Raw genomic sequence first — 113,512 nt, 5'->3', positions numbered from 1 at the left:
ACTGCGCCACGGGGCGCGGCCGGACCCGGCCGTCGGGGCGGGTCAGCGGGCTGTCGACCGAGAGGGTCAGCTGCCCGGCGCCGGTCTCGCAGCGGATGTGCACCCGCCCCGCCGAGGCGTGCTTGAGGACATTGGTCAGTGCCTCCTGCACGATGCGGTACGCCGTCACCTCGATCACCGAGGACACTTCGGGGAAGTGCTCGGGGAACTCGGTGTGCAGGGCCAGGCCGGCCGCGTCCGCGGCCGGCCTGGCCTGTTCGACGAGCGACCCCAGCGCGCTGAGCTGGGGCCGGTCCCAGTCGTCGTCCACGCCCCGGTCGGAGCGCAACAACACCACCATCCGCCGCATTTCGGCCAGCCCCTGCACACTGTTCTCGCGGATCACCGCGAGCGCCCGCAGCACCGGATCCTCCTCGGCGCCCTCCTCGGCGGCGCCGTCCTTCTCCCCCTTCGGCCCGGCCAGCGAGAGCACGGCGCTGGAGTGGATGGCGATGGCGCTGAGGTGGTTGGCCACCAGATCGTGCAGCTCACGGGCCATCCGGGTGCGCTCGGTCTGCAGCACGGTCTTGCGGTCCAGCTCCGCCAGCCGGTTGATCTGCGCGGCACGCTGCCGTTCGGTGTCCGCCCGCTCCTTGTGGTTGCGTATCAACACCCCGGTCCACACCGGGGAGATGAGCAGCAGCGCGACGATGACCCCGGTCGTCACCCCCTCCGAGCGGTCGCCGGTGAGGACGAGGACCACGGTGGTGGCGAGGGTGGCCGTGACGCTCCCGGTCTGCAGCAGCCGGCACAGCCAGGGGGCGCCGTACAGCGCGGCCGCATAGAGCAGATCGGTGTAGATGAGGACCGGGCCCAGGCCACCGCTGGACATCGTCTCCACGGTGACGGTGAGCGTGCCGACGGCGACGGCGGCCGCCGGCCGGGCACTGCGCAGGGCGGTCGCGGCGCACAGCACGAGGACGGGCAGGACGGCCTGCCAAGCGGGGATATCGCCCCCATCACCTGCGATCCGCCCACGACATACAGAATCAGACAGCCGGCAAAGAAACCCACCGCCAATCTGAGGTCACGGAGCGGGACGGGGCGGTGGCGCGCGTGCGTACTGGTGAAAAGACGTAACCACACACGAGGACAGTACTTCCGTGCGCTGCCCGTTCTCCTGGCCCTGGCGCCCGAATTTGGGTACCCCTCCCGTACATCGAAGTATGTAGCCGTACATCAGCAAGAGGGATGACTCGAAGGTTCCGGAGGATCTGCAAACCTTGGGCTGTCTGTATCGATCGATGTAGGCGAAAAAGGGGGAGCGAAGAACTGTACGACGGGCCGCCACTCACCCAGTACGGCCCAAGCACCGCTCAACTGTGGAGGACGGAAAGTACGTGGAAACGAACGCCGCTCTTCTCCAACTCTGTCCGGAGCCCCTTGACCTGGGCGTTCCTGACCCCTGGCAGTACCCCGGCCGGGCCCGCCCGGCACCGCTCGCGGCCGCACCCGCACCTGCTCACGATCACCCGGACATCCTGTCCACACCCGTCCCGCTGTTTGTCGTCCCCGTAGGATCCACCCCTTCCCACGGATCGGGAACGGGGCTGTCCCCCGACAGCTGCCCGGGCCTCAACGGCCACTGCCGGGCCACTCTCGACACCGCGTCCCGCAGCCGGCTGCTGGCCCGCCTCCCCGACCGCGTGAGCACCGCGATGGCCGCCGCCGGCCACTGGGAGTTGTACGGAACCCGCGGCCTGCTGATCGTGGCCTGCGGTGAGGACGCGCGCCAGATGGGCTTCTCGGTGGAGTCCGTGCGCCCCGGAGCGTCGTTGCCGCACACCCCGTACGAGGTGCTGACGGACCGGGAGTCCCGCACCGTGGCAGGGAGCCCGGCCGTCGAACGGGAACGCCTCGTCACCCGTTTCTGGGTCCGCAAGGATGCCGCGGTGCAGGCCGTCGGCGGCGGTCTGTCCCTCGCCCCCGAACGCATCGAGGCCGGTTTCCCCGGCGACCGCGGTACGGTCCTCGTCCCCGGGCCGCAGGGCCTCGAAGTCCCCGTCCTGGTACGCAACTTCACCTTCTCGGACTCCTACGAGTTCGCCGTCGCCACCCCGGAACCCCTCGCCCTCACCCCGTCTTTCGCCTATTCGGTCATGTAAATGCCCGTTTCCGCTGGGGAGGGCGGCAAGCGCACCGGCCCGGAATTGCTGCGGACGGCCTGAATTCGGATCTTGATGACCTTGACGTAGGGCGGCGGCACGGAAATTGAGCGGCCGGATTCCGCGGCCCCTGGGGCCAAAGGGCCGTGCGATGCGGGGGTCTCGCTTTGCACCACCCGGGTGAAACACCTGCATGTCGCACTCCCCGGGCCCCCGGAAAACCATATTGCCGGGTTAGTTGGTGCGTGCCCACCGGTCGTGGCGAGTACCGCGTCACGGCGTTGCCGGAGCACAGCGGAGGATTCCCGTCATGCCGTCGCCCCTCGCCAAACGGTCCGCCGAAAGAGTCCTGCCCGTGCTGCTGGTCCTCCTGGGCGTCGTGGGCCTGGCCGGTCTCACCGGTCCGGGCGCCGCGGCGGCCGGACCGTCCTTCGGCCCGCCGGGGCCCGACTGGGAGCGCATCGCCGCCTGTGAGAGCAACGGCCGCTGGCACATCAACACCGGCAACGGCTACCACGGCGGCCTGCAGATCGACCCCGCCACCTGGCGTGCCTACGGCGGTCTCCGCTACGCCCCGCGTGCCGACCTCGCCAGCCGCGCCGAGCAGATCGCCGTCGGTGAGCGCATCGCGCGGGACCGCGGCCTGTCCGCCTGGCCCAACTGCGCCGGCTCCACCAGCGGTGCCGCCGGCAGCCCCGCCTCCGCCGACCGGCAGGCCTCAGCCGACCGGCAGACCCTCGCGGCCGACCGGATTCCCACGGCCGACCGGGCCCCCTCGGCCGACCGGGCCCCCGCTCCGCGCGCCCCTCGCGCGGCCATCGCCACCAAGGCCCGCACCTATGTCGTGCACCCCGGCGACTGTCTCTCCGTCATCGCCGAACGCGCCCACACCCGGGGCGGCACCAAAGGCCTGTACGCCCTGAACAAGCATGCGCTCGACCAGGGCCCGGACCACATCTACCCCGGACAGCGGCTGCGGCTGCGGAGGTGAGCGCGGGGCCGCGGGCGCACCGGCGAAGCCCGTCACGGCGGTGAGGGCAGAGCCGTCACGGTGAATCCACTGCGCGGTCAGAGTGAAAGCGTGGGACGGGCCGTTGCTCAGGCTTGGCGGATGGGAGAAGGGCCGATAGCAAGTCCGCGGGTACCCATCCGCGAGGTGCAGGAGCACACAGTGAAGAACATGGCACGCGTCAATTTTGTGATCGCAGGAGCTTGCGGCCTGCTCCTGGCGGCCGGGGCGTCGCCCGCCCAGGCATGGGACGGGGGGCCGTACGGCCTCGACGGGGTGTGGAACAGCGACACCGTGGCGAGCTTCCACGCCGGCTTCAGCTGCCGCAACCGGGCGAGGATCTGCATCAACGGCCCGCTGAACAGCGGAAACGTCAGCAACTCGCAGAACGTCCACCTGTCCGGCAACAACAGCAACAGCGGCAGCCCGACCAACGTCAACGGCAACACCAACGACGACGCCGGCGGCACCACCGGAGCCGAGAACAAGACCAGCAACGACATCCAGCACATCGGCCGCGGCGGAAAGCAGCAGCTGTGACCCGGGCCTGATCGGTCCCTGATCCGCCCCTCCGGCCCCGGCTCGTCCGGGGCCGGAGGGGTGTCCGGCGAGGGTACGGAGGCGGGTGCGGCGGCGTTCCCTTCCCGGGCCGCCGTGCCCGGACATGACGATCGCCCGGCGGACGGTCCGCCGGGCGATCGGTGGAGGTGCGCGGGCCGTGGCCGCGGTCGTCCTCAGGAGGTCATGGCTCGCTCGCTCAGTGAGGGCCCGCTCAGTGCAGGAAGCCTCCGAGGATGCGCTGGATGTTGTTGCTGCTGCCCGCCGAGGCTCCGGTGGCGGAGTTCGCGCTGTTGGTGGACCCGTTGGTGTTGGCGATATTGCCGCTGTTGTTGGGGTTGCCGTGGTTGAGGAAGTTGCCGCTGTTGAGGCTGTTGCCGCTGTGTACCGGCCCGTTGATGCAGGGGTGCGGGGACTTGAACACCGGGGACTTGTAGTTGAAGTCCGCGAGGCGGTTGTTGCAGACCACCCCGGAGACCATGCCGGTCACGGTGCCGAGATCGGCGCCTGCCACGGCCGAGAGCAGGGACTCACCCGGAACGGTCTGCGCACGGGCCATCCCGCTGCCGAACAGCACCAGCCCGCACGCCCCGACGATACTTCCCGCCTGCACGATTCTTCTCACGTCGCTCCTCGCCGATTCGTCCTTCTGATGCAGACGTATCGTGCTGCCGTTGCCGTCCCGCAGCCTCGTTCAACCCGCGGAGAGCAAAACGCTCGTCGGCCACAATCAGCCGGGTGGCCCAACAATTCGCGAGCGTTTCCGGGGAGGTGAAGACGTGTGCGCGGGCATGCCGGCGACGGACGCGCCCACGGCCTCCTACAGCACCAGCCGCTCCGGCATGGGCTGCTCCACACCGTCCAGCTCCAGGGTGCAGCGGGGCATGGAGGGGACCAGGTGCGGCTGGCGCAGCAGGACCCGGAAGGGGTGGGCGGGCTCTTCGGGGAGTTCGCCGGTCAGCACGTTCGTACCGGCGCGGTGTTCCTTCCGGTACGCGACCACCTTGCCGTCGACCAGCAGCTCGATCTCCCCGGTCCGGCCGGGCCCGACATTCACGGTGATCGAGTGATCACCCTGGTCCAGGTGGAAGTGGTGGCGGTGTCCCATGACGCACCTCCGGCGAATCGGTCCGTACCACCAGCGTGCCACCCCCGCGACCGGCAGTCCTTTCGTGCCTCGCGCGCACCTCCCGCGCGGGTGGTGCGCGCGACAATGGGGGTGGGCGCCGGATCGGCCGGTTCACGGAGTGCGGGTCGTCACGGCCTGCTCCCGGGGAGCGGGCGCCGGGCCGGCAGGAGACGACGATGAACGGCTCGGTCCGTGTCGGACAGGTGGTCGGGGTGCCGCTGCGCATGCACTGGAGCGTGCCGCTGCTGGTGGGCCTGTTCGCGTACGGACTCGGCCACCAAGGCCTTCCCGTCTGGACGCCGGGCCGCTCGGATGCCGTCTACGCCCTGGCCGGTGTCATCGGGGCCGTGCTGCTCATGGGCAGCCTGCTGCTGCACGAGACGGCCCATGCGGCGACCGCGCTGCGGAAGAAGATCTCCGTCCAGGACGTGACGCTGTGGGCGCTGGGCGGTACGACCCGGATGGGGCGGCCGCAGTCCGCCCGCGCGGCCTTCGCGGTGGCCGTCAGCGGGCCGCTCACCAGCCTGGTCATCGGCGGCATCGCGCTCGGGGCCGGGTTCGGGCTGCACGGGCTGTCCGGCTGGGCGGTGCCCTCCGTCGTCCTGGCGTGGCTGGGCTGGGCGAACCTCTTCCTGGGCGTGTTCAACCTGCTGCCCGCGGTGCCGCTGGACGGCGGGCGGGTGGTGCAGGCGGTGCTGTGGTGGCGCACCGGGGACCGGGACCGGGCGGATCTGGCGGCGTCCCGGGGCGGCCAGATCATGGGGGTGCTGCTGGTGGCCGCCGGCTGGATCTCCGTGCTGCGCGGCGCACCGGGCGGGCTGTGGATCGTCTTCATCGGCCTCTTCGTCATGGTCGTGGCCGGGGCGGAGCGGCGCCGTGCCGCCCTGCACACCGCGCTGCGCGGGGTACGGGTCGCCGAGGCCATGACCAGCCCGGTGGCGACCGGCGCCGACTGGCTGACCGTTCAGCGCTTCATCGACGAGGTGGTCGTGCACTCCCGCCACTCCGCGCTGCCGCTGCTCGACTTCGACGGCCGCCCCAGCGGCATCGTGCAGATCCGCCGGCTCGCGGCGGTGCCGGGACCGAGCCGGGAGACGGTGCGGGTACGCGAGGCGGCGACCCCGCTGTCCCAGTGCGCGGTCGCCGCTCCGGACGATCTGCTCGGTGACGCGCTCGACAAGATCAGCCTGCGTACCGGGGCGCGCCTCCTCGTCGTGGACGCCGGGCACCTGGTGGGGATCGTCACCGGGAAGGACATCGCCCGGATGATGCAGCGCACGACCCTGAGCGGCAGGCGGACGGGCGGACAGAACGGCGGACAGACGGGCGGACAGACGGGCGGACAGACGGGCTGACCAACGACTGACACAGCGGCGACAGGCCGGGCTGACCGGACGGCCCCGCCCGCCGTCGAGGTCCCCAACGGGCGCCCGAGGGTGCCGGGTGGCCACAATGGACGTACGGCAGGCCACGGGGGAGGACGGCCCGCCGCAGCGGAGCACCGGAGCACCGGAGCCGGCCCATGCCCTACCTCACCGTGACCGCCCTGAGCCACACCGGGCTGATCCGCGAGCACAACGAGGACAGCCTGGTGGCCGGCCCCTGGACGCTCTGCGGCACGGTGACCGAGAACCCGCAGACGCTGGTGTTCCCGCTCGGCACCCCGCTGGTCGTCGCGGTCGCCGACGGGATCGGCGGACAGCCGGGCGGGGAGGTGGCCAGCGCACTGGTCGTCCGGGAGCTGGCCGCGCTGGGCCCTTCGCTGGAGGGCGAGGAGGCGGTGCGGGAGGCCCTGGACCTCTGCAACCGTGCGGTGTACGCGGCGGCCGAGCGGGACCCGGAGCTGACCACCATGGGCACCACGGTCGCCGGCGCGGTCGTCCGGGAGAAGTCCGTACTGGTCTTCAACGTCGGTGACAGCCGGGTCTTCGCGGCGGCCGGCGACGGCCTGCGCCAGGTGAGCGTGGACGACAGCCCACCGCTGTGGCCGGGGCGGCGCACCACCTCGCTCCTCACCCAGGCGCTCGGCGGCGCCCGGGAGTTCGGCGCCGTCGTCCCGCACCTCACGACCGCGCCGCTGTCCGTGGGTGACCGCTACCTGGTGTGCAGCGACGGGCTGACCGATCCCGTCCCGGAGGAGGACGTCGGCGGTCTGCTGCGGCTCCACTCCGGCGGCCGGGCCGTCTTCGAGCTGTGGAAGGCCGCCATCGAGGCGGGCGGGCCCGACAACATCACGCTGGCGCTGATCACCGTCGGGGAGTGAGGCGGGGCCCCGGCCGAGGGGCGTACGGCGGGACCCGGCCGAGGGAGGTACGGCGGGGACCGCCTCTCCGGATAACCCCAGCACGGTTCTCCCGGCAGCCGGATGGGCGGCGGGCCGCCGCTCAACAACAGTTCCCCCATGACGACTCACCGGACGGCCCACCTGACGGCCCACGCCCGCCGCACCCTTGTGCTCACGCTCTCCGCCGCGGCCGTCGCCGGCACCCTGGGCGCGCTCTCCCCGGCGGCCCGCGCCCAGGTCCCCGGCGCCGCGGTCCGCGCCCCCGGTGCCTCGGGGCCCGCCCTCGCCTGGGGGCCGTGCGCCGGGCCCGGCCTTCCCGGACAGGAGTGTGCCGAGCTGCCCGTACCGCTCGACTACCGCGACCCGGACGGGCCGCAGCTCACCCTCGCCGTGTCCCGGGTGCGCAGCGACCGGCCCGCGGCCCGCCGGGGCACGCTGCTGGTGATCCCCGGCGGTCCCGGCGGATCCGGGGTGGCGCGGCTGGTGGCGAAGGGGAAGGCGCTGGGGAAGGAGATGGCCGGGGCCTACGACCTCGTCAGCTTCGATCCGCGGGGGACGGGCGGCAGTACGAAGGCGGGCTGCGGACTCGACGCCGACGACCGGCAGCTGGTCACCCTGCGGTCCTGGCCCGCGCCGGACGGCGGCATCACGGAGAACACCGCCCGGTCCCGGCGGGTCGCCGAGGCGTGCGCCCGGCACGGCGGTGCCGTGCTGCGCAGCATGTCCACCGGGAACGAGGTGCGCGACATCGACCGCCTCCGCCGGGCTCTGGGCGAGGAGAAACTGTCGGCCTGGGCCGCCTCGTACGGGACCTACGTCGGGGCGGTGTACGCGCAGAAGTACCCGCAGCACACCGACCGCTGGGTGCTGGACAGCAATGACGACCCCGACCCGGCCCGGGTGGGGCGGGGCTGGCTGGCGAACATGGCCGTGGGCGCGGACGACCGGTTCCCCGACTTCGCGGCCTGGGCGGCCGACCCCGCCCGGGAGGACGAGGGGCTGCGGCTGGCCGAACGCCCCCAGGACGTCCGGCCGTTGTTCCTCGGGCTGGCGGCGAAGCTGGACCGGACGCCGAAGGAGTCCGGCACGAAGGGCGTCCGGCTGACCGGCAACCTGCTGCGCCAGGCGCTGCACAGCGCCCTGCAGAGCGATGACCGCTTCCCCTCGTTCGCGCGGCTCGTCCGGCAGGCCCAGGACCCGGGCGCCCGGCCGGTGCTGCCCGATGCCCTCGCCGGGCCGCTGCCGGACGAGCAGGCCGCGGCGATGACGGCCACCGTCTGCAACGACGTGCGCTGGCCGGCGTCGGTCGCCGCATACCGGCGCGCCGCGGCCGTCGACCGCGCCCGGCACCCGCTCACGGCCGGGATGCCGGCGAACATCACGCCCTGCGCCTTCTGGAAGGACGCGCCGGTACAGAAGCCCACGCGGATCACCGCCGACGGCCCGTCCAACATCCTGATGCTCCAGAACCGCCGGGACCCCTACAGCCCGTACGCCGGTGCCCTGAAGTTGCGTCAGGCCCTCGGTGACCGGGCCCGTCTGGTCACCCTGGACCACGGCGGCCACGAGGCCTACCTGGGCAACGGCACCGCCTGCGGGGACCGGGCGGTCACCGCCTTCCTGACGACGGGGCGGCGGCCGGAGCGGGACGCGTACTGCGCCGACTGAGCCGGTGCCGGGGCGGCGGGCCCTCGCGGAGACACCCCCGGGAAGCCCCGGAGAGACATCTCCTGGCGCGGACGGGCGACATGGCTGCCGGCGTGCGCCGTGCGGGGCGGTGCCGCGTCTAGGTTGGCCGGATGAGCGCGGCAGGGAGCACCGTCCGGGCAGAAGTGCTCCTGGGCACGCTGGGGTCCGTGCTGCTGGGCGTCGGCGGATGGGGGTCCGGGGCGCTGCCGCGGGGCGTTCCTGACGGGGTGTGGGGGCGGCCCGGCGTGCCGCTGCAGTGCGTGGGTGTCGCCGTGTCGTACGCCGGGCTGGTGCTGCTGCTCGCCGCGTGGTGGCGGCTGGGGCGGCGGGTCGCGGACGGCACGGCCGGCGGGTGGCGGCCGCTGCGCAGGGCGCTGTGGTGCTGGGTGCTGCCGCTGGTGCCGGGCCCGTTGCTGGGCAGCAGCGACGCCTACAGCTACCTCGCCCAGGGCGCGCTGGCGGGCCGCGGACGCGATGTGTACGCACTGGGCCCGGCGGCGCTGGGCGGGCCGCTGGCGGCGAACGTCCCCGGGATGTGGCACGACGCCCCGGCCCCGTACGGGCCGCTGGCCGTCGCCGCGGCGCGGGCCGTGGTGGCGGTCACCGGCGAGCAGCATGTGGTGGCCGCGGCCCTGGGGCTGCGGCTGCTGGCGGTGGCGGGGCTGGCCCTCCTGGTGTGGGCCCTGCGACGGCTGGCACAGGCGGCGGGCTCCGGTGCGGCCGGGGCGCTGTGGGCCGGCGCGCTCAACCCGCTGGTGCTGCTGCACCTGGTCGGCGGGGCGCACAACGAAGCGCTGATGCTGGGGCTGATGGCGGCCGGGCTGCTGGCGTTCCGCCGGGGGCGCTGGGGCGTGGGGACCGTCGTACTGACCGCGGCGGTGCTGGTGAAGGCTCCCGCCGTGGTGGCCCTGCTGTGCGCGGCGGCGGTGAGCGTGGCGGGCTGCGACGGCGGGTGGCGGCGGGTGCGGCGGACGGCGGGGATCGCCGCGGTGGCCGCGACCGCCCTGGTGGCGGGGGTGGCCGGGTGCGGCCAGGGGTGGGGGTGGCTGTGGACCCTCCGTACGCCCGCCGAGGTCCACACCCTGCTGTCCCTGAGCACGGATGCGGGCCATCTGCTGGGGTGGGCCGCGCGGGGGCTGGGGTGGGGCACCGCGGCCGGTGCGATGACGGCCGCGCGGCTGGCCGGGATGCTGGTGGGTCTGGGGGCGGTGGGGTACTGGGTGCGGTGCGCCCCGCGGGCCGGCGCCGAGCGGGCGACGGGGGCGGCGCTGCTGGTGCTGGTGGCGGCCGCTCCGGTGGCGCAGCCGTGGTACGCGCTGTGGGCGGTGGTGCCGCTGGCGGCGGTGTCCTGGCGGCGGCTGGCGGGGCGCGGCGCCCGGGCGGCGGTGGTGGGGCTGACGCTGGTGGTGATGCCCTCGGGGCAGGGGCCGACCTGGGCGAGCGGGGCGGCGGCCGTCGTCGGGGGAGCGGTGGCCCTGGCGGCGGTGCTGCGGTGGGCGTCTAAGGGGCGGCCGGTGCCGGTTCCGGACGCCGTCGTCCCTCGCGCAGCAGCCACCACGCGCCGGTGAGCGCGCCGAGCGGAATCTCCAGCAGATGCGTGAAGGTGGCGAACAGCAGCATGGCCGAGGCCACCGCCGCGGGGTCCCCGCCGAGGGCGACCAGCGCGACGGCGGCGGCGCACTCGGTGACGCCGATGCCGCCGGGGGTGAGGGCGATCTGGGTCAGCAGCCGGCTGGCCGCGAACACCGCCAGCGCCTCGGCCGCTCCCGTACGGGAGCCCGCCGCCTGCAGACAGGCCAGGAACAGCGCGCCCTGCGCCGCGAGGGTGGCGGCCATGCCGCATACCAGCCGCGCCCAGGAACGGCGGACGACGTCCCGGCTCTCGTCGCGCAGCCGCACCGCGAGCTGCCGGGCGCGCCGGGCGAGGTGGCGCAGCGCTCCGGCCGGCGCCGCCCGCAGCCGGGCGGCGGGTGCCCGGCGGCAGCGGCGCAGCACCGGCCACCCGGCCGCCAGTGCCACCGGCAGGGCGAGGACCACCCCGCCCGCGGCCGCCGCCCAGCCGATGCCGGGCACGGGGGTTCCCACCAGCAGCAGTGCGCCCACCGCCGACAGGACCAGCCGCGCGGCCACGTTGCACGCCCCGGTGAGCGCGACGCACACGGCCACGGCGTGCGGCGGATGCCCCCAGCGGCGCGTCATGGCGTAGGTGACCGCGACGCCCGCACCGCCGCCGAGCGGCAGCAGATTGCTGACGGCGCTGCCGGTGCAGTGCACCAGCAGCGCCTGACGCGGCGTCAGTCCGGGGAGCGCGGCGCCGAGTACGTAGGTGTAGCTCCACAGCGTGGCACCCGCCAGGGCGCACAGCAGCGCCACCTGCGGGCCGCTGACGTGCCCGAGGTGGGCCCGTACGGCGGCCCAGTCCGTGCCCGCCGCCCTCGGCACGGCCAGGGCCAGCAGGACGAGGCCCGCGGTGGAGGAGAGCAGGCCCAGCAGCCGCAGGGCGGACTTCGGCAGCCGCGCGGCGAGCGGTGTCATCGGCCGGGCGCCGTCGCCGCGGCGCCCGGCAGGGTGGCCAGCGGATCGCGCAGGACGGGGCCCGCGGGCAGCCCGCGCTGGATGAACCACTCGGTCCCCAGCACCTGGCGGAAGGCCGGTCCGGGCAGGCGGCCCAGCGCGGCCAGGGTGCGTTCGGAGTCGCCGCCCCGGGCCTGGCTGAGGTGCGCGGCCATGCTGGCGCGCTTGGCCCGCCAGTGCCGTTTGACCGGTACCCGGTGGGTGATCTCGGAGCGTGCGCCGTAGGCCTGCCGGAAGGAGGCCCGGTCGAACTCCGGCGGGAAGCGGTGGACCCAGGAGGCGGCGCGCAGCCCGCGCAGCAGGAGGGTGCGGTCGACGGTGGCCTCCAGCACCACCGGGGTGCCCGCCAGGCGGGCGGCGCGGTAGCCGACCCGGTGGACCTGGACGTGATCCGGGTGCCCGTAGCCGCCGGCCGGGTCGTAGACCGTCAGCAGGTCGGCGCGCTCCTCGGTGAGCAGCGCGGCCAGCCGGCCGGCCGCCTCCTCGACCTCGGCCGAGGCGAACGGCTGGGCGCCGCCGCAGGCCGGGGCCGGGCCGGGGGCGTGCCCGGAGTCGGCGTAGCCGAGGAAGGCGACCCGGGAGCAGCCCAGGATGCGGGCGGAGGCGTGCGCCTCCTCGCGGCGGACCTCGCCCAGGCCGCGGTCCCGCAAGGACGTCGGTGCCAGGCCGCGCTCGCCGGCCGTGGCCAGCACCAGCACCACACGGTGTCCTTCACCGGCCAGGCGCGCCATGGTGCCGGCGGTCAGCAGCGCCTCGTCGTCCGGATGCGCATGAAAGAACAAGCACGTATGTCTCACGAACCATGCTTTACCACCCCATACTGGGGGACTTCACGCCCCATTTCGGAAGTGCAGCCATGATCCTTCACATTTCAGACTGCTTTGCGCCGCGGACCGGAGGTATCGAAATCCAGGTCGCCGCGCTGGCCGCTGCGCAGCACCGGGCGGGCCAGGCCGCCGAGGTCGTCACCGCGACGCCCGCCGGGCCGGGGGCACAGACGGCCTCGTGGCCGTACCCCGTGCACAGGATCAGCGCGCGGCTGCCCGGCCGGCTGCCCGTTCACCCCAGAGCGGGACACGCCATCGACCGCCTGTTGACGGCGCGTCACCCGCGGGTGGTGCATGTGCACCTGGGCGCGGCCTCGCCGTTCGCCTGGGCCGCGCTGGCCTGCGCCCGGCGCCGGGGCATCCCCGCCGTGGCCACCGTCCACAGCATGTGGGACCCGGTGGTGCGCGCGCTGTACCGGCTGCTGAGCCGGACCGGGCACGGCCCCACCGCTCCGGTGGCCGTGACGACCGTGAGCAGGTCGGCCGCCCGGCTGATCCGGCAGGCCCTTCCGGACGTCACCCCCCGGGTCATCCCCAACGGCATCGACGCGGCGTGGTGGCGCAGCCCGGGAGCCGCGGTCGAGCGCCAGGACGGCCGGGTGCACGTCGTCGCCGTCGGCCGGCTCGTGCCGCGTAAGGAGCCGATGGAGCTGCTGGCGGCGCTGCACTCCGCCCATGCGCGGATGTCCCGGCGGGGCACCGCCCTGCGCGCCACGTTCGCCGGCGCCGGGCCCAGCGCGGGGCCGATACAGCGCTATCTGCGCCGCAACGGGATGGACAGCTGGATCCGCCTCGCGGGCCGCCTGCAGCCCGGGGAGGTGCGGGAACTGCTGGCCGGGGCCGATCTGTTCGTCAACCCCTCCCGCCGGGAGTCCTTCGGGATCGCGGCCCTGGAGGCGCGCACCAGCGGCCTGCCGGTGCTGGCCCGGGCGCACACCGGCGTCGCCGACTTCGTACGGCACAACCGCGAGGGGGCGCTGTGCGGCCACTCGGCCTTCGCGCTGGCCGACGAGGTGCTGTGGCTCGCCCGTACCCCGGGGGCGCGGCGCACCCTGGCCGCCCACAACTGGGAGACCGAGCCGGTGCACTGCACCTGGCCCGTGGTCACCGCAGCGTTCGCCCACGCCTACGACGACGTCACCCGCTGACGCCCCGTCATCCCGCATACGTCCGGCGGCCTCCGGAAGCGTGGCCACCGCAACGGCCGGAAGGTTCACATGCACCGCCTCCTCGACCGCGCGCACCGCGCCCTCTTCGCCGCGCTCTCCCTCCTCGGCCTCCGCGGCCAGGGACGGGTCCTGCACTGGTACTTCGACTGGTGGCACCGCCGGCCGGACCCGTGGGGCCTGGCCGTGGACGACTACGAGCAGTTCAAGTACGCGACGACCCTGCGGCAGCTCCCCCGGCGCCCCTACCGGCGGATCCTGGACGTCGGGTGCAGCGAGGGAGCCTTCACCCACCGCCTCGCGGCGGCGTTTCCGCAGGCGGAGATCACCGGTGTGGACATCTCGGAGCGGGCGCTCGCCCGGGCCCGCGCCTCCGCGGCCGGCCGCGCCGCCCCCGCTCCCGGGGGCGGGCAGAGCCCCGGGCCCGTGCGGCCTCCCCGGTTCGTCCGGCTGAACATCCTCGCCGCGCCACCGGAGGACCGCTTCGACCTCGTCTTCTGTGCCGAGCTGCTGTACTACCTGGGCCGGCACCGGCATCTGCGGCGGGCCTGCGCCCATCTGACACGGGCCGTGGCACCCGGTGGCCTGCTGGTCCTGGTGCACCCCTGGCCGGAGTCCCGCAGGTTCTGTGCGTACTTCGAGGCCGCCGCCGGGTTCCGCTGCGTGGTCGAGCAGGTGGAGCCGGATTCCTTCCGCCCGTTCGCCGTCAGCATCTACGAGGCCCCGGGCGCGGCCGCGGCCCGGCCCGGGGAACTGAGGGCCCCGGGCCCCGCTGCGAAGCAGGGCCGGGGAGAGTGAGCCCCACGGGGCAGGTACCGGCGGCCGGGTCTCCGGACGGCGGCCCTTCCGGCGGCGGCCCGCCGGGCACGCGGCCGGGCCCACGGCGTAGCGAGGCGGCGCGCCGCGTCCTGGCCCGCCGTCCCGGCACCGTGCTGCTCCTCGCCGCCACGGCGATGCTGCTGCTGGTGTGGATCCCGGCCTGTCTGCGCGTCGGCATGGTGGATCTGCGGGTCTACCGGACCGCGGCCCCGCACCTCCTCGGCGGCGATCTGTACGCCTTCCGTCTGGAGCTGCCCGGCCCCGACCTGTTCCCGCTGCCGTTCACCTATCCGCCCTTCGCCGCGCTGCTCTTCCTCCCGCTCTCCTGGCCGCCGTGGCCGCTGGTGAGCGCCGCCTGGACCGCGGCCTCGATCCTGGCGCTCTGCGTCCTGGTCCACTGCTGCCTGCGGATGGCCGATCCGGCCGCGGATCCCGGGCGGCACCGCCGTCGGGTACTGCTGTGGAGCGCCGCCCTGTTGTGGACCGAGCCGGTCGCCGTCACCCTCGCGCTCGGGCAGGTCAACCTGCTGCTGGCGGCGGGCGTCGCGTACGCGGTCGAGCGGCGCTCGGCGGCAGCGGCCGGGCTCGGCGTGGGGCTCGCCGCCGGGGTGAAGCTGGTACCGGCCGTCACCGGCCTCTACTTCCTGGTGCACCGGCGCTGGTCGGCGGCGTGCTGGTCGGCCGCGGTGGCCGCCGCCACCGTCGCGGCCGGGTGGTGGGCGGCGCCCCGGTCAGCGGCCGGCTTCTGGCTGCACGCGGTCGGCGACGCCGCACGGGTCGGCCCGGTCGGCTCGGTGCTCAACCAGTCGGTGCGCGGGGCGCTGTCCCGCACGCTCGGCCACGATGCCGGCTGGTCCGCCCCCTGGTGGGCCTGCGCCGTCCCGGCGGCCCTGCTGGCGCTGACGGCCGTGGTGCGCGCCGCTCGCCGCTCTGATCCCCTCGGCGCGCTGCTCGCCGTCCAGCTCCTCGGCCTGCTGATCAGCCCCATCTCGTGGTGCCATCACTGGGTGTGGGCCGTAGCGGCCGTCCTGTGGCTGACGCACGCGCCGCACCGGACCCGGGCCCACACCGCGGCCCTGACCGCCTGGTGCCTCGCCCTCGCCGGATTCCTCATCCACTGGCTGGCACTGGCCCAGCCGGACATCTGGCACTTCGGCCGCCCGTGGTACCTCGCCGCGCTCGGCTGGGGCTATCCCGCCTGCGCCGCCCTCACCCTCGTCGCGCTGCTGCTGCCGGTCACCGGGGGCGTCTCCCGCTCTACGCCCTGGACGTCCTATCCGTCGAGACGGATTCCCTTGACCGCGGTGTCGAAGACCGGCCGGTAGGTGTTCCACTGAGCATCCGGCGCGGAAAGGTAGATCACGTACTGGGTGTCGTCGGCGCCGCTGAACGCCAGCTCCACCGCCCGGTACTTCCGTTTCCGGCCGTCGAAGGTGAACTCCCAGTACCCCGCGGGCCGTCCGCGGAAGCTCGTGGGGTCCATCCGCACCCGCTCGTAGCCCGGGTTGTCCCGACGGGTCTGGGCCTCTTCGGTCTGCCTCCAGTGCCGCAGCGGATCGGACCCCGCGAACCCGACGATGTTGATCCGCAGTCCCACCAGCCCGGACGGGTCCACATAGGCGACTTCGCCACCGGGCGGATCCTCGCGCTTCCAGCCGTCCCGTACGGGCAGCGAGAAGCCCTGGCCCTCCTTCTTGAGGTGGTATCCGGCGGGGAGCGGGGGAAGCGGGGAAGGGCTGGGGCGCGACGGGCGGCCGGCGGAGGCGGCGCCGGAAGGACGGCTGCCCGACGCGTCGGCACCGCCCCACGGCCACAGCAGGACCCCGCCGGTCACGGAGGCGGCGACCGCCGCGCCCACCGTGAACCGCAGCACCGCACGGCGCTTGCGGTTGCCTCCTGGCGCAGGGCCTGTCCCGGCCTGCGCCGGGTTCGCGGTGGCCACGGTGGGCTGCGGCCGGGTGGGCGGCGCGTCGAGGGCGGCACGCGTTCCGGAGGTGTCGCCCAGGGGGCGCTGCCCCGAGACGGTGGTGGCTCCGGCGGCCTCGCCCAGGAGGCGTTCGGCCTCATGGGCGCCCATGCGCTGCCCGGGGTCCTTCCGCAGCAGGCTCTCGATCACGGGCGCCAGGTCCCCGGCGTTGCGCGGGGCGTCGTACTCCTCGGCGGCGATGGCGTACGCCGTCTCGATCGCGGTGTCCCGGAGGAACGGCGGCCGGCCCTCGACCGCCTGGTACAGCGTCGCGCCGAGGGACCACAGATCGCTGGCGGGCCCCGGCTCGGCGATCGTGCTCCGGAGGCGTTCCGGCGCCAGGTACTGGACCGACCCGACCAGCTCGCCGGTCCTGGTCAGCGAGGGCGTTCCGGACTGCACGGCGATCCCGAAGTCGGTGAGGACGATGCGCCCGTCCTTCCCGAGCAGCACATTGGCGGGCTTGACGTCCCGGTGCAGCACCCCGGCGCCGTGCGCGGCACGCAGCGCGCCGGCCATACCGCAGCCGATCCGGGCAGCCTGGTCCGGCGCCAGCGCACCGTGCCGCTTGACGAGGTCGCCCAGGGTGTCCGAGGGGACGTACTCCATGACGATGCACGGCAGACCCTCGTCGTCGACGACGTCGTGCACCACGATCACGTGGGGGTGGGTGATCCGGGCGGCGCTGCGGGCCTCCCGGCGGGTGCGCTCGTGGAGCGTCCGGATCTCGGCGTCGTCCAGATGCGGCGGGACGAACAGCTTCTTCACGGCGACCTGCCGGCCGAGCAATTCGTCCTCGGCCCGCCATACCGTGCCCATGCCGCCGCGGCCCACCCGTTCCACGAGCCGGTACCGGTCGGCTACGAGCCGTCCCCGATCGGACACCGCGAGATCGTCTCCTTCGCCCGGCCGAACAGATTGCGGGAGCACCATAGCCCGAGCGATCGGGCAGCCGTGAGGGCGGCGTTCTCCGGATCCGGGCACGGCGCTGCCGGTCCGGCCGGACGTGGCCGGGGCAGGTCCGGGCCGCGTCCGGGCAGGTGGGGCAACTGCCGTGGCGATGCCCCGCGTTCGGACGGGCCGGCGGTGGGGCCGCACCGGATGGTGCCATGATGGTGACGCCGTGACGTCACCTTGCGCCATGATGGCGGCGCTTGGCGCCGCTTCGGCGCCATAAAGGCTTGCGTTGGCGTCATTGTGGTGCCACTATGGCGTTATGGACCTCACGCCGTATGTCGACAACCTCCGGCACGAGCTCGCGGTCGCCGCGGACGCGGGCGGAGACGAAGCCCGTGCCCTGGCCGAACGACTCACCACGCCTCTGGAGTCGGCCACCCGGCTCATCCTGCTCAACGCGCTGTCCTCCGCCATGGCCGAGGTCACCCGCGAGCTGGCACCGGGCTCGGTCGACGTACGGCTGCGCGGACTCGACCCCGAATTCGTGGTGACCCCCTCGCCGGCGCCGGACCAGGAGCCGTACGGGGAGGCCGAGGCGCCCGAGGACGTGCCGGGCGGACGGGCGCCCGTGCCCACCGTCCCCGCGGACGGCGACGAGGGCGGCACCGCCCGGATCAACTTCCGCCTGCCCGCCCACCTCAAGACCCGGGTCGAGGACGCCGCGGGCCGCGAGGGCCTGTCGGTCAACGCCTGGCTGGTACGGGCCGTCGCCACGGCCCTGGAACCGGGCGAGAGCCCCCGCTCCGCCGGCCGCAGCCGCCACCGGGGCCAGCAGGGTTACACCGGCTGGGTCCGCTAGAGACCCGCGCCGGCCGGCCTCCCCCGGCCTATCGCACCACCGCACCACCGGACACCCCACCATCCGACACCGCACCACCGGCCACCGCGTCACTGCTCACCGCACCACTGCCCACCGCGCACCGCAGCACCTCACCACCCCTCACCACTTCGCACCGCGCCACTTCTCATCTCACCCGCCCTACCAGCGGGAATGCTCACCACAGCCATGAGGACGGGACAGCCATGCCTGCTTTTGACACCCCCGAACCGATCTCCGTCACCCTCGAATTCGACATGGGATCCGCCCGGATCACCGCGAGCAAGCGCACCGACACCGTCGTCGAGGTGCGCCCGAGCGACGCCACCGCGGACGCCGACGTACGGGCCGCACAGCAGACCAAAGTCACCTGCTCCGGCGGCAAGCTGGTGGTCAAGGGGCCCAAGAAGCGCTCCCTCTTCGGCAAGTGCGGCTCGCTCGACGTGACCATCGAGCTGCCGGCCGGCTCGGACGTCCTGGGCACCTCGCCGATGGCGGACTTCACCTGTGCGGGCCGCCTCGGTGAGTGCCGGTTCAAGACCTCGCTCGGCGATCTCCAGATGGACGAGGCGGAGGCCGTGAACCTGCGGACCGACTACGGCGACATCCGCCTGGCGCGGGTGACGGGGGACGCCGAGCTCATCGCCTCGGGGCTGATCGAGGCCGGGGAGATCGCGGGCGCCGCGCTGGTCAAGAACGGCAACGGCGCGACCACGATCGGCGAGGTCACCGGCGCCCTGCGGGCGACCGCGTCCAACGGCCTGATCTCCGTCGGCGTCGCGCACGCCGGGGTCGAAGCCAAGTCCGCCAACGGCGCCATCCGGATCGGTGAAGTGGCACGCGGCCGGGTCGTCCTCCGGGCCGCGGCCGGTGACCTGGAGGTCGGCATCCGTAAGTCCACCGCCGCCTGGCTCGATGTGGCCACCGGCCTCGGCAACGTGCGCAACTCGCTCGGACCGTCCGACGGTCCCGGTGACGCCGCCGAGACCGTCGAAGTACGCGCCCACACCAGCCTCGGCGACATCGTGATCCGCCGCTCCTGATCACTGTCGCCGGGGTCTCGTGACCGGTGACCGCCGACCGCGCGTGACCACCGGCCACCAGCTGCCGCCGGCCTGCCACATCGCAGAACCCGGAACCGGAAATCGGAAATCGGAACTCGGAAACTCGAAGAGGAACTGTCATGATCATGAAAAACATGGGAAGCCCGCCCCGCTCGTCGGCGCCCCGCCCACCGAGGCCCCGCCCGCCGGCGATCACCGCACGCGGATTAGCCAAGTCCTACGGCGACAAGGCCGTCCTCGACGGCATCGACCTGCACATCCCCGAGGGCACGGTGTTCGCCCTGCTCGGGCCCAACGGTGCGGGCAAGACCACCACCGTCCAGATCCTCTCCACCCTCATCCCGGCAAGCGCCGGCCAGGCGCAGGTCGCGGGCCGTGACCTGGTCCGCGAGGCCGACGCCGTACGCGCCGCCATCGGCGTCACCGGTCAGTTCTCGGCGGTGGACAACCTGCTCAACGCCCGGGAGAACCTGCTCCTCATGGCGGACCTGCACCATCGAAGCCGCCGCGAAGGCCGCCGGCGCGCCGACGAACTCCTGCAGCGCTTCGAGCTGACCGAGTCGGCCGCCAGACCCGTCGCCACCTTCTCGGGCGGTATGCGGCGCAAGCTCGACCTCGCGATGACCCTGGTCGGCGATCCGCGCCTGATCTTCCTCGACGAGCCGACCACCGGCCTCGACCCGCGCAGCCGGCGCACCATGTGGGAGATCATCCGCAGTCTGGTCGCCGAGGACGGCGTCACCGTCTTCCTGACGACGCAGTACCTGGAGGAGGCCGACCAACTCGCCGACCGCATCGCCGTCCTGGACCACGGCAAGCTGGTCGCCCAAGGCACCGCGGACGAGCTGAAGCAACAGATCCCCGGCAGCCATATCCGCCTCAAGCTCGCCGACACGGACCGCCTGGCATCGGCCGCCGCCCTCTTCACCTCGGCAAGCCGCGACGACGAAGCGCTCACCCTGCACATCCCCGGCGACGGCAGCATCCCCGCCCTGCGCAGCGTCCTCGACACCCTCGACCGCGCGTCCGTGGAAGCCGAGGCGCTCACCGTGCACACCCCTGACCTCGACGAGGTCTTCCTCACCCTCACGGGCCGGTCCCCGCAGTCCGGCGCCACCGCCAACTCCCTTGAGAAGAGGGCCCGATGAGCGCTCTCCCGTACGCGATGCGCGACTCGATGACGATGCTGCGCCGCAACCTCAAGCGCGCACGGCGCTATCCGTCCCTGACGCTCTCGGTCGTCGCCATGCCGATCGTGATGCTGCTGCTCTTCGTCTATGTCTTCGGCGGTGCGCTCGGCAACGGCATCGGACTGCCGGGTGCGGCGCACGGCCGCGGCGCGTACGTCAACTACGTCGTTCCGGGCATCCTCCTGATGGCCGTGACCTCCGGTGCCCTCTCGACGGCCGTCTCGGTCTCCATCGATATGACCGAAGGCATCATCAACCGCTTCCGCACCATGGCGATCTCCCGTGCCTCCGTGCTGACGGGCCATGTGGTCGGCAGCGTCATCCAGACCATGCTCAGCCTCGTCCTGGTCCTCGCCGTCGCGCTGGCGGTGGGCTTCCGGCCGGACGCCACTCCCGTCAGGTGGCTCGCCGCCCTCGGCCTGCTGGCTCTGCTCGCCTTCGCGCTCACCTGGCTGGCGGCCGCGATGGGCATGGTGGCCAAGACCGTCGAGTCCGCGAGCAACGCCCCCATGCCGTTCACCTTCCTGCCCTTCCTCGGCAGCGCCTTCGTCACCCCCGACTCCATGCCGGCCGGACTGCGCTGGTTCGCCGAATACCAGCCCTTCACCCCGATCAACGAGGCGCTTCGCGGCCTCCTGCTGGGCACGGAGATCGGCACCAACGGCGTCATAGCCCTGGCGTGGGCCCTCGCGCTCAGCCTGGCCGGCTACCTGTGGGCGCGGGCCGCCTTCCGGCGCGGCGCCACACGCTGAGCGCGCCCCCGCGCCCGGGACGCCTCCGTTCCCGGCAGGCCCCTCACCCTCCCCCGCACTCCCCCTTCCTCGCGCCTCGCCCTTCTCCTCACCTCATCCTTCACCGCACACCACGGTGTGCCCCGCATCCCGCATCCCGCATCCCGCATCGGAGGACAGTCATGCCCCTGCACCCCGAACACCCCGCCCCCGAACACCCCGCCCCCGGACACGGCGAGCCCGGACACGGCGAGCCCGAATGCCCCACCTCCGGACACCCCGTCCCCGTGACGCTGCCGACCGCCCGTCCCGCGGGCTGCCCCTTCGATCCGCCCGGCGAACTGACGGCCCTGCGCACGGAACGTCCGCTCACCCGGATGCGCTTTCCCGACGGGCACGTGGGCTGGCTGGCCACCGGCTACTCCGCGGTCCGCGCGATACACGCGGACCCCCGCTTCAGCTCACGCTACGAGCTGCTGCACTACCCGTTCGAGGACGGCTACACCGGCGAACTGCCCCCGGCCCCGGTCGGTGATCTCACCGGACTCGATGCTCCCGAGCACACCCGCTACCGACGTCTGCTCATGGGCAAGTTCACCGTCCGCCGGATGCGCCTGCTCACCTCCCGCGTCGAGGAGATCACCACCGAGCACCTGGACGCCATGGAGCGCCAAGGGCCGGCGGTGGACCTGGTCGAGGCGTTCGCCAAGCCCCTCCCCGCGCTGATGATCTGTGAACTCCTCGGTGTCCCTTACGCCGGCCGGGAGGTCTTCCAGCGTCATGTGGCGACGGTGATGACCCGGAGCGCCACGATGGACGAGGTGGCCGCTGCCATGGCCGCGCTGCAGAACATCCTGGCCGAGCTGGTGTCGGCCAAGCGTGCCCAGCCCACCGACGACCTGCTCGGCGACCTCACGACCACTGACCTGACTGAGGAAGAACTCGCCGGCATAGGGAGCTTCCTGCTCGCCGCCGGCCTCGACACCACCGCCAACATGCTCGCGCACGGCACCTTCGCGCTGCTGTCCCACCCGCACCAACTCGCCGCCCTGCGTGCCGATCCGGGCCTCGCCGACCAGGCGGTCGAGGAGCTGTTGCGCTACCTCAGCATCGCCCACACCAGCGCGCGGTCGGCGCTGGAGGACGTCGAGCTGGAGGGCCAATTGATCAAGGCGGGCCAGACCGTCGTCCTCTCGATCGAGGCCGCCAACCGCGACCCGGAGCGGTTCCCCGACCCCGACACCCTCGATCTGCACCGCAAGGCCACCGGGCATCTGGCCTTCGGCCACGGCATCCACCAGTGCCTGGGCCAGCAGCTGGCCCGCGTCGAGATGCGGGTCGCCCTTCCCGCGCTCCTCGCCCGCTTCCCGACGCTGCGGCTGGCCGTCCCGCCGGAGGAAGTCCCCCTGCGACACGGGATGAACATCTATGGGGTGCACCGGCTCCCCGTCACCTGGGACGAGCGGTAGCCCTGCCGCGCCGCCCGGCGGGGGCGCGGGTCATGCGGCGGGAGCGCGTCTGCCGCACGTCGCACACGGCACACGGAGGAACCCGCTCGCACTCCGGTACGTCTTCCCGCGTACGTGTTGGCGTAGACGGTCCCTGGAGGAACCCGGTGGAGCACAGGATGTTGGGGCAGCGGTACGAGCTGGTGGAGCAGCTCGGGCACGGCGGGATGGGAACGGTCCACCGCGCCGTCGACCACCGGTTGCGCCGTACCGTCGCCGTGAAGACCCTCTCCGCCGAGCTGGCGCTGCAGCCCGAATTCCTCACCCGGTTCCAGCGTGAGGCGCACGCCGCCGCCGCGCTCAACCACCCGGGGGTGGCCACCGTTCATGACGTGGGGGAGGACGCGAGCGGCGGGGCCGCCGAGCCCTACCTGGTCATGGAGTACGTGGAGGGCAGAACCCTCAGCCAGGTCCTCAAGGACGGCGCGCTGCCGGTGGCACAGGCGCTCGACCTCACCGGTCAGGTGCTGGACGCCCTGGAGCACAGCCACCGGCACGCCATCGTGCACCGGGACATCAAGCCCGCGAACGTCATGGTCACCGGCTCGGGCAAGGCCAAGGTCGTCGACTTCGGCATCGCCAAGGCGCTCAGCGAGGCGGCCACCCGCCTGACGGGCACGGGCGTGGCGGTCGGCACCCCCGCCTATCTGGCCCCGGAGCAGATCAACGGCGGCGAGACCGATCACCGTACGGACCTCTACGCCGTGGGCTGTCTGCTCTACGAGCTGCTGACGGGCCGTCCCCCGTACACCGGGGATTCCCCGTTCTCCGTGATGCACCAGCATCTGTCCGCGGAGCCGGTGGCGCCCTCCCGGCTCCGCCCCGAACTGCCGCCCGCCGTCGACGCGGTGATCGTCCGCGCGCTGCGCAAGGGCCGGGAGGACCGCTTCGCGAGCGCATCCACGATGCACGAAGCACTCACCGAAGCCGCCCGGCCCACCCCTCTCCGCACCCCCACCGCATTCGACCCGGCCACCCCCGGCCACGCCCCACGGGCACAGGCCGCACCCGGCCACGCCGCACCCGGCCACCTCGCACCCGGCCGCTCCACCGGGGAACCCCACCCGGCGGCACCCGCCGCCTCCGCCCCACCCCCCGCCGCCTCCGCCCCACCCTCCGCCACCCCCACCCCCTCCGACAGCGGACCGGAGGCGTCCCCACCCCATCCCACCCGCCGCAGACCGGCCCGTGTGGTCCTCCGGCCGACGGCCGAGGGCGCGGTCGCCCTGCTCGGCTGCTTCCTCTCCCTGGTGATATCCCGGACCGACATGATCGAGGTCGGCCAGTTCAACCGGGTCGCGCTGCTCGCCGCCGTCGCCGGGGCGGTGCTCCTGCTGTGGTCGGCACGGCTCGCCTGCGCGGTGTCCTGGGGCCCGGTGGCGGAAGCCGTGGCCGCCTGGTCCGAACTCTCCCGCGGCACTGTCGGCTGGGAAACCCGCTACGTCATCATCGCGCTGGTCCTGGCCCTCGTCGCCGCACTGTGCCTGGCGGCCGGCTACAAGGACGACCACGCGGGCGGATTCGCGCTGGTGGCCTTCTGGTTCACCGCCCTGACCGCCGTCTGGTTCTTCCTCGACGACCTCCACAAGATCGGCGTGTTCTACGTCCTGCTCCTCGGCGTCACCCTCGCCATCGGCACCCATACCCTCAAGTCCCGCACCCGCCCGCCCTCGGCCGGCCACCTCACCACCCCACCCACCACGGCCGACGCCCCGAAGCCGCCGGAACACCTCCGCACCGCTCGCCGCCGGCCACGAAAGCCGGCCGACCGGCACGCCCGGGGATAGCGGGAGTCGTGACGGCAAAGGCCCCTGCCCTGACCCGGGGAGGTGGCACCGTTGCGACCCCGCAGCGCTCTCCTCACCACCTCATTCGGCGCGGAGAAAGCGGCGCAGGATGAGCCGGAGCGTGGGCAGTCGGCCGGCCGGATCGAAGGCCGGGGCGGTGGCTGCGCTCGTCGGCCTGCGACCTCGACGCGCAGCGGCTCGCCGACGCCTTCGCCGAGCACGGCTACCGCTGGTCCGACCGCGATCCGCACCGGGACGAGTTCCGGCTCTGGGTCCCCCGGGCACCGGGCCTGCCGGAGGGCGCCGACGCGCTGCTGACGGCTCGCGCACAGCTACTGGGCAAGCCTGCCACCGCCGACGAGGCCCGCGAGCTGCGCGAGGAACTGGCCAAGATCGGCGTCGTCGTGCGCGACGAGAACAAGCGGCAGTACTGGCGCACGGCCCGGACGACCCGGGGTTGAGGCATTGCGGCGGGCCGATTCCTCAGCGTGTGCGGACCCTGCGCGTGCAAACGCTCCCCCGCGTACGGGCATCCGTGGGGGAGGCCCGCGGCGCGGAGCCGTCGGTGGGCCGTCAGTTGACGCAGACGAGTCCCAGCAGACACACATGCGCCGGGGAGGTGGGCTCGGCGGACGGGGCGGTCGGGTCGCTCGGCGTGGTCGACGTAGAGGGTGCCGTCTGCGTCGGTGAGGTGTCCGTGCCCGTGCCCGTGCCCGTGCCCGTGCCCGTGCCTGTGCCGGACGAGTGTCCGGCGGGAGCGGGGGCGGCGGTCGTCCTCGGTGCCGCGGCGCCGGAGTGGTGGGTGGGTGACGTCCCGGCCGCGGTGGGCGTCGAGGTGTGCGGCGCCGTGCTCGGGGATGCGGGGGAGTGTGCCGGGGTGGCGTGCTGCTGCCGGGCCGGCGTGGCCGCGGACGGCGCGGCGGCGGGGGCGCTCCGCTGCGGGTCGGCCGCATGGTGCGGGTGCGTGGCGGGGTGCCGGGAAGCCTCGGTGTCCGGCTGCTCCGACGACGAGGCGGCCGTTTCCGTACGGGGCGAGCCCACGCTCCCGGGCTCCGGCGCCGAGGACGCCTGCGCATGGCCGGCGGACGGCTTGTTCTGCAGCAGCGAGACGGTCAGGCCACCGCCGACAAGGGCGAAGGCCGTGGCGGCCGCGGCCCGGCGCCGGTGCTTCTTCCAGCGTGCCAGCTGCCGACGCCGGGCCGCCCGGCCCTGGCCGGTAGCGGCGGCCACCCCGGTACCGCCGGACGCACCGGCCTCGGCAGCATCCGCCCGCATCTCATCGCCGTCGAAGGCACCGCTGCCCGAGCCACCGCTGCCCGAGCCACCGCTGCCGAAGTCACTCCTGCCCAGGGCACTGGCGCTGCTGCCCAAGGCGCCGCTGTCGAACGGCGCGCTGTCGAACGGCGTGGCAGCGGACGGCCTGGCAGCGGACGGTATGGCATCCGATGGCGCGGCAGCGGAAGGGCCGGCTGCGGACGGCTGCGTGCCGTGCTGCCCAGGGTGCGCAGGGGCGCCGAGGCCGGCGGCTTCCTCGGCACGCCAGGCCTCGAACGCCGCGGCGGCGGCCTTGGCGCGCTGCCGGCGATGGTTGGGCGGGGCGATGTCCGGAGCGTAATCTCCGCATCCCGGGCAGACGAGTGCCCCGTTGAGACTTCGGCGGCACGACGAGCAGTAGTCCATCTGCGATCTTTCTGTGCTGACTGCGCCGCCAAGGACGCCGGCGACCTGATCAAATTCGCACGCGGGATCGAGCGGGCTGTAACGCTAACGGCACCCCCCGAGGGCAAAGCGAAGGCCCTGTGACGCTTCGGTGCAGATTCCTCACCAGTGGCTCTTGGCATGCCCTGGCACTCCGGACATGTGGCGACGAATCCCGTGATGGCTCTCTGGACGCGGACCGCAGCGGGCGTCGGGAGGTGAGAGGAGGCGACGCCTCGACGACGCGGGAAGCGGCTCGCCACATCAACATCGACGCGGGAGCGGTCTCCCGCCTGGTGGACCGCCTCGTCGCCAAGGGCCTGCTGAGGCCCGGGGCCAGCGGCAGTCCGTCGCCGGCAGTCCGACATCGGCAAGGTGGTGCACCACCCATACCTTCCGGTGATCTAGCCGTCGGCAGAGCCCAGTTCGAACCGCACCTCCGGATTGGCCGCCGAGGGGCCGTCGAGCAGCGGCTCCCGGATGCTGCGCAGGTGGCGGTCGAAGAAGGCGCCGACGTAGCTCCGTGTGAGCTGGGCGGCGCGCGGTCCCGGCAGCGGTGCGGAAGGGTCGTGCACGCCGAGTTGGGCGGCGAGGACGGGCAGGTCGAGGAAGCTGAGGTGGTTGGTGCCGGAGACGGTCAGCCAGCGCTTCCAGCCGTTCAGCCGGGCCCACCCCTCGTCCCATGTCCGCTCCGGGCCGCCGGGCCGGTGACCTGCGTTGCCCAGCAGCAGGAAGGGCCTGCCCTGGAGCCCGGATGCCGGGAGGGGCACGTTGAAGACGCCGTCCATGTTCACGCCCGCTCGTATCCGGTCGTCGGAGGCCATGGTGCGCGCCGTGCTGTCGCCGCCGATGGAGTGCCCGGCCATGCCGATGCGCTTCGGGTCGATCATGCGCCCGTATTTCCACGCCGGGCGGCGGCCGGTCAGCTGGTCGATCACGAATGACAGGTCCCGGGCCCGGTTCGTGGTGACGCTGCCTTCCTGGCCCTGCTTGACGGTCTCGCAGGCGACGCAGGTGAGCGTACGGCCGCCGGGGAAGGCGGTACCGGCAGCTTCGTAGGCGTGGTCGACCGTCGCGACGACGTACCCGCGGCTGGCCAGATCCTCGGCGAGGAGGGTGAGGGTGGTGCGCGGCAGTCCGAAGCCGGGGGAGAGCACCACCAGCGGATGCCTGCCGTCCGCGGGCCGCGCACCGGTGCGCGCGAAGGTGCGGGTGGCGCTGACCACCCGGGCCGGCACCTTGCCCTCCAAGTGCTGGCTCGCCAGCAGCAACCGGGCCTCTTCCGTGGTCATGTAGGCGGAGGGACGCCCACTCCCGCGGTGCGCCGGATAGTACAAGGAGAGCATCAGCTCCCGCGCCCCCGAGCGGGGAACCCAGGGATCACGACGGCTCTTGTCGACGAGATGCACGATGCTTCGCCCCACCGCATGGGGCCCGGTGGGGCGGGGGAGTTCGAGGTGGACGGCCGGTGCGCCCGTGGCGGATATCGGCGCGGGCGCAGTCGCGGCGAACGCCGTACCGGATGCGGCGACCGGCAGGGCCAGGGACAGCGCGAGCAGGGCGGCTGTCGCGGTACGGGGAAAGGTGATCATGAGGGAAAGCTACGACGGAACCCTGGCCGACGCCTCGACAGCGGCAGAAACCGGCCAGGTCGCATGAGGAACGCGAGAGGGGTGCAACGAGGAGTGCCTGACGCGGGGCGTCGTTGCCCCTCCCGGTGCCCTCAGCCGCGTCCGCGCCCGGTGAACTTCTGCCCGACGCCGAGCCCGCGCAGGCTTGCGAGGACCTGGGGGTCCTGGGCGTCGAGCCAGTCGCAGAGCTGGCGGAAGGAGACCAGCCGGACGTCCTTGTGCTTGCCGCCGGCGATGTGCTTGAGGGCTTCCTCGACGGCGTCCATGTAGATGCCGCCGTTCCACTGCTCGAAGTGGTTGCCCACGAACAAGGGGGCCCGGTTCGTCTCGTACGCCCGCTGGAAGCCGGCTATGTAGGCGTCGGTGGCCTCCTTGCGCCAGCGCGGGTAGTTGGCCGGCGGGCCCTTGGTGGAGTTCTTGGACTGGTTGTACATCAGGTTGAAGTCCATCGACAGGGTCTCGGAGTGCCCGGGGAACGGTATGGACTGGAGCGGGAAGTCCCAGATGCCCTGCTTCTTGGTGGGCCAGACCTGGAGGCCGCCGGGGGAGCTGGCGTCGTAGCGCCAGCCGCGCTTGCGCGCCGTGGGCAGCAGGTTGTCCTGGCCGAGCAGGCACGGCGTACGGGCGCCGACGAGTTCCTTGCTGTAGTCGAACGGCAGCGGTTCGACATCGGTGAAGCCGGTGTTCGTCCGCCACTTGGTGACGAAGTCCATGGCCTGCTCGATCTCGGAGTCCCACTGGGCGGGGGTCCAGTGGGCGACCGAGCCGTTGCCTCCGCAGAAGTGGCCGTTGAAATGGGTGCCTATTTCGTGGCCCTCCAGCCACGCCGCGCGCACGTTCTTCAGCGTCGCCTTGATGTGGTCATCGGTGAGGTAATCGATGTCGGAGGCGCCGACGGGGTTGTTCGGCGGGCGGTACAGGCGCTTCTTCGATTCAGGCAGCAGATACAGCCCGGAGAGGAAGAAGGTCATGGAGGCGTTGTGGTCCTTGGCGAGCTTGCGGAACCGCGGGAAGAGGCCGTTGCCCACCTCGCCCGCTCCGTCCCAGGAGAAGACCACGAATTGCGGGGGCTTCTGGCCCGGTGCCAGTTTCTCCGGTGCGGGCGGCTGGTTCGGCTGCTTTCCGGTGTACGCGGTGGAGCCGTCGCCGATCGGCTTGCTCTTCGCCGTCTGTCCGGGCTTGGATCCGACCTTGTCGGAAACCGACGAGCCGGAAAGTGAGCAGCCGGCAACGGAGAGTGCGGCCGCCGCGCCGGCCCCGAGTCCGAATATGCCTCGGCGGCTTATGCCCCGTCGGCTGGTGTCACGCATAACGGTACCCATCGCATTCGTTCGAAGTTCTGATGTGGGGGACGCCCGGAGAAGTGGGGCGCCCGGAAAGACGGGGAGTCTGATGCCGAGGTTCCGCTTCGACCCGAGAAGGAGGATCCTCAACGGAGGAGGGTTCTCAAGGGGAGCGGATTCTTAACTGGCGAGAATTATCGACAGAGGGTCACGGGCGAATTATTCTCCGAAGCCGTGGGGGCCGGAAGCCCGGCACTTCGCAGTGAACTACGCGAGGGGTAACTCCGAAAAGGAGCAGCCAACAGAAACCGCTTGCACCGCGCCGCGTCGCAGCGCACGTCCCTGCTCCGTCGTCGCGGCCTTCCCGGCGCGGCCGTCGTCGTCCGGCGTCGTCTTCTGCATGGTGATCCCCCGATCGGTGGGCCGGGCATGGAGCCGAAGGCCTCAGCGGCCCTCACCAACACCCTTGGACACCCATGACTCTCACGGAGATCGCTAGCGCACCGTTAACGCCTCACTAACAACTGCTGCGCGCAGGAGCCGCCGTGCCTCCGGCCTCGGCCAGGGCTTCGACGACGGCAAGAACCGACGGGCGGACCGACCCATCGGTACGCCATGTCGCGTACACCCGGCGGGTCAGCGCCGGCTCGATGTCCACAACCCGGATACCGGCGGGAAGCGGCCCGAGCCCCAGTGTGGGCACCACGGCCAGACCGACTCCCGCCGCGACCAGAGCGAGCTGGGTGGGGTGCTCGGAGACGGTGTGCACGATGCGGGGCTCCGCACCGTGGCTCCGCATGGTGAGCACCAGCCACTCGTGGCAGGTCGAGCGCCGTGCCCGGCTGATCCACGATGCGTCGACGAGGTCGCCGAGGCCCACCGTGGCGCGCTCGGCAAGGGGGTGTGCCTCAGGCAGGGCCACCTTGGCGGTGTCCGTCACCACGAGCCGCTTCGCCACCCCGACGGGCCAGGACAGAGGCGAGTGGACCCAGTCCTGCACCACCCCGACATCCAGGTCGCCCCGTTCCACCTGTACCAGCGGCGAGGCGAAGTCGATCTCGGTGACCCGCAGTTCGAGATCGGGCGCACGCTCACCCAGCAGCCGGAGCGCGTGGGGGACCAGACCCCGGGCCGCCGTGGGGAAGGCACCCAGCGTGAGCGTGCCCACCACGTCGCCCCGGTGGGCCTGCAGCTCGGCCTCGGTACGGTCCACCAGCTCCAGGATGCGTTCGGCACGGTCCACCAGCAGGCGGGCCACCGGAGTCAGCTCCACGCCGCGCCCGTTGCGCACCACGATGCGGTGCCCGCATTCGTGTTCCAGCTTGTGGATCTGCTGGGAGACGGCGGATGCCGATACGTACAGGACGTCCGCGGCCGCGCTGACGGAGCCGTACTGAGCGAGGGCTCGCAGGGTGCGGAGCCGGTCGAGATTGAGCACGGTGAAGGACTCCTACATCGGCGGATCACATTTTATTGCTTGTCGTTGACGCGTGGTGACCGCAGGGTTTTCGCCATGGATTCACCCCGCCCCAGGGCCGACGAGGAGGCCGCCTCCTTGCCCTGCCCCGCCCAACACCCCCCTCCTGAAGCCTCTGCAGAGGCCGCTCCCGAGGCCGCTGCTGAAGCCTCTCCCGAAGCTGCCGTCCGCCGAGGCGATCCCGGTGCCTCGCCACACTCCGGCACCCCCCGCCACCGTCTCGACTGGCGGGTGCGCTTCGGTCTCCTCGCGCTCGTGTGGGGCCTGAGCTTCCTCTTCGTCAAGATCAGTGGGGTGGCGTACGCGCCGCTCCAGGTGTCGTCGGGACGCGTCGCCCTCGGCGCGGCCACCCTGCTTGCCGTCCTCGTGGTCCGACGGCAGCCGCTTCCCGGGGCCGGGCTCCTGTGGCTCCATCTCGCCGTGGCCGGGCTCCTGCTGAACGCCGTCCCGTTCACGCTCTTCGCCTACTCCGAGGAGCGGATCAGCTCCGCGCTCGCCGGCATCTGCAACGCCACCACCCCTCTGTTCACGTTGCTGGTCGCGGTCAGTGCGCTGCCGGGGGAGCGCCCCCACCGCAACCAGGTGGCCGGTATGGCCCTCGGTTTCGCCGGAGTGCTGGTGGTCTTCGGCATCTGGAACGGTGCCGACGTGGGCGACCCGGCGGGAGCCGGCATGGCCCTGGGGGCAGCTTTGAGCATGGGTGTGGGATGGGTATATGTCCGCCGCTTCCTCTCCGGTCGCGGTCACTCCGCGCTCTCCCTGGCAGCCGCCCAACTGACAGCGGGCGCCGTGGAGCTCGCCTTGGTCACCCCCTTCCTCACCTCGGCGCCCACGACCTTCCCGGCCGCGCAGACGCTCGCCCTCCTGATCCTGGGTGCGCTGGGTACGGGAGCGGCGTTCTTGATGCAGTACGGCCTGGTGCGGGACGTCGGCGTCACTGTTGCGTCGATGGTGACCTATCTCGTCCCCGTCATCTCTACGCTGGCGGGCGTGGTCGTCCTGCACGAGGAGCTGAACTGGCACCAGCCGATTGGCGCCGTCGTCATCCTCGCCGGTGCGGCCCTTTCGCAGCGCACGCAGCGCACGGAGCGTACGGCAGCCACGTCCGCTTCGGTCCCCCGCCCGGCACCCGTGGCAACGGAAGCCCCCGAAGAAAGGTGCACACGTTGAAGATCGTGATGGACGACCTCTCCGGCCCGGAGATCGCCCGATTCCTCCAGGAGCACATCGAACAGATGCGGTCCCGCACGCCGTTGGAGAGCAAGCACGCCCTCGATCTCGACAGTCTCCGCAAGCCCGGCATCACGTTCTGGTCGGTCTCGGACGGCGACAGCCTGGTGGGCTGCGGCGCGATCAAAAGGCTGGACGCGGGGCACGCCGAGCTGAAGTCGATGCGTACCCGGCCGGTGCGGCAGCGGAGCGGGATCGCCTCCCTGCTGCTGGAGCACATCATCGCCGAGGCCCGCCGGATGCACTTCACACGGCTGAGCCTGGAGACCGGCGCGGACGAGTTCTTCCTGCCTGCCCGGCGGCTGTACGAGAAGTTCGGGTTCCGGGAGTGCGCACCGTTCGCGGACTACCGGCCCGACCGGAACAGTACGTTCATGACCCGGGAGTTGTGAGCAGCAGCAGTCGGCTCATGCCTGCCCGATCAGCAATGGTGGCGCGGCTGGGCGGCTGCTTCCACAGCTGTGGAAGGTGAAGCAGTGGCCCTGCTCTCGCAGCCATGTCCTCTACAGCCGTGCCCCTTCCCCCACTACCGTTGCATGCTCACGCGATGCGGATACGGGACTTCGGGGGCGTGCCCAGTGGCAGGATACGAACTGACACTTGGTAAGACGATTGCCAAGGCGCGCAGGCGCAAGGGATGGCCGCAGCGGGACTTGGCGGCGATGATCGACCGGTCGGAGAGCTGGGTATCTCAGGTGGAGCGGGACGTGATCCCGGTCAACGGCCTGGATGCGCTGCGCCAGATCTCCGAGGCCTTGGATATTCCCCTGGCCGATCTTCTCGCCGCCGCGCCGCCCGCGCCTGCGCCGGCATCGACTCGGCGTCGTTCCGCCTCGGCTAGGGTTGTTCGCAATCTTGGTCCAGAGGAGGGGGACGACCCCGTGCGACGCCGCGAACTTCTGGCCGCTGCGGCGGTGGTCTTCACGGCCCCCCTGGCCGGTGCTTCTCCGGCCGAGGCCAGCGCCCTCGCGCCCCTGGAAGACCACTTGCTCTACGGCATCGCCACCGTGCCGAAGAGCGGCGAGGTGTCACCGGCCGGCGTCGCCGCTGAGGTGAAGGCGTCCCGCGAGGAATTCCGAGCCGCCCGGTACGACACGCTGGCCCGCAACCTGCCTGGCCGGATCGCGCAAGCGCAAGCCCTGGAGCCGGCGGAGACGTCGGCCACCGCGGTGGCCGACCTCTACAACATTGCCACGCGGTTGTGCATCAAGCTCGGCGAGGACGGCCTGGTGGCGATCACTGCGGACCGTGCGCTGACCTCCGCGCGGATCGGTGGGGACGCCCTGACGATTGCCGAGGCGCACCGGATGGTCTCCAGTGCCTGGCGCCGCCAAGGCCATCTCGCACGTGCCACGAACATCGCAGTCAGGGCCGCCCAGGACGTCCGCGCAGACCGCCGAACCCCTGAGGCAGCCCGGCTGGCCGCGCACGGCTCGCTGCTGGCCACTGCCGCGTACACCGCGGCCAAGAGGGGTGACCGGGACACCGCACACGCACTGATCGATGAGGCGGCCAAGGCCGCGGAGACCGGCCGGACGAGCCCTGAGGCCCGCACGGACACCGGGATCCAGCAGGTGGTGCTGCACCAGCTGTCGGTCCACTATCTGCTCGGTGATGCCGGGCAGGCGATCGACCTGGCCAGGACCATCAACCCCGCGGCTCTGCCGACCGCCGAGCGGCAGGGGCGGTTCTTCACTGACGTGGCCCGTTGCTTCGACCAGTGGGGCAAGCCCGAGCAGTGCTACCGGGCTCTGTTGGCGGCCGAGCGGGCGGCACCACAGGAGATCCGGCGCGGGTCGGTCAAGACCCTGGCCGGCGGCCTGCTCCGGCATGACCGGACGCTCCCGGGCGTCCGGGCGTTCGCCGGCCGTGCGGGCGTGGCCGTCGACTGACGTACCCGCAAAGGGATTACTACCTCGCAACCCGGTTGCGTATCTGTCTGTTCCTCTGGCGGTTGACTCGTACTCAGCCGCCAGGGGCCGCGTACGGCCGGCCTCTCCTCGCCCCTGGTGGCGGTGACGACCACCACCGTCTTCGAGGAGTTGCACCATGGACGCTACCCGTGCCGGTCAGCAGCCGCTGCCGGGCCAGTTGCGCCCGTCGGACACCGACGGCATCGACCAGATCCAGGCGGACATCGCCGCAGCTCTGCGCTCCACCATCGTCCTTCCCCCGTATGACGAAGTCCTCCGGCTGATCGACACCCTCAAGGGACATCTCGGCCCGCTGATCGAACAGGCCAAGGAGCACGTACAGGAGCACCGGCCGGGCGAGGTCGCCTGGTACCGGGAACACGCCCAGATCGACAACGCCCAGATCCAGCTGCGATCCGGGCCTGGCGATGGGCTGCTGTCGGCCGCCCGTCGCCTTCAGTCGCTGGCCCGGTCCGTCCAGCAGATGCTCCGGCAGATCCACCACGAACAGGTGGTGTGAAGTGACGCAGATTTCCCGCCGGAACCCCGGTGGGAGAACCGAAGAGAAGGGAACATGCGATGAACGACCTGATCGTCTCGAAGCGCTCTGTTCAGGCCGCCCGCAGCCAGGACCGGCTCAGCGACGGTGGCGGTACCGGTAAGGGCGACGGCAACGACTGATCGGAGCCGCAGATGACCGCCATCTCCTCGGCGGTCCGGAGCCTCGGCGGGGACTTCCCCGCCGAGGCGTTCGGCCGCACCTACCGCCACTGGCCATGCGTCGGCGACTTCTCGGACCTGTTCACCTGGGACGACCTCAACCAGATCATCGCCCGGCACCGCCTCGAACCCCCACGGCTGCGGCTCTTCAACGACGGCAGCCAGATCCCGCAACACAGCTACGCCCACCCCGTGGTGTCCAAGCGCCACACGGTCTGGCACCGGATCGAGCCCGCCAACCTGCACCACCAGCTCAAGGACGGCGCCTCGCTCGTCCTGGACGCCGTCGACGCACTGCACCCCGGCGTGGAAGACCTCGCCACCGCGCTGGAGCGGCACTTCCGCACCGACGTGCAGGTCAACCTCTACGCCTCATGGACGCCGAAGGAAGGCTTCGGCGTGCACTGGGACGACCACGATGTGGTGGTCCTCCAACTCGAAGGCGCCAAGCGGTGGAAGCTCTACGGAGCCACCCGAGTCGACCCCCTACGCGTCGACACCGAGGCCCCCGAGCCACCGATCGGGGCCCCGGTCGCAGAGATTGTCCTCCAGGCCGGCGACATGCTCTATCTGCCCCGCGGGTGGTGGCACGCCGTCGCCGCCACCGAAGGCCGGTCCCTCCACCTGACCTGCGGCCTCAAACCCACTACCGGAGCGGACCTCCTGTCCTGGCTCGCGGACCAGCTGCGGGTCTCGAACACCATCCGCGCGAACCTGCCGTATTTCGCCCCGCCGGATGAGAGGACCGCGTATCTCCAAGCCCTGCGCGAGGAGTTCGCCGAAGCCCTGCACGAGGGGGTGATCGAGGAGTTCATCAACGCACGGGGGAGCACGGACCCTGGCCGGCCGGTGCCGTCGCTGCCGTTTGTGGACGGTATCCCCGCGGACGGGTGCCTGTGCGTCCGTCTCACCGTCGCCGGAGCCTGGTACGGCGTGGATGAGAACGGCCACGTCCTGTTCAGCGCCGGCGGCCAGGAGTGGACGTTCAGCAGTCCGGTCCTGGCCGTGATCAAGCTCCTCCTCCAAGGAAGGACCGCAACCCTGGGCGGACTGTCGGTAAGCTCCGGGCTCCCCGTCGGCCACGTCGCAGCGCTCGTCTCCGAGCTGGTCGAGGCCGGTGTCGCCGCCGTCAGCCGGAGAAGGTAGCCGACGATGTTCACTGCCCCTGAGCCTGCTGTCAGGGACCGCATGCTCTCCGCTCGCGGCCACGCGTGTGACCTGCTGGGGCTCGCCGACACCGCAGGTGGTGAGGTGTGGGGGTATGCGGGCAGGACGCTGTCCGGGGCAGTCCGCACGCCCACGGGTGTCGCATGGCTGCGGCTGGTGAGTGATCCCCGGGGGAAGAGCGGGGGGAAGTTGTGGGAAGGCCCCCGAGAGGCGGAACGGGCCGTGCCACCCGCGGTGCCACGGCCCAGGCTGCTCGGTCTGGGCGACTGGTCGGCCGATGGCTGGGACTACCGAGCCGAGCACTACGAGTTCGTCGCGACTCCGCCGGTGGCCAAGAGCCCGGTGCTTCATCCACTCCACCAGCACGCGGACCTCCCGGACACCTGGTGGCAGGGACTCCACCAGGCCCTGGCGCACCTCGCGCTCGTTCGCACGGACCGTCAGGCCGTGCGCGAGCAGTACATCCGGCGCCGCGTTCCGGAGTTCACCGGCGTCACCCCCGGCGAGATCACCTGGGCCACGGCCCACGGCGACCTCCACTGGGCCAACCTCACCGGCCCGGCCCTGACCCTTCTGGACTGGGAGGGATGGGGCACGGCGCCCCTCGGTTACGACGCCGCGACCCTCTATCTGCACTCCCTGCCCGCGCAGGACGTCGCCGAGCGGGTCCGCAAGGAGTTCGCCCACGTACTGGACACCCCGGACGGCCGGATCGGCGAACTGACCGCCTGCACGGAAATCCTCCAAGCCGCTCCCCGAGTGCCGTTCTACGCAGGCCTGGCCGACGGCGTCCGGCAGCACCTCAGACGGTTGTAGGAAGCCGGCTCCCGAGGTGCCTTGGGCCGGTCGTCGGATGAACGGATCCGCGCCGCCGAAGCACCCCAACGAACCCCGCGGAACCGCCCATTCCGCCCGGTCGCCCCATGTTCCGGTGCAGGTCAGCACATTCAGGGGCCCACCTGCGCTGTCGTGACCACCTGTCAGACTTTGGGTGCACGTTGAACCACTTCCGGAACGGACACGTGGTCACCAGTGACACCTGTACCTGTATGCCGTACGTCCCGGGGAGATACATGACGCGCAGATGGTCGCTCATCACCACGATTGCCGTACTGACCGTCGCGCTGGCCTTTGTCGTCGCCCAACTGGTGCGCGGCCAGGGGGCCGGGGAGGCCGGGAAGGCGCAGGCCGGGGGGAAGTCGGGTGAGCCGAGCCCGAGTTCGGGGGCCGGGTCGCTGCGGGGTGTCGGGTGGTGGCCGCTGCACCGGTCCGGTACCGCGAAGGCGGGGGAGCACGATGCCGTCGTCAGTGGTGGCGGGCAGTGGACCGACGGTCCCGAGGGCGGTGCCCTGCGGCTGGACGGCACCAGCGGATATGCGGACACCGGTTCCCGGCTCGACACCGCCGGCAAGGACTACTCGGTCGCCGCGCGGGTGCGGCTGGCCCCCGAGGACCTGAACGGCTTCCACACCGTGCTGTCCCAGGACGGTGACCAGGCCAGCACGTTCTACCTCCAGTACTCCGGACAGGACCAGAACTTCGCCTTCAGTTTCACCGGTGCCCGTACCGTCGCGGAGCAGGCCGAGAAGCCGCAGGCCGGCCGCTGGTACCACCTCACCGGCACGTACCGCCAGAAGGACCACCGGATGCGGATCTACGTGGACGGGCGGCCGGCGGGAAGCAGGGAGGCCGTCGGCACGGTGAAGCCCACCGGCGATGTGGTGGTCGGACGCGGCAAGTTCGGCGGGAAGGCTGCCGACCACTGGAAGGGCGATGTCTCCGATGTGCACCTCTACGACCGGGAGCTGACGCCCGGTGAGGTGAGCTCGCTTTCCTCCCGCGAACCGGGCTGACGGCGGTACCGGGGCGGGTACACCGCCGCCGCGGGCCGGCGGACACGCCGCGACGGAGCGAACGGCCGCTCGCGGCGGCGCCCGTCGGCCTGCCCGCGGCCGGCGGTATCCGTCTTCCCCCCACAGACGAACCGGAGAGGAAAAGGCCCTTGTCGGCCAGTGCTTCGACCGAAGACTGCATATCCCGTCCCCACGCCGCGGAACGCAGCCCCCACACCGCGGAACTCGGTTCGGACGACTTCCTCAGAGCCCTCTACCAGTTCCACGGCAGCGCGCTGCTGCAGTTCGCCGCGCGGCGGCTGGGGGGCGACTGGCACCGCGCCGAGGACGTCCTCCAGGAAGTCGCGATACGCGCCTGGCGGCACGCCGGGGACCTCGACCCGACCGCGGATTCGGTGCGGCCGTGGCTGTTCACCGTGCTGCGCAACCTCGTCATCGACGGCCACCGGGCCCGCCAGGCCAGACCACCCGAGGCCGGCGACCCGGAACTCGCCCACCTGCCGGTGTCCGACGACGTGGACCACATCCTCACCTCCCAGGTGCTGATCGAGGCGCTGCGGGACCTGCGGCCGCCGCAGCGCGAGGTCCTGCTGCACGTGCACTACCTGGGGCGCACCGTCAACCAGACGGCCCGGGTCCTCGGTGTGCCGCCGGGCACGGTCAAGTCGCGTACGTACTACGCCGCGCGGGCCCTGCGGGAGGCGCTGCACAGCCGCGGTCTGCAGGCGGGCGGCCGTGACCGGGCCGCCGGATGAGACTCACGCGAAACGTCCCGCGTGCCGGGTGACCGCCAGGCCGAGCGGTCCGGTGTCGAGCGAGCCGTCCGCACCGGCCTGCCAGGGCCACGCCGCGGGCGCGTCGCCGAGCACCAGCAGCGCGTCCCCGCGCCGCAGGCCGTCCAGCGCTCCCGCCCGCCGCGGGAGCTGTGAGGCGTCCACGACGAACAGGTGCGGCGCCTCGCCCTGGACGGCGATCCGGCTGCTGCCCTCGATCAGCCGGAAGATCTGGGTGACCTCGGACGCTCCGGGCTCCGGTGCTCCCGGTGCTCCCGGTGCTCCCGGTGCCGCCGACGCCGCCCTGGCGAACGCCTCCTCCAGGCTGGCCGCGGTGTGCAGACGCGAGGTCCGCGGCGCGTCGCCGGGCATGAACCCGTCGCCGGCCAGGGAGCCCACCAGGGTGACCTCGGCGAGCGCGCCCACCGGGCCGGCCAGCGCTTCGGCGACGACGGCGCGCGCCAGGCCGCGCACCTCGTCGTCCGGGCCGGAGACGGAGACCGGACCCGCCGCCCGGGAGAGGTCGACCAGCACCCGGTCGGCGCCGTCCAGCCCCACCGTCACCGTCAGCGCGTACGGCAGGGCCGGTTCGCCCTCCGGACCGGGGCGGTGCAGATCGTCGGGCGAGATCGTCCAGCGCTCGCCGTCCGCCTCGGCGGCCCAGGGCGCGGGGGCGGTCTCCTCCGGGCCGGCCAGCAGCAGCCCGAGGCGTTCCTCGGAGTAGACGACGGCGTACAGGTCGGGCAGCGACCGGCCGGAGCGCAGGCACTCGCCCGTCAGCCGGCGCAGTCCGGCGTTGACCACGTCCAGTGCCTCCCGCCCCATGACGGCGGCCGAGGCGACGGCGGGCTTCGGCGGGCGGGGCCGCCGCTCGGTGACGATCAGCGCGGTCACCGCCCCGATCAGCGCCAGCCCCAGCACCACGGCCAGGACGTACCAGATCATCTTCTGACTCCTTGTCGGGACGCCCCGGCGGCGGAGCCGGGGCGGGCGGAAGCGGGAGCGGCACCACGGCCACGTCGCGGTGCCCGGTACCCGAAGGCCACTACGGCGCCCGCCCGCGGATGGTTCACCGGCCCGTCCGTCCCGCGCCCGTGAACCATCCGCGGACAGCACCCGTAGGTCCCCTCAGTGGCACGGGAGCCGTCGAGCAGGGCTCCCGCGGCTCCCCATTCACGCCGGCTGGAGGACGTTTCGTGTCGTTGATGTTGACCGTGGTCGAGGGGGACGGTGACGCGTTCGACGTCCACCTCGACGCCGACCCCGACACGCCCGTGGGGGCCGTCGCGGAGGCGCTGGCCGGGGCGGGCGGCGTCCACCGGCCCCCGGAGGGCCTTGGCCTGTACGCCGGCGACCGGCTGCTGCCCGCCGATATGCGGCTGCGGGACGCGCCGCTCCACCACGCGGCCGTCGTGGGCCTCGGCCGCCCCGCGGGCACCGCGTCGGCCGAACCGGACGGGCTGGTGGAGGTCCGTGCGGTCGGCGGGACCGGGGCGGGCACGGTGCACCGGCTCGACATCGGCGAGTACCGGATCGGACTGGCGCACGACGGGAGCGCCCAGGTGCTGCGCGCCGTCCCGGACCGGCCGTGCGCCGTCTTGACGGTGGGCCCCGGGGGACGCTGCCGGGTGGCGCCCGACGCGGCGGCCGCGCCGGACGCCGGCGCCCCGCAACTGGACCGCGAGGAGCTTGCCGGGGCCACCGCCTGGCCGGCCGGCGCACAGCTCCTCGTCGGCGGCTGCCTGCTCGAACTCGCCCTCCCGCAGCGGCCGGACGCGGCCGTGCAGCTGTCGGAGGACGGCACCGGCTGGGACTACAACCGGCCCCCGCGGCTGCGGCCAGCCGAGAACGCCACCCGCTTCACCCTGCCCTCCCCGCCCGCGCCGCCCGCCGCCCGGCCGCTCCCGTGGATCACCGCGGCCGCCCCGCTGGTGATGGCGGGGGTCGGGGCGCTGGCCTTCGGCCGTATGCAGATGCTGTTCTTCGGACTGCTCTCCCCGGTCGTGATCGTCGGCAACTTCCTGATGAGCCGGCGCAACGGACGCCAGTCGCACTCCGACGAGGTCGCCGCCTACGAGGAGAAGAAGGGGCGCATCGAGGGCGACGCGGAGCAGGCCCTGACGGCCGAACGCACCGCCCGGCGCCGTGGCTTCCCGGACCCGGCCGAGGTCGTCCTGACCGCCGTCGGACCCCGGCGCCGCCTGTGGGAGCGCCGCACCTCGGACGCCGACTTCCTGGAACTGCGCATCGGGACGGCCGACCTGCCGTCCGACGTGGTGCTCCACGACCCGACCAAGGACGAACACCGCCGCCAGGACCCGTGGACGGCGTACGACGTCCCGGTGACCGTTCCGCTGCGGGAGCACGACGTCCTGGGCATCGCCGGCGAGGGCCCGGCCGCGCGCGCCGTGGCACGGTGGGCGGTGGCCCAGGCCGCCGTCCTGCACAGCCCCCGTGACCTCCAGATCCACCTGCTGACGACCGGCGGGCCGGGCCGGGACGGCTGGTCCTGGCTGCGCTGGCTGCCGCACGTGCGCAAGAAGTCCGGCGACACCCCGGCCGCCATCGGCTACGGCACCGAGACCTGCGCCCGGCGGGTCGCCGAACTGACCGCGCTGATCGCCGAGCGCGCCGGACGGGAGGACCGGCAGAGCCGGAGTGCCGGGCCCGATGTGCTGGTCGTCCTCGACGGGGCCCGCAGGCTGCGTTCGCTGCCCGGCGTGGCGCAGATCCTGCGCGACGGACCGGCCGTCGGCGTCCGCGCGGTCTGCCTGGACGCCGAGGAGCGGCTGCTGCCCGAGGAGTGCCACGCCGTCGTCGCCGAGGAGCCCGGCGGAACCGTGCGGGTGGGACGCTCAGGCCGGGGCACCGTCGGGGGCATCCGGCCCGACGTGGTGTCCCTGGACTGGTGCCGTTCGCTGGCGCGGGCGATGGGGCCGATGCGGGACCCGGGCGGGGACGACGAGGGGGCCGCGGTGCTCCCGGGCTCCGCGCGGCTGCTCGACGTGCTCGCCCTCGACCCGCCGCAGGCCGCCGGCATCCGGGCGCGCTGGACGGCCGGGGGCCGCTCGACCCGGGCGGCCGTCGGCGTCTCCCTGGACGGCCCGTTCTACCTGGACCTGCGGCGTGACGGCCCGCACGGGCTGGTCGCCGGTACCACCGGTTCCGGCAAGTCCGAACTCCTCCAGACGCTGGTCGCCTCGCTCGCGGTGGCGAACCGTCCGGACGCGATGACGTTCGTCCTCGTCGACTACAAGGGCGGCTCGGCGTTCAAGGACTGCGTGGACCTGCCGCACACCGTCGGCATGGTCACCGACCTCGACGCCCACCTCGTCGAACGGGCCCTGGTGTCGCTGACGGCGGAGCTCACCCGGCGCGAGCACATCCTCGCCGCGGCCGGCGCCAAGGACATCGAGGACTACATCGACCTGCTGGAGCGCGAACCGGCGGGCCGCACCCCGATGCCCCGGCTGCTCATCGTCATCGACGAGTTCGCCTCGATGGTGCGCGACCTGCCGGACTTCGTGAAGGGCCTGGTCAACATCGCGCAGCGGGGCCGCAGCCTCGGCATCCACCTGATTCTGGCGACGCAGCGCCCCAGCGGCGTCGTCTCCTCGGAGATCCGCGCCAACACCAACCTGCGTATCGCGCTGCGGGTGACGGACTCCGGCGAGAGCCAGGACGTCCTCAACTCCGGTGAGGCCGCCGGGATTGCGCAGAGCACCCCCGGCCGCGCCTATGTGCGCCTCGGTCAGAACTCCCTGGTGCCGTTCCAGTCCGGGCGGGTCGGCGGCCGTCGGCCCGGGGCCGCGGCGGCCTCGCTGCCGGCACCCTGGGCGGTGGCGGTCGGCTGGGAACGGCTCGGCGAGCCGCTGCCGGCGCGGCCGCGCGCCGCGGCCGCGCCCGCCGAGGTCGAGACCGACCTCACCGGGCTCGTCGCGGCGATCCGCGAGGCGGACCGGGAGATGGGCATCCCCGCGCAGCACAGCCCCTGGCTGCCGCCGCTGCCCGAAAAGCTGGCGCTCGGCGAGCTGCCCCCGGTCCCGCCCTCGGACTACGACCTCGCGCCCGTCGCGTACGGCGTGGTGGACCTGCCCGCACAGCAGGCCCGGCTCCCCCTGGTGATCGACCCGGCGACGCTCGGACACCTGCACATCATCGGCTCGCCCCGGCAGGGCAGGTCGCAGACGCTGCGCACCATCGCCGGGACCCTGGCCCGCGCCCACTCCCCGGATCGGCTGCACCTGTACGGCATCGACTGCGGCAACGGCGCGCTGCTGGCCATGGAGGGGCTGCCGCACTGCGGCGCCGTCACCCAGCGCACCCAGCCCGACCGGGTGGCCCGGCTGCTCGCCCGGCTGACGGCGGAGCTCACCCGGCGGCAGGAACTGCTGGCCGCCCGCGGCAGCGCCGACCTGACGGAGCTCCGCCGCGCCCTGCCCGAGGACGAACGGCCGCCGCACCTGGTGCTGTTCATCGACCGGTGGGAGGTCTTCGACAAGCAGCTCGGCGAGTACGACGCCGGGAACCTGCTGAACTCCGTACTGACGCTGCTGCGGGACGGTGCGAGCGCCGGCATCCACCTGGTGATGACCGGCGACCGGGCGCTGTTCTCCAGCCGGGTCAACGGCGCCACCGAGGACAAGCTCGTGCTGAAGCTCAACGAGAAGTCCGAGTACGGCATGATCGGCATCACCCAGCGGAACGTGCCCGACGAGATCCCGCCGGGCCGCGCCTTCCGCGCCGCCGACAAGGCCGAGGTGCAGATCGCGCTCCTCACCGAGAACCCGGAGGGCCAGGCGCAGGCCGCGGCGCTCCAGCAGATCGCCGAGGAGTGCCGGCAGCGGGCGGCTCACCTGCCGGCCGCCACCCGGCCGTTCCGCGTCGACACCCTGCCGGACCGGCTCACCTTCGAGGAGGCCGCCCGGTTCGTCCCGGCCAGGCGCTCCGTGCGCTGGGCGCTGGCCGGCGTCGGCGGCGACGAACTCACCGCCGTCGGACCGGACTTCACCGTCACCCCGACGTTCCTCGTCGCCGGGCCCGCCCGCTCGGGACGCAGCACCGTCCTGTCGACCCTGGCGCTGTCGCTGCTCGCGGTCGGCATCCCGGTCGTGGTCGGGGCCCCCGCCCGCTCGCCGCTGCGCCACCTCTCCGGACGGCCGGGCGTGCTCGCGGTGTTCGACGAGTCCGACATCGACCCCACGGCCCTGGAGACGACGCTCGCCTCCGCGCCCGACGGGGCCGTGGTGCTCCTGGACGACGCCGACCTGCTGCTGAAGACGCGGGCCGAGCCGGTCCTCACCCAGATCGCCAAGTCCGGTGCCGAGACCGGCCGCGGCCTGGTGATCGCCGGCCAGACCGACCGGCTCTCCTCCGGCTTCTCCGGCTGGCACACCGAGGCACGCCGCAACCGGTGCGGTCTGCTGCTGAAGCCGCAGAACATGAGCGACGGCGAACTGATCGGCGTCAAGGTGCCCCGCAGTCGGCTGGGCGCGACCCGCCCGGGCCGGGCGATCCTGCACCTGGGCGACGGGGTGCTGCGTACCGTGCAGGTCCCGGAGACGGTGCTCACGGAGCCGGGCGCGCCTGCCTGACTCCCCGCATGACCCCCGTGCCGGACACGCCGTCCGCGCACCACAGAGGGCTCCCGCCGAGGTGATCGGCGGGAGCCCTCTCGTCTGCGGGACGGCGGGGCCGGCTCAGGCCGTCCCGGGCAGATAGCTGCCGTCGCGCACCGGCGGGGCCTGGTGACCGGTGTAGGCCGCCGGTCCGTAGATCAGGCCGGTCACCCCCAGGAAGAAGCCGGCCACGTCCGGCCGGGACCAGCGGTGGGTGACGCCCCGCAGGCCGCCCAGGGTCGGCAGATGCAGCGGCGAGGTACGGACCGTGAGGCGGGCCGTCCACACCTTCTGCAGCACCGTGCTCACCGCGTTGCGCGGGTTCACGGACGCCGTCAGAAGCCACTTGTAGTCGTCGATCTTGGACCCGATGCCCTTCGCGACGTGGACCATGTCGTGGGGGATGTTCTTGTAGTCCTTGACGGCGACCCGGATATTCCTGGGGACGCTCCCGACCGCCACCGGAATCTGCTTGAACTCGCCCAGGAATTCCCTGAATCCACTGCCGATCCTGCCGATGCCCCCGCCGGCCCCGCCCACCTTGACCGCAGCCGTGACCGAGCCGGCGATCGAGCCGACGCCCTTGAGGACCGCGGCCCCGCCCATGAACAGCCCGATGCTGCCCAGCACGATGCCGAGGGGACTCCACTCGCCCGACTCCGCGCTCAGGGAGATGTTGATCCCGAACGCCGTGGCGCCGGTCACGAAACTGCCGATCGTCAGGGCGAGTCCGACGCCCTGCAGACCGGGCACCAGCATGGCCAGCACGCCCAGCACACCGCTGATGATGCCCAGGGCGAGACTGAACCCCTTCCGGATCTTCTCCCAGAGGCTGTAGCCCGCGACGGACTCGTCCTTCGCGTCGTCCAGCTTCTGCGCGGCGGTGGCGGCGTCCTCCTCACGCACCCTCTGCGCATCCTCCGCCAGCATGCGGGCGGCGTCGAGATCCGCCTGTGCGTCATCGGCGTGCGTCTGCGCCGTGGACTGTCTGCTGTGGGCTTCGTCCAGTGCGCGCCGGGTGCTCGCCCGTGCCTCGATGTCGTCCGGCGGGTGGGTGACGGCGTCCAGCCGGCCGATGTCGGCGCCGGCGGCACGTACCGCCTCGGTGGCCGACGCCAGCCGCTCCTTGGCCTCGCGGCCCTTCTCCAGGGCGTTGTCGGCGTTGCGCTGCTGGTCGCGCAGGGAGTGGACGTAGGTGTCCAGGGCGCCGGCCGCCTGGTCGTAGGAGCTGTGCAGCTTGCGGACCTGCTCGGTCAGATCACCGAGCTTGTCCCGGAGCTTGTCCATGGCCCGGCCCTCGCCGACCTGGTTGTCCTCCAGCCGGGAGAGCAGGGGCAGGGCGTCCCCCGCGTCGTCGGCCACCGAGCGGTAGCTGCGCGCGAGTCTGCCGAGTATCTCCGCATCGCCCGGGGTCGGATCGTCGGAGAACCCGAATACGTCCTCCCAGTCGGACACCGGCGGACGTGCCATGGACGTCACCTCACTCTCCGTCAGCTACGGTGCCCGAGATCCGCGCCGACCGCCGGGTCTGCCCCACGACGGGTCCGGGCCCGGGCTCTTACCCGGTTTCGAGCATGCCCCGTACGCCTACCCTCCCTCAAGGCGATCCCCGTCCTCGCGGACACCCGGCCCGACAGTCTGGACGACCACCGGTTCACGTGCTTCGACCACGCCGAGCTGATCGAGAGGGGAGTCACCGCACCTGCCGTCGGTGCCCCGGGGGTGTACCGGGGTGGCCCGGCCGAAGTGCCCGCCGGTGAGGCGGACGTGCACTCGGCCGAGCCGCCCGGTGAGGGCTTCTCAGTCGACGATCGTTTCCGGCTTCACTCCTCTGACCAGGGAGTCGATCGCCTCCGGCCACGGGCCGTAGCGAGCGACCCAGTCCATGACCAGGTAGACGACACCGTGTTGGTCCATGGCGAGGAAGAGGTGTCCGTTCTCGAGCTCGCCGAGCGGGAACATCTCCACCCCCAGTTCCGCTCCCCACTCGGTGAACCGGTCCTCCTCGCCGATGCACAGCAGCGGATCGATCTCGAACGGTGTGCGCGCGGCGGTGATCCCGGTGCCCGAGATGTCGAAGCGCAGCCCGCCGAACCGGGCGAGAAAGTCCCGGACGACCTCGTGCACCACCATCCCCTGCTCCTCGAAGGGCGCGGTCCACGACGAGGGATCCACCCGTCGATCCGGCGACCAGCCGAAGGAGACGAGGGTGTCGGCCACCTCAGGTGAAAACTCCTCTTGCACGCTTGCTCTCCTCAGGTGATGAAGTCTATGCCGTAGTGGTTTACCAAGTTCTGGCAATTGGCGCACGGGGGAGCCGTCGCCCCATAATGGGCGTTGTTGGGCGAGCGCACCATGATCGCGGCGCCCTTGGCTCCCGTCGGGTCCCGCCCGTCATTGAGTGCCTTGGTCAGGGCTTGGGGAAGCCCGCACTTTCCGTGCACGGGCGTGCGATCAGCCAACGGAATGTTGTCCAGCACGTTCTGGACGTCCCGATGCAGCACGTGCGTGTTGCCCTTCCCGCTCACCCCCGTGATGATGTCCCCGCCTTCCCGGAGACTGATGGCCTCCGCCATGCCGCCCCGCTGCCCCTTGGGCAACTTCAACACGTCGTCGGCGAGCTTCTGGGTCGCCGACAGCAGTTCGGCGTCCGAGCAGGGGGCGAGTCCGAGGGGGTCGGCCCAGGTGAGGGGCGAGTCGACGTAGGCGACCGGGTTGGGCGCCGGTGTCAGGCCCAGCGGGTCGGGGCTGGCGAATCGGGCGGTCTCGGGGTCGTAGTGGCGGAAGAAGTTGTAGTACAGCCCGGTTTCGGGGTCGGCATACTGACCGGGGAAGCGGAGCGGGGTGTAGGCGGTGGCGTCGCGGTTCCAGGTGGTGGTGCCCCAGACCGTCGACCGCGTGTGCCAGGCGATCTCGCCCTGCTCGTCGACCAGTTCCGTCGGTGTGCCGACCAGGTCGGTGACCATGGCGAAGAACCGGGAGTCGACCTCGTCCTGGGACAGGGACGCACCGCCGGCTGTTGTGAGGCGGCGTTCGTACTGCGTGAGAGGCCGGTGGCCGTCGTGGTCCCAGGTGACGGTGACACCCGTACGGGAGGTGGACTCCTCGGCGAGGCTGGTGCCGTCCCAAGTGAAGTGGACCGACTCGGCCGGCGCCCCTTCCTCGCCGCTGCGGTGCTTGGCGGTGCGGCGGCCCAGCGGGTCGTAGGTGTAGGTCCAGCGCGTGCCGTCGGGGGTGGTGCACGCGGTCAGTCGGTCCTCGGCGTCCCACTCGTAGCGCCAGGTGTCCGGCTTCTTCGACAGCCGCGCCCTTTGACGCAGCGTCATGCGCCCGGCGGCGTCGTGCTCGTAGCGCACCTTGCCCGCCGACAGCACCTTCGTGCCCTGGTAGCTGCGCTCCCCCCGGGCCCCGCCGTCGGTACTCCGGCCGGGCCACTGGGCGGCGGTCTGGTTGCCGGCCGCGTCGTAGGCGTAGGACTCGTTCCAGCCCTCCGCGCTCACCGTCAGCGGCCTGCCCACCGGGTCCAGGTCGAAGCGGCGCTGCTCGCCGGTGACCTCCTCGGTCAGCGACGTCAGGTAGCTGTCGGGCCGGTAGCCGTAGGAGCGGGCGCGGCGCAGCTCATGGCCTGAGGTCAGCGACTGGTGGGTGAGGCGGCCCCTGTCGTCCCGGGTGGAGGAGAGCCGCACCTGGGCGCCGAAGAACCGCTCGGTCTCCCGGCCCAGCGCATCGTGCTGGAAGGCGAGTTCGTGCCCGCCGGTGGAGACCGCGGTGCGGTTGCCCACCGCGTCGTAGGCGTAGGTGGAGACGGCGCCGGTCGGGGTGGTGCGCGAGATGCGCTGCCCGGACAGGTCGTAGCCGTAGCGCATGGCGCGCCCGTCGACGGTCTCCGACAGCAGCCGCCCGCCCGCGTCGTAGGCCAGCTCCAGCACGGACTGCGGGCTCTCGGCACGGGTCAGCCGTCCGAGCGCGTCGTGGGTGTAGCGGGTGACCGCCCCGGCGGCGTCCTTGGCCGTGACCCGGCCGACCGCGTCCCGCTCGAAGCGGATCTCCGCACCGGACCGGGTGGTGTGGGACGTCAGCCGGCCGGCCGCGTCGTAGGCGTAGGTGACGGTGCGCCCGTCGAAGTCCGACTCGCCGACCGGCCGTCCGGCGCGGTCGTAGCTGTAGTTCCAGGTCAGGCCCTGAGGGTTGGTGACCTGCGTGAGGTGCAGCTCGGTGTCGTAGGCGAAGGCGTGGGTGACGCCGTCAGGGGTGGTGCGCTCGGCGAGCAGGTCGAAGTGGGTGTAGCGCATGGCGGTGGTGCCGCCGGCCGGGTCGGTGTGGGAGAGGCAGTTGCCTTCCCCGTCCCAGCGCCACTCCTCGACGCTGCCGTCCGATGCGGTGCGGCGGGACAGCAGGCCCTCGACCGTCCACTCCAGCCGGGTGACGCCGCCGAGGGCGTCGGTGACCGTGGTCGGACGGCCGAAGGCGTCGCGCGTGCACCTCGTCTCCGCCCCCAGCGCGTCGACCACGCGGACCGGCAGACCGGCAGGGTCGGTGTCGATGCTCCGCTGCGCGCCGTCGGCTTCGGTGAGGGTCGCCACAGCGCCGGTGGGCGCGTGGGTGTAGCGGGTGACGGCACCGTCGGGGGCGGTGGCCGCGGTGCGGTTGCCGCGGGCGTCGTACTCCAGCTGCTGCACCGCCCCGCCGGGCAGCACGATCTCCGTGGGCAGGTGCAGCGCGTTGTAGCCGACTTGGGTGCGGCCGCCGTCGGGCTGCTCGATGAGGGTCAGGCTCTCCCCTGCATCCCACTCGTAGCGGGTGGTGCTGCCCAGTGCGTCGGTGTGGGCGAGGAGGTGGTCGTAGCGGTCCCACTCGGAGTGGGTGGTGTGCCCCAGCGGGTCGGTCTCGGCGACGACCTGGTGCAGATCGTTGAGCTGATAAGTGGTGGTGGCACCGGTGGAGTCGGTGTAGTGGGTGCGCTGCTCGGCCGGGTCGTAGGACCACTGCGAGGACAGGTGCCCGTCGGGGCCGATGGTCTCGGTGACGCGGTGGGTCTCGTCGTAGACGTACCGGTACGTGGAGTCGTTCCGGTCGGTCCAGGAGGTGATGCGGGAGTGCTCGTCGTAGCCGAACACCAGGGCCTTGCCGGAGGAGTCGACGATGTGGCTGAGGTTGCCGTCCGTGTCGCGTTCGTAGGACGTCACCTCGACGGGGCCCTCGGGCGTGACCACGGAGGCGTCAAGGAGCAGTCCGGCGACGCAGTTCAGCTCCACGCGGTAGCCGCCGGAGTGGACCATCGCCGTCGGGGAGCCGTCCGCCTCCCGCTCGATCCGCACCTCGTTGTCGTTGCGGTCGTGCCAGCGGGTCAGCCAGTGCACGCGGGTCTCGTCGGCGCCGTCCGTGGCGCGGTCCGCGAAGTGGTGGACGAGGCCGGCGCGCGGCTCGCGGACGACAAAGGCGACCTCGCCCTCGGCCGTCTCCTCGGCCGCCAGCGGCAGGCGGGGGCCTTCGTCGGGCCACACCAGGTCGTCCACGGAGCCGGTCTCGGGGAGCCGCGGGTAGGTCAGGATCGACCCGTCCTCGCGCGCCCACCACGCCCGGCCCCGGTCGTCGACCTCAAGGCGTTCGTCCAGCGTGGAGGCCCAGGAGGGACCGAAGAACTGCCCGTAACGGTAGGTCGACAGATGCGTCCGCGTGAGAGCCAGCGGCAGCACGCCCGGCAGTTCCAGGTCGGTCTGCATCAGCAGCATTTCGCCGGTGGCCACGTCGACCGGGTCGGTCGCGCACTTCTTGCCGACCGCCTCCCGGCTGACGGAACGGGTGGAGCCGGACCCGAGGTTCTTCATCGCGCTGGACCCGATGTTCTTCATCGCGCCGGGCTTGATGCCCTTGAGCGCCGAGCCGACGCTTCCGAGCCCCTTGAGGAGCGCGCCGCCGCCCGCGACCAGGCCGACGACGCCGAGGACGATCTCGCCGATGTCCCAGTCGCCGGTCTCGGCCATGATCGACATATTGATGCCCAGTGATGCCGCGCCGGCGACGACGGCCCCGATGGTGAGCGCGATCCCGAGTCCTTGCAGACCGGGTATCAGCAGCGCCAGCACACCCAGCACGGCGCTGATGATGGCGAGGGCCTTGCTGAACGCCTTCTTGATCTTGTCCCAGAGGCTGTAGCCCGCGACCGACTCGTCCCTCGCGTCGTCCAGTTTCTGGGCGGCGGTGGCGGCGTCCTCCTCGCGGACCTGGCGGGCGTCCTCGGCGAGCATGCGGGCCGCGTCGAGGTCGGCCTGGGCGTCGTCGGCCTGCGCCTGGGCTCCCGACTGCTTGCTGTGGGCCTCTTCGAGGGCGCGGCGGGTGCTGGCGCGTGCTTCCTTGTCGTCCGGCGGGTGCTTCTCGCCGTCGAGCCTGCTGATGTCGGCGCCGGCCGCTTTGACCACGTCGGTGGCCGATTCGAGCCGGTCCTTGGCCTCGCGGCCCTTCTCCAGGGCTTTGTCGGCGTTGTGCTGCTGGTCGCGCAGCGAGTTCACGTACGTGTCCAGGGCGCCGGCTGCCTGGTCGTAGGAACTGTGCAACTTGCGGACCTGGTTGGCCAGGTCGCCCAGCTTGTCCCGGAGTTTGTCCATCGTCTTGCCCTCGCCGACCTGGTTGCCCTCCAGGCCGGAGACGAGGGGCAGGGCATCGCCCGCGTTGTCGGCGACGGAGCGGTACTGGCGGGCTAGATCGCCGAGCATGTCCGCATCGCCGGGGGTCGGGTCGTCCGAGAACCCGAAGACGTCTTCCCAATCGGACACCGCTGGACGCGCCATGGCCGCGACCTCACTTTCCCTGTTCTGCGTCGCTCGTGTCGGCCTGGCCGTCGAAGCGGAGCGACTCCGCGATCGCGTCGAAGACCTCGTAGAACTGCTCCGCCAGATCCACGTTGGGAGTGGAGCTGGCGATCACCAGGTAGTCGTGGGTGTGGGGCACCGGGACGAGGGTGTGCCGCACCGCGGTGGGAACCCGCTTCCCCTGGTAGTCCACGTCCTCGATGCGGGAGATCCGCCCGGCCGCCCCGGCATGCGGCAGTTCCACCAACTCCACCTCGCCGGGCGGCAGTCCGCTGCCCTCCGCGTCGGTGCCGAGCTGCACGCCGGCGGCCATGACGAGGTCCGCCAGATCCTCCGACTCCTCCTCGGGAACGGTGATCCGCAGCACCACCGTCGTGGCGCTGAGCACCAGTGGACCGCTGCCCGCACGCAGGATCCTGAGCATGCCCGATGCCCGCAGCGCACCCTGTGCGTGCGCTTCGCGGGCGATGCGCCGGGTGTTGCGGATCAGCCCGTCCACCTGTTCGCGGGTGAGCTGGGGGGCCTTCTCCACCTGTGCCTCGATGCGGCGGCGGATCGACGCGTCCCGGGTGCTCGGGTCGAGGTCGAGATGCCACCACGAATCGGGGAACCTCAGGCTGTACTCCGCGGGCGCGGCCGCCTCCGGCTGCTCCGTGGTCGGTTCCGACATGGCGCTGTTCCCTTCGGCGCGACGTTCCTCCGTCACGCGTCCTGCTGGTCTTCGTCCAGCGACTTGATGGTCTCGTCGTCCGTCTGCGTGAAGTTCTCGGCGATCGTGTCCGTGTTGTCGGCGAACGTCTTCACGTTGTCGTGAACCCGCTCGTGACCTGCCACCCACGCCTTGTCGAACGCGTCGAGGGCGTCCGCGAGCGTGCTGTCGCCGGCCAGGCTCTTGAAGTCCCCCGCGCCGCCGGTGGCGTTGTAGAGCGTCGCGGAGTTCCCGATCAGTTCCCCGATGTTCTGGAGCTCCTTGACGGTGTCCTTCAGGTCCTGCACAGGCACGCTGATGTTGCCCATCGGTGTCTCCTCTCTTGTCCCAGCCGCCCGGCCCCGCCCTCACAGGGAGAGCGGGGCCGGACGATGCGGGGGAGCTTCAGCCGATGGAGCCGGCCGTCTGGTCGTCGGTGTCGACGAACGCGTCGGCGACCTGCTTGATGAACTCGCTGACGCCCTGCAGGCCCTCGATCGCCTTCTCGGTGCCGTTCTTGTACTCCTCCCAGTACGGACGGAACTTGGTCTCCGAGCCCGGCGTCGCGTAGGCCGCCTCGACCATCTCGTCCATCTTGGTGTTGGCCTCGTGGAGGCTCTGCTGCATCTGCTCCTTCTGGTTCTGCAGCCAGGTCGCCGCCTCCCGCATCTCGTCCGGGCTGATCTTGATGTTGCCGCCGGCCATGCCGATTCCTTCCCTCGCTGCGTATCGCCGCGGCCCGCTGGGGCCGCACACACGTGGCTGTACGGGGCATCTTCCGGGGCGGTTCACGGCTGTTGCGGAACGGTGACGAAAGCCGGCGGGAGCGCTGCATCCGTCGCGCGCGCCCTTCGCGGGCGAGGTGCCGACCGGCAGGGTGCGCTCGCCGGGCATGACGTTCCGATCCGGCCAACGAACAAGGCCCAGGTCGCTGACCTGGGCCTCAACTAGGGGGCGGGGAACGGGATGCGCAGGCGGGATCGGAAATCGAGCGGGAGGGGTGCTTTCCGTCTTCCGGGCAGGGCCGAGACCGGGCCGCCGAAGAGAACCGGCTCAGGCAGCCGGCAGCCGATACTTCAACCGGGAAGCGTTCAGCGGCGGGCAGGTGCGGTCCCGGACCCAGGCGGCGCCGGCTGCGACGGCGCCGAGCATGGCGACCGGCGCGACCAGGACGGTGACGATGACCTGGAAGTACGAAAACGCGTAACCCCCGAGGAGGTTGATCGCGGTGCCCAGCAGGACCGCTGCCAGGAGAATGAGGGGAAGGGCCTTGGTCAGGGCCCGCACGGTCACTTCGCGTGCGGGGTCGTGCTGGCGCTGGAGCTCCGCGGCCACGGTGGACCGGACCCAGAAGAAAGCGGCAAGCAGGCACACGGCCCAGCCCACCCACATCAACGGAGTGCCGGGATTGGGGTAGTGGTGCACCTCCCACACCGGCGGCCCGTGCAGCTGCGTGGTCATCGCTTCACTGTCGCGGTCGAGGAGACCACCGGGCATCCCTGCCCACCAGAGGATGACGGCGACAACGGCAGGTACGGCGGCGCCCCTGGCCGCCGCCGCGGCGGTCTCCTTCAGGCGCGGGCGGGTGGGCAGCAGACCGCGTTCGACCGCCCAGGAGGTGGCCAGCGCGTCGATGTCACCGCCGATGTAGTCGGTGACCGACCGGCCGTCGGAGTCGGCGGCGGCCAGGTCCGCTGCCAGCTCCTCGGCCATCTCGTCCGTCGCATCGTTTTCGATTCCGAGGCGCCGCCAGGTCTCCGTGGCCTGGTGTATCGCGTCCTCGACCGTCAGCGTCATGATTCCTCCCGCGTCGTCTGGCTGATGATGGAGCCGATGCTCGTGGCGAATTCGCTCCAGTCGCGGCCCCACGACCGGAGCATCTGCAGGCCTGCCTGGCTGGGGCTGTAGTAGGTACGGGCAGGACCCCCGTCCCCGCTGCGGCGTTCGACCTCGACCAGCTCGCGTTTACGCAGGCGTGCCAGCGCCGGGTAGATCGAGCCGTCCGCGACGTCGAGCCCGGCCTCTGCGAGCCGGACGGTCATCTCGTAGCCGTAGACCGGCGCCTCCGCCATCAAGGCCAACAGGCACATATCCAGCACCCCGCGTAGCCACTGGGCGCGGGGGGTGGGTGCTTCCTCCATGGCCAGTACCTTACACAGCATGAGTCATGCACTGCAAGGTAGTGGAACGGGCGGTGCCGGAGTGCGGTGCGGGAGGGTGCGGAGCCCTGGCAGATGTCCGCGGGGGCCGTACGTGTCGCCGCGGGGGCCGTACGTGTCTCCGCGGGGGCCGTACGTGCGCCTTTCCGCACCTTGACCGGTGATTGCCTGTGGCCGCCGGGCATGGCCGTGCGCCCCGTAGGCCGGGAAGGGGCCTACGGGGCGCACGGTGCAGGGCTTACGGGTGGTACTTCTCCTCGACCGTCTCGGCGGCGCCGGACTTGCGGTCCATGGTGACGCGGACGGTCACGCTGCCGGTCTTCGCGGCCTTCTCCAGCTGCTCCACGGTGCACTTCGCGGTGCCGTAGCCGTCCCCGCCCATGGACACACTGCCCCCGTCGCCGGAGCAGATCGCGGCCGCGCCGAGGACCGTGGTGGCGTTGGCGACGAAGAACGCCTGGTCCATGCCGCCGCTCTGCGGCTTGACGATCAGCTTGCCGGGCGCAAGGTACTCCAGCTTGCCGACGATCGTGCGGCGGTTACCCGCCTGGGCATGGCCGCCCCCGCCTGAGCCGGACCCGCTGCCCGCCTTCGCGGCGGACGACGCCGTGGCGGACGTGCCGCCGTTCTGCCCCTGCGAGCCGGACTGGCCCGAGGAGGATCCGCCCGTGGACCCGGCCGGGGGCGAGGCCTGGGGCGAGGCCTGCTGCGAGCCGGCCGCGGCCGAAGAGCCCGAGGACCCGGCGGCACCCGCCGCCTTGGAGCCCTCCCCGCACGCCGTGGCCCCCAGGCCCAGCGCCGCCGCGACGACGATGGCGGTGGCGATGCGGCGGCCGGCGCGGCCGCGGAAGCGGTTGGTGGTGGCGGCGTTCATCATGACTCCTGTTGCTCTGTTCGCTCGTCCTGCGTCTGAAGCACCATCAGTTTTCGAGATCCTGTTGGCGTTTCGCTAACGGGGGGCTAATGCGCCGCGATGGCACACCGCGGCGCACCAGCCGCGGGGTGCGTGCCGCCGACGACAGCGTGACGGGCGGCGTGCGCCTCCGTGGGCGATCTCCGCCTCAGCCGGTCGCAGCCGGTGGTCAGCCGGTCGCAGCCGGTGGTCAGCCGGTGGTCAGCCGGTCGTCGTGCCGGCGTCCGGGGTCGGTGCCGGGGCGGCTTCCGGGGAACGTGCGGCCGTGCGGGCGAGGTTGTCCTCGAGGCGTTGCAGGGCGTCCGGGTAGTCGAAGCCGGACTTCGCCATGCAGGTGTGCGCTCTACCCAGGGCGCCGCGTACGTCGGGGCACGCCGGGACAGGGAAAGCCCGGTGGTGCCCGCGGCTTCCCGGCGGGAACCCGGGAGCCGTACGGTCGGCCCGCCGCAAGCTGATCGGCGGCCGGAAGTCATGATCACCGACATCGCCCTCGACCTCGCCGCGGCGCGCACCACCGCCTGACGCGAAACCCTGCCCTCAGAAGTTGTACGGCTTCGTGGTGCTCCAGTTCAGCACATCGGCCTCGTTCCAGCTGAACTGCTGCTTGGCGCCGCTGAGGGCGACGGAGTAGGAGGGGCCGGTGTGGCCGTCCGCGCCGCGCAGCGCGAGGGCGAACGACTGTGCCGTCTGGTGCTTCGAGCCGTAGTCGAAGAGGTTCACCGCGGTGTATGCCTTGCCGCCGGGCTGGAGCGTGAGGTGCTTGCCGCCGCCGGGGTTGTCCTTCTTCGAGTGCGGCAGTGCGGTGCCCTCGGCTTCGCCGAGCTTCACGGCCGGGTAGGAGGTGACCCAGCAGGGCTTGGTGCCCTTGTTCGTCGCGGTGACCAGCAGGTGGTCGCCCTGCTGCCCGGCGAACCGGTGCACCGCGGTGAGCAGCATCTCGTCGCCGCGGCACTGCCCGGCGGCGGCCGTGGTGCCCTTGCCCGCGACCTCGCCCGTCCCGCCCGAGGCGGTCGTCGAGCGCGCGCTCCCCTTGGTGTCACCGCCGCCGTTGGCCTGCTCCGCGCCGCCCGTGCCGCCCCCGCCGGACGCGGACTGGCTCTGCGCGCTGCCGGCGGCGTTGTCGCCACCCGCCGCCTTCGTGCCGCCGTCGGCGCCGTTGCAGGCGGTCAGGCCCAGCGCCAGCGCGGCGGTGACGGCGGCCAGGGCGGCGCTACGAATCCGGGACGTACGCATATCGGGTTCCCCCTGCATCTCGTGCGGGAGTCGCCTTGGCCGTTCCCGCGGTGTGCACACCACTCTTCCCGGGGGCACTGACGTTCCGTGAACACCTCACTCACGTCCCGCTAACACACCGCGCGCGAACGGGTGAGGCCGAGCCGTGGGCATGGCCGCCCCCGAGCTGACGCCCGGTCGTCGTGCGCCTGGCGACGCCACGTCGGACGCGGGCAAGCGACCGCACGTGACGTGCACGCAGGACATGCGTCCTGCCGGACCGGTGACAGCCGGACCTGCCGACGCCTCGCCATCGACTGAACGCCGGGCCGGCGGGGCGACGTTGTTCACCGGTGGGAAGGGGCACCCGGCTTCCGACGAGCCAAGCTGGCATCGGTGGTCGGCGTGTCGGTGGCCTTGAGCGCCCTACGCGGCCCGCAGATGACCCGACGGGGAACTACTGCACCCCTTGATACACGCTAGGAGCGTGACGGTCGCTGAGCTCTGCTCAACAGGGCAGCGTGCGTCGGTCAGTTGGAGGTCGGCCCCCCGGGCGGCGCCACCGCGATCAGTCACCGGTGATGCGCATTCCGTCACTCCAATGGGGCGCATCGGATGGCGGTTCCGTCCGCCCCATTCCTAGCCTGGGCTGGTGCGTTCGATTCGCAGAGAACGCACGAACCACTCAGAGAGGTCACAGCATGTCCCGCACCAAGCTCCTCGCCCTGGCCGCTGCACCCGCGTTGGCCGTCGGCCTGGCGTCCCCCGCACTGGCCGATGACGAAAACCCGCGCCCCCGCGTCTTCACCGCAGAGAGCCCGGTTCATTCCATCGGGGCCAACCAGACCGAGACCGTCACTGTCACCTGCCCCAGGGGCACCTTTGCCGTCAGCGGTGGCTGGCTCGTCTCCTCCGCCAGCATCGATGTGACGGGCAACCGCGCGGCGGGCGACAGACGGTGGACGATTCGCTTCGAGAACGAGGCGAACCAATCCGGCAGGGTGCAGGCTTTCGCCCGTTGCGTGGCCTGACGGCGGGCACGCGCCGGGCAGGCGGAAGGGCCGAGCGGCGTCACCGCCTGAACGTCGCGACCGCTCTCCCGGCCGGGTCCTTCCCGTCCGGTGCGTCCTGTGCCCAGCTGGTGCTGTGGGCAAGTGCCGGGTATCAGCTTCCGCGGGCGCAACCCGTGACAGGCTCCGCGTCCGCTGTCTTGCGCGCACAGCAGGCGTCACTGCCGGTGCCTGCGGACGGACCGGCGCTCGTGCCGAGTGTGCCGGCGTCGGCCTTGACCACGTAGACCTCCCATGGCTCCTTGCCGGGGCCGTGCACCCACACCTTGTCCTGCAGGGCGTAGCAGCACGAGGTGTCGGTCTCCTCGAACGTGGCGAGTCCGGCGTCCTTGAGGCGGGTCGTCGCGGCCGTCACCAGGTCCGTGGAATCGACCTCGACGCCGAGGTGGTCGAGGCGGGTCTCCTGTCCGGGCTCGCCCTCGATCAGTACGAGCTTCAGGGGTGGCTCGGTGAGGGCGAAATGGGCGTAGCCGTCGCGTCGCTTCGCCGGTCCGCTGCCGAACAGCTTCGAGTAGAACGTGATCGACGCTTCTAGGTCGCTGACGCGAAGGGCGAGCTGTGCGCGGGACATGGCGGTCTCCCCACGGCTTGCATTGATGTCTTTCGATGCAAGCTTGCGCCCTGAATCGAAAAACGTCAACATAGAAGAATGTCGAAACAAGAGCGGGTGGTGCTCGGTCCGGCCGATGAAGCAGGCGGGTGCTGCCCAGGGCTGCTGACAGCTCCCGTCGATGAGGGGCAGGCCGAAGAGCTGGCGAAGGTGTTCAAGGCCCTGGGCGACCCGGTACGGCTGCGCCTGCTGTCGATGATCGCCTCGCGGGCCGGCGGCGAGGTCTGTGTCTGTGACCTGACCCCCGCGTTCGACCTGTCACAGCCGACGATCTCGCACCACCTCAAGCTGCTGAGGCAGGCCGGTCTCATTGACTGCGAGCGCCGCGGCACATGGGTCTACTACTGGCTGCTGCCCGAGATGACGGACCGCCTCGCGGGCATCCTCACCCGCCCCGCCGGAGAGCCCCTGCCTGCTCCTGCCGAGGCCGCCGGAGGGACCGCATGAGCGCCGTGCCCGGGACGGCGGTCGCCGGCCGGCTCTCGTTCCTCGACCGGTACCTCGCCGTGTGGATTCTCGCTGCGATGGCCCTCGGTCTCGGTCTCGGCCGCGTCGTCCCCGGTCTCGGGGATGCGCTCGCCGAAGTCACCGTCACCGGGGTGTCCTTGCCCATCGCGCTCGGTCTGCTCGTGATGATGTACCCGGTCCTCGCCAAGGTGCGTTACGACCGCCTCGACACCGTCACCCGTCCCAGGGCTCTCGACTCCGGTCGAGCAGGGGAGACCCCCATCCGCCGGATGCTGTTGCCCTCTCTGCTGCTGAACTGGCTCGTCGCTCCGGCGCTGATGTTCGCGCTGGCGTGGCTGTTCCTTCCCGATCTGCCCGAGTACCGCACGGGCCTGATCATCGTGGGGCTGGCCCGTTGTATCGCCATGGTCATCATCTGGAACGACCTTGCGTGCGGCGACCGTGAGGCGGCAGCCGTCCTGGTCGCGCTGAACTCGGTGTTCCAGGTGATCGCGTTCTCGGCACTCGGCTGGTTCTACCTGTCCGTGCTGCCCGGATGGCTCGGCCTTGAACAGTCCGCCCTCGACGTGTCCGTGTGGGAGATCGCACGGAGCGTGCTGATCTTCCTCGGTATTCCGCTCGCCGCCGGCTACTTCACCCGCCGAATCGGGGAGAAGGCCAAGGGGCGCAGCTGGTACGAGGCGAAGCTGCTGCCGCGCCTCGGTCCGTTCGCGCTGTACGGCCTGTTGTTCACGATCGTCATTCTCTTCGCGCTGCAAGGCGGTGCGATCACCTCGCAGCCGCTCGACGTCGCCCGGATCGCGCTGCCACTGCTCGTGTACTTCGCCCTGATGTGGGCGGGCTCCATGGCGCTCGGACGCTCTGTCGGCCTCGACTACCCGCGGGCGGCCACGCTTGCGTTCACGGCCGCCGGCAACAACTTCGAGCTGGCTATCGCCGTGGCCATCGCCACGTTCGGCGCCTCTTCCGGCCAGGCGCTGGCCGGTGTGGTCGGCCCCCTCATCGAGGTGCCGGTACTGATCGGCCTCGTCTACGTAGCGCTGTACGCCCGCCGCTTCTTCACCGCCCCTGCGCCTCTGGCCGAGGAAGGCCCCGCACGTGTCTGAAGTCGTCCTTCCTGCCGTGCTGTTCGTCTGCGTCCACAACGCGGGCCGTTCACAGATGGCCGCCGCGTTCCTGACGCACCTTGCAAGCGAACGGGTACAGGTGAGGTCTGCCGGGTCCGCCCCTGCGGATGCGGTGAACCCGGCCGTGGTCGCGGCAATGGCTGAGGTGGGTATCGACATCTCGGCCGAGGCGCCCAAGGTGCTCACCGTCGAGGCCGTGCGGGCATCCGACGTCGTGATCACGATGGGCTGCGGCGACGCCTGCCCGGTCTTTCCCGGGAAGCGTTACCTCGACTGGCAGTTGCCCGATCCCGCCGGGCAGGGTGTCGAGGCCGTACGGCCCATCCGCGACGACATCGAGCAGCGGATTCGCGGACTGCTCGACGAGATCGCCCCTGAGGGACGGACATGAGCAGGCCGCGAGGCCGCTGACGCCGGAGCGTCTGCCACTCACGGCCGCCCCTGCCGACCGCGGCGATCGCTCGGCCGCGCCCATCCGCCGCCACGGCATCGTTGCCCGGGCCGCCGCCCCGGGCCTGCCCGTGAACACCGCAGCCCCGGCGACCGCGCCGCGCACGGGCGCGGCAAACCGCACACACGTATGGCGGGCGGCCAGCAAGGTGGACCTGGTCAACCTCAAGGCAGGAAAAGCACCGGGCAACGGATAGGGGCGCTCTGATGGTGGGCGATCCACTCCGACGGTCGGTTCGGCACAGACCTGCCCTGATGCTGCCGAAAGGCCGTCGCGCCTCCGCACCGGCAAACCTCCGAGGAGCAGGAACGACGATGGCATCCGATCCGGCAATCGCCCAGGTGACCATGACGCTGGCTGCCCTTGCAGCCACCGGGAACACCCCGCGTCCCTCCGGGGAAACCCTGGAGCAGCAGACCAACCGCATCATCACCGGCATCAACGCGCAACTGCACGATCCCACCCTGGCGACCCAGGACGAGTGGGAGCTGGTGTGGCTCGCCCTGAGCGAGGCCAACGCCAATATGGCCTACCTCGTACGGAGCACCAACGGCTCGAACGAGTTCGCCGTGGTCGCGCGCGGAACGGACGCCGACTGGACCGACATCCTCGAAGACCTCGAGGTCGGCACGGTCGTCCCGTTCCCCGAAAGCGGATCGCCGAAGCCCGTCTACGTTTCCAAGGGGGCAAAGGACGCGTTCACACGAGTGGTCACCACCCGCTCGATCGCCTCTCCCTCCCCGAACGTCACGCTCGCTCAGGCGCTCTCCGTCGCGCTCAAGGCGGCGCCCTCCTCGCCGCAGCCGACCGTCTATCTGACCGGTCACAGCCTGGGCGGTTGCATCGCCAGCATGCTCGCGCCGTACCTTCAGGCACAGACCTGGCCGAAACAGCCGAAGTTCGCGGTGATGACCTATGCCGCTCCCACCGCCGGCGTGCAGAGCTTCGTCGACTACTTCAACTCCCTGCCCTGGGTCATCGACGAGCGCCAGAACAACGCCTACGACCTGGTACCGCACGCGTGGGCCGATCTCGACACCACCACCGGCTGGTACCCGAGCCCGGGACCCCAGGCGACCGAAGAAGTGAAGCTGCTCATCGGGGCGATCGCCAAGCGCACCAACGGCAACATCTACGTCCAGCCCGGCACGCTCTGCCTGATGAACACCGGATACACGAGCCTTTCCGAGAAGCTGGTCAACAAGACCACCCAGGACTTCCTCGGCCAGGTCGCCTACCAGCACGCCAACTCCACCTACCTGGAGCTGGTGGGGGCGCCTGACGTGCCTTCCCCGCCGGTGGTGACCGACATCAGCCCCACCTTCGGCGCCGCAGGCGAGACGGTGACCATCAACGGCACGTATTTCAGCCAGGACAGCAAGGTCGACTTCGGCCACTTCGCCTGCACCGATCGCGACGTCACCATCGACCCCTCCGGCCTCAAGATCACCGCCAAGGTCCCCACCGGTACGGGCGTCGTCCACGTCCGCGTCACCAACACCCTCGGCACCTCCCCGGCTATTGACATGGCGCAGTTCGCCTATGGCGGACCCGCACCTGTGGTGGTCCGTTCGGTCAACCCGGCCGGCGGAAAGGCCGGCACCCCGGTCACCATCAACGGCTCCGGCTTCGCCAACGGCGCCACCGTGCACTTCAAGGACAAGGCGTCCGGCTCGGTCAAGTTCGTCTCCACCGGCCAGCTCACCGCAACCGCGCCCGATCAGCTGGACGTCCACCAGACGGTGAACATCACCGTGACGGTCGGCAAGGCCACCTCTCCCACCAGCCCGGACGACGAGTTCACCTACACCGGACGGTAGCGTCCGCACGCCCCGTTCCCGGGTGCCCCTTCGAAAGCCCCGGGCCCCTTGCCACCGGCCGGCCGCCCCGTGTCCGGGCGAGGCTCGCCGCAGGACCATTCGTCCTGCGGCGAGCCGGCTGCCAGAGCTGGTGCTGATGGCGGCGGGCCCCGAGACCTGGGCGAATTGCAGCCCCCACGTGGCCCTGCACGACGTCAGCGCGACCGTCCAGGCCGCCCACCCCGCGTACCGGCAGAGTCTGGACCGGTTGTGCGAGATGGGCGTCTTGATCGGCTCGTACGGTCCGCACCGGCCGGCCGGTGGCGGAGCGGACCGTTTCCACTGGGAGGAGGCGTTGGAGCTGCTCGCTCCGGAGGTGTCGGGGCGAGCGTGATCACCGTTGTTCAGTTCCCGTTGCGCAGCGGCCCTGGCCAGCAGGGTGGTGGTGCCGTGGCCGACGCGTTCGGCCTGGTGGGCAACTCCCCCTTCGGGAAAGCGAATTCGCTCACAGGCGGCAGGCGTGTGGTGTGCAGGCCACGAAGAATGCGTCGCGCGGTCCGAGAGCGGGCTCGCTCCCGGGGTGCAGGCGGGGTGTCACGGCGTGGCAGCGTAGGTCGCCGCACGAAGGCCGAACTGGAGGCGGAGAATTCCGCGCTCCGTGCCGAAGTCGAGCGCCTCCGCCGCACAGCGGGCGAATAGGTCGCGCTTCTAGAAGGCGGTCGTCACAGCGGTTGCCCTTCGAGTGGTCTTCCGGACAGTGGCGGGCTAACCGGCATTCGATGAGACCGCTCTGCTGGGAGGGCACCTCGGCCCAGACGCATTTGCCGCAGGTGGTGTGCTCGGCCCCGTGGCAGAGGGGCAGGCGGTCGGTCAGCGCGATACCGCGCCCGGACTCAGGTGGCCCGTTGCGATGTTGAGGCGCATCATCTGCGCGGTGACGAAGTCGTCGGGCCCGATTGCTCGGCGATGGCCCGGTCCATGAACTCGTAGATCTCGGACAGGCCGACTGCGGCGTTGTCTGGCGTGCCGGTAGGCGCCGATGGCGACGGTCGCCATGGTGGCGGCATCCAGGCCGGTGGCCCATCGCATCGATCGTGGCCACGTGCAGGATGTGCTCGTTGAGGGCGTAGTCGGAGCTGTCGCCGGCGACGTTGTAGGCGGGCTCCAGGATTCCCGCCACCGCGACCTGCGGGACGGACATCGCCAGCGGCGGTAGCAGGGACCACTGGATCTCCGCGGCCGAGCTCATCGGTTCGCGGCGCCGGGCGAGGAAGAACCGGTCGGGTAGCTGTGCTTGGTGACCAGCAGGTCGGCGACGAGGCCGGCAAGTCTGCCCTCGTCAAGGGGGTGAAGGCCAGGTCAGGGTCGTGTGGTCAGCTGAGGAAAGACAGCCGGACTTGGCGTTCCGAGTTGTCCCGGTCGGTGTTCACCAGTACGACGGACTGTGACGCCCCCAGCTCCAGCTCACCGTCGACTACGGGCAATGTGGCGTGCGGTGGGACCAGAGCCGGGAGCATGTGGGCCCTGCCGTGGCCTGGACTGCCGTGGCGGTCTTGCCAGCGGTCGTCCGCCGGAAGAATGTCGCGGAGGGCCGCCAACAGGTCATCGTCGCTGCCCGCGCCGGTCTCGATGATTGCCAGGCCGGACGTCGCGTGGGGGGTGAAGATGTTCAGCAGTCCGTTTCGCCCGTGAGCGGCCTCCCGGAGGAACGCGGAGCATGCGTTGGTGAGGTCGTGCAGGGTCTCAGTGGAGCCGGTTGTGATGTTGATCGTACGGGTGGTGAAGGGGCCAGCCATGGTTCACCTATACCCGTCGCGGAGCCTGAGCGCTGACGGCCGGATGGGTGAACAGCCTTCGCTTCGCGTCAGCCCCGCTCCTCCTCTTCGGCTTCCATGAGCCGGATTCCCTCGTGCGTCAGCGTGACCATCACGGGTGTGTTCCCTTGTGCCCAGTCGACGGTGACGAGCCCTTCGCCCACCAGAAATGCGCAGGCAGCAGCCAGATCCTGCTCGGGGATCTGAAGATCGTCGCGCAGCTTTGCCCCGGTGACACCGAGGAAGCGATTGCCTTCCGTGGTCTCGTACAGGGCTTTCATGATCGCCTTGCGGTAGTGCTTCCGCTCTTGCAGAGTTGCCATGATCGCTTCCACTCGTGCCGGCGCCGACTCGGAGCCTGTGGGGCAGGCGAGGCAGTATGCCCGCCCCGCCGCCGTTGGCGGCTCTGGCTTCAGATCTCGTCCGTCTGTGTGCGGGCGTCCCCGGAGGATCGACTCGTCACCAGCCAGGGCTGCGCCGGCGCCGGCGTGTGGGTGGTGTCGACAGTGAGGTGGAGGCGGGTTCCGCCTGAGTCGTCGACGGGATAGCTGCGCTGTTCGGTGGCTGCGAAGTGATGACGGAGAACTTCTGCGACCTGACGGGCGGCTTCGGGTGAGGCGGCGACGATGCGCACGTCGGCGCGCCCGGCCGAGGGGAGTTCTGGTGGCTTCACGGTGGCCTCGTTCATTCAGGGACGGCAGGATGACGTATCGATGGGTGTGATGCCGTCGCGCCACACCCACCGCCCCCGGTCAGGAAAAGGTCGGTGTCATCTGCAGCCCCCGGCGTGGTGCTCGTGGTGGGGAGTTACGGGCGGTCCAGTGGGCTCGGTCGGCTGTCGGTTCGGGCAGCTCCGCCGTCGGTCTCCCACTCTTCTTCCTCCTGCAGCTCCTCCTGCGCGTGACGGGTGGTGTCCTCGCTCGTCATCAGCGCGCTGGCGGTGTGGAGGCCGCCGGGGGTGGCCGCGGCGGACATCAGCCGGGTGGCGGCAGCAGCGTCGGTCTCCGGCGGGATCACCAGCAGGTCCCAGCGGCCCGCGGTGTAGGAGTGAAGGATCAGCTTGTTCGGGTCCTGCTCTTCGGCGAACCAGCCCACATGCACCGTGTGCCCGTTCACCGGCACCTTTCGCGGCACCACGGGCCAGTGGGTCGGGTTCACCGTGACACGAGTGATCCGGCCCCAGCGCGCGTCCAGCACGTCGGTCAGAGCGGGAAGTTCTCGGAAGAGATCGCGAGAGCGGGGCCACCAGGCGCCGTCCAGGAGACCCGGAGGTGATCCTGCCGGAGTGAAGGAGAGGCGGGCCTGTGACGAAGGTACGCGCTCGCTGGTGATCGTACGGTCGATGGTGGCGGTCATGGCGCGGACCAGTCCCCGGGGCTCGTCGTCGACGTCCCGGTGTTGTTGCTCACCGGGAACGACACCGGCGTGGGAGTCGGTGTGCGAAGTACTCCCGGTCTCTTCACTCTACTCCAGCCAGCCGTCCGTGAAGGCGCGTGTGACCAGGAACTTTCCTGGCGAACGCGGGTCTGGCTCCGCCGCCGTGCGGCGCGCCCGCGTTTGCCCCGGCACGCGGAGTACGGTGAAGTGACGAGGTCACGTCGCCGGGCGGACGCACCGCCCCGGAAGGCGGGCGAACACACATGGCCGACTCCGACACTCCCCGCGTCCCGCAGGTTCTGCCGGACGCCGTCCACCAGGCAGTCAGGCCCGGGACGGGCCTCTTGCGGCTGGTGACCACGCAAACCCGCGAGCAAGTTCTCGACGGTGCGTGGTGGCCGCGTTCTCGCGACATCGGCGCCGAGCTCCCCGGTCTGATCGCCGCGCTGACCGCGCATCTCGGCCCCGTCCTGCGCGTCGGCCTGGACACCGCTGCCTGGGAAGAGCTGCCGACATGTCTGGTCATCGACGACCGGGTCGTGCACATCGATTCCTTCCCGATCGGTGACGACACCGTCCTCATCACCCGAGGCGACCAGGACTACTTCTCCCTGCTGGTGGTCCCGCCGCACACGACACCTGAAGCAGCCCGCGCCGCGATGGCCAGAGCCGTCGAGGCCGGCAACGTCACCCAGGCGGAGCAGATCCTCATCGACACCGGCACCCGTCGCGCCCACCCGGAGGCCGGGCATGCCGACCTGACGCGCGCCCGCGCCCCCTACCACCCATAGGTGCCCGCTGCGCCACGGCGTCCGGCTACTGGGCGGCAGGGGCAAGAGGAGTCGCCGGGCAAGCCCGCGGATGCCGTCCCCGAGGGGCCACAAGAGTTACGTCTCGCGACTCGAGATGGCGGACGATCGAATCGCTCAGGAGGGTCTTGTGGATGCCAACTCCGCGCGTTAATCGGTCCGTTATGGCCCACGAATGGCACGCGGCCCAAAAGATGGTCGGGCAATAACCAAGCCCCAGGCCGCTGACCTGGGGCTCATGCATGGAGCGGGTGACGGGAATCGAACCCGCGCTCTGAGCTTGGGAATCACGGGGTGATTGAACGGCGATCTGGGCTCTGACCTGCTGCGATGACCCTTCGGGTGGCCTGCTTGGCGGTCCCGTCACGTACCCGAATTCCCCGTGAGTCACCGGGTGTTCGGGCACGCAACGGGCACGTGTGCACCTTCGGATCCGTAGCTCTAGCTGGACCGGTCAGCGGCGGTCATACAGGCTAGATGCCTGCCTTTGTAGGTGACCGCGGGTTATTCACGGCTGCTGCGGTACTTCGCTGCTGTACCGCAACCGGCACCGACCAGAGTCGCCAGGGCTACGGCGTTTGCATAGGCGTTGGCCACCTGGGCGACCGGGCTCCAGGTGATCACCAAGATCAGGATTACTGCGACGACCCAAGGCCGGGAGCCAAGGTTTGACAGACTGCCCAGAGCATAGAGCACACTCATGATTGAGCCTCCATAGGTTCGTCCACCATGCCGCGCCTCGCCTGGAAGCCGGTGCCGCATGGTGGGCTTCTTTCTGTTCAGGCAAGGGTGGCCCATGCTCAATTGCCCTTGGGTGGCATTCGGATAGGGTTCAGGTGCTATCCGTTCACCGCATTTGCGTGACAGTTTTCGAGGGTCGCGGCACTAGGTTAAGCGGACATGGCATCAGGGCCTCCACCTGCACTCATGTCCTCTGCGCAGGTGAGAAGAACACCTTCATCAATTCACCTGTCTGGTACGACACTCCATGCGGAACTAGCAGTTAATTGCAGGAACTCGTAGGAACTTGCGCCTCCTTGTGCCAAAGGATGGCCGAAAATTGCTCGCCATGGCGTTGCCGCCATTTCGTCTGCGCGAACATCCTGCGTTTGCCACGACGGAGGGCGACCTGGCGGAGCGTCCATGACGGGCTCGGCCACATCGCGGCAGCAGAGAGCTCCTCCTCAGCCGCGAATCAGGGGCCGGTCCGCTTACGCGTCCGCATCCGTGGCGGTGGCGGTACGCCGGCTCGCCCATGCCGGCCTGCATGCCCTGAGCGCTCGGCCCTGCCGGAGGACTTCCGCTTCTACGATCTCCGTCACACCGGCCACACGCTGACCACGCGATCGGGTGCGACGCTCAAGGACACGATGGTGCGGGCGGGGCAGTCCTCCGAGAAGGCCGCGCTCTTCTATCAGCACTCGAATCTGGACCGGCAGAAGGAGGTTGCCAGCGGCCTGGACGCCATGGTGCGGGCTGCGCGGCAGAAGCCGGAGGCTGGACCGGATCAGGATCGATCGGGCACGTAGCGGGCACGAAGCGCTCAGCCCGGTCTAGACAACACAGAGGCCCAGTCGGGGAGTTACCTCCCTGAACTGGGCCTTCGTCTGTGGAGCGGGTGACGGGAATCGAACCCGCGCTCTGAGCTTGGGAATCACCGGCCGTTTGCCGCACTTATGCGCGCTGACCAGGTGAAAGGGCTCGCTGCGGCACTGCTGGGAACCCTCGGGTCGAACCCCTGTTGACCGTGGTTCTCCGCCCCAACTGGTGCGCTTCTGGTGCGCTGGGGCGTCTCCGGTGAGTCACCCCATGACCCACCGGACAGCTCCTATGGAGGGCCTGCGCTCGCCGACCACCTGCGAGCGGGACTTACATCAGCCCTTGTCTTCTTTCTTCACTTTGTACAGTTCGAGGTCTCTGTTCACGAACAGGTGCACATAGCCGCAGCTCCAGCAGATCAGCCCGGTCGCCGACTCGTTCGCCCAGCCGAAGCCCATGACCTCCATGCCGGAGCTGTTGAGCTTCACCTCACGGTCCCGAAACAGATCGCCCTGACAGAAAGTGCACTTGATCCACACCTTCCCGACAGCCGCACGTACCGGCTTGGCCACACCCACACCTCTCCCAAGAGCAACCGGAGTGGCGCAACCGCCTCGCACCCACCGCGCAGCGGTCAGCATAGTCAGAGACTCGAACAGGGCCGCGACTTGGAGGGGCCGCGGAGCGCCCCTGCTACCGCGTCATCCCGGCGACCACCCAACGGTCAGCTTCGCCGAGGGGCGCCCGTAAGTCGCGCGACCCATCGGACAGGCCCCTGGACGTGCGGCAATATCGGGCGCCGAGCGCCCAGCCCCCTAGCGACTGAGAGGGATCTCGTAGACGATCTCGCACAGAGCAGCGGGGACGACGATGTCCGCTGTCTCCACGGGCCGTCCCCCGTCGCTGTAATACGTCCGCCGGATGTGTGTGACGAGGCTGGCTTTCTGGATGCCGAGGAGCGACGCCTCCTCGGCATTCGCCGGCCGGGGCTCCGGCTGCTCCACGGCGTGGCTGATCGTGATGCCGATCTCGGCCATGCGGTTCACCACGCCCGCCCCGGCGTGTGGCCCACCCTCCGGGAGAACGACGAGCGTGCCGCCCGTGAGGTCGTACGGCTCCCAGCTCGTCGACAGCTGCACCGGCTTCCCGTCGGCCAGGAACTCGTACACGGTGCGAACGCACAGGTCGCCCTCGTCGAGACCGAGGCGCGACGCGATCTCAGCCGGTGCCGGGACCTTCGCCTCGGTCCGACTTTCCCAATCCCCTTGCTTGCCCAGGGCCTTCATGTCCGCGCGGAACGGGGAGCCGTTGGGCTGCTCGCGTGCCGAGGAGCGGACCATGCGTACGCGCTGACGAGGAGCGGCGACGTACGTGCCTGATCCTGCGTGGCCTTCCAGCACTCCCTGAGAGATCAGTAGCTCTTGAGCCCGGCGGATCACGTTCTCGCCGACGCCGCTTTCCTGGGCGATCTGGGCGCGTGACGGGAGCCGGTCTCCCGGCGTCCACTCATGCTCCGCGATGCGTCGCCGGAGCTCGTCAGCGATGCGGAGATACGGCGGCTGCTCAGGCATATGGAAAATCTAGTCCACTAGCTCTAATCTAGTTAACTAGCTTCACTCCAAGTGATCGCCAGTGACGGAGGCTGCCCTGTGCCTGCTTCGGAGTTAAGAGCCGGAGACATCGCAGCCCGGTTGTCCGCCGCCGGCCTCACCCCACGCGTGGAGCAGCACCGCGAACTCACGTCGATCGAAGCGGAGGTACCGGAATCGCTCTCCGCCGACTCATGGCGGGAGGTCTTGGAAGCCGTAGCGGAGGCCGACCGATTCGGGCTCCTCGCCAACAGCTTGAACAGCCGCACCTTATGGGCCGCCGTACGCACAACGGCCCCCGCGACGGGCGATGTCCGGGGGCCTGGCCATCAGCGATAGGAGCTGATCAGCGTGTTCAACCGTATCTGCCGTGCCGTCTCGCCCACCGATGGGCGGTGCGTCCCGATGAGCCGGCGCCACCGTTCCCCGATGCCCGTGGGGCCGCCCATCGCGCCTCGCGAACGCTTTGCGCACACCTGGCTCGCGATGGCGGAGGCCCTTTGATGCCTCCTCGCCAGCAGCTTCGCGTGCCCCACACGAAGGCCGTTCCCTACCGGTCGAGTTCCTGCCGGATCGGTACGCACTATGAGTGCGCGCAGTCTTCCCCCGCTGCCGCACCGATCGGCGTCCCCGTCGTCTACGAGGCGTGCGCTTGCGCCTGCCACACGGTGGCCGCCAACCGTAATGGCCGGACGGAGGCGCCCCAGTGAAAGGCTGGACACCGGGCGATGCAATGGCCGGTCCTGTCGACATCACCTCCGCGAGCGTGCAGCGCGGCGACATCATCCAGATCGGCGGTCAACCGTGTCGCGTGACCGACCTCCTCCAGCTGTCCGGTGGAGCGAAGCGTCTGTGCTTCGAGTCGGGCGAACTGCTCACCATGCTTCGCGCACTCGGCTCGTGGCCCTGCGAACGCTGAGAAGGTGGTGATGCAGTCCGTGCCCTCTCGCCGTCACGTCATCGCCGATGACATCCGGAACAAGATCTCGACCGGCCGGATCGAGGCCGGCGAACGCCTCCCGTCCGAGGCCCAGCTCGCGTCCCGCTACGCGGTCAGCACGCCGACGCTAAGGAGCGCCCTCGCGGTCCTCCAGGGTGAAGGGCTCGTCGAGAAGATCCACGGCAAAGGCAACTTCGTCCGCTACCCCCGCCGCAGAAGCACGTACGTCGGCGGTGCTTGCACGCTCAGGACGGAGCCCTCGCCCGAGTCGGCGTTACGCGTCAGCATTCGCACCACCGACCTCCAGGCGCACGGTCAACTGATTGGCCTGCTAGGGGTGTCGGCAAACAGCCCACTTACCGAATTCCTCTGCCTCAGCCACGAGAGGAAGTCACCTCACAGCCTCGCTCGCATCTACGTCCCTCGCGACCTGTCGCCGACCGACGTCCCCACCGAATCGCACTGCTGCAAGAGCGTTGAGGCAAAGCTGGCAGAGCTCCGCCCGCCCCTGGCCGAGGTCCGGGAACGAGTCTGCGCTCGTCCTCCGACACCAGAGGAATCGGCGACCCTCCGAATCAGCTCGGCCCTGGCAGTTCTCGCGATCACACGAGTGGCGGCCGACAGCACGGGACGCGTGGTCGAGGCGGCGCTCCTGGTGCTTCCCGGCGACCGAGCCGACGCACTCTTCACCACCCACCGCATGACCGACGAGAGGACAAACGGAGGATGACGACCCATAACGAGCTGCGGCTCCTCCCGTGGTCAGGGCCCCAGGGCAACCCCTGCTATTTGAGCACCGAGGACAGCGGCAGTTACCTGTCCCGCCTGGCTGACAACACCGAAGCGGTGCAGCTGGAAATGTCAGGCGAACTCCTGGATCACGCGCTCGAAGTCCTCGGCGACGGGGAAGCGGAGCCAAACGAGGTCCGGCTCTTGGCGATGGACATGACTGAAGCCCTGCGTGACGTGCGCCGTGTAGCGATCAGCCGCGGTCACCGCCTGCCGCTAGCGGGTCCTCCCGCTTCCGACGGAGGCGACGAGGGCCCTCGGCTGCCGGCGGCGGCCTTCGGCTAGCAGTGACACATCGACGGCAGGGGAGCCCCAATTGGCGTCTGGGCTCCCTTGCTGTCCGATCTGAGAGCTGTCTCGTAATCCCCGCCGGGCGCGCGACGACAGGGGACCGGGGCCTCGCCGCGTTGTCGGAACGTTCAGTACATCCAGTATGCGGACGTCCCTCCGCCTTGCGGTGCACTGCATCTGATGCCGCGCGCTCATCCACCAGGGAATATGGGACAGGCCTTAGCTCTCCGGCACCAGCCAGCTTTTCTATGAGCGAGCGCCTGAACTCGCGGTGATGTCTCGCGATCTCGCCCACCGGAGCCCGGTCATGCCGACCACGAAGCATCGGCGTATGTCCTCAACAACTCTTGCTGCATTGCCGATAACTCTGGGATCCGCCATGACTGCGATATTCGACGCACTCTGCGGTTACTCCGGACCCAGGCGCCTGTGACTCTGCGGGTAGATCCTACAACCTGAAGTCTTCGCCACGTTGCCCTGCATCTCGTGCCGCCAGGAGCAGGTGATTGAATAGCGTATCTTCAGTGCGCAACTCTCTGAGTCTTTCGTACGGCATTCCTGCCGCTTGCGCGATTCCCATCCAAGTGGCTCCTTCGTGAGCTGCTTTAAGCGCCGCAACTCGCTTAACATCTGCCCAGTTCTTCCTCTTCCACGGCCTGGCATCAGGCGGCGTGTACGGCATACATCCCCCTATGTCTGCTGCCTTGTAGGTTCGATCGACTCATCGATCAGGCCGGCAGATAGAATGCCCGTCCTTCGGTCTTCTTGAGGCACTCTCAGAGTCGTTGTAATTATCTGCGTTGCGGATAACGGTAGCAGTCAAGCTGAAAGGGAAGCGCCCACAAGTGGCCACAATATTCCAAGCTCGAATTCTTCTCTTCCTGTTACGTGCTGCTTCCCTGTGAGCGGCCTCGCTTCCTTTTGCGCCTTGGCTTTTCACGCCGTTTAATCTGTGCGTTCGGATCAACAAGAAGGTCGCGAATCTCGCCCCCCAAGCTGGAATATCTATGATTGCCGATCACGATGCGTCCAGGAACTTTATTAGCGGATATGCGATTCAGTATTGCCGATAGCAGAAGGATCCACCCAGATTCTGCCAGGTAGCTGATTGCATACGGGTCAGGCACAAAGGCTGGATCATGTTTGACCGCATTGTATGTGCCAGCGAATATGTCGTCCCAGTCCTCGGCGTCACCAACCCAGTCTGAGAACGCCTTTCCCACCAGTTTTGCCAGAGCCAGCGGACGACGTTTTTCCTGTGACCATTTAACCCCGCCCCGATCTTGAGAGGCGACCCAATATTCAATTGCAGCAGCGACTTCCAGGAACCTGGCTTCTACGCCAGCAGCGCCGACTCGGTACCTAAGGGTTAGAGCTCGATGCACTCGAGGTACCGTTTCGCAAAATTTAACCCATCTGGCGAGTCCAGAAATCCCTCCAATGTCATCCAACTCGAACAAGGGGATTCTAGTCATTGGTTCACGCGCTGGGACGCCGGTCGAGGCTTGCATGATTCGAGTGCTCCAGAATCGCGGGTGAGTGTCTGGATTCTCATCTGTCGCAAACTTGACGCGCCCGCCCCGGGCGGGCACAAATCCTCCGTGAGCAATATTCAGGATATCTTGAACCTGAATCAAGGGCCGAAGTAGATCCCTAAATGCACTATTCTTTTTAGCTGAGCAAGTGAGGGATACGGGTGCAAAAACGGATCTGTTGTCGGCATTGCCCTCTAGCCTCCAGTGCGAAGAGAGCGCAAGTTGGCGCCCGTGAGGCAGGGTATGCTGCTGCCTTGGCGCAGATTCAACGTGCAGCGCGACGCTCTTTCCTCGGCTGCTTTCGTCGGTTCTCGCCTTCTCGGTGATCGTCCGCATTCCCGACCACTCCGTGATGCCGGGGAAGAATGCAGTGATAGATCTCAGAGTATCCAGGTTCACGTGCTCAGGTAGCGCGCCGAAAATAGCGGTACCGGCAGTCTGCGTACGCACGGAGGGCAATCCGTGTGAACGTAGCGTTCTGTTTGACCTGAGAAAGTCCACCAAGAGGACACGCCCGTTAACAGTGGCACCGTACACGCATCGGGGCAGGGCATAGGTCTCATCTGGGGCGACCTCAGGGTCAAGAAAGTATTCGAGTTGAACGTTCCCATCGCTCAACTTGTTGATGTACCCGCCCCCTCTTTCCGTTGCGAACTCCCCCAATTTTACGTTATCCCAGAAGTGCCCCAGACTGCCTGCTAGGAGCTTTTCGTCCTTCTCTTCCATTCTGCACTCCTCCCCCTCTGGCGGGAAGCTGAATAATGGACGTCAGTGGACGATTCCTGACTGGCGCTGTTGCTTGAGCCAGTAAGGTACAGCAGGCTGATCACATCGAACGGCCTGCAGCATGGGGATCGCCATAGTGCATCACCAACCAGATCTAGCCTATTACGACACTGACGAGAAATTCGTGATCTTGCTTCCGTCGCAATCCATTTAGATCCTTTGAGAAGGATTCGGGATCAGCGATATAGTGATTTGGATCGTAGACGTATGCGAACAGTCGACGACAGTCCGGGTGCCAGTGATAGCTCTCGAAGTCAATTTGCAGCTCAGATGCGACCGTCTTAGCGTGTCGCGCATCACGGACATACTTGCACTCGATGAGGATGCCCTCATCTTTCACGATCAAGTCGACTCGCTTGGCCGAACCGGCGTTCTGTGGGGTCCATTCTTCTCGCTCGACTTTCGGAAACACTGCGCTTAGGGCGACCTCCACAATATCCTGCACGTCATATTCATTAGCTACCGTGAGGGCTGGCCGGCCGTGTGAACGAGAAGCCATTCTTCGCGCAGAGATCGCAACTGATTTCAGTGCTTGATGGACAAGTTCCTCTTGGTTCCCCTGGTTGCCGAGCGCAGGAAGGCGCTCGTAGCGATCTCTTTGTTTACCGCATACTAGACTCTCAAGATGCGGTCCCAAAAAACTTGCCGAGCATCCCCGATTGTCGATTACGGACCCGTTTTTGAGCGGGCGACTTCCGTATTCGCCATACTCGGTGACGCGTTTTCGGTATTTTTCACCCTCGATCGCTAGGACTGCTGCAGTGAAGTCCATTGTTTCTCGGAAGGCTTTAGCGAACTGCTGCTCCGCGACACTGGCTTCGACGTACTCATAGATCTCTGCAGGGGTGAGTGGGATTCGATATCGAGTGAAAGTTCCAAGGAATTCACCTTCCTCGCCGCGGTCCCCAAACTCGGCGTAAATGACCCCTTCCTGTTCCAGTGTCCGCAGATCCTCTGCCTTCCCTGGGAGCAGGTTTTTGAACGTCTTGCCGAATGCCTCGATGGTGACGTGTCGCACCCCACGGCGGCCTTTACTGTCTGTCACGGTCCCTCCCCGGCGAGAACTAAGCTGATGGTAAAGCGCACGAGAGGTCGGTGGAGCGGCTTTGGCCGGTGTCCTGCCCGGTTTGGGGTCGGGCATGATCAGGGGGCCGTACGCTGGCCGGCAACTCGGGCAGGCTTGTGGGCTGCCCGGAATTTGAACGAGTGGCCCCCTGGTCTTGCTCGACGCGGGTCCCGGACCGGGGAGGTGGGTAAAGCCGTGGAGCCGGCCGCCCCACCCCCGGCCTGGTCTTTCGCCCCTTGTGGGCGCGGGCGTCGACGGCGCGCGGCCCCGGCGGCGGAGACGAGGAGGGAGCCGTGCGGCGGCGACGGCCGGCGCCGCCGCGCTGTGCGCGGCACCTCTGATCTCTGATCTGACTGCTTGCAGTTTCAGGAGGCCGGGAAGGTCAGCGCTTCTGCGCCAACGTGTGGTGTGCTCCTGAACTGCCCCTACCGCGGGGCCGGGTAGCGAGCGGAGCGAGCCTTGATGAAGTAGGGAAAGTTCTATCGCGCCGGTGTCAGCTGCTTGCCGTCGTGGCTTCGCACGTGAGGGCCCGCCCCGTCCAGGGCATCCAGGAGCCGGATCGAGTAGACCTCGGACATGGACTCCGCCACCTCCTCGGGCGTGAACCAGGTGACGGCTGTCGACTCGCCGGAGGTGCGCTCCTCGCCTCCGGCCGGCTTGCAGCGGAAGACCAGGGCGACGATGCCTCGCGTCGTGTTCTTGTAGACCCCGGTGAGCTCGTCGACCTCGACGTGGATGCCCGTTTCTTCCCAGACCTCGCGCCGTACGCCGGCCTCTGGGGTCTCTTCGAGTTCGAGCACCCCGCCCGGGAGTTCCCAAGCGCCGTTGTCGGCTCGCCGGATTGTCAGGAGCTTGCCGTCCTCGCGGACCACCACTCCGGCCACGGACACGGAGTGCAGTGGCGTTGACTGGGCTTCCGGGGCGCTGTTACTCATGTACAGGAGCATAGGAGGATGGGAAGAGCTATGGGAACCGCGGTAGGAGGGGGTAGGGCCGTACCTCGATACGTGCAGATCGCCGACGAGATCGTGCAGCAGATCAGGGCTGGGGTCCTTAAGCCTGGCGAGATGGTGCCGAGTGAATCTGAGCTGGTCGAGCGCTACGGCGTCTCGGGCGGCACGATCCGTAAGGCGATGGTGGAGGTCCGTGCGAGCGGCCTGGTGGAGACTCGCCACGGCAAGGGCTCGATCGTGAAGGACCGGCCGCCGGTACGGCACCGCTCCTCCGACCGCTTCCGTCGCTCACACCGGCAGGGCGGCAAGGCCGCGTATCTGGCGGAGTCCGCCCAGTCCGGAGCCACGGCCAAGGTCAGCGTTCTGTACATCGGCCCCATGGAGGCCCCGGAGGACGTAGCCGATCGCCTCGGGGTCGAGCCCGGCACTCAAGTCCTCGCGCGCCGGCGGCTCTACTTCCGTAACGGCACTCCGGTCGAGACGGCCAGCTCGTACCTGCCTTGGGACGTCGTGAAGGACATCCCCGAGCTCTTCGCCGAGAACCCCGGCGGTGGTGGCATCTACGCCCGACTCGAAGACCACGGTCATGAGTTCGCGGAGTTCGTCGAGACCTTGCAGGCCCGGTCGGCCTCCAAGGCCGAAGCGTCGGAGCTGGCGCTCAGCCCTGGCTCCCCCGTCGTGCATCTCGTCCGTGAGGCGCTGACGACTGAGGGCCGCGTGGTGGAGGTCTGCGACACCCTCATGGCCGCTGACCAGTTCGTTTTTAGCTACCGCATCCCTGCCATGGACTGACGCTCGCTCAACTCTCCTCAACCCGCCCCGACTTCTTTGTCGCGGCGGGTTGACTCATGTACAGGAGTCGGGCACTCTTCTTCATGTCACTCATGTACATGAGTGACGGAGTTCAGCACCTATAGAGGAGTGATCCTTAGTGCGTCAGATCCCCGTCGACACCTCCGCCGCGACCGTGATGGTCGCGAAGCAGCCGCAGATCAAGGTCAAGGACCGCCGTACCGGTGAGGTCGCCCTCGACGTCGAGACCGGGGCGAAGCTGATGACCGTGGACGTGATGTTCGCCGCCAACGACGCGGTGGAGATCCTGTCCGTCACCGTCCCCGAGGGCGGGGTGTCCGGTGAGCTGGGCATGGGCACGCCGGTGGCGCTGACCGGCTTGATCGCCCGGCCGTGGGAGAACGAGTTCAACGGGCAGAAGCGGCACGGCATCGCCTTCCGCGCCGTGGCCGTCACCTCGCTCGCCGCCGGTGGCTCGCAGGCTGAGGCGGCCTGATCATGGCCCGGCTCTCGGTCGTACTGCTGCTGGTCGTCGCCACCGCTCTCGTGCTGCGGTGGCGGCGCCCCGCCTGGTACTGGATGAGCTTCGGGGTCGTCCTCGCCGCGCTGCGGGTGTTAGTCCGGTACGCCTCTGTCATGGACGCCTGCGGCCTGACGGTCCCGCCTCCGCGCTGGCGGCTCGCGCTCGCCCACATGGCAGATCGCCCGGCCCCCGAGTCACGTGCCTCACGCATCCTCCGTCTCCGGCCGACCCGTACCGGGCTCGTCCTGCGGCTCAAGCTCCGTCCCGGCCAGGACGTTTTCGACGTCTCGTCCGCCACCGACCGGCTGCGGCACTCCTTCGGGATGTACGGCGTCACCGCCCGGGAGATCCGCTCCGGGGTCGTCGAACTGCGAATGACGGGCTACGACGTGCTCAGGCGTGTGCAGATGCCCGCCAAGATCGACCGCGCTCCGATGCGCGTGCCTGTCGCACTGCGCGAGGACGGATCGGTCCATTACCGCGACTACCGGACCGTTCCGCACGGGCTCACACTCGGGGCCACCGAGTCGGGCAAGTCCGTCTACCAGCGCAACCTGGTGACCGGCCTCGCCGCTCAGGACGTCGCGCTCGTCGGTATCGACTGCAAGCAGGGCGTCGAGCTGTTCCCGTTGGCTCGCCGCTTCTCCGCCCTCGCCGACAACCAGGACACCGCTCTCGAACTGCTCGAAGCCCTGGTCTCGCACATGGAGTCCGTCTATCAACTCGTCCGCGAGGAACAGCGCATCAGCGTGAACATCCCGGACGCGGAGATCGCCGCCGACATCTGGGATCTGGCTGATGACCTGCGTCCCACGCCCGTCGTGGTCCTGGTGGACGAGGTGGCCGAACTCGCGCTCTTCGCCTCCAAGGAGGAGGAGAGGCGCCGGGACCGGATCATCACCGCGCTCGTCCGCCTCGCCCAGCTTGGCCGCGCCGCCGGCATCTATCTGGAGATCTGCGGCCAGCGCTTCGGCTCCGAACTCGGCAAGGGCATCACCATGCTCCGGGCCCAGCTCACCGGCCGGACCGCGCACCGGGTCAACGACGAGGCCAGCGCCAACATGGCCTTCGGCGACATCTCCCCGGACGCCGTACTGGCCGCCATCCAGATACCCGCAGACGCCCCCGGCATCGCCATCGTCGGTGACTCGACTGGCGGCTGGTCCCGCATCCGGGCCCCGCACACCTCGCTGCGCGAAGCAGTGAACCTCTGCAACAAGTACGCCGACCGCACACCGGACCTGCCCGCGCTCGCGCCCTTCCGGCCTGCCGTCGCCTCTCCGGCCTCCACCGCCGTATCGCTCACCAAGGCGTCCACCACGACTGCCTGACCCTCCCGCTCCACGGTCGGCGCCACCTCGACGCGCCAGGTCCCTACCCCCTCCATGCCAGATCCCGGAAGGAGAACCGTCATGGGACGCATTCGCCCGGACCCCGTTCTCGTACAAGCCGTCATCGCCGGAGCTCTTTCCTTCGCCCACCTCCACGACCTGGCCGCCGCTGCCGGACAGGACGGCTGGAAGGCATGGGCCTACCCGATCAGCGTCGACCTGCTGCTGGTCGCGGCCTGGCGGCGACTCCGCAACGACGGCTCGTCCCGGCTCGCCTGGTGCTGGTTCGTGATCGCTCTGGTGGCCTCGCTCGGCGCCAACGTCGCGACCGCCGGATTCCTCGACCTCCGGCACCCGCCCGCCTGGCTCCGCTTCGGCATCGCCGGATGGCCGGCACTCGCCTTTCTCGGCGGGACCCTGCTGGCCCATACGCGGAGTGCAGCTGAAGCTGCCGATCTCGCCCCGCCGGCTGATCTGGCTCCGGCACCCGACCCCGCTCCGGTCGCTGTCGCTGAACCTGCGGACAGCTCGCCTGAGTTGGACATCGCAGACCTTCCTGCGGCTGAACCACCTGCCGAACCGCCCCGGCCGGCGCCCGCACCTGCGCCCGTTCCGGCCGCGCTCGTCGCCCACGCCCGCAAGGTCGCCGACGAGCACCACGCCCGGACCGGAGACCAGATCGACACCGACACCCTGCGGGCCCGCCTCGGCGTCCCGCTTCAGCTCGCCGACCCCATCGCCGCCCAACTCACCTGACCAGCAAGGAGAACCACCATGCCCGCCCGCGACCACTTCCACTCCGTCATGCGAATCGGCCCCGTACAGATCGGCACCTACCGCGACCGCTACGGACGCACCAAGCACGCCGCCGTCTGCACTGCCGACCGCTGCGGCTGGTCCGCCGACTTCTCCAGCCGCTCGGCCGCCCAGCTCGCCGCCCGCACCCACCGCTGCACCGTCCGCTGACCGGCTGAGGAGACCAACGTGCACGTACCGCTCTGGCTCGCCCTGATTGCCGTCGGCTACCTCGGCATCAAGCTCATCCGCCCGCCCTGGTGGCTCGTGGCCGTGTTCCTCCTCGGCGGCTTCCTCCTCGCCGACAGCTTCCTGGCCTCCGCCATCGACACGGTCGTCAAGTAACGCCCGCAGAAAGGAGATCCACCATGTTCCGCCCCAAGGTCCCGACCAACCCGACGCCCACCGGACTCGTCATCCCGTACTCCATCGAACCGACCGCCACCGTGCGGCACACCCCGCCACCGGCCCCGGTCGCCCAACCCTCGCCCCGCCCCGCGGTTCAACTCACGCCCGGTACCGCGGTCGCCCTCGTCGGCGGCGGCACGGCCGTGGTCCTGATCGTCGGCGCCGTCCTGGTCTCGATGCTCCTGGCGGTCGCCATCAGCGGGGTGTCCGTCGCCGTCTGCGCGGTCGTCCTCCGCTCGCTGCTCGCATCCGGGCGCACGCACCGCTGACCGGCTCCCGGGCGGCCTCAACCGCCAAGTCTCCGCCGCCCGGGAGCCGTGCTCCTGCCCGAACCACAGATCCGGAAGGAACCCCCATCATGACCGACCACACCCGCGTACGCGGGAGGTCGCCCCTGCCTGACGCGCTCCTCGACCCGACCACCCTCGGCGACCTGCTGAGGGTGGCTTCGGCCCCCGACTACGACCGCTGGGCAGACCAGATCCACCGCACCGGCGGCTGCTCCGACCCGATCCACCTCACCGGCTGGACCCTCACCAAGGACCGCACGTCGGGCGAGACCCTGCACCACTACTCGACCGCTACCGAACCCGGCGGACGCCTCCGCCTCGCCTGCGGCAACCGCCGCGCCTCCCGCTGCCCCGCCTGCGCATGGACCTACGCCGGCGACACCTACCGCCTCATCCGCGCCGGCCTGGCCGGAGACGACCGCCGCGACATCCCCGCCGCCGTCCGGGACCACCCCCGCGTCTTCACCACCCTCACCGCGCCCTCCTTCGGCCCCGTGCACAACCGGCCCGACCGAGGTGTCTGCCGTTGCGGCACCCAGCACTACACCGACGATCCGATGCTCGGCACCGCCCTGGACTCCGAGAGGTACGACTACGCCGCCGCCGTCCTGTTCAACAACCACGCGGGCGACCTCTGGCAACGCTTCACCACCCGACTCCGCCGCGAACTGGCCGCCCGCGCCGGCCTCACCCAACGCGACCTCAAGGAATCGGCCCGCCTCTCCTACGGCAAGGTCGCCGAGTTCCAGAAGCGCGGCGCCCTCCACTTCCACGCGGTGATCCGCATCGACGGACCGGACGGCCCCGGAACACCGCCGCCGTCCTGGGCGAGCGTCGACCTACTGACCGACGCGATCCGTGCCGCCGCCACGCACTCCTACACCTCGGTCACGGCCCCGGCCGCCGGGGACCAGCCCACCCGGACCTTCCGCTGGGGCACGCAACTGGACGTCCTGCCGGTCAAGGCATTCGGCGACGGCTCCGACATCACCGAACAGGCCGTTGCCTCCTACGTCGCGAAGTATGCGACCAAAGCCGCCGAGACCACCGGCACCCTCGACCGCCGCATCGGCGAACTCACCGAGCTGGACCGCCACCAGGTCCCCGAACACACCCGCCGTCTGATCACCGCGTGCAAAACCCTGGATCCGCTCTATCCGGACCGTCGCCTCTGGGCCTGGGCTCACATGCTCGGCTTCCGCGGCCACTTCTCCTCCAAGTCCCGCCGCTACTCGGTCACCCTCGGCGCGCTGCGCGCGGCCCGCGCCGACTTCCGCGCCGCCCAAGAACGCGAAGCCCTCGGCCTCGAACCCCCGGAGCCGGGCACCGTCCTGGTCCTGAACGACTGGCAGTACGCCGGCCACGGCCACACCCCCGGCGAATCCGCCCTCGCCGCCACCATCGCCCGCGACATCCAGACCAACCGCGACACCGCCCGAGAAGCCCTTGCTCAGGAAGGAGAGCGATCGTGACGGACTCCCTGCTCACGGTCGACCAAGCCGCCGAACGCCTTGGCACCACCGCCCGCTTCCCGCGCCGCCTCATCGCCGAACGCCGGATCGCCTTCGTCAAGGTCGGCAGCCACGTGCGCATCAAGGAAAGCGCCTTGGCGGCGTACTCGAGGGACACACCGTTCAGCCCATCCGTCGCCGCTCACGTCTCGGGAGGGCCGCCTGATGGGGAACGCGAAGGGCAGCCGTCGGCGCTTCGGCTCGGTGCGCCAGTACAGGTCCGGTCGCTGGACCGCGAGCTACCTGGGGCCGGACGGCCAGGAGTTCCGCGCACCGGAGACATTCGAGACCAAGAAGGACGCCGAAGTCTGGCTCTCACAGATCGAGGCCGATCTCACGCGTGGGAACTGGCAGGACCCGGACGCCGGGGCGGTGAACTTCAAGGAGTACGCGCTCCAGTGGGTGGACGAGCGCGGCCTCGCCGCCACCACGGACGAGCTGTACCGGCGGCTTCTGCGCCTGCACATCCTGCCCACCTTCGAGGGCCTGGACCTCGACGAGATCACGGCTCCACGCGTCCGTACGTGGCGTACCGAGCGGCTGGCGTCCACGAGTGCGGCTACGACCGTCGCCAAGTCCTACCGGCTGCTCAAGGCCATCTTGGAAACCGCGGTCGACGATGAGCTGATCCGCCGCAACCCCTGCCGCATCAGGGGCGCCGGCAAGGAGTCCTCCGCCGAACGCCAGATCGCCACCGTCGACCAGGTCGACGCGCTCGCCAACGCCCTCGGTCCTCGCTGGCGGCTGATGGTCTTCCTCGGCGCGTACGGTCCCATGCGGCCCGAGGAACAGGCCGAGCTGCGCCGCAAGGACGTGGACCTGGACGAGATGACCATTCGCGTCCGCATGGCCGCCCCCGAGCTGACGACCGGTCGTCGTGCGCCTGGCGACACCAAGTCGGACGCGGGCAAACGACTTGTGGTCCTTCCGGCCTTCCTTCGGACCGACCTCCGCCGGCACCTCGACTGGTACGCGGAGAAGGACCCGGACGGACTGCTGTTCGTGGGGGAGAAGGGCAAGCCGTTCCGGCGGTCCACCTTCGGGCGGAAATGGCGCAAGGCGCGGGCGATCGTCGGCATGCCGGAGGGCTTCCGCTTCTACGACCTTCGTCACACCGGTCACACCCTGGCGACGCGGTCCGGGGCGACGCTCAAGGACACGATGGTCCGCGCCGGCCAGTCGTCGGAGAAGGCAGCGCTGATCTACCAGCACTCGGATCTGGAGCGGCAACAGGAAGTCGCGAGCGGGCTGGACGACCTGGTGCGGGCCGCTCGCAGCAAGGCCCGCAAGAAGCCTCCTGGCGAGCCTTCTGGTGCGGATCTGGTGCGCGACGCTTAGCCCGGTCTAGACAACAAACAAGGCCCAGGTCGCTGACCTGGGCCTCAACTATGGAGCGGGTGACGGGAATCGAACCCGCGCTCTGAGCTTGGGAAGCTCATGTTCTACCATTAAACTACACCCGCGCAATTCCGCCTCGGATCGAGGGCGGAACATCGTCGCACACTCTACCCCATTGCCGCCTCGCGGTGCATTTGGCGTGCCCGGACGTGGTGGGTGGGGGCTTGCGCCGGGTGTTCGGTGGGGGTTTTGGGGGTGGTGGGGTGGGTGCGGGGGTGGGGGGTTCCTGGGTGGGATGCGGGTGCTCGGTGCGGGAGTTGGGGCGTACGGTGGGGGCTCGGAGTGCCGCGTGTGAGGGCGCCCAGTTCATCCCCTAATGTGGCTTTTGTTGTCCACGCAGTTGGGAGAGGGACTTGATGGAGCGCACCGTCGTACGTTGTGCCGAGGGCCACGTGTTCAGCACCGCTTCGTTCCCGATGCAGACCACCGACCGGCTCGGTCCCGGACGGCTGTTGCGCTGCCCGCGCTGTGCGCGGCTGCGGCACGCGGTGCCCGTCGAGCACGCCAAGCGGTAGCGATCAAGGAGACAGGCAGAGCTGCGCCGCCCCCGTGAGCGGGGCGGCGGCAGAGCAAGCGCGACGAGGAGTGGGCAGGGCCCGGCTTCCCAGGTGGGGAGCCGGGCCCTCGTCGTGCGAGGGCGGCCGGGCGGGCGCGTATCCTCGTCTGCGTGCTTCTCTCAGACAAGGACATCCGGGCCGAGATCGACGCTGGTCGGGTGCGCATCGACCCCTATGAAGAGTCGATGGTGCAGCCGTCCAGCATCGACGTGCGGCTCGACCGCTATTTCCGGGTGTTCGAGAATCACCGCTATCCGCACATCGACCCCGCCATCGAGCAGACCGACCTGACACGAGAGGTCGTGCCCGAGGGCGATGAGGCGTTCATCCTGCACCCGGGTGAGTTCGTGCTGGCCTCGACGTACGAGGTCATCACGCTGCCCGACGACCTGGCCTCCCGGCTCGAGGGCAAGAGCTCGCTGGGGCGGCTGGGGCTGCTGACGCATTCGACCGCCGGATTCATCGACCCGGGGTTCAGCGGGCACGTGACGCTGGAGCTGAGCAATGTCGCCACGCTGCCGATCAAGCTGTGGCCGGGGATGAAGATCGGGCAGCTGTGTATGTTCCGGCTGACCTCGCCGGCCGAGCACCCGTACGGCAGTGAGAAGTACGGCTCCCGCTACCAGGGGCAGCGCGGTCCGACGCCGTCCCGGTCGTTCAGGAACTTTCACCGGACGCAGGTATGACACAGCCGCTCCGGTGTGGGGGGCGCGCCCGACAGGGCGGGCGCGTGGCAGAGGGTGTGCACACAGAAGGTCTGAGAGAGATACGTGAGTGACGTGCGGGAGAACCTGACGTACGAGCGGTTCGGTGGGGCGATCCGCGAGCTGGCGCAGACGATCGCCGATGACGGGTACGAGCCCGATGTCGTGCTGTCGATCGCCCGTGGCGGGGTCTTTGTCGCGGGCGGTCTGGCGTACGCGCTGGACTGCAAGAACATCCACCTGGTGAATGTGGAGTTCTACACCGGGGTGGGGACCACGCTGGAGATGCCGGTCATGCTGGCGCCGGTGCCGAACGCGATCGACTTCTCGGAGAAGAAGGTGCTGATCGCCGATGACGTCGCCGACACCGGTAAGACGCTGAAGCTGGTGCACGACTTCTGCCAGGGGACCGTGGCGGAGGTCCGCAGCGCGGTGATCTATGAGAAGTCGCAGTCGCTGGTGAAGTGCGAGTACGTGTGGAAGCGCACGGACGACTGGATCAACTTCCCGTGGAGCGTGGAGCCGCCGGTGGTGCGGCGTGAGGGGCAGGTTCTCGACGCCTGAGGCGTCGGGCCGGCCCGGTCCGGCCTGAGGTGCCGCGGCCGATCGCCGGGCGCTGACCCGGCCGGCCGCTGGGTGCCGCCCCAGCCGGTTGCCGCCCCGGCCGGTCGCCGATTGCCGCCGTGCGTAAGGGAGTTGGCGTCCGGGGGCCCGGTGCGCTGCCCGGTGCCGGTTCCGGCCAATTCCGTTCCGGGTGTTCCGCTGTCGGCTGCCTCCGCGTACAACCCGCGGTAACAGCAGACCGGAGGGGAGGCCCCATGGTGCGTGCGAGACGTGGGCGGCGGGCGTTACGCGGGCAATGGACGTTACGCGGGCAGTGGACGTTACGTGGCCGGCGTACGGGAGCAGGGTCCCGTACGGGAGGCCGGGCGCGGGCGGGGTGCGGGCGGCGGCTGAGGGGCGGTGTGGTGGTTTCGGCCGCGGCACTGGCCGTGGTGTTCTCCGGGGGCGTGGGCGGGGCGAATGCCGCCACCGGCACGGCCACCGGCACCGGCACCGCAGCACGTCCGACGGCGGCCAGGGCCGGGGCCGCGGCCGGCAAGCCGTTGGCGCCGGAGCTGGAGAAGGTCCGGGCGCGGGAGGCGGCCCGGCTCTACGGGGATCCGGCCGTGCGGCCCCTCGGGGAGCGGAAGACCTCGTTGATCTCGTTGGGGGACAGCGAGATCTCGGGGGAGGGCGTCGGGACGTACGAGCCGGGCACGGACGGGCCGGCGAACTGGTGTCACCGGTCGCCGGACGCGGCGATCCACCGGACCGGTATCGCGGCGGATGTGACGTACAACGCCGCCTGCTCGGGCGCGGGCACCGGCAACATCGTGCTCGGCGGCAGCAAGCAGTACGCCGATGAGCTGGTGCAGAGCGACGCGCTCGCCGTCGCGGCCCGTAACACCCGGCTGAAGATGGTGCTGCTGGTCGCCGGCGCCAATGACGATCTGCAGTTCGGGCCGGTGATGACGGACTGCGTGGTGCGCTGGTTCACGCTGCAGGGCACCTGCGAGCCGAAGTACCAGCCGGGCTGGCAGGCGCGGGTCGACGGGCTGGTGCCGAAGGTCGAGCGGACCGTCGGCGATCTGCGGACCGTGATGCGGGACGCGGGGTACGCGGACGGCGACTACCGGCTCGTGGTGATGTCGTATCCGAGTCCGATCGGGCCGGACGTCGAGGACAACCCGCACTACCCGGGGAAGCTGCCGGGCGGCTGCACGGGCTACACCTCCGACGCGGGCTGGGGGCGCAACACCGCCGTGCCGGCCTTCGAGCGGGGCATGCGCCGGGCCGCGCTGAACGCGGGGGCCACCTACCTCGACGCCTCGCGGCTCTTCCACGGGCACGAGGTGTGCATGGAGGACACCTGGGCCCGCGGGCTGTACGTGAACCTCACCAACCCGATTCCGCCGGACTCGAACTCCGTGCGGCAGTCCTTCCACCCCAACGCCCGCGGGCACGGCGCCTTCGCCTCGTGCCTGACCCAGCTGTACGCCGCAAAACTGCGCGAGGCCTCCTGCGCCGACTCCGCGAGCACCGGGCAGCCGACGCTGTACGCGGGGGCCTGGGACGAGAGGTACCGGCCGCTGCGGAACGCCGGTACGGGGAGTTGTGTGGACGCGACCGGCGGGTCCAGCCGTAACGGGACGGCGGTCGTCGGCTGGGACTGCCACGGTCAGCGCAACCAGGACTGGTGGTACGACGGCGAGCAGCGGTCGGTGCATGTGGGGCTGACGCAGGACCGGTGCCTGGATGTGCCGGGCGCGCAGTACCGGGCCGGGGCCGGGCTGGTGCTGTGGAACTGCTCGGGCGCGGCCAACCAGCAGTTCGTACGGGATGGTGGCGGCACGATCCGGCCCGCCGCCGCGCCGTCGCTCTGCCTGACGCTGGGCGCGGCGAAGGAAGCACTGCGGTTGCAGGGGTGCGACGGGTCGGCGGGGCAGCGGTTCGTACAGGGGGACTGAGAGGGCCTGAAAGGGCCGGAGGAGACCTGAGGGACCGGGAGGGAACGCCGAGGGGCCCGAGCCGGCCCGAGGCCGCCTGACCGTGTCGCTGCCCGTACGGCAAAGGGCCCGCTCCGGAGTCTGGTGCTCCGGGGCGGGCCCCTTGCCGTGGCCGGTACGGCTTTACAGGGTGCCGAGCTTCAGCAGGGCGAGCAGCGCGACCAGCTGGATCGACGAGGCGCCGAGGGCCTTGGGCCACGGCAGATCGTGCGTCTTGCTGACCATGGACGTCAGCAGATAGCCGCCGGCGAGCCAGGTCAGCCAGCCCAGGACCTGGACCAGGGTGCTGTCACCGCCGAGGAACATCGCGAACAGCAGCCGGGGCGCGTCCGAGATCGCCATGATCAGCATGGCCAGGCCGATGGTCGGCTGCCAGGGGCCGTCGCCGCCGAGCTGGCGGGCGAGGGTGTGGGTGACCGCGCCCAGGATCAGGCTGCCGACGATGAACATCAGGGCGGTGATCGCCACCCACGGGATGCTGTTGGAGAGGGTGGCGTTCAGCACATCCTCGCGGGCCTTGTCGAAGCCGAAGACCGCGAGCAGGCCGTAGACGAAGGCGACGATCAGTGCCGGGGCCCACACCGCGTGGTCACGCATCTGCCAGAACGTGGCATCGGGGCGCAGCACGATGCCGGAGAGCAACTGCTTCCAGTGCAGCCGGGGGCCGGCCGGCGGTGCGGTGGTCTGGCCGGCGCGGTAGGTGCCGCCGTCCGCGTACCCGCCGTCGGCGCCGTTGTCGTACCCGCCCTGGGGCGGGCCGTAGGCGTCCGGGGCGTCACCGACGCTGAACTGCTGGGTGTGGCCGGGGTTGTTGTCGTTCGTGTAGGGCGCGTAGGCCTGCTGCGGGGGCTGGTAGCCACCGTCGCCGAAGTACTCGGGCTCATCGTGCCGCCCGTGCGGCTGTGGCTGCCCCTGCGGCCCGCCGTACTGCTGCGGTGCCTGCTGCTGCCACTGCCCGTGCGGCGGCGGGGGCTGCTGCCCGTACGGCGCTTGCTGCCCGTACGGAGCCTGCTGCCCCTGGTGCCCCTGCTGTCCGTTCTGCGCGGGACGGGTGTCCCGTCCGCGACCCATCCTGAATCCAGCCACATAGTCGAAAGTACCTGGTCTGCGCGGGCGGGGTGGCCGGGCAGGGGGATCGGGCGCGGGTTTGCATCTGAGCTGTGACATCCCCTAAGGGGCGTCACCCCCGGTCTCCGGGAGGCCGCGGCGCCCGGCACCGCACGCCCCTTACGGGTTTACCCGAGGGAACCGCGGCCTGGGGACCGGGGTCCAGCGGAGGGTGAGGTCCGGAAGGTTCTCCATGTTGGCGCTGCCGTCGTCGGCGCTCACCACCCGGAAACCGTGGTGGGCGTAGAACGCCCTTGCATCGGTGTTGAGTTGGAAGACGTGCAGATACAGGCCGCCGGGGCGGTGCCGCCGCGCCGCGTCGAGGAGGAGGGTGCCGATGCCGCGTCGGCGGACGTCCGGGCGGAGGTAGAGCTGGTCGAGCAGGTCGCCCTGTACGGCCGCGTAGCCCAGGAGCTCGGGGCCACGGGTGGCGACGAAGGTGTGACACTGCGGCAGCACGATCTCCCGGATCCAGCGGGTGACCTCGTCGTGGGTACGGCGCTGGGGCGGCAGGTAGGGCATGGTGGCCTGCCGTGACGCCTGGTGGACGGCGGCGATCGCGGGGGCGTCGGTCGGGAGGGCGAGCCGGACCGTGACGGGCGGGGCGGCCGGCGTCTCCCCCGGTGCGGGGCGCGCCCAGGCGCCGGGGTCGTCAGCCGTGTCCCTGCCCGTGTCTGTGTTCATGGCGTCATGCTCGGATGCGTCCCGGCGCCGGGCAAGTGTATTAGCCACCGGCCACAATCTCCTGGCGGTCCGTCAGGAGGCCGTGAAGTCCGCTGTGGTGAAGGAGAGGACGGGGCGCGCGGTGAGGCCTGACGGGCCGCCGGGGAGGACCGTGACCCTGTCGTGGGTGCGGCCGCGCCGGGTGAACAGGACGAGGTCGGCGCGGTGGTCGCCGTCGAAGTCGGTGAGGGCGAGAACCGTGGAGTACGGGCGCCCGGCGCCGGGGAGCCGGGGCACCGGCAGGCGGCGGACGGTGGCGGAGAGCCCGGTCGCGGTGCCGCTCAGCAGGGCGGGGCGGGTGCCGCCGATCACAAGATCCGGGTGGCCGTCGTGGTCCACATCGGCGGCGGCGAGGGTGGGCACCCCGCCGGTATCCGTACGGATCCGGCCGGGACGGCCGCCGACGGACAGCTCACCGCCGGTGTCGGCGGTGACGGAGGTCACCCCCCGCCCGGCCCCGGCGAAGCGCCCGAAGGCCGTGGCGTAGCCGGGCGGGTAGGCGGCCGGGCCGGCCTTGAGGGGGCCCTTGGGGCCGCCGAGCGCGAGGCGGCTGCGGGCGCGGCGGCCGGGGGCGGCGGAGCGTACGAGGAGGTCGTCGGCGCCGTCGTGGTCGATGTCGGCGGCCGGCGTGAGGGGCCCCGCGGCGGCCAGGGCGGTGCCGGGGACGGGGAGCGGGGCGCCGGCCGCCGCGGGGGCGCCGGTGCGGGTGAAGGGGCCCTTCAGGTAGCTGATCCGGGGCCCGGAGGCGGTGACGGCCAGGTCGTTCGCGCCATCGCCGTCGAAGTCGCCGCAGACCGGCCGGCCGGGCCATTCGTTGCCGAACCGCGCCCGGTCGGGGATGCGGAGCCGCACGGCGCGGGCGACACCGAGGCCCCGGGGCGAGCCGAAGAGCAGCTGGACGGGGACGGGCGGGCGGCCCACGCCGTCGTAGGGCGGGTCGGTGGTGACGACGAGATCGCTGAAGCCGTCCCGGTCGAGGTCGCAGACGGTCTCGGCGTCGAAGGCGGCGGGCACGGCCGGGCCGGTGCGGGCGGCGTTGCGGGCCGGGGTGAGCAACTCCCGGGTGGCCGGGGCGAGTCCGTGCGCGGAGCCGTAGAGGATGCCGATGCCCGGGTCGTCGTCGCGGCCGCGGGCGGGGGCGAGCAGGCTGTCGAGGACGAGATCGGGGTGACCGTCGCCATTGAAGTCGGCGGCGGCCTGGCTGCCCCGGCCGGCCGGGACGGGGCGCGCGGCCGGCAGCGACGAGGCGCGGTGGGGGGCGGTGCGGTGCGGGTCGCCGGAGGGGGAGAGCAGGCCGCAGGAGCCGAGGAGGAGGGCCAGCCCGAGCCCCGCTGCCGTGGCGATCCGTCTGCGCATCGTGTCCCCACCCCGCCCGTACCGCTGTGGTCGTGTTGTCGTCCGCGGCCCGGGGTGCCCGGTGCCGCCGTCCTGCCCTGCCCGTCCGCGCCCGCGGTACGGAACCGCCGACGGCCGGCCCCGTGCGAACAGGGGACCGGCCGTCGGCGGGCGCGCTGGTGCGCGCCGTTACTTCACCGGTTCCGGCTCCGGCGCGTCCTCGGCCTCCTCGTCGCCCGCCGGGTCGACGGGGGTCTTGACGGAGTCCAGCAGCAGCTGGGCCACGTCGACGACCTGGATGGATTCCTTGGCCTTGCCGTCGTTCTTCTTGCCGTTGACCGAGTCGGTGAGCATGACCAGGCAGAACGGGCAGGCCGTCGAGACGATGTCGGGGTTGAGCGACAGGGCCTCGTCGACGCGCTCGTTGTTGATGCGCTTGCCGATGCGCTCTTCCATCCACATGCGGGCACCGCCGGCGCCACAGCAGAAGCCGCGCTCCTTGTGGCGGTGCATCTCCTCGTTCCGCAGGCCCGGCACCTTGGCGATGATCTCGCGCGGCGGGGTGTAGACCTTGTTGTGGCGGCCCAGGTAGCAGGGGTCGTGGTAGGTGATCAGACCCTCGACCGGGGTGACGGGGGTGAGCTTGCCCTCGTCCACCAGGTGCTGGAGCAACTGGGTGTGGTGGATGACCTCGTACTCGCCGCCCAGCTGGGGGTACTCGTTCGCGATGGTGTTGAAGCAGTGCGGGCAGGTCGCGACGATCTTCTTCGACGCCTTGGGCTTCTTGGTCGACTCATCCTCGTCGTCCTCACCGAAGGCGGCGTTCAGCGTGGCGACGTTCTCCGCGCCGAGCTGCTGGAAGAGGAATTCGTTGCCCAGGCGGCGCGGGGAGTCACCGGTGCACTTCTCGTCGCCGCCCATGATCGCGAACTTCACGCCGGCGATGTGCAGCAGCTCCGCGAAGGCCTTGGTGGTCTTCTTGGCGCGGTCCTCCAGGGCGCCGGCGCAGCCGACCCAGTAGAGGTATTCGACCTCGGTCAGGTCCTCGACGTCCTGGCCGACGATCGGGACCTCGAAGTCGACCTCCTTGGTCCAGGCCAGCCGCTGCTTCTTGGCCAGGCCCCAGGGGTTGCCCTTCTTCTCCAGGTTCTTGAGCATCGTGCCCGCCTCGGACGGGAACGAGGACTCGATCATGACCTGGTAGCGGCGCATGTCGACGATGTGGTCGATGTGCTCGATGTCGACCGGGCACTGCTCGACACAGGCGCCGCAGGTGGTGCAGGACCACAGGACGTCGGGGTCGATGACGCCGTTCTCTTCGAGGGTGCCGATCAGCGGGCGCTCGGCCTCGGCCAGCGCGGCCGCGGGCACGCCGGCCAGCTGCTCGGCACTCGCCTTCTCGTTGCCCTCCTCGTCCTTGCCGCCGCCCGCGAGCAGGTACGGCGCCTTGGCGTGCGCGTGGTCGCGCAGCGACATGATCAGGAGCTTGGGGGAGAGCGGCTTGCCGGTGTTCCAGGCGGGGCACTGCGACTGGCAGCGGCCGCACTCGGTGCAGGTGGAGAAGTCGAGCAGGCCCTTCCAGGAGAAGTGCTCGACCTGGGAGACGCCGAACTGGTCGTCCTCGCCCGGGTCCTCGAAGTCGATCGGCTTGCCCTCGCTGGTCATCGGCTGCAGCGCGCCGAGCGCGACGGAGCCGTCCGCCTCGCGCTTGAACCAGATGTTGGGGAAGGCCAGGAAGCGGTGCCAGGCGACACCCATGTCCGTCTTCAGCGAGACCGTGATCATCCAGATGAAGGACGTCGCGATCTTGAGGCCGGCGAAGAAGTAGGTGAGGTTCTGCAGGGTGCCGAGGCTCATCCCCTTGAACGCCGCGACCAGCGGGTACGAGAGGAAGTACGCCGCCTCGTAGTGGTCGACGCCGTGCAGGGCGCCCTCCAGGGCGTGCAGCGTCACGATGCAGATGCCGACGATGAGGATGACCGACTCGACGAAGTACGCCTGGCCGGTGTTGGAGCCCGCGAAGCGGGACTTGCGGCCGGCGTTGCCGGGGCGGCTCAGCTGGCGGATGACGATCAGGACGATGATGCCGACGGTCGTCAGCGTGCCCATCGCCTCGACGTACATCTCCCACGGCAGCCAGTCGCCGATGAACGGGATCAGCCAGTCGGCCTGGAAGAGCTGGCCGATGGCGTTGACGATCGTCAGCAGCAGGGTGAGGAAGCCCACCGCCACGAACCAGTGCGCGACGCCGACGACGCCCCAGCGGTTCATGCGCGTGTGGCCGACGAACTCCCTGGCCACCGTCACGGTCCGCTGGACGGGCGCGTCGGTCCGGGTGCCGGCGGGCACCGGAGCGCCCAGTCGCAGCTGGCGGTAGATCTGCAGGAGGGCGCGGCCGAACAGCGCCACGGCGACCGCGATGAGCACCAGCGACACGATGATCGCGGCGAGTTGCATGGGAGGCTCCTCGTACCTGCGAGAGCGGAAACGGAGTAACTACTAAGCGGTAACTTTTTTGGTCTGTCGCTGAGGTTACCCATTCTCCCTCGCGCCATGAAGCCGCCCGGCCGGTGATCTGCGTCGCGAAGGCAACCCTGTGTACATCCCCGGCGTCTTGGGCCCCGAAGCCTGGTGACGATAAGAGCGACATAAAACTTGAGTCCACAAGACTCAGGTCTGTTGACAGGTTTTCTTCGGTACTGCACTCTTGAGCCTGTTCCACTCAAGTCAGCTGGAGGAATTGAAATGGCACGTGCGGTCGGCATCGACCTGGGCACGACGAACTCCGTCGTCAGTGTTCTCGAAGGCGGTGAGCCCACCGTCATCACCAACGCCGAGGGCGCCAGGACCACGCCGTCCGTTGTCGCCTTCGCCAAGAACGGCGAGGTGCTGGTCGGCGAGGTCGCCAAGCGTCAGGCGGTCACCAACGTCGACAGGACCATCCGGTCGGTCAAGCGCCACATGGGCACCGACTGGAAGATCGACATCGACGGCAAGGGCTTCAACCCGCAGCAGATGAGCGCCTTCATCCTGCAGAAGCTCAAGCGCGACGCCGAGGCGTATCTGGGCGAGAAGGTCGTCGACGCGGTCATCACCGTTCCGGCCTACTTCAACGACTCCGAGCGCCAGGCCACCAAGGAGGCCGGTGAGATCGCGGGCCTCAACGTCCTGCGCATCGTCAACGAGCCCACCGCGGCCGCCCTGGCCTACGGCCTGGAGAAGGACGACCAGACCATTCTGGTCTTCGACCTCGGTGGCGGCACCTTCGACGTCTCGCTGCTGGAGATCGGCGACGGCGTCGTCGAGGTGAAGGCCACCAACGGTGACAACCACCTCGGTGGTGACGACTGGGACCAGCGCGTCGTCGACTACCTGGTCAAGCAGTTCCAGAACGGCCACGGCGTCGACCTGTCCAAGGACAAGATGGCGCTGCAGCGTCTGCGCGAGGCCGCCGAGAAGGCGAAGATCGAGCTGTCGTCCTCCACCGAGACGACGATCAACCTTCCCTACATCACCGCCTCCGCCGAGGGCCCGCTGCACCTGGACGAGAAGCTCACGCGCTCGCAGTTCCAGCAGCTCACCTCGGACCTCCTGGACCGCTGCAAGACGCCGTTCCACAACGTCATCAAGGACGCGGGTATCAACCTGTCCGAGATCGACCACGTGGTCCTGGTCGGCGGCTCCACCCGTATGCCCGCCGTCGCCGAGCTCGTCAAGGAGCTGACCGGCGGCAAGGACGCCAACAAGGGCGTCAACCCGGACGAGGTCGTCGCCATCGGCGCCACCCTCCAGGCCGGTGTCCTCAAGGGTGAGGTCAAGGACGTCCTCCTGCTGGACGTCACCCCGCTGTCCCTCGGTATCGAGACCAAGGGCGGCATCATGACCAAGCTCATCGAGCGCAACACCACGATCCCGACCAAGCGGTCCGAGATCTTCACGACGGCCGAGGACAACCAGCCGTCCGTGCAGATCCAGGTCTACCAGGGCGAGCGCGAGATCGCGGCGTACAACAAGAAGCTCGGGATGTTCGAGCTGACCGGTCTGCCGCCGGCCCCCCGCGGGGTCCCGCAGATCGAGGTCTCCTTCGACATCGACGCCAACGGCATCATGCACGTGACCGCGAAGGACCTGGGCACGGGCAAGGAGCAGAAGATGACCGTCACCGGCGGCTCCTCGCTGCCGAAGGACGAGGTCGACCGGATGCGCCAGGAGGCCGAGCAGTACGCGGACGAGGACACCAAGCGCCGCGAGGCCGCCGAGACCCGCAACCAGGCCGAACAGCTCGTCTACCAGACCGAGAAGTTCCTCAAGGACAACGAGGAGAAGGTCCCGGGCGAGGTCAAGACCGAGGTCGAGGAAGCCCTCACCGAGCTGAAGGAAAAGCTCAAGGGCGAGGACACCGCCGAGATCCGCACGGCCACCGAGAAGGTCGCGGCCGTCTCGCAGAAGCTGGGCCAGGCCATGTACGCCGACGCCCAGGGTGCGGCCGGTGCCGAGGGCGCTGCCGGCGCCGAGGGTGCCGAGCAGGCCAAGGCCGATGACGATGTCGTCGACGCCGAGATCGTCGACGACGAGAAGCCCAAGAAGGATGGTGCCGCGTGACGGAGGAGACCCCGGGCTTCGACGAGAAGCCCGACGTCCCTTCCGACGCCGCTCCCGAAGACGCGGCGCAGGCCGAGTCCGCCGACAAGGCGGGCTCGGCCCCGGCCGGGGACGTAACGGACATAGCGCTCCAGGCGCAGCTGGACCAGGTGCGTACGGCGCTCAACGAGCGCACGGCGGACCTCCAGCGGCTCCAGGCGGAGTACCAGAACTACCGCCGTCGGGTGGAACGGGACCGGGTCACGGTCAAGGAGATCGCCGCGGCGAACCTCCTGTCCGAGCTCCTTCCCACCCTCGACGACATCGGCCGTGCCCGAGAGCACGGCGAACTGGTCGGCGGCTTCAAGTCGGTGGCCGAATCGATGGAGACCGTCGTCGCCAAGCTGGGTCTGCAGCAGTTCGGCAAGGAGGGCGAGCCCTTCGACCCGACGATCCACGAGGCACTGATGCATTCGTACGCACCGGATGTCACCGAGACGACGTGCGTGGCGATCCTGCAGCCCGGGTATCGCATCGGTGAACGAACGATCCGCCCCGCGCGGGTCGCCGTCGCCGAGCCGCAGCCGGGCGCCCAGGGCGCCAAGTCCGCCTCCGACGAGGACCCCAAGGCTTCGGACGAGGAGAGCGGTGGCCCGGACGAGGGCTGACGTGAGGACAGAGAGTAAATCCGTGCGGGAGGAGGGACGTCGGGGATGAGCACCAAGGACTTCGTCGAGAAGGACTACTACAAGGTCCTCGGCGTCCCGAAGGACGCCACCGAAGCGGAGATCAAGAAGGCGTACCGCAAGCTCGCCCGGGAGTTCCACCCGGACGCCAACAAGGGCGACGCCAAGGCCGAGGAGCGCTTCAAGGAGATCTCCGAGGCCCACGACATCCTGGGCGACAGCAAGCGCCGCAAGGAGTACGACGAGGCGCGGGCGCTGTTCGGCAACGGCGGGTTCCGGCCGGGACCCGGCGGGGGCGGCGGCTCCTTCAACTTCGACCTGGGCGACCTCTTCGGGGGCACGCCCGGTCAGGGCGGCGGGGGCGGCGGCTTCGGCGGCGGGCTCGGGGACGTCTTCGGCGGCCTGTTCAACCGCGGCGGCGCCGGTACGCGTACCCACGCGCGCCGCGGCCAGGACATCGAGTCCGAGGTGACGCTCAGCTTCACCGAGGCGGTCGACGGGGCCACGGTCCCGCTGCGGATGTCCAGCCAGGCGCCGTGCAAGGCGTGTTCGGGCACCGGCGACAAAAACGGTACGCCGCGGGTCTGTCCGACCTGTGTCGGCACCGGCCAGGTCAGCCGGGGCGCGGGCGGTGGCTTCTCGCTCACCGACCCGTGCGCCGACTGCAAGGGCCGGGGCCTGATCGCCCAGGACCCCTGCGAGGTCTGCAAGGGCAGCGGCCGGGCGACCAGTGCCCGCACGATGCAGGTCCGCATCCCCGCGGGCGTCTCCGACGGGCAGCGCATCCGGCTGCGCGGCAAGGGCGCTCCGGGCGAGCAGGGCGGCCCGGCGGGCGATCTGTATGTGGTCGTGCATGTCGACGCCCACCCGGTCTTCGGCCGCAAGGGCGACAACCTCACCGTCACGGTGCCGGTCACCTTCCCGGAGGCCGCGCTCGGTGGTGAGGTCAAGGTGCCGACGCTGGGCGGCCCGCCGGTGACGCTGAAGCTGCCGGCCGGCACCCCCAACGGACGCACCATGCGCGCCCGGGGCAAGGGTGCGACCCGTAAGGACGGCACACGGGGTGATCTGCTGGTCACCATAGAGGTGCTGGTCCCGAGTGACCTCAGCGGCAAGGCGAAGGAGTCGCTGGAGTCCTATCGCGAGGCGACCGCGGGCCCGGACCCGCGGGCAGAGCTGTTCCAGGCCGCGAAGGGAGCTTGAGATGGACAGCCGGGGCGGGCAGCGTCGTAACCCCTATGAACTGACCGAAGAGTCGCCGGTGTACGTCATCTCCGTCGCGGCTCAGCTCTCCGGACTGCATCCGCAGACCCTTCGGCAGTACGACCGGCTGGGGCTGGTCTCGCCCGACCGCACACCCGGGCGGGGCCGCCGCTATTCGGCCCGGGACATCGAACTGCTCCGTACGGTGCAGCAGTTGTCCCAGGACGAGGGCATCAACCTGGCCGGCATCAAGCGCATCATCGAGCTGGAGAACCAGGTCGCGGCCCTGCAGCAGCGGGTCGTCGAGCTGCAGGGCGCCCTGGAGGGCGCGGCCAGCGCGATGCAGCAGCGGGAAGCGGCGGTGCACGCCTCCTACCGGCGGGATCTGGTGCCGTATCACGACGTGCAGCAGACCAGCGCGCTGGTGGTGTGGCGGCCCAAGCGGCCGGAGTGATCCGGCCGGCCGGGGCGTGAGCTCTCGGCACACGAGGTGGCAAAGGGCCGGGGAAACCCGGCCCTTGTCGCGTTTTGGGGTGCGGGGTGCGGGGTGCGGGGTGCGGGGTGCGGGGTGCGGCATCGTGCCGTGCCGCGTGTGGTGCGCGGGGTGCGGCGTCGTGCCGTGCCGCCGGTGTCCGTCGGCGTACGGCCGCGCCCGCTCAGCAGCCGTTGTACCCGGCCGTCGGCATCGACAGCCGGCGGTGCACCTGCGACTTCATCGCCAGGGTGTAGACCGGCTCGTCGAGGTCGGTGGTCTCCAGGCGCACCCCGGCCTCCGCGCACCGTGCGGTGAACTCGGCGGCGTTGTCGATGGCGTTCTCCAATGCCCGGCGGTTGGGCGCCACGAACACATCCACCAGGCCCGCTTCGACATCGCGCCACAGCGCGCCGTGGTCGGCGCGCAGGTGGTGCAGGCTGAGCCGGCAGGTCAGGTGGTAGTCACGGGCTGCCGCCCACTGGGTGCACATGTCGTGCTGGCCGCGGTCGTCGACCAGGAACGGATCCTCGTCCAGCTCGGACAGCGGCATCAGGCAGGCGATCGCCGTGACTCGGACCGAGTTCATCGTGCCCTCCGGGGCGTGGCGACTGTGGGGGCGACGATACCCCCGCGGGTGGCCCGTGGAGGAGGGGCTGTACCGGGCGGCGAAGCGTAACCGCAGGCGTGACAGATCTTCCAGCCGTCCTGGCTGACGGCCAGTTGGCCGCCGCAGCGTGGGCAGAGCTCGGCGTGCGGGTGCGGCCGGGCGGGGGGTGGACGGCGCGGAGCGGTCGTCACGATGCGCACTGCCGACGCCATGCGGCCTCCAGCTGCCGTCTTTTGCCTGGGGCAGGCCCGATGCCGTCCGTCGTTGCACGGAGCTGTTCGGTTCCCGTCGCTCCTGAGTACCAGGTGGACGGCCGGGGGTGGAGTGGGAAGGTCCGTTTTGAGCCAGGGCCGGGGGCTCGGCAGGGCGTGGGGCTCAGCGGGGCACGGGGCGGCGGGAGGGCGCTCAGGCCCGCCCCATCGCCTTGGTCACCGCGATCTCGATCATGACGCGATCGGGGTTGGGCGTCGGCGTCCGGCCGTAGCGCTCGGCGTACCGGCGCACCGCGTCGGCCACCGACTCGGCGTCCGTACGCACCCGTGCGATGCCCTCCAGGGTCGCCCAGCGTCCCTTGTCGACCTGGCACACGGCAACGGTGGCGCCGTCCGCGCCGGCGGCGACGATGTTCTTGACCTTGGCGCTGTCCTTGCGGGTGATGATCCGCGCGATCCGCTGCCCGGCGTCGTAGGTGACGCCTACCGGGACGACATGCGGGGTCCCGTCCGTACGCAGCGTGGTGAGCGTCGGCATCAGGTACTCGCCCCAGAAGGCGAGGTATTCGGGGCTGAGGGCGCTGAGGTCATGGGGCATGGGGGCCAGCGTAGTTCGGGGGCCGGGATTCAGAGGAGGTCGATGGTTTCCAGGTCGAAGGAGAAGGGGGCGGGGAGGGGGAGGGGTTTGCCAATGGGGGCGGTGTTGTGCCCTTCGTAGTCGTCCCCGGAAGGCTCGCTGAATAGCGTGAGGGTGGACTTGCCGCGGTCCACGAGCAGGTACAGCGGAATGCCGGCGCGGGCGTAGCAGTGCCGCTTGGCCTTCCGGTCGCGTTCCGGATTGCTCGATGTCACCTCCACGACCATGGCGACTCCGTCGCTCGGCATCCAGGGATCCGCGCCGCGGAACAGGCGGATCTCACGGGGGGCGATGGTGGCATCCGGGATCACATGATTCTTGGGACACCTGCCGCCGCGCGGCATGGTGAGCCCTTTGTAGCCGGAGACATCCATGTCTACCGCGGACTTTCGCATGATCTGCGAGACGACCCCGCTGAAGCAGTGCTCATGCGTGCCGTCCGTGGGTGGCGTCACAACGATCTCCCCCTCGATCAGCTCGGCTCGGAAGCCCAGGGGCGTCTCCAAGGCGAGGAAGTAATCCAGGAGGGTTTCTTCGTCGGTGGGCATAGGCGCGTGTGCCATAGCCGTCATGCTGCACCTCCTTGTGGTCGAAGGCCAGTGTCGCCGGGTGACGTGGGCCGGGTCGGCGCGTTGGGCGGGATTCCCTCGCACGAGTGAGCGAGGGTGGGGTGGGAGGCACTCCCGGAACAACCTTGAGTGGAATAGACTCAACTTATTGCACGTTGGCATGAGCAGGGTGGGTGCCGCACGGGCGCACGGACGGGGTCCGAGCCGGACCCGCAGGGGCTGACGGGCCCGCAGACGCTGCTGAGGACGAGTCGAGGAGGATCGCGAGGACGTGGACGCCGAGCTGACCAACAAGAGCCGGGAGGCGCTGAGCGCCGCCAATGAGCGGGCGGTCACCGCCGGGCATGCGGACATGACGTCCGCGCATCTCCTGCTCGCGCTGCTGGCCGGGCAGGACAACGAGAACATCATGGACCTGCTGTCCGCCGTGGAGGCGGACGCCGCCGTGCTGCGCAACGGCGCCGAGCGGCAGCTCGCCGGGCTGCCGAGCGTGCAGGGCTCGACGGTCGCGCCGCCGCAGCCGGACCGCGATCTGCTCGCCGCCATCGCGGACGCCACCCAGCGGGCCAAGGAGCTCGGTGACGCGTACGTCTCCACCGAGCACCTGCTCATCGGCCTCGCCGCCAAGGGCGGGCGCACCGGCGAGCTGCTGGCCGACCAGGGCGCGAGCGCCAAGAAGCTGCTGGCCGCCTTCGAGGCGAGCCGGGGCGGCCAGCGGGTGACCAACGCCGACCCGGAGGGCACGTACAAGGCGCTGGAGAAGTTCGGTACGGACTTCACGGCGGCCGCTCGCGAGGGCAAGCTCGACCCGGTCATCGGCCGGGACCACGAGATCCGGCGCGTGGTGCAGGTGCTCTCCCGCCGGACGAAGAACAACCCCGTGCTGATCGGTGAGCCGGGCGTCGGCAAGACCGCCGTCGTCGAGGGCCTGGCGCAGCGGATCGTCAAGGGCGATGTGCCCGAGTCGCTGCGCGACAAGCGGCTGGTCGCGCTCGACCTGGGGGCGATGGTCGCGGGCGCCAAGTACCGCGGTGAGTTCGAGGAGCGGCTGAAGACCGTCCTGGCGGAGATCAAGTCCAGCGAGGGCCAGATCATCACCTTCATCGACGAGCTGCACACGGTCGTCGGCGCGGGCGCCGGCGGCGACTCCTCGATGGACGCCGGCAACATGCTCAAGCCGATGCTCGCCCGCGGTGAGCTGCGGATGGTCGGCGCGACGACGCTGGACGAGTACCGCGAGCGGATCGAGAAGGACCCGGCGCTGGAGCGGCGCTTCCAGCAGGTGCTGGTCGCCGAGCCGACGGTCGAGGACACCGTGGCGATCCTGCGCGGGCTCAAGGGCCGCTACGAGGCGCACCACAAGGTGCAGATCGCGGACTCCGCCCTGGTCGCCGCGGCCTCCCTCTCCGACCGCTACATCACCTCCCGCTTCCTGCCCGACAAGGCCATCGACCTCGTCGACGAGGCCGCCTCCCGGCTCCGTATGGAGATCGACTCCTCCCCGGTGGAGATCGACGAGCTCCAGCGCGCCGTGGACCGGCTCAAGATGGAGGAGCTGGCGCTGCGCAACGAGACCGACGCCGGCTCCCTCCAGCGGCTGGAGAAGCTGCGCAAGGACCTCGCCGACAAGGAGGAGGAGCTGCGAGGCCTGACCGCCCGCTGGGAGAAGGAGAAGGAAAGCCTCAACCGGGTCGGTGCGCTCAAGGAAAAGCTCGACGAGCTGCGCGGCCAGGCCGAGCGGGCCCAGCGCGACGGCGACTTCGACACCGCTTCCAAGCTGCTCTACGGCGAGATCCCGGGCGTCGAGCAGGCGCTGGAGGAGGCGGCCGCCGCCGAGGCCGAGCAGGAGGCGTCCAAGGAGTCCATGGTCAAGGAGGAGGTCGGTCCCGACGACATCGCCGATGTGGTCGGCGCTTGGACCGGCATCCCGGCCGGCCGGCTGCTGGAGGGCGAGACCCAGAAGCTCCTGCGCATGGAGGAAGAGCTCGGCAAGCGCCTGATCGGCCAGACCGAGGCCGTACGGTCGGTCTCCGACGCGGTGCGCCGCACCCGCGCCGGCATCGCCGATCCGGACCGGCCCACCGGCTCCTTTCTCTTCCTCGGCCCGACCGGTGTCGGCAAGACCGAGCTGGCCAAGGCGCTCGCGGACTTCCTCTTCGACGACGAGCGGGCGATGGTCCGGATCGACATGTCGGAGTACGGCGAGAAGCACAGCGTCGCGCGGCTGGTCGGCGCGCCGCCCGGCTACGTCGGCTACGAGGAGGGCGGCCAGCTCACCGAGGCGGTCCGCCGCCGGCCGTACTCCGTCGTCCTGCTGGACGAGGTCGAGAAGGCACACCACGACGTCTTCGACATCCTGCTGCAGGTGCTCGATGACGGCCGGCTCACGGACGGCCAGGGCCGCACGGTCGACTTCCGCAACACCATCCTCATCCTGACCTCCAACCTCGGCTCCAACTTCCTGATGGACCCGCTGCTCAAGGAGGAGCAGAAGAAGGAGAAGGTGCTGGAGACGGTCCGAGTCGCCTTCCGGCCCGAATTCCTCAACCGGCTCGACGACGTGGTGGTCTTCCACCCGCTCGGCACCGACCAGCTCCAGCGGATCGCCCGGATCCAGCTCGACCACCTGCAGCGCCGCCTCGGCGACCGCCGTCTGACCCTGGACGTCACCGACCGCGCCCTGACCTGGCTCGCCTGGCTGGGCCAGGAGCCGGTGAGCGACGCCCCCGCGCCGGACCTGTCCTACGGCGCCCGGCCGCTGCGCCGGCTGGTCCAGACGGCCATCGGCGACCCGCTCGCCCGCGCCATCCTGGCGGGCGAGGTGCTGGACGGGGACACCGTGCGGGTGGACGTGGACGGCGACCAGCTGTCGGTGGAGCCTGCCGGGCGGGCCGTGGCCTGACCGCCCACCGCGATCCGGGGGTACGACTGCGCCGCCCGGTCGTGTCTCTGATCATTTCCTTGACCGGCAGCTGAGCGGCCTCTTCCCCGCATCCGCTCCGTCCCGGGTTGCCAGGACGGGGCGGATGTGGGGGAGGATGGCAGGGACCAGACGAAGGGAATTCCACGGTGAGCATCGACCCGTCCTCGATTCCGAATTTCGGGGGCCAGCCCGAACCCGAGCCCTCGGGGCCTGAGGGTCCCGTCGTGCCTGACCAGGACCTGGTCAAGCAGCTCCTCGACCAGATGGAGCTGAAGTACGTCGTCGACGAGGAGGGTGACCTCGCCGCTCCGTGGGAGCAGTTCCGCACGTACTTCATGTTCCGGGGCGAGGAGGAGCAGCAGATCTTCTCCGTCCGTACGTTCTACGACCGTGCCCACGGCATCGACGACAAGTCGAAGCTGCTGGAGGCGATCGACGACTGGAACCGCCGGACGCTGTGGCCCAAGGCCTACACCCACACCCATGACGACGGCACGGTCCGTCTGATCGGTGAGGCATCGATGCTGATCGGCACCGGTGTCTCGCTCGAACACTTTGTGTCGAGCACGGTCAGCTGGGTCCGCGCCTCGATCGAATTCGATAAGTGGATCGTCGAGCAGCTTGGCCTGGAGGCCGAGATCGACGGCGACTCCGACGAGAAGCCGGGCGACGACGAGGCCTGAGCCTCGCCTCACCCACCCCGGCTGCGCGGGCCCCGGAGCGACGCTCCGGGGCCCGCGTCCGTCTGCGCCGGGGCGGAGCCGGCAGCGGCCGGTTTCCGGAGCAGGGGGCGGCAGCGCGAGGGCGGCCGTTCCGGCCAGGCTTAACATTTTCGGCCACCTGTGGAAATCTGCGTCGTGCATTGTTCGTCCGCCCACGGTGTGGGGAGCGGACGCGGACCTGGGGGGAGGCCGGCGGTGTCCATCGAGCTGCCTGGTGAAGTCGTCTGGATCATGGAGTTGATGGGCCTGGAGTGGCCCGACATCGACGAGGACGAACTGCGGGCCTGGGGTGGGCATGTACGGGAGTTCGGCCAGGGGCTGAAGGAGTCGCACGACGACACGGATTCCCTTCTGAAGGGCCTCGCGGATGCCTATGAGGGTGCGTCCTACGACGCCTTGCTCAGCCGGTGGGGCCAGGCATCCGGCGAGCACCTGACGACCCTGACCACGTGCTGCGACGTACTGGCCACGGCGTTGGAGGTGACGGCCACCGGCGTGGTGGCGGCCAAGGGGGTGGTCATCGCCCAACTCGTCATCACCGCTGTCGAGATGGCGGCTGCGGCTGCCGCGACGGTGGCGACACTGGGCATCGCCGCAGCGGCCGAGGCGGCAGCCATCGAGGTCGGGAAACGCATCGTCAGGGAGATCATCCAGCAGATCGAGGACGTCCTCATCGCCGAATTGGTCTCCATGGCGATCGAGCCCTTCCAGGCCGAGATCGAAAAGGCCGTGTCCGGCCTTGTCTTCAAGGGCGTTGACGCTGCCGTGGGTGCTGCGGGGGGTGCCGCATGAGCAAAGGTTTCAGGGCCGACACCAATGCGTTGGACCGGGCGTCCAGGCGGCAGCTCGAGCACGCTGTACGGGTGGAAAGTCACTCGCGGAACCTGGATTCGCGGACCCGCGGAAAGGTGCTCGGGCGGGGCAAGTTCGGCAAAATCATCCAGGATGCAGTCCGTCCGATCATCGATTCGATGATCGGCGATATGTCGAAGTCGATGGCCAAGGGGCACCGCTCACTCGGGCAGGGCCTCGACATCACCAGGAAGAACATCGCCGACGCCGAGAAGGCAGTCGAGGAAAGTTTCAAGAAGCACCACAAGTCCCTCAAAGAAGAGGGCATTGACCTCAAGCCCGGCCAGTCCATGCCGGACAAGAAGTCGCTGCGTGAGCTGTACCGCCGGCGGGTGGACGAGCGGGTCGACGAGCTGGAACTCCAGGGACACGGCGTGGGCCGGCACCTCAAGGTGTCGGACCAGCAGCTCAAGGATCGGCTCGGCCGCCCGATCGAGGAAACGGTGAACGTTGCACAGCCGCCGGTCTACAACGACCGCGGCTTCCCGGTGAAGCAACCCCCGAAACGCGTCACGCGGTGGGCAAGGGACGAGTATGGGTTCATCCGGTCGAACGAGAAGATCGACCCGTTGCACGGGCCCGACGCCCGACAACGCCTCGGTCCACCACAGCTCTACCATGACAAGGAAAAGCGGGGCGCAGACGGCAACCCGCTGAACCATACGTGCGACAGGTATTCAACGGCATTCAAGGACAACGAGTCATTCATGCATGCCGAACGATATGCGCGCGAGCGAATTCCGGACAGTCCGCCGTACGAGGTCAAGTTCTCACCGGGTGACGCGTGGGGCCCCGGAAGTCACCACGGCAAGTTTCGCGGCTTCTATATCGACCCTGATAATCCGATGTCGAACGGCAAGGTCAACTACCGGGATGTGGACTTCAAGGATACCGGGATCGTTGCAGTCTACAAGCCGGACGGCAAGGGTGGGTTCAACCTCCATACGATGTTCCCGCAGCCGGCCATGAAGGAAAATTTCAGCCGTCACCAAGGGTCGCTGTGATTCGTGGAGTCTGGAGAGGTGGTGTGAAGTGAATATTCCTCCGCTTCGCTGGAGTTTTCGGCAGGTGCCCGGATGGGGAGAGGACGAAAGGCTCAGGAGGTTCTACGAGTCCTGCTTCCGGGGCGATACGATCCACGAGATCGGCGAATTCAAGCCGTATGCGTCCGACGGCAGCGAATTCGCACACCGCCTCCAGGTGAGCTTGGAATATCTGCTGGAGCAGCAGCCCGCCTCAACGAAGGACTGGCTGGGCCTCACCGGATTCCAGTTCTTTTCCGAGGGGGAGCTCTACGGGTTTCTTCTCGATGTTTACCACTACTTCTACGGCGATAGGGCGGAGCCGCCGTCGGCTCCCGATCCGGATCGCCCCCCACCGGGCAACCAGGATCAATTCTGGACAGAATGGAGGTGAATGTTCGAGAAGGTCACTGTCTGTACGATCAACTCGCATTACTTCCTTGGCCACTCCCCCGGCCATCGGCCTGGACCACGTCGACCGCGCAGTACGGAGCCCCGCATGCCCACCCGAGACGAGCTGCCCCCCCGCACCGGCCCGTGGGCCACCCGCTTCGACTCCGAGGAGGCGATGGTAGAGGCGGACAACGCCCTGCGTGAGGCCGCCCTGAACCAGCACGACCTCTCGCCGATTCTGCCCTTCGAGGCCGTTTACGGAGAGGGGGAGGGCTGCCTGGGGAAGGCCACCGCGATCACGATCGATCCGCGGCGGCCCTACAACTCCGACGGTGAAGTCAATTACGTCTACGCGGATTTCTCCACGCGCGGCCTGCTGTACGGCGTGTACCGCCCGGCCGAGCCGGTGGGGGACGCAGCGGGCGACGACGGGCCGACGACCGGGGCAGATCTCTGGAACACCACGCTCTACCCGTACCCGGGCGGCTACCGGGAAATCGACCCGGTCTCCGTACCGCTGGCCGACCTGGGGCTGGACGTACCCGGGATCGACCGTCGTTTCGTGCATTTCTGCGCCGGAATTCTCGGGGTCGAGGCGGTCGATGATCTCGGCATGCTTCGGGAGACGTTCGATCTGGCCTGGCCCGATTACCAGGACACGATTCGCGCGGGGCTCATGCATGTGGTGACGAACGAGCCGCTGACGGTGAGCCAGTGGTTCGACCTGACCTATGTGCAATTCCCCGACCAGCGGGAGCTGCGGGCCTATCTCGCGCAGGTCTATGCCTACCTCTTCGACGACTTCGAGGCCATGCCGGTCGCTCCTCAGTGACGCACGGAGCACGGTCCGGGATGCGGAGGGGAACGGTGCAGTATCAGGGGGCGGGGATGCCGCAGAGCGCAACGACTCTTTCCGTGGTGACCGGGACGGGCCGCCGGTTGCCCCGGCCCGGAGGGGCCCTCGCCCGAGAAGTGCCGGACGTGACGGCGGGACCCACGGAACCTGAGAGCGACCGGCGGCACCTCGCTTCAGAGCTTCTGGAGACGGTCCGCCGCGTCCCGTAGGACCGACTCCTGCTTGCAGAAGGCGAAGCGGACGTACGGGGCGCCCTGGTCCTTGTGGTCGTAGAAGACGGCGTTGGGGATGGCGACGACGCCGGCGCGTTCGGGGAGGGCGCGGCAGAAGGCGAAGCCGTCGTCGTGGCCGAGGGGGCGGATGTCGGTGGTGATGAAGTAGGTGCCGGAGGGGCGGAAGACCGTGAAGCCCGCCTCCGTGAGGCCGGTGGCCAGGATGTCGCGCTTGGCGCGCAGATCGTCACGCAGGGCGGTGAAGTAGCTGTCGGGGAGGGCCAGCGCCTCGGCGACGGCGTACTGGAAGGGCCCGGCGGAGACATAGGTGAGGAACTGCTTGGCCGAGCGGACGGCGCTGACCAGCTCCGGGGGTGCGGTGACCCAGCCGACCTTCCAGCCGGTGAAGGAGAAGGTCTTGCCGGCCGAGCCGATGGTGACGGTGCGTTCGCGCATCCCGGGGAACGACGCGAGGGGAAGGTGCTCGCCCTCGAACACGAGGTGTTCGTAGACCTCGTCGGTGATGACGAGGAGGTCGCGCTCGCAGGCGAGGCGGGCGATCTCGGCAAGCTCCTCGCGGGAGAGCACGGTGCCGGTGGGGTTGTGCGGGGTGTTGAGGAGGATCAGGCGGGTGTGGTCGGTGACGGCGTCGCGCAGTTCGTCCAGGTCGAGGCGGTAGGAGCCGGACGCGGGGTCGGCGCGCAGGGTGACCGGGACGCGACGGCCGCCGGCCAGCGCGATGCCGGCCGCGTACGAGTCGTAGTACGGCTCCAGCGCGATGACCTCGTCGCCCGGCTCCAGCAGCGCCAGCAGCGAGGCGGCGATGGCTTCGGTGGCGCCGGCGGTGACCAGGACCTCGGTGTCGGGGTCGCAGGAGAGGCCGAGGTGTCCGTAGAAGCGCTGTTGGTGGGCGGCGACGGCGGCGCGCAGCTCGGGGATGCCGGGGCCGGGCGGGTACTGGTTGCCGCGGCCGTCGCGCAGGGCACGCACCGCCGCCTCCCTGACTTCTTCCGGGCCGTCGGCATCGGGGAAGCCCTGGCCGAGGTTGATGGAGCCGGTCCGTACGGCGAGTGCCGACATTTCGGCAAAGATCGTGGTGCCGAATTCGGCGAGGCGGCGGTTCAGCAGCGGTCGGTCCATGGGCGCCATCCTCCGTCGAACCTCTGGAATTCCTCAACAGTGCTTTGAGATCGCGGGGGCCGGGCAGCAGCCCGTACGGAAGGCAGCGACGGCCGTCGACGAGGACGGCCCCGGCGCGGGACGGCGCCGGAGCGGCGCACCGGGCGCCGGACGGAGCGGGTGCCTCGCTTCGGGGGAACGAAAGGAAGGTGAGGCAGATGGGGATCGTGTATTTCCTGGTGGTCTGCGTGGTGGTGGTCGGCCTGCTGGCCCTGGTCTCGCGGAACGTGACCGGATCATGGGGCGGACGGGGCCGGGGTGGTTCGTCCGCGGCGGGCGGCGGCAGCTGGTGGGCCGGCGGTGACGGGGGGTCGAGCCTGGGTGGTGGGCACCACCACGGCGGTGGCGGGCATCACGGTGGCGGGGGCTGTGGCGGTGGCTCCTCCTGCGGTGGTGGCGGCTGTGGCGGCGGCGGTGGCGGTGGCGGCTGCGGTGGCGGCGGCTCCTGAGTCGATGGCGGGCTCCTGGGCCGAGGCGGGGTCCTGCGCCGAGGTGGGTTCCTGGGCCGACGGCGGCTCCTGAGTCGGCCGTCGGTTGCCCCTGAGCCGACATCCGGCTGCTTCTGCGCCGGATGCCCGTTTTCTCCAACTCCACTTGTGCGGAAGGGCTGTTGCTTGCCGCATATGCGCCTGGCGGGTTCTGATGAAGGCATCAACACCCGCTGGGCGCTTGGTTGTTGAACAGGTGAACTGCAGGGCCCCCGGGCGGATGGAAACCCGGAGAAGATGGGTAAAAGCGCTGTGGGCGACAGGGCTTTCATGATTCCCTCTCCCTGGAGAATCCCCCACGTTCTCCGTTCCCACGTGGGCACGAGCCGGCAGGCATGCGGATATTCCCTGCCTTCAACGGGCGGGCCGGCCCACCATTCCACTGCGTGCTTGCGGAGCCGACCCATGCTCACCACTTTGCAGACGGCGTACACCGATACCCGTGCCTCCGACCTGGCCTGGGCGCTGGGCAGGGAACCCCTGCCGGCCCTCGCCGTACTCGATCTCGAACTTCACGGCGCACAGCTGCAGTTGAGGCTGCTCGGCGCTTCTCACCAGGTGCTTCTCGAGGAGGAGCGCGGCACCTGTTCCGAAACGGTCGCCTGTATGCCGGGCAGCAGCACGCCGCTTCCGCTGGGGGTGGCGAAGCGGCTCGGGGACTGGGAGTACGAATTCGCCGCCCATGTGGAGACGCTGTCGCGCGGCTCGTTCGCCGGGCGTGCACAGGAATTGCTCGCGCTGGTGGCCGAGCATCCGCACGGCCTCGCCGGGACGTTCCCCGGCTCGCCGCACGCCTTCACGGCGATGCTGGCGCAGTGCCAGCAGGGCCAGGTGCGCTGGCGGACCTGGCACGCGTATCCCCAGGAGGGCCGCTTGGTGGCCACGCGTACCCGGGTGGGCGTACGGGCGGCGGTCGCGGCGGTCTAGCCGGAGTGGGCGAAAGGGGCCGGTCCGGCCGACGGAAGGGTGTGCGGCCGTGGGCGGCGCGAGGGGCGTACGAGCTGTGCGCCGGGGGTGTCGGTGCCTGGAGGGGCGCGGGCGGTGCCGGGTGCGCGGGCCGGCCGGCCGGTGTGGTGTGGAAGCGCACCGCGCTCCCCGTGTGAGGACGGTGTCCCCCCGGCGGGTGTGGCCCGCAGACTGCACCCGTGTGGGTGACGGAGAGGCACGGAATCGTCACGTAGCGTTCACTTTATGATCGACCCGCCAGAGCCCGTTCTCACCGGCGTCCCCGGGCCGCTGGAGGCCATGACGCCGGCGCGACTGCCCGTGCCGGCCGGGCCCGGCCGGCTGCTCGTCCTCGCCGTCGTCTTCGTCTGCGCCGCCTGCGGCCTGGTCTACGAACTCGAACTGGTCGCGCTGGCCACGTACCTGGTCGGCGACTCCGTCACCCAGGCGTCGATCGTGCTGTCCGTCATGGTCTTCGCGATGGGCGTCGGCGCACTGCTCGCCAAGCGGCTGCGCTGCCGGGCGGCGGTCGGTTTCGGCGCGGTCGAGGCCGGCCTGGCGCTGGTCGGCGGCAGTTCCGCCATGGCGCTCTACGCCTGCTTCGCCTGGTTCGGCCAGTCCCGCTCCGCGCTCGTCAGCTTCTCCCTGGCCATCGGCATCCTGATCGGCGCCGAGGTGCCGCTGCTGATGACGCTGATCCAGCGGGTGCGCCGGCAGGACGCGGGCGGCGCGGTCGCCGACCTCTTCGCCGCGGACTACGTCGGTGCGCTCGTCGGGGGCCTGGCCTTTCCCTTCCTGCTGCTGCCGCTCTTCGGCCAGTTGACCGGCGCCCTGCTCACCGGCGGCGTCAACGCGGTGGCCGGCGGCGTGCTGGTGCTGTGGCTCTTCCGCGACGATCTGAGCGCCCGCGCCCGCTGGACCCTGCTCGCCGCCAATGCCCTGGTCCTCGCGCTGCTGGCCGCGGGCGTGCTGCTGGCCGCGCCGTTCGAGCGGGCCGCCCGGCAGGCGGTGTACGGCTCCTCGGCGCGGGTCGCGGTGCAGACCGGCATCCAGGAAGTGGTGATGACCGGCGGTACGGGGGACGGAGCCGGTGCGGGGCGGGGGAGGAAAGGTTTAGGCGGGCCGCTGGCGCTCTATCTGGACGGCCGGCTCCGGGTCAGCGCGGAGACCGAATACCGCTACCACGAAGCGCTGGTGCATCCGGCGATGGCGGCCGGCCCGCACCGCCGGGTGCTGGTCCTCGGCGGCGGCGACGGCCTCGCGGTACGCGAGATCCTTCGCCACCGCCAGGTGCGCTCGGTCACCGTCGTCGAACTCGATCCCGGTGTGCTGCGGCTCGCGCGCCGCGACCCCGGCCTCTCCCGCCTCAACCATCACTCGCTCAGCGATCCGCGGGTGCGGGTGGTGACCGCCGATGCCTTCGAGTGGCTGCGGCAGCAGGGCCTGCGCGGGCGCGGCCGGCGGCAGGCGCCGTTCGACGTCATCGTCTCCGACCTCCCCGACCCGGGGATCGCGGCGAGCACCAAGCTCTACTCACAGGAGTTCTACGGTCTCGCGACGCGGCTGCTGGCACCCGACGGGCGGCTGGTGGTGCACGCCGGACCGCCGGTCGAGCGCGCGCGCCTGTACTGGACGGTGGAGTCGACGGTCCGGTCGGTGGGCCTGGCGACCGTGCCGTACCGCCTGGCCGGCCGGCCCGCGTCGTTCTACGGCGGCCCGGACCGCGCGGCCTCCCCCGTGGCGTCGGTGGACGCGGAGGTGCCCGCCGCCGCGCCGTCGGCCGGCCCGGACCGGTACTGGGGCTTCGTGCTGGCCGCGCGGCACCGGCCCCGGCTCGGTCTGGCGCCCGATGCGCCGCTGCCGGCCGGGCTCACCTGCGCGGAGCTGCAGGCCGGGCGGCGCGGCGAGGCCCACGACCGGCTGTCCGGGCTGCCGGCGTCGACGCTGATGCATCCGCGGTATCTCGACTGAGCGGGCGGGGGAGGTGCGAGCAGGGGAGGGGCTGGTGAGGGTCCCGTGAGGGAACGGGGAGGGTGCCGCGGATACGGGGGCGGCGCGGGAGCCGGGGCGCCGCGCAGAAAGTTCTGTCCGGGCGGCACGGGGTGCGGGGGTGCTGGGTAGGCTCCCATGTCATGGAGCATGAGGTGTACGTTCCGTTTCCCGTCGGGACCGTGCGGCAGGCGCTCACCGAGCCGGAGCGGGTGGCGCGCTGTGTCCCGGGAGTCCAGCTCGACGCCGATGCCGCCCCCCGGACCCCGGTGGGCAGGCTGCGGCTGCGTATCGGAAGCTCCACCATCACTTATCGCGGCACGCTGACGGTCAGTGCCGCCGCCGAGGACGACGGGTCCGGCGACGGCGGTCCGGGCGACCGCGGCACGGGCGGCGATGCCGCGGGCGATGCGGCCGCCGTGGTCACCGTCGAGGCGAAGGGCACCGAGACACGGGGCGACGGGTCGGTCGCGCTGACCCTGACCGTACGGCTCTCGCCGGCCACCGAACCGGGTCCCGGGACGACGCTGGCCTGTTCGGGCACGGTCCATGGCGACGGCCGGCTCGCCGAGGCCACCGACCAGGCGGCCCGGACCGCCGGCCGCAGGCTGCTGGACCGCTTCGCGGAGAACCTGGCGGCCGATCTGCGGCAGCGTCCGGTGACGGGGCGGACCGGCGACGGCCCTTCGGCCGGGGGCACCGCCGATGCGGCCGGGCCGGGGGTCTTCGGCACGGAGGTGCCGCCGTCGTCCCTGGAGCCGGGCAGTGACGAGGGCCCGGACGGTGAGGAAGGCGCCGGGGAGGCGGCGGGCCTCGGTGAGGCGGCCGGGGACGTCGGGGATCTCGATGCGGGGGACGCCGAGGACGTTTTCCGCGCGGCGCCCGACGGGCACCCCGAGCACGCCTACGGTCACGATCCGGACGGCCTCGCCCCCGCCGAGGCCGCGCACGCCCGCCGGACGATGATCGGGCGCAGCGCGGAGGAAGTCGACCACGCCCCGCCGCGCGGGCGGTACGCACCGGTGCCCGCGCCCGAACCGCACGGCCCCTCGGTGGCCCTGCGCTGGGCGGCGCCCGCCGCCGCCGTGGTGCTGGCGTCCGCCGTGGTCGTCGGCCGGGTGCTGCGCCGGCGGCGCTGACCCCGTCGTTCACCGGCCGGCCGCGCGCCGTCCCGGCGTTCCGCGTCGTCCCCGCGCCCCGTCCCGGCGTCCCGCGCCGGGGGCCGACGCACCGTTAGGGTCGGTCCCGTGAGTACCGACAACACCACGCGGAACGCGGCGCCGGACCAGGCGTCACCAGGCGTACGGCTGGCCGCCGGAGAGACCGAAGTGACCGTTCGTCCGGACCACGGCTGCCGGATCGCCGGCCTGCGGGTGGGCGGTACGGAGCTGCTGCGGCAGGGCGACAGGTACGGCTGTTTCCCGATGGTTCCATGGTGCGGCCGGATCGCGCACGGCCGGTTCCGCAACGGGGGCGAGCTGCACCAGATGCCCCTCAACGCCGCGCCGCACGCCATCCACGGCACCGGCCGCAACGTCCGCTGGCGGACCGCGCGTTCGAGCGCCACGGAGGCGGTCTTCACCTACGACCTGGCCGATCCGGCGGCGCCCTGGCCGTATCCGGGGCGGGTGACCCAGGTCGTCGAGCTGGCCGCGGACGGTGGCTCGCTCACCCTCACCCTGTGCGTCGAGGCGACCGGCGACTCCTTCCCCGCGCAGGCCGGATGGCACCCCTGGTTCCTGCGGAACCTCGGCGAGGGCGGCGCGGACGCACGGCTCGACTTCACGGCCGAATGGCAGGAGGAGCGGGGCGCGGACCACCTCCCGACCGGCCGGCGGATTCCGCCGCAGCCGGGGCCCTGGGACGACTGCTTCGGGATGCCGCAAGGGGTCGAGGCCACCCTCACCTGGCCGGACCGGCTGGAGCTGACGGTCAGCAGCCGTGGCGAGTGGGTCGTGGTCTACGACGAGCAGGAGGCCGCGGTCTGCGTCGAGCCGCAGTCCGGCCCGCCGAACGGCCTCAACACCCTGCCGCGCCTGGTCACGCCCATCGACCCGCTGGAGATCTCCACGACCTGGAGCTGGCGGAGCCTGTCGCCGGGCACCGCCTGAGGGCCGGCCCGGAACGACCGTCTGAGGACCCTCGTCGTGCGCCTGCCGCGGCGGTGCGGGCGCCTGCCGCGGGGCCCTGTGCGCCTGCCAGGGGTGGCGGGGCAGCCCGTAAGCTCGTGCGCATGAGTGACGACGTGCGCGGCGAGCTGCTGCAGCAGATCAAGGACAAGGCCGTGGTGCACGGCAAGGTGACGCTTTCCTCCGGCAAGGAGGCCGACTACTACATCGACCTGCGCCGGATCACCCTGGACGGCGAGGCCGCGCCGCTGGTCGGACAGCTGATGCTGGAGATCACCGCCGACCTCGACTACGACGCGGTCGGCGGGCTGACGCTCGGTGCCGACCCGGTCGCGACCTCGATGCTGCACGCCTCCGCCGCGCGCGGCGGCCGGCTGGACGCGTTCGTGGTCCGCAAGGCGCAGAAGGCGCACGGTATGCAGCGCCGTATCGAGGGTCCGGACCTCAAGGGCCGCCGGGTGCTGGTCGTCGAGGACACCTCCACCACCGGCGGCTCCCCGCTGACCGCCGTCGAGGCGGCGCGTGAGGCGGGCGCCGAGGTCGTTGCGGTGGCAACGATCGTCGACCGGGGCGCCGCGTCCGCGATCGCGGAGGCCGGAGTCCCCTATATCACCGGCTACCAGCTCGGCGACCTCGGCCTGAGCTGACCGGGTCCGAGGACCGCGGGAAATCCGGCAGAACCGCGCTGAACTGCGGCTTTACCGAGGGGCGGCTGGTTTCACGTGAAACCGGCCGCCCACACTGCGGGACGGCCGGGCGCGGGATGTGGAGCAATCCGCCGAGTCTGGGAAGATGTGCTCGGCGAAGTCCTCGCCCCCTGGTCAGGGCCAAGAAAGCACACCCGCACACCTGAAGGAGCGGACAGATGCCCATCGCAACCCCCGAGGTCTACAACGAGATGCTTGACCGGGCGAAGGCAGGAAAGTTCGCCTACCCGGCCATCAACGTCACCTCGACGCAGACGCTGCACGCCGCGCTGCGTGGGTTCGCCGAGGCGCAGAGCGACGGCATCATCCAGATCTCCACCGGTGGTGCGGAGTTCCTGGGCGGCCAGTACAACAAGGACATGGTGACCGGCGCGGTCGCGCTCGCCGAGTTCGCGCACGTCGTGGCCGAGAAGTACGACGTCACCGTCGCGCTGCACACCGACCACTGCCCCAAGGACAAGCTCGACGGCTATGTCCGCCCGCTGCTGGACATCTCCGCGGAGCGCGTGGCCAAGGGCCAGAACCCGCTGTTCCAGTCCCACATGTGGGACGGCTCGGCCGAGAACCTGGCCGACAACCTGGCCATCGGCCAGGAACTGCTCGCCAAGGCCGCCGCCGCCAAGATCATCCTTGAGGTCGAGATCACCCCGACCGGTGGCGAGGAGGACGGCGTCACCCACGAGATCAACGACGAGCTCTACACCACGGTCGACGACGCGCTGCGCACCGCCGAGGCGCTGGGCCTGGGCGACAAGGGCCGCTACCTGCTCGCCGCCTCCTTCGGCAATGTCCACGGCGTCTACAAGCCGGGCAACGTCGTGCTCCGCCCCGAGCTGCTGAAGGACCTGCAGGAGGGCGTGGGCGCCAAGTACGGCAAGGCCGCCCCGTTCGACTTCGTCTTCCACGGCGGCTCCGGCTCCACCCCGGAGGAGATCGCCACCGCGCTGGAGAACGGCGTGGTCAAGATGAACCTGGACACCGACACCCAGTACGCCTTCTCCCGCCCGGTCGCGGACCACATGTTCCGTAACTACGACGGCGTGCTGAAGGTCGACGGCGAGGTCGGCAACAAGAAGGCCTACGACCCGCGCAGCTGGGGCAAGCTGGCCGAGGCAGGGATGGCCCAGCGCGTCACCCAGGCCTGCGAGAACCTGCGCTCCACCGGCACCAAGATCAAGTAAGCGCGGCCGGCCGCACGGCCGGTCCCGCTGCGCACCGAGGCTCCGCATCCGCCGTGATGCGGAGCCTTCGGCGTGCCCGGACCCGGTGGTGGCCGCCGTGCGCCCAACCCGGTGCCCGCCGTGCGCCCGACTCGGTGCCTGCCTGTGCCCGGACCCGGTGCCTGCCGTGTGCTCAGGGCGGGCGAGCGGGCGCGGATACGGGCATGCTCGCGGTATGAGCGAACCGAGTGCGCCCGGCGGGGTCCGGCTGGCCTCGGCACAGGGCCGGTGGGTGCTGGCGACGGCCGTGCTGGGGTCCGGCATGGCGATGCTGGACAGCACCGTCGTCAATGTCGCCCTGCCCAGGATCGGCAAGGACCTCAACACGGACCTGGCGGTCCTCCAGTGGACCGTCACCGCCTACATGCTCACCCTCTCCTCGCTGATCCTGCTGGGCGGCGCCCTCGGCGACCGCTTCGGCCGGCGCCGGGTGTTCGTGATCGGCGTGGTGTGGTTCGCCGCTGCCTCGCTGCTGTGCGGGCTCGCGCCGGGCGCCGGGGTGCTGG

The 113,512-nt window shown here is 70.5% G+C and carries 106 protein-coding genes, 1 tRNA gene and 6 pseudogenes (2 of these 113 cut by a window edge); 71 read left to right on the top strand and 42 right to left on the bottom strand.

Features of this window, described 5'->3' with window-relative positions; all coding sequences use genetic code 11:
- Positions 1-955: the 5' portion of a sensor histidine kinase gene (locus tag CFW40_RS16880; protein ID WP_088798679.1), read on the bottom strand. The gene continues 143 nt to the left of window position 1, outside the view; the window shows 955 of its 1,098 coding nt (coding positions 1-955); it begins with the start codon at positions 953-955; its stop codon lies off the left edge, out of view.
- Positions 956-1,379: 424 nt separating this feature from the next.
- On the opposite strand from CFW40_RS16880, the gene CFW40_RS16875 reads away from it, so the two are divergent.
- The 3 genes from CFW40_RS16875 (at position 1,380) to CFW40_RS16865 (ending at position 3,693) form a co-directional block, all read left to right on the top strand.
- Entirely contained in the window at positions 1,380-2,144 is a 765-nt protein-coding gene (locus tag CFW40_RS16875) for a 4-phosphopantetheinyl transferase family protein (RefSeq protein WP_088798678.1), read from the top strand.
- Between the two features lie 310 nt (positions 2,145-2,454).
- Positions 2,455-3,135 carry a transglycosylase family protein gene (locus CFW40_RS16870; protein ID WP_088798677.1) on the top strand — a complete coding sequence of 227 codons (681 nt, stop codon included), beginning with the start codon at positions 2,455-2,457 and terminating at the stop codon, positions 3,133-3,135.
- Between the two features lie 180 nt (positions 3,136-3,315).
- Entirely contained in the window at positions 3,316-3,693 is a 378-nt protein-coding gene (locus CFW40_RS16865) for a hypothetical protein (protein WP_088798676.1), read from the top strand.
- A gap of 232 nt (positions 3,694-3,925) precedes the next feature.
- Here the strand turns inward: CFW40_RS16865 and CFW40_RS16860 are convergent, their stop codons facing one another.
- Both CFW40_RS16860 and CFW40_RS16855 read right to left on the bottom strand, forming a co-directional pair.
- Positions 3,926-4,324: a hypothetical protein gene (locus tag CFW40_RS16860; RefSeq protein ID WP_088798675.1), complete on the bottom strand. Its 399-nt coding sequence runs from the start codon at positions 4,322-4,324 to the stop codon at positions 3,926-3,928.
- 207 nt (positions 4,325-4,531) lie between these two features.
- Positions 4,532-4,819, bottom strand: coding sequence for a hypothetical protein (locus CFW40_RS16855; RefSeq protein WP_088798674.1), 288 nt, complete (start codon positions 4,817-4,819; stop codon positions 4,532-4,534).
- Positions 4,820-5,016: 197 nt separating this feature from the next.
- Here CFW40_RS16855 and CFW40_RS16850 point away from each other — a divergent pair, with 197 nt between their 5' ends.
- From CFW40_RS16850 to mptB, 4 genes are all read left to right on the top strand, one after another.
- Positions 5,017-6,195 (top strand): site-2 protease family protein, encoded by a 1,179-nt coding sequence (locus CFW40_RS16850; RefSeq protein ID WP_088798673.1) that lies wholly within the window; start codon positions 5,017-5,019, stop codon positions 6,193-6,195.
- Between the two features lie 167 nt (positions 6,196-6,362).
- On the top strand, positions 6,363-7,103 hold the full coding sequence (locus CFW40_RS16845) for a PP2C family serine/threonine-protein phosphatase (RefSeq protein ID WP_088798672.1): 741 nt from the start codon (positions 6,363-6,365) through the stop codon (positions 7,101-7,103).
- Between the two features lie 138 nt (positions 7,104-7,241).
- On the top strand, positions 7,242-8,792 hold the full coding sequence (locus CFW40_RS16840) for an alpha/beta hydrolase (RefSeq protein WP_256331434.1): 1,551 nt from the start codon (positions 7,242-7,244) through the stop codon (positions 8,790-8,792).
- Between the two features lie 131 nt (positions 8,793-8,923).
- Entirely contained in the window at positions 8,924-10,381 is a 1,458-nt protein-coding gene (gene mptB / locus CFW40_RS36670; protein WP_143034559.1) for a polyprenol phosphomannose-dependent alpha 1,6 mannosyltransferase MptB, read from the top strand.
- On the opposite strand, the gene CFW40_RS16830 is transcribed toward mptB, so the two are convergent.
- Entirely contained in the window at positions 10,314-11,348 is a 1,035-nt protein-coding gene (locus CFW40_RS16830) for a lysylphosphatidylglycerol synthase domain-containing protein (RefSeq protein ID WP_088798669.1), read from the bottom strand. The genes mptB and CFW40_RS16830 overlap by 68 nt on opposite strands.
- The gene (locus CFW40_RS16825; protein ID WP_256331435.1) at positions 11,345-12,184 is read right to left on the bottom strand and encodes a PIG-L deacetylase family protein; all 840 of its coding nucleotides are present in this window, start codon (positions 12,182-12,184) and stop codon (positions 11,345-11,347) included. The genes CFW40_RS16830 and CFW40_RS16825 overlap by 4 nt, the downstream gene beginning before the upstream one ends.
- A 59-nt stretch (positions 12,185-12,243) precedes the next feature.
- On the opposite strand from CFW40_RS16825, the gene CFW40_RS16820 reads away from it, so the two are divergent.
- The 3 genes from CFW40_RS16820 to CFW40_RS16810 all read left to right on the top strand — a co-directional run bounded on the left by CFW40_RS16820 (position 12,244) and on the right by CFW40_RS16810 (position 15,524).
- Positions 12,244-13,362 (top strand): glycosyltransferase family 4 protein, encoded by a 1,119-nt coding sequence (locus CFW40_RS16820; protein ID WP_088798667.1) that lies wholly within the window; start codon positions 12,244-12,246, stop codon positions 13,360-13,362.
- A 69-nt stretch (positions 13,363-13,431) separates the two neighbouring features.
- Positions 13,432-14,178: a trans-aconitate 2-methyltransferase gene (locus tag CFW40_RS16815; protein WP_088798666.1), complete on the top strand. Its 747-nt coding sequence runs from the start codon at positions 13,432-13,434 to the stop codon at positions 14,176-14,178.
- The gene (locus CFW40_RS16810; RefSeq protein WP_088798665.1) at positions 14,175-15,524 is read left to right on the top strand and encodes a glycosyltransferase 87 family protein; all 1,350 of its coding nucleotides are present in this window, start codon (positions 14,175-14,177) and stop codon (positions 15,522-15,524) included. The genes CFW40_RS16815 and CFW40_RS16810 overlap by 4 nt, the downstream gene beginning before the upstream one ends.
- On the opposite strand, the gene CFW40_RS16805 is transcribed toward CFW40_RS16810, so the two are convergent.
- Positions 15,473-17,050, bottom strand: coding sequence for a protein kinase (locus CFW40_RS16805; RefSeq protein ID WP_176956485.1), 1,578 nt, complete (start codon positions 17,048-17,050; stop codon positions 15,473-15,475). The two genes, CFW40_RS16810 and CFW40_RS16805, sit on opposite strands and share 52 nt — an antisense overlap.
- A gap of 331 nt (positions 17,051-17,381) precedes the next feature.
- On the opposite strand from CFW40_RS16805, the gene CFW40_RS16800 reads away from it, so the two are divergent.
- The 6 genes from CFW40_RS16800 (at position 17,382) to CFW40_RS16775 (ending at position 24,219) form a co-directional block, all read left to right on the top strand.
- Positions 17,382-17,921 (top strand): hypothetical protein, encoded by a 540-nt coding sequence (locus tag CFW40_RS16800; RefSeq protein WP_088798663.1) that lies wholly within the window; start codon positions 17,382-17,384, stop codon positions 17,919-17,921.
- 224 nt (positions 17,922-18,145) lie between these two features.
- Positions 18,146-18,982, top strand: coding sequence for a DUF4097 family beta strand repeat-containing protein (locus CFW40_RS16795; protein WP_088798662.1), 837 nt, complete (start codon positions 18,146-18,148; stop codon positions 18,980-18,982).
- Between the two features lie 146 nt (positions 18,983-19,128).
- On the top strand, positions 19,129-20,151 hold the full coding sequence (locus CFW40_RS16790; protein ID WP_371127326.1) for an ATP-binding cassette domain-containing protein: 1,023 nt from the start codon (positions 19,129-19,131) through the stop codon (positions 20,149-20,151).
- Positions 20,148-20,945: an ABC transporter permease gene (locus tag CFW40_RS16785; RefSeq protein WP_088798661.1), complete on the top strand. Its 798-nt coding sequence runs from the start codon at positions 20,148-20,150 to the stop codon at positions 20,943-20,945. The genes CFW40_RS16790 and CFW40_RS16785 overlap by 4 nt, the downstream gene beginning before the upstream one ends.
- Positions 20,946-21,106: 161 nt before the next feature.
- A complete protein-coding gene (locus CFW40_RS16780; RefSeq protein ID WP_088798660.1) occupies positions 21,107-22,393 on the top strand; it encodes a cytochrome P450 in 1,287 nt (428 codons plus the stop codon).
- Between the two features lie 158 nt (positions 22,394-22,551).
- Positions 22,552-24,219 carry a protein kinase gene (locus CFW40_RS16775; RefSeq protein ID WP_176956486.1) on the top strand — a complete coding sequence of 556 codons (1,668 nt, stop codon included), beginning with the start codon at positions 22,552-22,554 and terminating at the stop codon, positions 24,217-24,219.
- Positions 24,220-24,792: 573 nt separating this feature from the next.
- Here the strand turns inward: CFW40_RS16775 and CFW40_RS37110 are convergent.
- Positions 24,793-25,590, bottom strand: a complete 798-nt coding sequence (locus CFW40_RS37110; RefSeq protein WP_176956487.1) for a hypothetical protein — start codon at positions 25,588-25,590, stop codon at positions 24,793-24,795.
- A 428-nt stretch (positions 25,591-26,018) separates the two neighbouring features.
- Between CFW40_RS37110 and CFW40_RS38925 the strand changes: the two are divergent.
- Positions 26,019-26,246, top strand: a pseudogene (locus tag CFW40_RS38925) (MarR family transcriptional regulator); the annotation flags it as partial.
- Positions 26,247-26,321: 75 nt separating this feature from the next.
- Here the strand turns inward: CFW40_RS38925 and CFW40_RS16760 are convergent.
- The 3 genes from CFW40_RS16760 to CFW40_RS16750 form a co-directional block, all read right to left on the bottom strand.
- The gene (locus CFW40_RS16760; protein ID WP_088798657.1) at positions 26,322-27,509 is read right to left on the bottom strand and encodes an alpha/beta hydrolase; all 1,188 of its coding nucleotides are present in this window, start codon (positions 27,507-27,509) and stop codon (positions 26,322-26,324) included.
- Between the two features lie 131 nt (positions 27,510-27,640).
- Positions 27,641-28,858: a hypothetical protein gene (locus tag CFW40_RS16755; RefSeq protein WP_088798656.1), complete on the bottom strand. Its 1,218-nt coding sequence runs from the start codon at positions 28,856-28,858 to the stop codon at positions 27,641-27,643.
- Between the two features lie 490 nt (positions 28,859-29,348).
- Positions 29,349-30,269: a LysR family transcriptional regulator gene (locus tag CFW40_RS16750; protein ID WP_088798655.1), complete on the bottom strand. Its 921-nt coding sequence runs from the start codon at positions 30,267-30,269 to the stop codon at positions 29,349-29,351.
- A gap of 270 nt (positions 30,270-30,539) precedes the next feature.
- Between CFW40_RS16750 and CFW40_RS16745 the strand changes: the two genes are divergently transcribed.
- From CFW40_RS16745 to CFW40_RS16710, 9 genes and pseudogenes are all read left to right on the top strand, one after another.
- On the top strand, positions 30,540-31,478 hold the full coding sequence (locus tag CFW40_RS16745; protein ID WP_256331436.1) for a DMT family transporter: 939 nt from the start codon (positions 30,540-30,542) through the stop codon (positions 31,476-31,478).
- Positions 31,475-31,930, top strand: coding sequence for a GNAT family N-acetyltransferase (locus tag CFW40_RS16740; RefSeq protein ID WP_088798654.1), 456 nt, complete (start codon positions 31,475-31,477; stop codon positions 31,928-31,930). The genes CFW40_RS16745 and CFW40_RS16740 overlap by 4 nt, the downstream gene beginning before the upstream one ends.
- A gap of 144 nt (positions 31,931-32,074) precedes the next feature.
- Positions 32,075-32,302 (top strand): annotated as a pseudogene (locus CFW40_RS38920) (multiprotein-bridging factor 1 family protein); the annotation flags it as partial.
- A 117-nt stretch (positions 32,303-32,419) separates the two neighbouring features.
- Positions 32,420-33,430, top strand: a complete 1,011-nt coding sequence (locus CFW40_RS16735; protein WP_256331437.1) for an XRE family transcriptional regulator — start codon at positions 32,420-32,422, stop codon at positions 33,428-33,430.
- Positions 33,431-33,587: 157 nt separating this feature from the next.
- Complete coding sequence (locus tag CFW40_RS16730) at positions 33,588-33,971, top strand: DUF6415 family natural product biosynthesis protein (RefSeq protein ID WP_088798652.1); 384 nt, start codon at positions 33,588-33,590, stop codon at positions 33,969-33,971.
- A 173-nt stretch (positions 33,972-34,144) separates the two neighbouring features.
- Positions 34,145-35,317: a cupin domain-containing protein gene (locus CFW40_RS16725; protein ID WP_088798651.1), complete on the top strand. Its 1,173-nt coding sequence runs from the start codon at positions 34,145-34,147 to the stop codon at positions 35,315-35,317.
- Positions 35,318-35,560: 243 nt separating this feature from the next.
- Positions 35,561-36,154 (top strand): hypothetical protein, encoded by a 594-nt coding sequence (locus tag CFW40_RS16720; protein WP_256331438.1) that lies wholly within the window; start codon positions 35,561-35,563, stop codon positions 36,152-36,154.
- 257 nt (positions 36,155-36,411) lie between these two features.
- On the top strand, positions 36,412-37,191 hold the full coding sequence (locus CFW40_RS16715; RefSeq protein ID WP_088798649.1) for a LamG domain-containing protein: 780 nt from the start codon (positions 36,412-36,414) through the stop codon (positions 37,189-37,191).
- Between the two features lie 149 nt (positions 37,192-37,340).
- Complete coding sequence (locus tag CFW40_RS16710; RefSeq protein WP_088798648.1) at positions 37,341-37,946, top strand: sigma-70 family RNA polymerase sigma factor; 606 nt, start codon at positions 37,341-37,343, stop codon at positions 37,944-37,946.
- 3 nt (positions 37,947-37,949) lie between these two features.
- Here CFW40_RS16710 and CFW40_RS16705 read toward each other — a convergent pair whose 3' ends face one another.
- Positions 37,950-38,909, bottom strand: a complete 960-nt coding sequence (locus CFW40_RS16705) for a hypothetical protein (protein WP_088798647.1) — start codon at positions 38,907-38,909, stop codon at positions 37,950-37,952.
- Between the two features lie 260 nt (positions 38,910-39,169).
- On the opposite strand from CFW40_RS16705, the gene CFW40_RS16700 reads away from it, so the two are divergent.
- Positions 39,170-43,558: an FtsK/SpoIIIE domain-containing protein gene (locus CFW40_RS16700; RefSeq protein ID WP_088798646.1), complete on the top strand. Its 4,389-nt coding sequence runs from the start codon at positions 39,170-39,172 to the stop codon at positions 43,556-43,558.
- A gap of 105 nt (positions 43,559-43,663) precedes the next feature.
- On the opposite strand, the gene CFW40_RS16695 is transcribed toward CFW40_RS16700, so the two are convergent.
- The 11 genes from CFW40_RS16695 to CFW40_RS16650 form a co-directional block, all read right to left on the bottom strand.
- The gene (locus tag CFW40_RS16695; protein WP_088798645.1) at positions 43,664-45,052 is read right to left on the bottom strand and encodes a DUF308 domain-containing protein; all 1,389 of its coding nucleotides are present in this window, start codon (positions 45,050-45,052) and stop codon (positions 43,664-43,666) included.
- A gap of 330 nt (positions 45,053-45,382) precedes the next feature.
- A complete protein-coding gene (locus CFW40_RS16690) occupies positions 45,383-45,802 on the bottom strand; it encodes an SUKH-3 domain-containing protein (RefSeq protein WP_176956489.1) in 420 nt (139 codons plus the stop codon).
- Positions 45,803-45,837: 35 nt separating this feature from the next.
- Positions 45,838-50,355 (bottom strand): DUF6531 domain-containing protein, encoded by a 4,518-nt coding sequence (locus CFW40_RS16685; RefSeq protein WP_088798644.1) that lies wholly within the window; start codon positions 50,353-50,355, stop codon positions 45,838-45,840.
- A gap of 25 nt (positions 50,356-50,380) precedes the next feature.
- Positions 50,381-51,061, bottom strand: a complete 681-nt coding sequence (locus tag CFW40_RS16680) for a hypothetical protein (protein ID WP_088798643.1) — start codon at positions 51,059-51,061, stop codon at positions 50,381-50,383.
- A gap of 32 nt (positions 51,062-51,093) precedes the next feature.
- Positions 51,094-51,408, bottom strand: coding sequence for a hypothetical protein (locus CFW40_RS16675; RefSeq protein ID WP_088798642.1), 315 nt, complete (start codon positions 51,406-51,408; stop codon positions 51,094-51,096).
- 76 nt (positions 51,409-51,484) lie between these two features.
- Positions 51,485-51,784: a WXG100 family type VII secretion target gene (locus CFW40_RS16670; protein ID WP_088798641.1), complete on the bottom strand. Its 300-nt coding sequence runs from the start codon at positions 51,782-51,784 to the stop codon at positions 51,485-51,487.
- Positions 51,785-52,132: 348 nt separating this feature from the next.
- Positions 52,133-52,876, bottom strand: a complete 744-nt coding sequence (locus CFW40_RS16665; RefSeq protein ID WP_088798640.1) for a hypothetical protein — start codon at positions 52,874-52,876, stop codon at positions 52,133-52,135.
- A complete protein-coding gene (locus CFW40_RS16660; RefSeq protein WP_088798639.1) occupies positions 52,873-53,220 on the bottom strand; it encodes a PadR family transcriptional regulator in 348 nt (115 codons plus the stop codon). Before CFW40_RS16660 ends, CFW40_RS16665 begins: the two co-directional genes overlap by 4 nt.
- A 256-nt stretch (positions 53,221-53,476) precedes the next feature.
- Complete coding sequence (locus CFW40_RS16655) at positions 53,477-54,112, bottom strand: hypothetical protein (RefSeq protein ID WP_088802166.1); 636 nt, start codon at positions 54,110-54,112, stop codon at positions 53,477-53,479.
- Between the two features lie 240 nt (positions 54,113-54,352).
- Entirely contained in the window at positions 54,353-54,481 is a 129-nt protein-coding gene (locus CFW40_RS38100) for a hypothetical protein (protein ID WP_256331439.1), read from the bottom strand.
- A 207-nt stretch (positions 54,482-54,688) separates the two neighbouring features.
- Complete coding sequence (locus CFW40_RS16650; protein WP_088798638.1) at positions 54,689-55,384, bottom strand: DUF4232 domain-containing protein; 696 nt, start codon at positions 55,382-55,384, stop codon at positions 54,689-54,691.
- A gap of 680 nt (positions 55,385-56,064) precedes the next feature.
- Between CFW40_RS16650 and CFW40_RS16645 the strand changes: the two genes are divergently transcribed.
- Positions 56,065-56,394, top strand: coding sequence for a hypothetical protein (locus CFW40_RS16645; RefSeq protein WP_088798637.1), 330 nt, complete (start codon positions 56,065-56,067; stop codon positions 56,392-56,394).
- A gap of 133 nt (positions 56,395-56,527) precedes the next feature.
- Here the strand turns inward: CFW40_RS16645 and CFW40_RS16640 are convergent, their stop codons facing one another.
- On the bottom strand, positions 56,528-57,004 hold the full coding sequence (locus CFW40_RS16640) for an ArsI/CadI family heavy metal resistance metalloenzyme (protein ID WP_088798636.1): 477 nt from the start codon (positions 57,002-57,004) through the stop codon (positions 56,528-56,530).
- 78 nt (positions 57,005-57,082) lie between these two features.
- Between CFW40_RS16640 and CFW40_RS16635 the strand changes: the two genes are divergently transcribed.
- The 5 genes and pseudogenes from CFW40_RS16635 to CFW40_RS16615 form a co-directional block, all read left to right on the top strand.
- Positions 57,083-57,490, top strand: coding sequence for a helix-turn-helix transcriptional regulator (locus CFW40_RS16635; protein WP_088798635.1), 408 nt, complete (start codon positions 57,083-57,085; stop codon positions 57,488-57,490).
- Entirely contained in the window at positions 57,487-58,617 is a 1,131-nt protein-coding gene (arsB, locus tag CFW40_RS16630) for an ACR3 family arsenite efflux transporter (protein ID WP_088798634.1), read from the top strand. Before CFW40_RS16635 ends, arsB begins: the two co-directional genes overlap by 4 nt.
- A complete protein-coding gene (locus CFW40_RS16625; RefSeq protein WP_088798633.1) occupies positions 58,610-59,029 on the top strand; it encodes an arsenate reductase ArsC in 420 nt (139 codons plus the stop codon). The genes arsB and CFW40_RS16625 overlap by 8 nt, the downstream gene beginning before the upstream one ends.
- 374 nt (positions 59,030-59,403) lie before the next feature.
- Entirely contained in the window at positions 59,404-60,909 is a 1,506-nt protein-coding gene (locus CFW40_RS16620; protein WP_088798632.1) for an IPT/TIG domain-containing protein, read from the top strand.
- A 205-nt stretch (positions 60,910-61,114) separates the two neighbouring features.
- Positions 61,115-61,282, top strand: a pseudogene (locus CFW40_RS16615) (flavoprotein); the annotation flags it as partial.
- Positions 61,283-61,782: 500 nt separating this feature from the next.
- Here CFW40_RS16615 and CFW40_RS38095 read toward each other — a convergent pair.
- The 5 genes and pseudogenes from CFW40_RS38095 to CFW40_RS16585 form a co-directional block, all read right to left on the bottom strand.
- A pseudogene (locus CFW40_RS38095) lies at positions 61,783-62,220 on the bottom strand (PP2C family protein-serine/threonine phosphatase); the annotation flags it as partial.
- A 41-nt stretch (positions 62,221-62,261) separates the two neighbouring features.
- On the bottom strand, positions 62,262-62,684 hold the full coding sequence (locus tag CFW40_RS16600; RefSeq protein WP_088798631.1) for a YjbQ family protein: 423 nt from the start codon (positions 62,682-62,684) through the stop codon (positions 62,262-62,264).
- Between the two features lie 68 nt (positions 62,685-62,752).
- Positions 62,753-63,025, bottom strand: a complete 273-nt coding sequence (locus CFW40_RS16595) for a hypothetical protein (RefSeq protein ID WP_088798630.1) — start codon at positions 63,023-63,025, stop codon at positions 62,753-62,755.
- 89 nt (positions 63,026-63,114) lie between these two features.
- A complete protein-coding gene (locus CFW40_RS16590) occupies positions 63,115-63,390 on the bottom strand; it encodes a hypothetical protein (protein ID WP_256331440.1) in 276 nt (91 codons plus the stop codon).
- A 119-nt stretch (positions 63,391-63,509) separates the two neighbouring features.
- On the bottom strand, positions 63,510-64,058 hold the full coding sequence (locus CFW40_RS16585; protein WP_088798628.1) for a DUF5994 family protein: 549 nt from the start codon (positions 64,056-64,058) through the stop codon (positions 63,510-63,512).
- Between the two features lie 284 nt (positions 64,059-64,342).
- Between CFW40_RS16585 and CFW40_RS16580 the strand changes: the two genes are divergently transcribed.
- Positions 64,343-64,870, top strand: a complete 528-nt coding sequence (locus CFW40_RS16580) for a DUF5994 family protein (RefSeq protein ID WP_088798627.1) — start codon at positions 64,343-64,345, stop codon at positions 64,868-64,870.
- Between the two features lie 1,304 nt (positions 64,871-66,174).
- Positions 66,175-66,417, top strand: a pseudogene (locus tag CFW40_RS38090) (site-specific integrase); the annotation flags it as partial.
- A 345-nt stretch (positions 66,418-66,762) separates the two neighbouring features.
- On the opposite strand, the gene CFW40_RS16570 reads toward CFW40_RS38090, so the two are convergent.
- On the bottom strand, positions 66,763-66,999 hold the full coding sequence (locus tag CFW40_RS16570; RefSeq protein WP_088798626.1) for a hypothetical protein: 237 nt from the start codon (positions 66,997-66,999) through the stop codon (positions 66,763-66,765).
- Between the two features lie 243 nt (positions 67,000-67,242).
- Positions 67,243-67,998 (bottom strand): GntR family transcriptional regulator, encoded by a 756-nt coding sequence (locus CFW40_RS16565; RefSeq protein ID WP_088798625.1) that lies wholly within the window; start codon positions 67,996-67,998, stop codon positions 67,243-67,245.
- A gap of 78 nt (positions 67,999-68,076) precedes the next feature.
- On the opposite strand from CFW40_RS16565, the gene CFW40_RS38085 reads away from it, so the two are divergent.
- The 4 genes from CFW40_RS38085 to CFW40_RS16540 all read left to right on the top strand — a co-directional run bounded on the left by CFW40_RS38085 (position 68,077) and on the right by CFW40_RS16540 (position 70,030).
- Positions 68,077-68,355 (top strand): hypothetical protein, encoded by a 279-nt coding sequence (locus CFW40_RS38085; RefSeq protein WP_088798624.1) that lies wholly within the window; start codon positions 68,077-68,079, stop codon positions 68,353-68,355.
- Between the two features lie 367 nt (positions 68,356-68,722).
- The gene (locus CFW40_RS16550; RefSeq protein ID WP_306427434.1) at positions 68,723-68,935 is read left to right on the top strand and encodes a hypothetical protein; all 213 of its coding nucleotides are present in this window, start codon (positions 68,723-68,725) and stop codon (positions 68,933-68,935) included.
- 10 nt (positions 68,936-68,945) lie between these two features.
- Entirely contained in the window at positions 68,946-69,686 is a 741-nt protein-coding gene (locus tag CFW40_RS16545; RefSeq protein WP_088802164.1) for a GntR family transcriptional regulator, read from the top strand.
- Positions 69,687-69,745: 59 nt separating this feature from the next.
- Complete coding sequence (locus tag CFW40_RS16540; RefSeq protein ID WP_306427433.1) at positions 69,746-70,030, top strand: hypothetical protein; 285 nt, start codon at positions 69,746-69,748, stop codon at positions 70,028-70,030.
- Positions 70,031-70,920: 890 nt separating this feature from the next.
- On the opposite strand, the gene CFW40_RS36665 is transcribed toward CFW40_RS16540, so the two are convergent.
- The 3 genes from CFW40_RS36665 to CFW40_RS16535 all read right to left on the bottom strand — a co-directional run bounded on the left by CFW40_RS36665 (position 70,921) and on the right by CFW40_RS16535 (position 74,370).
- Positions 70,921-72,297 carry a hypothetical protein gene (locus CFW40_RS36665; RefSeq protein ID WP_143034561.1) on the bottom strand — a complete coding sequence of 459 codons (1,377 nt, stop codon included), beginning with the start codon at positions 72,295-72,297 and terminating at the stop codon, positions 70,921-70,923.
- A 154-nt stretch (positions 72,298-72,451) separates the two neighbouring features.
- Positions 72,452-73,402: a hypothetical protein gene (locus CFW40_RS36660; protein ID WP_143034562.1), complete on the bottom strand. Its 951-nt coding sequence runs from the start codon at positions 73,400-73,402 to the stop codon at positions 72,452-72,454.
- 500 nt (positions 73,403-73,902) lie between these two features.
- Positions 73,903-74,370, bottom strand: a complete 468-nt coding sequence (locus tag CFW40_RS16535) for an NUDIX hydrolase (protein WP_088798621.1) — start codon at positions 74,368-74,370, stop codon at positions 73,903-73,905.
- Between the two features lie 18 nt (positions 74,371-74,388).
- Here CFW40_RS16535 and CFW40_RS16530 point away from each other — a divergent pair, with 18 nt between their 5' ends.
- From CFW40_RS16530 to CFW40_RS16485, 10 genes and pseudogenes are all read left to right on the top strand, one after another.
- Positions 74,389-75,168: a GntR family transcriptional regulator gene (locus CFW40_RS16530; protein WP_088798620.1), complete on the top strand. Its 780-nt coding sequence runs from the start codon at positions 74,389-74,391 to the stop codon at positions 75,166-75,168.
- Between the two features lie 139 nt (positions 75,169-75,307).
- On the top strand, positions 75,308-75,664 hold the full coding sequence (locus tag CFW40_RS16525; protein WP_088798619.1) for a hypothetical protein: 357 nt from the start codon (positions 75,308-75,310) through the stop codon (positions 75,662-75,664).
- A gap of 2 nt (positions 75,665-75,666) precedes the next feature.
- On the top strand, positions 75,667-77,022 hold the full coding sequence (locus CFW40_RS16520) for an FtsK/SpoIIIE domain-containing protein (RefSeq protein WP_088798618.1): 1,356 nt from the start codon (positions 75,667-75,669) through the stop codon (positions 77,020-77,022).
- Positions 77,023-77,103: 81 nt separating this feature from the next.
- Complete coding sequence (locus tag CFW40_RS16515) at positions 77,104-77,778, top strand: DUF2637 domain-containing protein (RefSeq protein ID WP_088798617.1); 675 nt, start codon at positions 77,104-77,106, stop codon at positions 77,776-77,778.
- An 18-nt stretch (positions 77,779-77,796) separates the two neighbouring features.
- Positions 77,797-77,988, top strand: coding sequence for a mobile element transfer protein (locus CFW40_RS16510; protein ID WP_088798616.1), 192 nt, complete (start codon positions 77,797-77,799; stop codon positions 77,986-77,988).
- Between the two features lie 18 nt (positions 77,989-78,006).
- Positions 78,007-78,162, top strand: a complete 156-nt coding sequence (locus CFW40_RS37105) for a hypothetical protein (protein ID WP_088798615.1) — start codon at positions 78,007-78,009, stop codon at positions 78,160-78,162.
- Positions 78,163-78,185: 23 nt separating this feature from the next.
- Complete coding sequence (locus tag CFW40_RS16500; RefSeq protein ID WP_088798614.1) at positions 78,186-78,494, top strand: SpdD-like protein; 309 nt, start codon at positions 78,186-78,188, stop codon at positions 78,492-78,494.
- An 89-nt stretch (positions 78,495-78,583) separates the two neighbouring features.
- On the top strand, positions 78,584-79,987 hold the full coding sequence (gene repSA / locus CFW40_RS16495; protein ID WP_305532201.1) for a replication initiator protein RepSA: 1,404 nt from the start codon (positions 78,584-78,586) through the stop codon (positions 79,985-79,987).
- Positions 79,984-80,192, top strand: a pseudogene (locus CFW40_RS16490) (excisionase family DNA-binding protein). Before repSA ends, CFW40_RS16490 begins: the two are co-directional and overlap by 4 nt.
- Complete coding sequence (locus CFW40_RS16485; RefSeq protein WP_176956490.1) at positions 80,192-81,364, top strand: tyrosine-type recombinase/integrase; 1,173 nt, start codon at positions 80,192-80,194, stop codon at positions 81,362-81,364. Before CFW40_RS16490 ends, CFW40_RS16485 begins: the two are co-directional and overlap by 1 nt.
- Positions 81,365-81,415: 51 nt before the next feature.
- On the opposite strand, the gene CFW40_RS16480 is transcribed toward CFW40_RS16485, so the two are convergent.
- A tRNA-Gly gene (locus CFW40_RS16480) sits at positions 81,416-81,489 on the bottom strand.
- Between the two features lie 291 nt (positions 81,490-81,780).
- Here CFW40_RS16480 and CFW40_RS37100 point away from each other — a divergent pair.
- The 4 genes from CFW40_RS37100 to CFW40_RS16465 all read left to right on the top strand — a co-directional run bounded on the left by CFW40_RS37100 (position 81,781) and on the right by CFW40_RS16465 (position 85,195).
- The gene (locus CFW40_RS37100) at positions 81,781-81,939 is read left to right on the top strand and encodes a hypothetical protein (protein WP_167739062.1); all 159 of its coding nucleotides are present in this window, start codon (positions 81,781-81,783) and stop codon (positions 81,937-81,939) included.
- Between the two features lie 152 nt (positions 81,940-82,091).
- Positions 82,092-82,667, top strand: a complete 576-nt coding sequence (gene dcd / locus CFW40_RS16475) for a dCTP deaminase (protein ID WP_088798613.1) — start codon at positions 82,092-82,094, stop codon at positions 82,665-82,667.
- Positions 82,668-82,751: 84 nt separating this feature from the next.
- Positions 82,752-83,249, top strand: a complete 498-nt coding sequence (locus CFW40_RS16470) for a phosphoribosyltransferase (RefSeq protein WP_088798612.1) — start codon at positions 82,752-82,754, stop codon at positions 83,247-83,249.
- A gap of 401 nt (positions 83,250-83,650) precedes the next feature.
- Positions 83,651-85,195, top strand: a complete 1,545-nt coding sequence (locus tag CFW40_RS16465; protein ID WP_088798611.1) for a ricin-type beta-trefoil lectin domain protein — start codon at positions 83,651-83,653, stop codon at positions 85,193-85,195.
- A gap of 162 nt (positions 85,196-85,357) precedes the next feature.
- Here CFW40_RS16465 and CFW40_RS16460 read toward each other — a convergent pair whose 3' ends face one another.
- From CFW40_RS16460 to CFW40_RS16445, 4 genes are all read right to left on the bottom strand, one after another.
- Positions 85,358-86,305 carry a Yip1 family protein gene (locus CFW40_RS16460; protein ID WP_088798610.1) on the bottom strand — a complete coding sequence of 316 codons (948 nt, stop codon included), beginning with the start codon at positions 86,303-86,305 and terminating at the stop codon, positions 85,358-85,360.
- A gap of 156 nt (positions 86,306-86,461) precedes the next feature.
- On the bottom strand, positions 86,462-87,025 hold the full coding sequence (locus CFW40_RS16455; RefSeq protein ID WP_088798609.1) for a GNAT family N-acetyltransferase: 564 nt from the start codon (positions 87,023-87,025) through the stop codon (positions 86,462-86,464).
- Between the two features lie 72 nt (positions 87,026-87,097).
- Positions 87,098-88,420, bottom strand: coding sequence for a VCBS repeat-containing protein (locus CFW40_RS16450; protein WP_088798608.1), 1,323 nt, complete (start codon positions 88,418-88,420; stop codon positions 87,098-87,100).
- Between the two features lie 168 nt (positions 88,421-88,588).
- Positions 88,589-90,856: a (Fe-S)-binding protein gene (locus tag CFW40_RS16445; protein WP_088798607.1), complete on the bottom strand. Its 2,268-nt coding sequence runs from the start codon at positions 90,854-90,856 to the stop codon at positions 88,589-88,591.
- A gap of 288 nt (positions 90,857-91,144) precedes the next feature.
- Here CFW40_RS16445 and dnaK point away from each other — a divergent pair, with 288 nt between their 5' ends.
- The 4 genes from dnaK to CFW40_RS16425 are packed head-to-tail and all read left to right on the top strand — an operon-like array spanning position 91,145 to position 95,323.
- On the top strand, positions 91,145-93,001 hold the full coding sequence (dnaK, locus tag CFW40_RS16440; RefSeq protein ID WP_088798606.1) for a molecular chaperone DnaK: 1,857 nt from the start codon (positions 91,145-91,147) through the stop codon (positions 92,999-93,001).
- On the top strand, positions 92,998-93,648 hold the full coding sequence (gene grpE, locus CFW40_RS16435) for a nucleotide exchange factor GrpE (RefSeq protein WP_088798605.1): 651 nt from the start codon (positions 92,998-93,000) through the stop codon (positions 93,646-93,648). Before dnaK ends, grpE begins: the two co-directional genes overlap by 4 nt.
- A gap of 45 nt (positions 93,649-93,693) precedes the next feature.
- Complete coding sequence (gene dnaJ, locus CFW40_RS16430; protein ID WP_088798604.1) at positions 93,694-94,869, top strand: molecular chaperone DnaJ; 1,176 nt, start codon at positions 93,694-93,696, stop codon at positions 94,867-94,869.
- A gap of 1 nt (position 94,870) precedes the next feature.
- Positions 94,871-95,323: a heat shock protein transcriptional repressor HspR gene (locus tag CFW40_RS16425; protein WP_088798603.1), complete on the top strand. Its 453-nt coding sequence runs from the start codon at positions 94,871-94,873 to the stop codon at positions 95,321-95,323.
- A gap of 202 nt (positions 95,324-95,525) precedes the next feature.
- Here the strand turns inward: CFW40_RS16425 and CFW40_RS16420 are convergent, their stop codons facing one another.
- The 3 genes from CFW40_RS16420 to CFW40_RS16405 form a co-directional block, all read right to left on the bottom strand.
- Complete coding sequence (locus CFW40_RS16420; protein WP_088798602.1) at positions 95,526-95,930, bottom strand: hypothetical protein; 405 nt, start codon at positions 95,928-95,930, stop codon at positions 95,526-95,528.
- 426 nt (positions 95,931-96,356) lie between these two features.
- Positions 96,357-96,761 (bottom strand): pyridoxamine 5'-phosphate oxidase family protein, encoded by a 405-nt coding sequence (locus CFW40_RS16410; RefSeq protein WP_088798600.1) that lies wholly within the window; start codon positions 96,759-96,761, stop codon positions 96,357-96,359.
- A gap of 29 nt (positions 96,762-96,790) precedes the next feature.
- Positions 96,791-97,372, bottom strand: a complete 582-nt coding sequence (locus tag CFW40_RS16405) for a Uma2 family endonuclease (RefSeq protein WP_088798599.1) — start codon at positions 97,370-97,372, stop codon at positions 96,791-96,793.
- A 268-nt stretch (positions 97,373-97,640) separates the two neighbouring features.
- Here CFW40_RS16405 and clpB point away from each other — a divergent pair, with 268 nt between their 5' ends.
- The 6 genes from clpB (at position 97,641) to CFW40_RS16375 (ending at position 104,113) form a co-directional block, all read left to right on the top strand.
- Positions 97,641-100,271 carry an ATP-dependent chaperone ClpB gene (gene clpB / locus CFW40_RS16400; RefSeq protein WP_088798598.1) on the top strand — a complete coding sequence of 877 codons (2,631 nt, stop codon included), beginning with the start codon at positions 97,641-97,643 and terminating at the stop codon, positions 100,269-100,271.
- 167 nt (positions 100,272-100,438) lie between these two features.
- On the top strand, positions 100,439-100,975 hold the full coding sequence (locus CFW40_RS16395; RefSeq protein ID WP_088798597.1) for a YbjN domain-containing protein: 537 nt from the start codon (positions 100,439-100,441) through the stop codon (positions 100,973-100,975).
- Positions 100,976-101,209: 234 nt separating this feature from the next.
- Entirely contained in the window at positions 101,210-101,806 is a 597-nt protein-coding gene (locus tag CFW40_RS16390) for a WXG100 family type VII secretion target (RefSeq protein WP_088798596.1), read from the top strand.
- Complete coding sequence (locus tag CFW40_RS16385; RefSeq protein WP_093813905.1) at positions 101,803-102,870, top strand: hypothetical protein; 1,068 nt, start codon at positions 101,803-101,805, stop codon at positions 102,868-102,870. Before CFW40_RS16390 ends, CFW40_RS16385 begins: the two co-directional genes overlap by 4 nt.
- 28 nt (positions 102,871-102,898) lie before the next feature.
- A complete protein-coding gene (locus CFW40_RS16380; RefSeq protein WP_143034563.1) occupies positions 102,899-103,282 on the top strand; it encodes a hypothetical protein in 384 nt (127 codons plus the stop codon).
- Between the two features lie 105 nt (positions 103,283-103,387).
- Positions 103,388-104,113, top strand: a complete 726-nt coding sequence (locus CFW40_RS16375; RefSeq protein ID WP_088798593.1) for a hypothetical protein — start codon at positions 103,388-103,390, stop codon at positions 104,111-104,113.
- Positions 104,114-104,310: 197 nt separating this feature from the next.
- Here the strand turns inward: CFW40_RS16375 and CFW40_RS16370 are convergent, their stop codons facing one another.
- On the bottom strand, positions 104,311-105,489 hold the full coding sequence (locus CFW40_RS16370) for a pyridoxal phosphate-dependent aminotransferase (RefSeq protein ID WP_088798592.1): 1,179 nt from the start codon (positions 105,487-105,489) through the stop codon (positions 104,311-104,313).
- 197 nt (positions 105,490-105,686) lie between these two features.
- Between CFW40_RS16370 and CFW40_RS37095 the strand changes: the two genes are divergently transcribed.
- The 8 genes from CFW40_RS37095 to CFW40_RS16330 form a co-directional block, all read left to right on the top strand.
- Positions 105,687-105,977 (top strand): hypothetical protein, encoded by a 291-nt coding sequence (locus CFW40_RS37095; RefSeq protein WP_176956491.1) that lies wholly within the window; start codon positions 105,687-105,689, stop codon positions 105,975-105,977.
- A 444-nt stretch (positions 105,978-106,421) separates the two neighbouring features.
- On the top strand, positions 106,422-106,943 hold the full coding sequence (locus tag CFW40_RS16360) for a DUF2617 family protein (RefSeq protein WP_088798590.1): 522 nt from the start codon (positions 106,422-106,424) through the stop codon (positions 106,941-106,943).
- A 264-nt stretch (positions 106,944-107,207) separates the two neighbouring features.
- Positions 107,208-108,932, top strand: a complete 1,725-nt coding sequence (locus CFW40_RS16355) for a polyamine aminopropyltransferase (RefSeq protein WP_088798589.1) — start codon at positions 107,208-107,210, stop codon at positions 108,930-108,932.
- A gap of 161 nt (positions 108,933-109,093) precedes the next feature.
- Positions 109,094-110,089, top strand: a complete 996-nt coding sequence (locus CFW40_RS16350) for a carbon monoxide dehydrogenase subunit G (protein WP_088798588.1) — start codon at positions 109,094-109,096, stop codon at positions 110,087-110,089.
- A gap of 108 nt (positions 110,090-110,197) precedes the next feature.
- Positions 110,198-111,061, top strand: coding sequence for an aldose epimerase (locus CFW40_RS16345; RefSeq protein WP_088798587.1), 864 nt, complete (start codon positions 110,198-110,200; stop codon positions 111,059-111,061).
- Positions 111,062-111,183: 122 nt separating this feature from the next.
- Positions 111,184-111,726 (top strand): orotate phosphoribosyltransferase, encoded by a 543-nt coding sequence (pyrE, locus tag CFW40_RS16340; protein WP_088798586.1) that lies wholly within the window; start codon positions 111,184-111,186, stop codon positions 111,724-111,726.
- Positions 111,727-111,944: 218 nt separating this feature from the next.
- The gene (fbaA, locus tag CFW40_RS16335) at positions 111,945-112,967 is read left to right on the top strand and encodes a class II fructose-bisphosphate aldolase (protein WP_088798585.1); all 1,023 of its coding nucleotides are present in this window, start codon (positions 111,945-111,947) and stop codon (positions 112,965-112,967) included.
- Positions 112,968-113,181: 214 nt separating this feature from the next.
- Positions 113,182-113,512, top strand: partial view of an MFS transporter gene (locus CFW40_RS16330; protein ID WP_088798584.1) — the start only. 1,244 nt of this gene lie beyond the right edge of the window; only the first 331 of its 1,575 coding nucleotides appear in the window; the start codon lies at positions 113,182-113,184; its stop codon lies off the right edge, out of view.

Source organism: Streptomyces sp. 2114.4, assembly GCF_900187385.1.
GTDB classification, from domain to species: Bacteria; Actinomycetota; Actinomycetes; order Streptomycetales; family Streptomycetaceae; genus Streptomyces; species Streptomyces mooreae.
This window is presented reverse-complemented; position numbering and strand designations above follow the sequence as displayed.

Coding starts and splice junctions, on each gene's coding strand:
- mptB (WP_143034559.1), top strand. CDS start 8,924: ATGAGCGCGGCAGGGAGCACCGTCCGGGCAGAAGTGCTCCTGGGCACG.
- CFW40_RS16705 (WP_088798647.1), bottom strand. CDS start 38,909: ATGATCTGGTACGTCCTGGCCGTGGTGCTGGGGCTGGCGCTGATCGGG.
- CFW40_RS16600 (WP_088798631.1), bottom strand. CDS start 62,684: ATGGCTGGCCCCTTCACCACCCGTACGATCAACATCACAACCGGCTCC.
- CFW40_RS16515 (WP_088798617.1), top strand. CDS start 77,104: ATGGGACGCATTCGCCCGGACCCCGTTCTCGTACAAGCCGTCATCGCC.
- dnaK (WP_088798606.1), top strand. CDS start 91,145: ATGGCACGTGCGGTCGGCATCGACCTGGGCACGACGAACTCCGTCGTC.
- CFW40_RS16830 (WP_088798669.1), bottom strand. CDS start 11,348: ATGACACCGCTCGCCGCGCGGCTGCCGAAGTCCGCCCTGCGGCTGCTG.
- CFW40_RS16655 (WP_088802166.1), bottom strand. CDS start 54,112: ATGAACGCCGCCACCACCAACCGCTTCCGCGGCCGCGCCGGCCGCCGC.
- CFW40_RS16775 (WP_176956486.1), top strand. CDS start 22,552: ATGTTGGGGCAGCGGTACGAGCTGGTGGAGCAGCTCGGGCACGGCGGG.
- CFW40_RS16510 (WP_088798616.1), top strand. CDS start 77,797: ATGCCCGCCCGCGACCACTTCCACTCCGTCATGCGAATCGGCCCCGTA.
- CFW40_RS16870 (WP_088798677.1), top strand. CDS start 2,455: ATGCCGTCGCCCCTCGCCAAACGGTCCGCCGAAAGAGTCCTGCCCGTG.
- CFW40_RS16670 (WP_088798641.1), bottom strand. CDS start 51,784: ATGGCCGGCGGCAACATCAAGATCAGCCCGGACGAGATGCGGGAGGCG.
- CFW40_RS16425 (WP_088798603.1), top strand. CDS start 94,871: ATGGACAGCCGGGGCGGGCAGCGTCGTAACCCCTATGAACTGACCGAA.
- CFW40_RS16635 (WP_088798635.1), top strand. CDS start 57,083: ATGTCGAAACAAGAGCGGGTGGTGCTCGGTCCGGCCGATGAAGCAGGC.
- CFW40_RS16845 (WP_088798672.1), top strand. CDS start 6,363: ATGCCCTACCTCACCGTGACCGCCCTGAGCCACACCGGGCTGATCCGC.
- CFW40_RS16385 (WP_093813905.1), top strand. CDS start 101,803: ATGAGCAAAGGTTTCAGGGCCGACACCAATGCGTTGGACCGGGCGTCC.
- pyrE (WP_088798586.1), top strand. CDS start 111,184: ATGAGTGACGACGTGCGCGGCGAGCTGCTGCAGCAGATCAAGGACAAG.
- CFW40_RS16715 (WP_088798649.1), top strand. CDS start 36,412: ATGACGCGCAGATGGTCGCTCATCACCACGATTGCCGTACTGACCGTC.
- CFW40_RS16535 (WP_088798621.1), bottom strand. CDS start 74,370: ATGCTCCTGTACATGAGTAACAGCGCCCCGGAAGCCCAGTCAACGCCA.
- CFW40_RS16855 (WP_088798674.1), bottom strand. CDS start 4,819: ATGGGACACCGCCACCACTTCCACCTGGACCAGGGTGATCACTCGATC.
- CFW40_RS16665 (WP_088798640.1), bottom strand. CDS start 52,876: ATGACGCTGACGGTCGAGGACGCGATACACCAGGCCACGGAGACCTGG.
- CFW40_RS16650 (WP_088798638.1), bottom strand. CDS start 55,384: ATGCGTACGTCCCGGATTCGTAGCGCCGCCCTGGCCGCCGTCACCGCC.
- CFW40_RS16815 (WP_088798666.1), top strand. CDS start 13,432: ATGCACCGCCTCCTCGACCGCGCGCACCGCGCCCTCTTCGCCGCGCTC.
- dnaJ (WP_088798604.1), top strand. CDS start 93,694: ATGAGCACCAAGGACTTCGTCGAGAAGGACTACTACAAGGTCCTCGGC.
- CFW40_RS16485 (WP_176956490.1), top strand. CDS start 80,192: ATGGGGAACGCGAAGGGCAGCCGTCGGCGCTTCGGCTCGGTGCGCCAG.
- CFW40_RS16755 (WP_088798656.1), bottom strand. CDS start 28,858: ATGCGTGACACCAGCCGACGGGGCATAAGCCGCCGAGGCATATTCGGA.
- CFW40_RS16700 (WP_088798646.1), top strand. CDS start 39,170: ATGTTGACCGTGGTCGAGGGGGACGGTGACGCGTTCGACGTCCACCTC.
- CFW40_RS37100 (WP_167739062.1), top strand. CDS start 81,781: ATGGAGCGCACCGTCGTACGTTGTGCCGAGGGCCACGTGTTCAGCACC.
- CFW40_RS16760 (WP_088798657.1), bottom strand. CDS start 27,509: ATGATCACCTTTCCCCGTACCGCGACAGCCGCCCTGCTCGCGCTGTCC.
- CFW40_RS38100 (WP_256331439.1), bottom strand. CDS start 54,481: ATGGCGAAGTCCGGCTTCGACTACCCGGACGCCCTGCAACGCCTCGAG.
- CFW40_RS16795 (WP_088798662.1), top strand. CDS start 18,146: ATGCCTGCTTTTGACACCCCCGAACCGATCTCCGTCACCCTCGAATTC.
- CFW40_RS16455 (WP_088798609.1), bottom strand. CDS start 87,025: ATGAACACAGACACGGGCAGGGACACGGCTGACGACCCCGGCGCCTGG.
- CFW40_RS16585 (WP_088798628.1), bottom strand. CDS start 64,058: ATGACCGCCACCATCGACCGTACGATCACCAGCGAGCGCGTACCTTCG.
- CFW40_RS16375 (WP_088798593.1), top strand. CDS start 103,388: ATGCCCACCCGAGACGAGCTGCCCCCCCGCACCGGCCCGTGGGCCACC.
- CFW40_RS16445 (WP_088798607.1), bottom strand. CDS start 90,856: ATGCAACTCGCCGCGATCATCGTGTCGCTGGTGCTCATCGCGGTCGCC.
- CFW40_RS16660 (WP_088798639.1), bottom strand. CDS start 53,220: ATGGAGGAAGCACCCACCCCCCGCGCCCAGTGGCTACGCGGGGTGCTG.
- CFW40_RS16545 (WP_088802164.1), top strand. CDS start 68,946: ATGCAGTCCGTGCCCTCTCGCCGTCACGTCATCGCCGATGACATCCGG.
- CFW40_RS16780 (WP_088798660.1), top strand. CDS start 21,107: ATGCCCCTGCACCCCGAACACCCCGCCCCCGAACACCCCGCCCCCGGA.
- CFW40_RS16360 (WP_088798590.1), top strand. CDS start 106,422: ATGCTCACCACTTTGCAGACGGCGTACACCGATACCCGTGCCTCCGAC.
- CFW40_RS16790 (WP_371127326.1), top strand. CDS start 19,129: ATGAAAAACATGGGAAGCCCGCCCCGCTCGTCGGCGCCCCGCCCACCG.
- CFW40_RS16640 (WP_088798636.1), bottom strand. CDS start 57,004: ATGTCCCGCGCACAGCTCGCCCTTCGCGTCAGCGACCTAGAAGCGTCG.
- CFW40_RS16595 (WP_088798630.1), bottom strand. CDS start 63,025: ATGGCAACTCTGCAAGAGCGGAAGCACTACCGCAAGGCGATCATGAAA.
- CFW40_RS16590 (WP_256331440.1), bottom strand. CDS start 63,390: ATGAACGAGGCCACCGTGAAGCCACCAGAACTCCCCTCGGCCGGGCGC.
- CFW40_RS16450 (WP_088798608.1), bottom strand. CDS start 88,420: ATGCGCAGACGGATCGCCACGGCAGCGGGGCTCGGGCTGGCCCTCCTC.
- CFW40_RS16350 (WP_088798588.1), top strand. CDS start 109,094: ATGGAGCATGAGGTGTACGTTCCGTTTCCCGTCGGGACCGTGCGGCAG.
- CFW40_RS16785 (WP_088798661.1), top strand. CDS start 20,148: ATGAGCGCTCTCCCGTACGCGATGCGCGACTCGATGACGATGCTGCGC.
- CFW40_RS16800 (WP_088798663.1), top strand. CDS start 17,382: ATGGACCTCACGCCGTATGTCGACAACCTCCGGCACGAGCTCGCGGTC.
- CFW40_RS16530 (WP_088798620.1), top strand. CDS start 74,389: ATGGGAACCGCGGTAGGAGGGGGTAGGGCCGTACCTCGATACGTGCAG.
- CFW40_RS16820 (WP_088798667.1), top strand. CDS start 12,244: ATGATCCTTCACATTTCAGACTGCTTTGCGCCGCGGACCGGAGGTATC.
- CFW40_RS16850 (WP_088798673.1), top strand. CDS start 5,017: ATGAACGGCTCGGTCCGTGTCGGACAGGTGGTCGGGGTGCCGCTGCGC.
- CFW40_RS16355 (WP_088798589.1), top strand. CDS start 107,208: ATGATCGACCCGCCAGAGCCCGTTCTCACCGGCGTCCCCGGGCCGCTG.
- CFW40_RS16405 (WP_088798599.1), bottom strand. CDS start 97,372: ATGACGGCTATGGCACACGCGCCTATGCCCACCGACGAAGAAACCCTC.
- CFW40_RS16645 (WP_088798637.1), top strand. CDS start 56,065: ATGTCCCGCACCAAGCTCCTCGCCCTGGCCGCTGCACCCGCGTTGGCC.
- CFW40_RS16410 (WP_088798600.1), bottom strand. CDS start 96,761: ATGCCCCATGACCTCAGCGCCCTCAGCCCCGAATACCTCGCCTTCTGG.
- CFW40_RS16840 (WP_256331434.1), top strand. CDS start 7,242: ATGACGACTCACCGGACGGCCCACCTGACGGCCCACGCCCGCCGCACC.
- CFW40_RS16675 (WP_088798642.1), bottom strand. CDS start 51,408: ATGGGCAACATCAGCGTGCCTGTGCAGGACCTGAAGGACACCGTCAAG.
- CFW40_RS16520 (WP_088798618.1), top strand. CDS start 75,667: ATGGCCCGGCTCTCGGTCGTACTGCTGCTGGTCGTCGCCACCGCTCTC.
- CFW40_RS16680 (WP_088798643.1), bottom strand. CDS start 51,061: ATGTCGGAACCGACCACGGAGCAGCCGGAGGCGGCCGCGCCCGCGGAG.
- CFW40_RS16730 (WP_088798652.1), top strand. CDS start 33,588: ATGGACGCTACCCGTGCCGGTCAGCAGCCGCTGCCGGGCCAGTTGCGC.
- CFW40_RS16620 (WP_088798632.1), top strand. CDS start 59,404: ATGGCATCCGATCCGGCAATCGCCCAGGTGACCATGACGCTGGCTGCC.
- CFW40_RS36665 (WP_143034561.1), bottom strand. CDS start 72,297: ATGGAAGAGAAGGACGAAAAGCTCCTAGCAGGCAGTCTGGGGCACTTC.
- CFW40_RS16565 (WP_088798625.1), bottom strand. CDS start 67,998: ATGCCTGAGCAGCCGCCGTATCTCCGCATCGCTGACGAGCTCCGGCGA.
- CFW40_RS16500 (WP_088798614.1), top strand. CDS start 78,186: ATGTTCCGCCCCAAGGTCCCGACCAACCCGACGCCCACCGGACTCGTC.
- arsB (WP_088798634.1), top strand. CDS start 57,487: ATGAGCGCCGTGCCCGGGACGGCGGTCGCCGGCCGGCTCTCGTTCCTC.
- repSA (WP_305532201.1), top strand. CDS start 78,584: ATGACCGACCACACCCGCGTACGCGGGAGGTCGCCCCTGCCTGACGCG.
- CFW40_RS16420 (WP_088798602.1), bottom strand. CDS start 95,930: ATGAACTCGGTCCGAGTCACGGCGATCGCCTGCCTGATGCCGCTGTCC.
- fbaA (WP_088798585.1), top strand. CDS start 111,945: ATGCCCATCGCAACCCCCGAGGTCTACAACGAGATGCTTGACCGGGCG.
- CFW40_RS16695 (WP_088798645.1), bottom strand. CDS start 45,052: ATGGCACGTCCGCCGGTGTCCGACTGGGAGGACGTATTCGGGTTCTCC.
- CFW40_RS37095 (WP_176956491.1), top strand. CDS start 105,687: ATGGGGATCGTGTATTTCCTGGTGGTCTGCGTGGTGGTGGTCGGCCTG.
- CFW40_RS16460 (WP_088798610.1), bottom strand. CDS start 86,305: ATGGGTCGCGGACGGGACACCCGTCCCGCGCAGAACGGACAGCAGGGG.
- CFW40_RS16370 (WP_088798592.1), bottom strand. CDS start 105,489: ATGGACCGACCGCTGCTGAACCGCCGCCTCGCCGAATTCGGCACCACG.
- CFW40_RS16580 (WP_088798627.1), top strand. CDS start 64,343: ATGGCCGACTCCGACACTCCCCGCGTCCCGCAGGTTCTGCCGGACGCC.
- CFW40_RS16725 (WP_088798651.1), top strand. CDS start 34,145: ATGACCGCCATCTCCTCGGCGGTCCGGAGCCTCGGCGGGGACTTCCCC.